General features: G+C 40.6%; 92 protein-coding genes and 1 tRNA gene (2 of these 93 cut by a window edge). 52 read left to right on the top strand and 41 right to left on the bottom strand.

The genetic code is table 11. The features are described 5' to 3' along the window. The 3 genes in view from KMW37_RS10130 to KMW37_RS10120 are tightly spaced (at most 11 nt apart) and all read left to right on the top strand, a layout consistent with a single transcriptional unit that may run on beyond the window. Window positions 1–637: the 3' portion of an ABC transporter permease gene (locus KMW37_RS10130; RefSeq protein ID WP_215224498.1), read on the top strand. 578 nt of this gene lie to the left of the window's left edge; only the last 637 of its 1215 coding nucleotides appear in the window; the start codon falls outside the window, past its left edge; the stop codon is at window positions 635–637. Between the two features lie 11 nt (window positions 638–648). Next, a complete protein-coding gene (locus KMW37_RS10125) occupies window positions 649–1353 on the top strand; it encodes an ABC transporter ATP-binding protein (protein ID WP_215224497.1) in 705 nt (234 codons plus the stop codon). Next, window positions 1337–2533, top strand: a complete 1197-nt coding sequence (locus tag KMW37_RS10120; protein WP_215224496.1) for a hypothetical protein — start codon at window positions 1337–1339, stop codon at window positions 2531–2533. The genes KMW37_RS10125 and KMW37_RS10120 overlap by 17 nt, the downstream gene beginning before the upstream one ends. 46 nt (window positions 2534–2579) lie before the next feature. Here the strand turns inward: KMW37_RS10120 and porU2 are convergent, their stop codons facing one another. Both porU2 and KMW37_RS10110 read right to left on the bottom strand, forming a co-directional pair. After that, window positions 2580–7607: a putative type IX secretion system sortase PorU2 gene (porU2, locus tag KMW37_RS10115; RefSeq protein WP_215224495.1), complete on the bottom strand. Its 5028-nt coding sequence runs from the start codon at window positions 7605–7607 to the stop codon at window positions 2580–2582. A 10-nt stretch (window positions 7608–7617) separates the two neighbouring features. Then, a complete protein-coding gene (locus tag KMW37_RS10110; RefSeq protein WP_246581437.1) occupies window positions 7618–8706 on the bottom strand; it encodes a putative type IX sorting system protein PorV2 in 1089 nt (362 codons plus the stop codon). A gap of 452 nt (window positions 8707–9158) precedes the next feature. On the opposite strand from KMW37_RS10110, the gene KMW37_RS10105 reads away from it, so the two are divergent. The 9 genes from KMW37_RS10105 (at window position 9159) to KMW37_RS10065 (ending at window position 18167) form a co-directional block, all read left to right on the top strand. Beyond that, on the top strand, window positions 9159–9488 hold the full coding sequence (locus KMW37_RS10105) for a PadR family transcriptional regulator (protein WP_186754306.1): 330 nt from the start codon (window positions 9159–9161) through the stop codon (window positions 9486–9488). A 4-nt stretch (window positions 9489–9492) separates the two neighbouring features. Then, window positions 9493–11406 carry a PspC domain-containing protein gene (locus tag KMW37_RS10100; RefSeq protein WP_215224493.1) on the top strand — a complete coding sequence of 638 codons (1914 nt, stop codon included), beginning with the start codon at window positions 9493–9495 and terminating at the stop codon, window positions 11404–11406. Window positions 11407–11511: 105 nt separating this feature from the next. Beyond that, window positions 11512–12912: an MBL fold metallo-hydrolase RNA specificity domain-containing protein gene (locus KMW37_RS10095; protein WP_215224492.1), complete on the top strand. Its 1401-nt coding sequence runs from the start codon at window positions 11512–11514 to the stop codon at window positions 12910–12912. 64 nt (window positions 12913–12976) lie between these two features. Further along, complete coding sequence (locus KMW37_RS10090) at window positions 12977–13459, top strand: carboxypeptidase-like regulatory domain-containing protein (protein WP_215224491.1); 483 nt, start codon at window positions 12977–12979, stop codon at window positions 13457–13459. Window positions 13460–13788: 329 nt separating this feature from the next. Continuing rightward, on the top strand, window positions 13789–14358 hold the full coding sequence (locus tag KMW37_RS10085; protein WP_215224490.1) for an RNA polymerase sigma factor: 570 nt from the start codon (window positions 13789–13791) through the stop codon (window positions 14356–14358). After that, window positions 14351–15154 carry a hypothetical protein gene (locus KMW37_RS10080; RefSeq protein WP_215224489.1) on the top strand — a complete coding sequence of 268 codons (804 nt, stop codon included), beginning with the start codon at window positions 14351–14353 and terminating at the stop codon, window positions 15152–15154. The genes KMW37_RS10085 and KMW37_RS10080 overlap by 8 nt, the downstream gene beginning before the upstream one ends. 24 nt (window positions 15155–15178) lie before the next feature. After that, complete coding sequence (locus KMW37_RS10075; RefSeq protein ID WP_215224488.1) at window positions 15179–16195, top strand: outer membrane beta-barrel protein; 1017 nt, start codon at window positions 15179–15181, stop codon at window positions 16193–16195. A 26-nt stretch (window positions 16196–16221) separates the two neighbouring features. Beyond that, a complete protein-coding gene (locus KMW37_RS10070) occupies window positions 16222–17016 on the top strand; it encodes a porin family protein (protein ID WP_215224487.1) in 795 nt (264 codons plus the stop codon). A 227-nt stretch (window positions 17017–17243) separates the two neighbouring features. After that, a complete protein-coding gene (locus KMW37_RS10065; protein ID WP_215224486.1) occupies window positions 17244–18167 on the top strand; it encodes a DUF4097 domain-containing protein in 924 nt (307 codons plus the stop codon). Between the two features lie 41 nt (window positions 18168–18208). Here the strand turns inward: KMW37_RS10065 and KMW37_RS10060 are convergent, their stop codons facing one another. Both KMW37_RS10060 and KMW37_RS10055 read right to left on the bottom strand, forming a co-directional pair. Beyond that, window positions 18209–18688, bottom strand: coding sequence for a hypothetical protein (locus KMW37_RS10060; RefSeq protein WP_215224485.1), 480 nt, complete (start codon window positions 18686–18688; stop codon window positions 18209–18211). 11 nt (window positions 18689–18699) lie between these two features. Then, window positions 18700–19809: a ferredoxin--NADP reductase gene (locus tag KMW37_RS10055; RefSeq protein ID WP_215224484.1), complete on the bottom strand. Its 1110-nt coding sequence runs from the start codon at window positions 19807–19809 to the stop codon at window positions 18700–18702. Window positions 19810–20107: 298 nt separating this feature from the next. On the opposite strand from KMW37_RS10055, the gene KMW37_RS10050 reads away from it, so the two are divergent. Beyond that, window positions 20108–20857 carry a DUF4397 domain-containing protein gene (locus KMW37_RS10050; RefSeq protein ID WP_215224483.1) on the top strand — a complete coding sequence of 250 codons (750 nt, stop codon included), beginning with the start codon at window positions 20108–20110 and terminating at the stop codon, window positions 20855–20857. 156 nt (window positions 20858–21013) lie between these two features. Beyond that, complete coding sequence (gene purB, locus KMW37_RS10045) at window positions 21014–22357, top strand: adenylosuccinate lyase (protein WP_215224482.1); 1344 nt, start codon at window positions 21014–21016, stop codon at window positions 22355–22357. Between the two features lie 478 nt (window positions 22358–22835). Here purB and ctlX read toward each other — a convergent pair whose 3' ends face one another. The 5 genes from ctlX to KMW37_RS10020 all read right to left on the bottom strand — a co-directional run bounded on the left by ctlX (window position 22836) and on the right by KMW37_RS10020 (window position 29006). Further along, entirely contained in the window at window positions 22836–23777 is a 942-nt protein-coding gene (ctlX, locus tag KMW37_RS10040; protein WP_215224481.1) for a citrulline utilization hydrolase CtlX, read from the bottom strand. A 53-nt stretch (window positions 23778–23830) separates the two neighbouring features. Continuing rightward, a complete protein-coding gene (locus tag KMW37_RS10035; RefSeq protein ID WP_215224480.1) occupies window positions 23831–24748 on the bottom strand; it encodes a hypothetical protein in 918 nt (305 codons plus the stop codon). A gap of 134 nt (window positions 24749–24882) precedes the next feature. Beyond that, window positions 24883–27411, bottom strand: a complete 2529-nt coding sequence (locus KMW37_RS10030; protein ID WP_215224479.1) for an ATP-dependent Clp protease ATP-binding subunit — start codon at window positions 27409–27411, stop codon at window positions 24883–24885. Between the two features lie 82 nt (window positions 27412–27493). Continuing rightward, complete coding sequence (locus KMW37_RS10025; RefSeq protein ID WP_215224478.1) at window positions 27494–28123, bottom strand: WbqC family protein; 630 nt, start codon at window positions 28121–28123, stop codon at window positions 27494–27496. A gap of 253 nt (window positions 28124–28376) precedes the next feature. Next, a complete protein-coding gene (locus KMW37_RS10020; protein WP_215224477.1) occupies window positions 28377–29006 on the bottom strand; it encodes an L-threonylcarbamoyladenylate synthase in 630 nt (209 codons plus the stop codon). Between the two features lie 182 nt (window positions 29007–29188). On the opposite strand from KMW37_RS10020, the gene mltG reads away from it, so the two are divergent. The 4 genes from mltG (at window position 29189) to KMW37_RS10000 (ending at window position 31814) form a co-directional block, all read left to right on the top strand. Continuing rightward, on the top strand, window positions 29189–30235 hold the full coding sequence (gene mltG, locus KMW37_RS10015; RefSeq protein ID WP_215224476.1) for an endolytic transglycosylase MltG: 1047 nt from the start codon (window positions 29189–29191) through the stop codon (window positions 30233–30235). A gap of 4 nt (window positions 30236–30239) precedes the next feature. After that, window positions 30240–30644, top strand: coding sequence for an acyl-CoA thioesterase (locus KMW37_RS10010; protein ID WP_215224557.1), 405 nt, complete (start codon window positions 30240–30242; stop codon window positions 30642–30644). A 13-nt stretch (window positions 30645–30657) separates the two neighbouring features. After that, a complete protein-coding gene (locus KMW37_RS10005) occupies window positions 30658–31596 on the top strand; it encodes a YihY/virulence factor BrkB family protein (RefSeq protein WP_215224475.1) in 939 nt (312 codons plus the stop codon). 133 nt (window positions 31597–31729) lie between these two features. Beyond that, window positions 31730–31814 (top strand) — tRNA-Ser (locus tag KMW37_RS10000). A gap of 458 nt (window positions 31815–32272) precedes the next feature. Here the strand turns inward: KMW37_RS10000 and KMW37_RS09995 are convergent. Together KMW37_RS09995 and KMW37_RS09990 are read right to left on the bottom strand one after the other, a co-directional pair. Beyond that, window positions 32273–32578, bottom strand: a complete 306-nt coding sequence (locus KMW37_RS09995; protein WP_215224474.1) for a hypothetical protein — start codon at window positions 32576–32578, stop codon at window positions 32273–32275. Between the two features lie 16 nt (window positions 32579–32594). Beyond that, window positions 32595–32981 carry a helix-turn-helix domain-containing protein gene (locus tag KMW37_RS09990; protein ID WP_215224473.1) on the bottom strand — a complete coding sequence of 129 codons (387 nt, stop codon included), beginning with the start codon at window positions 32979–32981 and terminating at the stop codon, window positions 32595–32597. A 183-nt stretch (window positions 32982–33164) separates the two neighbouring features. On the opposite strand from KMW37_RS09990, the gene KMW37_RS09985 reads away from it, so the two are divergent. From KMW37_RS09985 to KMW37_RS09955, 7 genes are all read left to right on the top strand, one after another. Next, window positions 33165–33590 carry a helix-turn-helix transcriptional regulator gene (locus KMW37_RS09985; RefSeq protein WP_215224472.1) on the top strand — a complete coding sequence of 142 codons (426 nt, stop codon included), beginning with the start codon at window positions 33165–33167 and terminating at the stop codon, window positions 33588–33590. Window positions 33591–33836: 246 nt separating this feature from the next. Beyond that, window positions 33837–35072 (top strand): hypothetical protein, encoded by a 1236-nt coding sequence (locus KMW37_RS09980; protein ID WP_215224471.1) that lies wholly within the window; start codon window positions 33837–33839, stop codon window positions 35070–35072. A gap of 122 nt (window positions 35073–35194) precedes the next feature. Then, window positions 35195–35845, top strand: a complete 651-nt coding sequence (locus KMW37_RS09975; protein ID WP_215224470.1) for a hypothetical protein — start codon at window positions 35195–35197, stop codon at window positions 35843–35845. 192 nt (window positions 35846–36037) lie between these two features. Further along, entirely contained in the window at window positions 36038–36253 is a 216-nt protein-coding gene (locus tag KMW37_RS09970) for a helix-turn-helix domain-containing protein (RefSeq protein ID WP_215224469.1), read from the top strand. Next, entirely contained in the window at window positions 36250–36579 is a 330-nt protein-coding gene (locus KMW37_RS09965; protein WP_215224468.1) for a HipA N-terminal domain-containing protein, read from the top strand. Before KMW37_RS09970 ends, KMW37_RS09965 begins: the two co-directional genes overlap by 4 nt. Next, window positions 36576–37595: a type II toxin-antitoxin system HipA family toxin gene (locus KMW37_RS09960; RefSeq protein ID WP_215224467.1), complete on the top strand. Its 1020-nt coding sequence runs from the start codon at window positions 36576–36578 to the stop codon at window positions 37593–37595. The genes KMW37_RS09965 and KMW37_RS09960 overlap by 4 nt, the downstream gene beginning before the upstream one ends. A gap of 158 nt (window positions 37596–37753) precedes the next feature. After that, the gene (locus KMW37_RS09955; RefSeq protein ID WP_215224466.1) at window positions 37754–38299 is read left to right on the top strand and encodes a DinB family protein; all 546 of its coding nucleotides are present in this window, start codon (window positions 37754–37756) and stop codon (window positions 38297–38299) included. 327 nt (window positions 38300–38626) lie between these two features. Here KMW37_RS09955 and KMW37_RS09950 read toward each other — a convergent pair whose 3' ends face one another. After that, window positions 38627–39280, bottom strand: a complete 654-nt coding sequence (locus KMW37_RS09950; RefSeq protein ID WP_394369613.1) for a DUF6266 family protein — start codon at window positions 39278–39280, stop codon at window positions 38627–38629. A 558-nt stretch (window positions 39281–39838) separates the two neighbouring features. On the opposite strand from KMW37_RS09950, the gene KMW37_RS09945 reads away from it, so the two are divergent. After that, on the top strand, window positions 39839–40921 hold the full coding sequence (locus KMW37_RS09945; RefSeq protein WP_215224464.1) for a serine hydrolase domain-containing protein: 1083 nt from the start codon (window positions 39839–39841) through the stop codon (window positions 40919–40921). Window positions 40922–40997: 76 nt separating this feature from the next. On the opposite strand, the gene KMW37_RS09940 is transcribed toward KMW37_RS09945, so the two are convergent. Beyond that, window positions 40998–42335 (bottom strand): insecticidal delta-endotoxin Cry8Ea1 family protein, encoded by a 1338-nt coding sequence (locus tag KMW37_RS09940; protein ID WP_215224463.1) that lies wholly within the window; start codon window positions 42333–42335, stop codon window positions 40998–41000. A 450-nt stretch (window positions 42336–42785) separates the two neighbouring features. Between KMW37_RS09940 and KMW37_RS09935 the strand changes: the two genes are divergently transcribed. Then, the gene (locus KMW37_RS09935) at window positions 42786–43124 is read left to right on the top strand and encodes a rhodanese-like domain-containing protein (RefSeq protein ID WP_215224462.1); all 339 of its coding nucleotides are present in this window, start codon (window positions 42786–42788) and stop codon (window positions 43122–43124) included. Between the two features lie 69 nt (window positions 43125–43193). Beyond that, a complete protein-coding gene (trxA, locus tag KMW37_RS09930; protein ID WP_186754233.1) occupies window positions 43194–43499 on the top strand; it encodes a thioredoxin in 306 nt (101 codons plus the stop codon). Window positions 43500–43789: 290 nt separating this feature from the next. On the opposite strand, the gene KMW37_RS09925 is transcribed toward trxA, so the two are convergent. Then, window positions 43790–44005, bottom strand: a complete 216-nt coding sequence (locus KMW37_RS09925) for a hypothetical protein (RefSeq protein WP_215224461.1) — start codon at window positions 44003–44005, stop codon at window positions 43790–43792. Between the two features lie 5 nt (window positions 44006–44010). Continuing rightward, window positions 44011–44841, bottom strand: a complete 831-nt coding sequence (locus tag KMW37_RS09920; protein WP_215224460.1) for a universal stress protein — start codon at window positions 44839–44841, stop codon at window positions 44011–44013. Window positions 44842–45161: 320 nt separating this feature from the next. On the opposite strand from KMW37_RS09920, the gene KMW37_RS09915 reads away from it, so the two are divergent. Beyond that, entirely contained in the window at window positions 45162–45818 is a 657-nt protein-coding gene (locus tag KMW37_RS09915) for a metallophosphoesterase family protein (RefSeq protein ID WP_215224459.1), read from the top strand. On the opposite strand, the gene KMW37_RS09910 is transcribed toward KMW37_RS09915, so the two are convergent. Further along, window positions 45790–47340, bottom strand: a complete 1551-nt coding sequence (locus KMW37_RS09910; RefSeq protein ID WP_215224458.1) for a Ppx/GppA phosphatase family protein — start codon at window positions 47338–47340, stop codon at window positions 45790–45792. The genes KMW37_RS09915 and KMW37_RS09910 overlap by 29 nt on opposite strands. A gap of 71 nt (window positions 47341–47411) precedes the next feature. Beyond that, window positions 47412–49304 carry an NADP-dependent phosphogluconate dehydrogenase gene (gndA, locus tag KMW37_RS09905; protein ID WP_215224457.1) on the bottom strand — a complete coding sequence of 631 codons (1893 nt, stop codon included), beginning with the start codon at window positions 49302–49304 and terminating at the stop codon, window positions 47412–47414. A gap of 884 nt (window positions 49305–50188) precedes the next feature. Here gndA and KMW37_RS09900 point away from each other — a divergent pair. The 6 genes from KMW37_RS09900 (at window position 50189) to KMW37_RS09875 (ending at window position 57448) form a co-directional block, all read left to right on the top strand. Further along, complete coding sequence (locus KMW37_RS09900; protein ID WP_215224456.1) at window positions 50189–51262, top strand: Gfo/Idh/MocA family protein; 1074 nt, start codon at window positions 50189–50191, stop codon at window positions 51260–51262. Between the two features lie 104 nt (window positions 51263–51366). Next, window positions 51367–53235, top strand: a complete 1869-nt coding sequence (locus tag KMW37_RS09895; protein WP_215224455.1) for an MGH1-like glycoside hydrolase domain-containing protein — start codon at window positions 51367–51369, stop codon at window positions 53233–53235. Between the two features lie 374 nt (window positions 53236–53609). After that, window positions 53610–55364 (top strand): helix-turn-helix domain-containing protein, encoded by a 1755-nt coding sequence (locus KMW37_RS09890; protein ID WP_246581428.1) that lies wholly within the window; start codon window positions 53610–53612, stop codon window positions 55362–55364. 396 nt (window positions 55365–55760) lie between these two features. After that, the gene (locus KMW37_RS09885; protein WP_215224453.1) at window positions 55761–56756 is read left to right on the top strand and encodes an NAD(P)-dependent alcohol dehydrogenase; all 996 of its coding nucleotides are present in this window, start codon (window positions 55761–55763) and stop codon (window positions 56754–56756) included. Beyond that, entirely contained in the window at window positions 56753–56920 is a 168-nt protein-coding gene (locus KMW37_RS09880) for a hypothetical protein (protein WP_215224452.1), read from the top strand. Before KMW37_RS09885 ends, KMW37_RS09880 begins: the two co-directional genes overlap by 4 nt. An 87-nt stretch (window positions 56921–57007) precedes the next feature. Continuing rightward, a complete protein-coding gene (locus KMW37_RS09875; RefSeq protein WP_215224451.1) occupies window positions 57008–57448 on the top strand; it encodes an MBOAT family protein in 441 nt (146 codons plus the stop codon). Between the two features lie 195 nt (window positions 57449–57643). On the opposite strand, the gene KMW37_RS09870 is transcribed toward KMW37_RS09875, so the two are convergent. Next, window positions 57644–59515, bottom strand: a complete 1872-nt coding sequence (locus tag KMW37_RS09870) for a hypothetical protein (RefSeq protein WP_215224450.1) — start codon at window positions 59513–59515, stop codon at window positions 57644–57646. A 368-nt stretch (window positions 59516–59883) separates the two neighbouring features. On the opposite strand from KMW37_RS09870, the gene KMW37_RS09865 reads away from it, so the two are divergent. Together KMW37_RS09865 and rhuM are read left to right on the top strand one after the other, a co-directional pair. Next, window positions 59884–60351, top strand: coding sequence for a hypothetical protein (locus KMW37_RS09865; RefSeq protein WP_246581427.1), 468 nt, complete (start codon window positions 59884–59886; stop codon window positions 60349–60351). After that, the gene (gene rhuM / locus KMW37_RS09860; RefSeq protein WP_215224448.1) at window positions 60348–61316 is read left to right on the top strand and encodes a virulence protein RhuM/Fic/DOC family protein; all 969 of its coding nucleotides are present in this window, start codon (window positions 60348–60350) and stop codon (window positions 61314–61316) included. The genes KMW37_RS09865 and rhuM overlap by 4 nt, the downstream gene beginning before the upstream one ends. 132 nt (window positions 61317–61448) lie before the next feature. Here the strand turns inward: rhuM and KMW37_RS09855 are convergent, their stop codons facing one another. Next, on the bottom strand, window positions 61449–62378 hold the full coding sequence (locus KMW37_RS09855; RefSeq protein WP_215224447.1) for a helix-turn-helix domain-containing protein: 930 nt from the start codon (window positions 62376–62378) through the stop codon (window positions 61449–61451). Window positions 62379–62538: 160 nt separating this feature from the next. Here KMW37_RS09855 and KMW37_RS09850 point away from each other — a divergent pair, with 160 nt between their 5' ends. Both KMW37_RS09850 and KMW37_RS09845 read left to right on the top strand, forming a co-directional pair. After that, on the top strand, window positions 62539–64068 hold the full coding sequence (locus KMW37_RS09850; protein ID WP_215224446.1) for an aldehyde dehydrogenase family protein: 1530 nt from the start codon (window positions 62539–62541) through the stop codon (window positions 64066–64068). A 69-nt stretch (window positions 64069–64137) separates the two neighbouring features. Further along, window positions 64138–64518: a DUF779 domain-containing protein gene (locus KMW37_RS09845; RefSeq protein WP_215224445.1), complete on the top strand. Its 381-nt coding sequence runs from the start codon at window positions 64138–64140 to the stop codon at window positions 64516–64518. A gap of 205 nt (window positions 64519–64723) precedes the next feature. Here KMW37_RS09845 and KMW37_RS09840 read toward each other — a convergent pair whose 3' ends face one another. From KMW37_RS09840 to KMW37_RS22440, 10 genes are all read right to left on the bottom strand, one after another. After that, entirely contained in the window at window positions 64724–67843 is a 3120-nt protein-coding gene (locus KMW37_RS09840; protein ID WP_215224444.1) for a glycoside hydrolase family 2 TIM barrel-domain containing protein, read from the bottom strand. Between the two features lie 217 nt (window positions 67844–68060). Next, entirely contained in the window at window positions 68061–70199 is a 2139-nt protein-coding gene (locus KMW37_RS09835; RefSeq protein ID WP_215224443.1) for a family 43 glycosylhydrolase, read from the bottom strand. A 141-nt stretch (window positions 70200–70340) separates the two neighbouring features. Next, window positions 70341–71558: a glycoside hydrolase family 88 protein gene (locus KMW37_RS09830; RefSeq protein WP_215224442.1), complete on the bottom strand. Its 1218-nt coding sequence runs from the start codon at window positions 71556–71558 to the stop codon at window positions 70341–70343. A gap of 29 nt (window positions 71559–71587) precedes the next feature. Further along, the gene (locus KMW37_RS09825; RefSeq protein ID WP_246581426.1) at window positions 71588–72904 is read right to left on the bottom strand and encodes a BNR repeat-containing protein; all 1317 of its coding nucleotides are present in this window, start codon (window positions 72902–72904) and stop codon (window positions 71588–71590) included. Between the two features lie 75 nt (window positions 72905–72979). Further along, window positions 72980–74221 carry a DUF2264 domain-containing protein gene (locus KMW37_RS09820; RefSeq protein WP_215224441.1) on the bottom strand — a complete coding sequence of 414 codons (1242 nt, stop codon included), beginning with the start codon at window positions 74219–74221 and terminating at the stop codon, window positions 72980–72982. 73 nt (window positions 74222–74294) lie between these two features. After that, window positions 74295–75182 carry a glycoside hydrolase family 16 protein gene (locus KMW37_RS09815; RefSeq protein WP_215224440.1) on the bottom strand — a complete coding sequence of 296 codons (888 nt, stop codon included), beginning with the start codon at window positions 75180–75182 and terminating at the stop codon, window positions 74295–74297. Window positions 75183–75195: 13 nt separating this feature from the next. After that, entirely contained in the window at window positions 75196–76014 is an 819-nt protein-coding gene (locus KMW37_RS09810; RefSeq protein ID WP_394369611.1) for a 3-keto-disaccharide hydrolase, read from the bottom strand. Window positions 76015–76189: 175 nt separating this feature from the next. After that, window positions 76190–77875, bottom strand: a complete 1686-nt coding sequence (locus tag KMW37_RS09805) for a RagB/SusD family nutrient uptake outer membrane protein (protein WP_215224438.1) — start codon at window positions 77873–77875, stop codon at window positions 76190–76192. Window positions 77876–77886: 11 nt separating this feature from the next. After that, a complete protein-coding gene (locus tag KMW37_RS09800) occupies window positions 77887–80325 on the bottom strand; it encodes a SusC/RagA family TonB-linked outer membrane protein (protein ID WP_317195564.1) in 2439 nt (812 codons plus the stop codon). A 9-nt stretch (window positions 80326–80334) separates the two neighbouring features. Continuing rightward, the gene (locus KMW37_RS22440) at window positions 80335–80856 is read right to left on the bottom strand and encodes a carboxypeptidase-like regulatory domain-containing protein (protein ID WP_246581425.1); all 522 of its coding nucleotides are present in this window, start codon (window positions 80854–80856) and stop codon (window positions 80335–80337) included. Window positions 80857–81111: 255 nt separating this feature from the next. Between KMW37_RS22440 and KMW37_RS09795 the strand changes: the two genes are divergently transcribed. Continuing rightward, on the top strand, window positions 81112–82263 hold the full coding sequence (locus KMW37_RS09795) for a helix-turn-helix domain-containing protein (RefSeq protein ID WP_215224437.1): 1152 nt from the start codon (window positions 81112–81114) through the stop codon (window positions 82261–82263). 13 nt (window positions 82264–82276) lie between these two features. Here KMW37_RS09795 and KMW37_RS09790 read toward each other — a convergent pair whose 3' ends face one another. The 4 genes from KMW37_RS09790 to KMW37_RS09775 all read right to left on the bottom strand — a co-directional run bounded on the left by KMW37_RS09790 (window position 82277) and on the right by KMW37_RS09775 (window position 86662). Continuing rightward, entirely contained in the window at window positions 82277–83284 is a 1008-nt protein-coding gene (locus KMW37_RS09790) for a glycoside hydrolase family 43 protein (RefSeq protein ID WP_215224436.1), read from the bottom strand. Between the two features lie 52 nt (window positions 83285–83336). Beyond that, window positions 83337–84317, bottom strand: coding sequence for a glycoside hydrolase family 43 protein (locus KMW37_RS09785; protein ID WP_215224435.1), 981 nt, complete (start codon window positions 84315–84317; stop codon window positions 83337–83339). A gap of 199 nt (window positions 84318–84516) precedes the next feature. Continuing rightward, window positions 84517–85560 (bottom strand): glycoside hydrolase family 43 protein, encoded by a 1044-nt coding sequence (locus tag KMW37_RS09780; protein WP_215224434.1) that lies wholly within the window; start codon window positions 85558–85560, stop codon window positions 84517–84519. Between the two features lie 7 nt (window positions 85561–85567). After that, entirely contained in the window at window positions 85568–86662 is a 1095-nt protein-coding gene (locus tag KMW37_RS09775; RefSeq protein WP_215224433.1) for a glycoside hydrolase family 43 protein, read from the bottom strand. A 222-nt stretch (window positions 86663–86884) separates the two neighbouring features. On the opposite strand from KMW37_RS09775, the gene KMW37_RS09770 reads away from it, so the two are divergent. The 9 genes from KMW37_RS09770 (at window position 86885) to KMW37_RS09730 (ending at window position 103146) form a co-directional block, all read left to right on the top strand. After that, window positions 86885–87826 (top strand): glycoside hydrolase family 43 protein, encoded by a 942-nt coding sequence (locus KMW37_RS09770; RefSeq protein ID WP_215224432.1) that lies wholly within the window; start codon window positions 86885–86887, stop codon window positions 87824–87826. 357 nt (window positions 87827–88183) lie between these two features. Then, on the top strand, window positions 88184–89239 hold the full coding sequence (locus KMW37_RS09765) for an NHL repeat-containing protein (RefSeq protein ID WP_215224431.1): 1056 nt from the start codon (window positions 88184–88186) through the stop codon (window positions 89237–89239). A gap of 28 nt (window positions 89240–89267) precedes the next feature. Continuing rightward, the gene (locus KMW37_RS09760; RefSeq protein ID WP_317195561.1) at window positions 89268–91592 is read left to right on the top strand and encodes a PSD1 and planctomycete cytochrome C domain-containing protein; all 2325 of its coding nucleotides are present in this window, start codon (window positions 89268–89270) and stop codon (window positions 91590–91592) included. 26 nt (window positions 91593–91618) lie between these two features. Beyond that, window positions 91619–93106: a DUF1501 domain-containing protein gene (locus tag KMW37_RS09755; protein ID WP_215224430.1), complete on the top strand. Its 1488-nt coding sequence runs from the start codon at window positions 91619–91621 to the stop codon at window positions 93104–93106. A gap of 207 nt (window positions 93107–93313) precedes the next feature. Continuing rightward, window positions 93314–96298, top strand: coding sequence for a two-component regulator propeller domain-containing protein (locus tag KMW37_RS09750; protein ID WP_215224429.1), 2985 nt, complete (start codon window positions 93314–93316; stop codon window positions 96296–96298). Between the two features lie 218 nt (window positions 96299–96516). Next, window positions 96517–98814: a PSD1 and planctomycete cytochrome C domain-containing protein gene (locus KMW37_RS09745; RefSeq protein ID WP_215224428.1), complete on the top strand. Its 2298-nt coding sequence runs from the start codon at window positions 96517–96519 to the stop codon at window positions 98812–98814. A 20-nt stretch (window positions 98815–98834) separates the two neighbouring features. Continuing rightward, window positions 98835–100328, top strand: a complete 1494-nt coding sequence (locus KMW37_RS09740) for a DUF1501 domain-containing protein (RefSeq protein ID WP_215224427.1) — start codon at window positions 98835–98837, stop codon at window positions 100326–100328. A gap of 68 nt (window positions 100329–100396) precedes the next feature. After that, window positions 100397–101911 (top strand): c-type cytochrome domain-containing protein, encoded by a 1515-nt coding sequence (locus KMW37_RS09735; protein ID WP_215224426.1) that lies wholly within the window; start codon window positions 100397–100399, stop codon window positions 101909–101911. 179 nt (window positions 101912–102090) lie between these two features. After that, window positions 102091–103146, top strand: coding sequence for an NHL repeat-containing protein (locus tag KMW37_RS09730; RefSeq protein ID WP_215224425.1), 1056 nt, complete (start codon window positions 102091–102093; stop codon window positions 103144–103146). A gap of 201 nt (window positions 103147–103347) precedes the next feature. Here the strand turns inward: KMW37_RS09730 and KMW37_RS09725 are convergent, their stop codons facing one another. The 5 genes from KMW37_RS09725 to KMW37_RS09705 form a co-directional block, all read right to left on the bottom strand. Then, on the bottom strand, window positions 103348–103896 hold the full coding sequence (locus KMW37_RS09725) for a lipocalin-like domain-containing protein (RefSeq protein ID WP_215224424.1): 549 nt from the start codon (window positions 103894–103896) through the stop codon (window positions 103348–103350). Window positions 103897–104285: 389 nt separating this feature from the next. Beyond that, the gene (locus KMW37_RS09720; RefSeq protein ID WP_215224423.1) at window positions 104286–105320 is read right to left on the bottom strand and encodes an adenylate/guanylate cyclase domain-containing protein; all 1035 of its coding nucleotides are present in this window, start codon (window positions 105318–105320) and stop codon (window positions 104286–104288) included. A gap of 256 nt (window positions 105321–105576) precedes the next feature. Beyond that, window positions 105577–105927 carry a GNAT family N-acetyltransferase gene (locus KMW37_RS09715; protein WP_317195563.1) on the bottom strand — a complete coding sequence of 117 codons (351 nt, stop codon included), beginning with the start codon at window positions 105925–105927 and terminating at the stop codon, window positions 105577–105579. 172 nt (window positions 105928–106099) lie between these two features. Next, window positions 106100–106780: an aspartate/glutamate racemase family protein gene (locus KMW37_RS09710; protein ID WP_215224422.1), complete on the bottom strand. Its 681-nt coding sequence runs from the start codon at window positions 106778–106780 to the stop codon at window positions 106100–106102. Between the two features lie 211 nt (window positions 106781–106991). Further along, on the bottom strand, window positions 106992–107594 hold the full coding sequence (locus KMW37_RS09705; RefSeq protein ID WP_215224421.1) for a carboxymuconolactone decarboxylase family protein: 603 nt from the start codon (window positions 107592–107594) through the stop codon (window positions 106992–106994). Window positions 107595–108193: 599 nt separating this feature from the next. On the opposite strand from KMW37_RS09705, the gene KMW37_RS09700 reads away from it, so the two are divergent. Then, entirely contained in the window at window positions 108194–109174 is a 981-nt protein-coding gene (locus KMW37_RS09700) for a glycoside hydrolase family 43 protein (protein WP_215224420.1), read from the top strand. 274 nt (window positions 109175–109448) lie between these two features. Here KMW37_RS09700 and KMW37_RS09695 read toward each other — a convergent pair whose 3' ends face one another. The 3 genes from KMW37_RS09695 to KMW37_RS09685 form a co-directional block, all read right to left on the bottom strand. Then, the gene (locus tag KMW37_RS09695; protein WP_215224419.1) at window positions 109449–109904 is read right to left on the bottom strand and encodes an NUDIX domain-containing protein; all 456 of its coding nucleotides are present in this window, start codon (window positions 109902–109904) and stop codon (window positions 109449–109451) included. 112 nt (window positions 109905–110016) lie between these two features. Beyond that, on the bottom strand, window positions 110017–111177 hold the full coding sequence (locus KMW37_RS09690) for an aldose epimerase family protein (protein ID WP_215224418.1): 1161 nt from the start codon (window positions 111175–111177) through the stop codon (window positions 110017–110019). 24 nt (window positions 111178–111201) lie between these two features. Next, the gene (locus KMW37_RS09685) at window positions 111202–111906 is read right to left on the bottom strand and encodes an L-ribulose-5-phosphate 4-epimerase (protein ID WP_215224417.1); all 705 of its coding nucleotides are present in this window, start codon (window positions 111904–111906) and stop codon (window positions 111202–111204) included. A gap of 237 nt (window positions 111907–112143) precedes the next feature. Between KMW37_RS09685 and KMW37_RS09680 the strand changes: the two genes are divergently transcribed. Continuing rightward, window positions 112144–115299, top strand: a complete 3156-nt coding sequence (locus KMW37_RS09680) for a ligand-binding sensor domain-containing protein (RefSeq protein WP_215224416.1) — start codon at window positions 112144–112146, stop codon at window positions 115297–115299. An 11-nt stretch (window positions 115300–115310) separates the two neighbouring features. Then, window positions 115311–115343: the start of a response regulator transcription factor gene (locus KMW37_RS09675; RefSeq protein ID WP_215224415.1), read on the top strand. Its footprint extends 558 nt past the window's final position; only the first 33 of its 591 coding nucleotides appear in the window; its start codon is at window positions 115311–115313; the stop codon falls past the right edge of the window.

Below are 115343 nucleotides of genomic sequence, written 5' to 3'. Positions count from 1 at the left end.
CAATAAAGCCACGGCATTTGTAAAGATGGAAGACCTGAACCGGATTGCAGGAATAGGCCAAAACATTCATGAAATAGCCATTTTTCTTTCCAGCCCTGATTATGAAGTTCCCTTAATGGATGAGCTCAAACAGGAGCACCCAAACCTGCTAATAGAATCTTGGAGAACTATTGCGCCTGAATTAGAGCTCTTCCTTTCCATGACCGATAGTTTCCTATGGGTCCTCTTTGGGATTATTATGACTGCCTTAATTTTTGGAATCATCAATACCATGCTGATGTCGGTATTGGAGCGATATAGGGAGTTAGGCATGTTGATGGCCATTGGGATGAACAAATGGCGAGTTTATATGATGATAGTGATTGAAACAGTCTTCCTTTCCTTGGTCGGTGGGCCATTGGGAATCATCATTGGATTAATCACCATGAACTGGTTAGGCATCCACGGCATTGATTTAAGCGCCTATTCTGAAGGATTAAAAGCCTATGGTTATGACAGTATTTTGTACCCAAGCATTGAAAACAACACCTATATATTTGTTACGATTGGAGTGATTATTACTGCGCTAATTGGAGCGCTTTATCCTGCTTACAAAGCCATTCAGCTCAATCCAACCAAAGCCCTGCATACAGTTTAAATGACCCGGATATGGAAACAACAGTAGCTAAAAAAATTGTTATAAAAACTGAAAATGTAGCGAAGACCTACCATGAGTCGAAGATTCCTGTACAAGCCTTAAAGGATGTAGACCTATTGGTGGAAGAGGGTGAGTTTACAGCAATTGTTGGCCCCTCAGGCTCAGGAAAAACTACGCTGTTAAATATCATAGGAGGCCTAGATAATCCAAGCAAGGGAAAGGTCATTATAGGAGGCACGGACATTTCAAAGCTTAAGGAGTCTGAGCTAATAGACTTTAGGCTTCACCATATTGGTTTTGTTTTTCAGCAATACAATCTCATCCCCGTGCTCACAGCTAAAGAAAATGTGGAATTTATCATGTTGCTACAAAAAAAATCCGAAAAGGAAATGGAAGAAAGAGCCATGAAACTTCTGAAGGAAGTTGGCTTGGAAGATAAGGCCAAAGTCCGCCCATCAGAATTATCGGGAGGACAACAGCAGCGGGTAGCAGTAATCAGGGCATTGGCTTCAAGGCCGAAATTTATTCTAGCAGATGAGCCTACTGCTAACCTTGACTCGGCCTCTGCAGGAAATTTGTTGGATATGATGGCCCGAATGAACCGTGAAGAAAATATGACCTTCATTTTCTCCACCCATGACCAAAGGGTCATTGACAAGGCCAGAAGGGTAGTCACCTTGGAAGATGGGATGATCAAATATGATGAGGTTCGCTAAAATATTGATAACCTGCCTATTTTTTGGCTTTCTTCAAAACCCCATTTTTGCTCAAGAAGAAAAGCCCAAGACCTTCTTTGTCAATGGCTATCTCAAGGAAATGATCTCCATAAACGACATTGGAGATAGTGCATTGGTAGACAACCTCATCCATAACCGTCTCAATTTTAAATGGTTTCCAAATGAGAATATCAGGTTTTATGGGGCTTTGAGAACCAGATTATTTATTGGTCAAACCAGCAAGTACCTTGAAAATTTTGAAGACTTCATCGATTATGACACCTATTACTTTGATCTAAACTGGACCATAATCAACGAAAATGGTGTAGTACTCAACACGATGATTGACCGGTTTTATATGGAATGGATCAAAGAAAATCTTACGGTCAAATTAGGCCGGCAAAGGATCAATTGGGGTATCAATACCATTTGGAATCCAAACGATATTTTCAATGCCTATTCCTATTTTGACTTCGACTACGAAGAACGGCCAGGAATCGATGCCCTCAGAACAGAATATTACACAGGAACCAATTCCAGCATTGAAATCGCTATCAGCCTTCCTTCAAAAACCATAAATCCGGACAGTACAGCATTGAACATCTTTTCCACTGCCTTGATGTACAAGACCAATAAATGGGATTATGATTTCCAGTTTATGGGAGGTTATAGCAGGGAAAACTGGGTGCTGGGCGCAGGTTGGGCCGGCAACTTGGGCAGTGCTAGTTTAAAAGGAGAATTAACTTACTTCTACCCAAAAGAAGAAACTGAAGCAAACCCAAAAGCATTTGTGGGAAGTATCTCCCTAGACCATTCAATAGGAAATTTTTATTATAACGTATCTTATCTTTTCAATGAAGCAGGCTTCACTGACTTGGGTGCAGAAGGATTAATCCAACTAAATAGCCGTGCCTTAACCGCAAAAAACCTCTCTCCTTACAAACATTCCGGATTCGTTCAAGCCAGCTATCAGGCCCATCCTCTTGTAAATACTGGATTTGGCACGATGCTTTTCCCACAAAACAAAGCCATGTTTCTCTCCCCCTTTGTGACCTGGAATATTTTTCAGGATTTTGACATAGACTTTATTGTCCAGGCCTTTTATGCAGAGGATACCTTAAGGGATAAATTCCGCTCTTATTCTACCTCTTACTTTTTACGGGGCAAATGGAGCTTTTGAGTGAGATGTTAAATCTGCACATTTATCAATACTCCAGACTCAAAGACTACCTCAACAAATACATCTTGCCATAGCCCTTCTTGAATGCCTTATCCCCGGCAGTGGACCTATGCTCCACAAATTGCCCGTCTTTCCTGACAAGCACACGGTAAATATAGACCCCATTGGCCAATTGATCGCCAAACTCATCCTTGCCATCCCAAGCATACTCAGAGATATTATTTCCTATCTTAATTGGACCGAGTTCTTCCTGTAGGATCTCCCGAACAACCTTACCGGTCACAGTCATTATTTGAATTTTGATTTGGTCTGGTGGAGCAATTCCTGTTACCGTAAATACAAAGCGCACGCTGGTACTAAAAGGATTAGGATATGGATAAAAGTGGGTGATGGTCGATTCGTTGATTACCTCAAAACTCACTTCATAAGGTTTTTCTCCTGCTTTATTACCAGATGCATCCACTGCATTTACCCTTAAGGTGTACATGCCATCTTCCAATGGCCCTGGCAAATACTCCAGTTTGAAATCTGTATTATCCGATTCCTCAAACCATTTTAACGCAGGATCGCTAAATGATATTCTTTTGAAATCACAGCCCTCACAGCTTCGCTTCAAATACACTTCCATACCTGTAGTATCCTGTTTTAGCAGGGCGCTATTATCATCTTTTACCAATGCCGTGATCATCACATTTGGTGAAACTATATCACCATCCATGATATAGGCTCCATCAAAGTTGACATCCAATACAGGGTTTTGATCATCCTTTTCCACTATAAAATAATCCGCCAAATCCAGCACATTATTTTTATAAGACTGCTCCAAATATTCCCTTGGATTGGCAAAAACATTCATGGAATTCTTACCTGGTTCACCCAAAGAAGTGAAGGTAATCTCAAAGGCATACCTTTCTCCTGCTTTTACTGCTGGAATCTTAAAGGATTCCTTTTTAACCGTATTATTGGTCTTGTTTTGTAGTCCATAGTCAACAGTAAGGGAATCAGTGAAATCATAATTGGAGATATTGACAAATTCAAACTTGACCGTAGCTTCCTCTCCTTCCTGCAGTTGGAATTCACTTTCTTTGGACTGCAAAATCAAGACGCCCTCAGGCACGCCTGTATAATTCACTTGCCATTTCCTCAACTGCTGAGGAATCTCAGTTTCTGAATCCTGCACTTCATATTTCAACCTCAAGTAAGGATAGGCATCTGCGTTGATATCTTGAATTCTAAGTTCTTCTTCCCTAATATTATCAAACAAAATTTCTTCATGTCCTTCCTTGGTCACCCCAATAACATCAAAAACAAAGTCCTCCACATCAATAGAAGTACCTGGAACCGTATTATTATAAAATGTATCCCAAGAGGAAGCTGGCCCTATTCTGGAAGCGGCTACAGTTCCCTGGTCATAAAAACCCTTCATCTGTGTTTTAAAAGTAATGACCTGTTCATCTGCCGGCAATGCTGCACTCTTATCTGCCAAGATTTCCTGAGCTTCTCCTGGGCGCATCCCCTTTCTGCCAAATAAAATATAAGGCTCTCCGTTTTGCATATTTCTCAGAGTAGCTTCATTGGCACCGATTTCCTTCATCTTCAGGAAGGCCTCATCAGGCCAGTTTTCAAAATCAACCGCTCCCACAGAGAATATAATGACATAATCTCCTTCTTTTAGGCCTTCTATATAATCCAAAAGCATGGTTTGACCTTCTCCTGTAATCCAGGAATTTCGAATATTTTGAATAATCTGCGGAGTTTTCCCGCAGCTCTTTCCATCCAACACATCAAAATTGGTCAAGGGCACCACCAAATAAGGAGCCAGACTCCTTTGGTCAAAGGCCATTAGACCAAAGGAGCCATTGGTACACCTTCTCAGATTCATGTCGATATTATAGGCTGTCCCGTTCAGCTCGATCTGCACCTGACCATAACTTAACCCTTCTGTTTGAGATCCGAAGGTCATCACATTCATATCCACCTTTGTCCCTTGATATCTCCACTGTCCCGCCTGCTGGTCCAAGTCCATATTATCGATTTGGTTTTCTCCTAGCTGTGCAAATTCCCTTTGAATCCATCCTTCAGGTCCATTAGGAATATAGGTAAAACTACTAGTAGTCCATTCGGCACTTTCCCCTTCACGGCTTTCCAAAAACTTGGTTCTCCAATAAAAAGTCACTGAATCTAAACCACTCACTTTATCCCCAATACTTTCTTTCCAAGTGGCTATATTTCTAGTTGTCACTCGGGATTCTTTTCGCCATGAGGAATTAAAATCAGGAGAAACATCCAATTGCATCACCAGCACCCGGTCCTCAGTGGACTTACCCGGCACTTGGGCAATCAGCTCCACCTGCTGTTGATGATGAATGGCGTAATTCAAAGGGCTTAAATTTTGGGTACCACTGGATTCAATAAACTTATTGATCACTATGGTATTATTGGCAAAGGTCATCTCTGGAACCGCCTTTTGGGAATTCACAGAAATGGTAAACACATTATCTCCTGCTGATACCAATCCAGTATTGGGGACAGTAAAATGCACTGTATCCCTATAATAAATTGGAGCAAGCTCCTCTGTATCAAATGGGATTACTGTCCCATCAGGAAGTGTCCTACTGATCTTAAAATCCACCGTATCTAAATCTACCCGACCAATATTTCTGACCACAAATGAAAGATCTATTGAATCCGTAAGGGAGTTAATGGCCTCCCCATTGAAATCCTGAAAAACCACTTCATTCTCATCCAAGGAATAATCCACCTTGTCTGCGGGAAAAAGTTTTACTGCCGGATCTCCCAACATGACCATTTGATTGGCATGGGCCTGATTAATGGCCGAAGTTCCATATCGCTTATAGAAATAATCCTCTACCTCGCACTTAATGGTTCCAATAGCTTTATAATTCAAGGAGGAATCCGCTAAAGTTTTCCTGTAAAAGGACTCTGAATATCTTCGCAAATACACATCAACACCTACACTGGCATGGGCCAAGAAGTTGGTAGCACCACGATCAGGTGTCAATATCCAATCCTCGCCAAAAGTATAAGCCCCACCAAAGGCATTACCTGCATCACAGCCATTCATTAGCAAAAAGGGATATCTTCCCTTATTGTCATAGCCCAATTCATCCACACTTACGAACCCTATATCGATATCTGTGGTAGAAGTGCCCGCATGCCCAAAAAAGGTCACCATACTGACACCTTCATTGACCTTGTCTGAAATATTAATAAGTTCAACAGGTGTATTTGAACGCTTTCTAAAGGTGGTAACATTTCCTCCATAAAAAACACTTTCGGCGATACTCTTAAAGCCGAGCAGAAAATTATAATATCTTTCAAGCTCAAAAGCTGATAAACCGCCACTCAAATGTATGATTTCCTTTTGCCAGGCTTCACTTACTCCCAAGGCATCCTTTTCCTTTACTTTTGCTAAATAGTCATTGACCTGTTCTGGCGTCCTTGCAGGAATCCTTCCAACACCAATGGTCTTCTTGAGAGGATCTTCCAGATCGAAACCAGTAACAAAGCGATTATCATTATAAGGGTAACCAAATGTGGGCACCAAATCCTGAATACTAAAAAGATCAGGTCTATCACGATAAAAATACCGCTCCCCTCCCGAGTTGACCGCATTATACATCCCATAGGCCCTACCTAAAAGCAACAAGAATTCTGGTTTATATTTGGCTGAAAACTGTCTTAAAAACTCCTTAATACCCAAAGGAGACTTTTCACCATAGTTAAACTGGTTATACAGCTCTTCGGCTGTAACGATCAAGGTATCATAGCCCCCACCTGCAGGAGAATGCCGGTAAGCGGCATAAGCTTTCACAGGATCAGTATTGATAGAAGTGGGCTGCCTTAGACTTGGATGGCTTAGAATAATATAATTGGCACTGCGGGCCATTAGATTCCTGAACTTTACTTTTTCCAGCACATTAGGTTCAATAGCATTCTTTTCAGGCTGAAATAAAATCTTTGCTTCACCTATATTCACTCCTGCAGGAAAACTACTAATCCCCGCTGATTCAACTTTTTCAAGGCGTATGGGCTGATATACATCGGAAACATCATAGGCCAAGTATTGATCTCCTTCATGGGGAAAGCTAACCTTACTTTCTCCCTGAGCTACCCAAATTGTACTTTCGCCCAGAGGAGCCGACTCCAGTTGCCTGTCATAAATAAGCTTGGCATAACTAATGGAAATATTATCAGAAGAGCCTGCTGTACCAACAGGAGTTGCACGAACCACAAACCTACCATCTGCGCCAATATCACTGAACAGCAAATCAGCCTCTAGCTTATAAATTTCAAATGGCCCAAAGCTCACGCTTTGCAAAAGTCTAAGATTATCGCTGTTTGGCCCCACCATTAGTGTTACCTCATGAGGAGCATCCGATCTACCCAAAAGCCCCAATTCCAACGTAACATTTGATGAATTGGCCAGACTGCCCAAATCTCTAAAACTTACATCAATATTACTGTTTCGGGTCACGGCCCTTCCTGACCAGCCCTGCCCTATATCATAAATCCCAAGGTGCATCCCAAGGGAGTAAGCTTGCCCCAATGCATATTGTTCTGCAAAAACTTGGCTTGCCTCAGTTCTGTAAGAATTGATTTCAGGGGCAAGGGGATTTATTGATCTATTAGGAACTCTTTTACCTGCTTGACCATTTGTAACAGTAAGGAAAAAAGCCGTTGCATCACTGTGGTTATTATAATAAGGATTGCCCATCTGATCAGGCTCTGGATATAATTTCACATCGGAGCTCCCATCATTCCTTTCTCCAATCAACTCTATATAATCCCCAGAATCAAATCGGCCATCGTCCTGTCCATAAACATATATGGCCACTTCTTTACCGCGATGAAAAACCTGAATATTTCTGGGGTCGATAGCATCGACATTCATACCTGATGCAGACAGCGTAGTATAACTTAGCCTGTAAACCCCATTGGTCTTTGTTTCTATTTTATAATAGGTTTGGGAAAAGTTTATCCATTCACTTTGTCCAAAAGCTACCTGAGTCCACCCCAGTAAAAGCATGAAAATTAGTACAACTTTATTCATTTATTAGCTTTTAATCCCAACCATTAAAAAGCCTGAACCCTTCACCCAAAGGCTCAAGACTCACCTTAAGACTAAACACATGTGAATAGGGTGTTTCTGACCCACCGCCTATATCCGTCAATGCATAGTCAATAGCAGCCTTTTCATTGATCAATACACCCAGACCAAAACTCGGTTTATAAGCAAGTGACTTCTTCCCATCAAAATCTCTTGTGTACTGGAAATTGCTGATTCCCCCACGCAAGTAGGCTATCTTTCTATACCCCATTTCCAAGCCAAATCTTGGATCTACACTCATCAAATCTGTTTGGATAAGCGTATTTCTACGCCCGTCAAAGGTCATATCCAAGTCCAAGGCTGCCTGCAAAGTGATCATATCTTGTATGTCCAATTCCCTGGACAAACTGATTATCGCCCTAGGCAAGGTTAGTTCTATGGTGTTGGTGGGTACTTCATTATTAGTACCTGCATATACCTCCCGTACCATTTCCGCATTATGCGACCAAGCATTGAAAGTCGTGGTGATATCTTTCAACATGATTCCCAGCCTCCATTCTTCCAAAAAAAACATTCCTCCTACATCAAAGCCAAAGCCCCAAGCCTTGGCAAACTTACCTACATTCCTATGAATGATTTTTGTATTAATCCCCGCCTTAAATACATCACTGATATCCCTTGCGTAAGAAATCATCAACGCATAATCTGCTGCATTGAAAAACTGGATATTATCATAATTGAGTGCGCCATTGGCATCATACAGAAAACGGGTATCGGGAATATCGTCCACCCCAAACCGGATCAGTGAAATCGCTATTTGGTTGTCTTCTTCAATATTGGTGGAAAAACCGGCATAATCGTATTTGGCAATGCCGGCAAAATACTCAGCATGCATGAGTGAGAATTCATATTTGTGCTGTATTCCCAAAAGGGCAGCAGGATTCCAGTAAGCGGCTGTAACATCCCTTGCGGCTGACACCTGTGCTCCACCCATTCCCAATGCCCTGGCCCCCACACCAATATTCATAAATTCATTGGAATACTTTGGGGTAATCCCCTGTGCTCTCCCTTCTACAATAGCCAAAAGTAATATCAGCCCCAAAAAACAATGCTGAAAACCTTTTTTTCTGTTTTTTTCCACCTATGCAAAGTAAAAAATAAATTAATATGAAACGAATCCCCCTTTTAAAATTCTGTTTGATATCATCAGCTCAGAACTGTTCACAACCGAACAAGTCATGTTCATTAGATATACACTTTAACGCAAGTCTGGAATAATAGAAAAAAATATTTTTTGACTCTAAAAATTTCCATCAATGTATTTTCAAAGGCCAAAAACCCCACTAAAACACTATTTAACAAACACTTACAACACAAACCATACATAAGAAGAATCCTTATTTAACAAGGAAATATGTATTACAAGGTAGCTTAGTTAACTTTGGTATTATTTTTCGGTATAGAAGAGAGAAGTTAAATGGATCATGCAAATCATGAGATAGCAATGGTTAATCATCAATCATTCTTGTTTCATCTTTATAAAAATCAGAATAGATGAAAGCATCAAACACCCAAGTACAAATGCGCAAAGGAATTTTAGAATTCTGCATACTACATATCATATCCAGAGGGGAGGTTTACGCCTCTGACATGATAGAAGAACTAACAGAGGCTAAGCTGATAGTGGTAGAAGGCACCCTTTACCCATTGCTTAACAGGCTAAAAACAGCTGCTTTGGTTTCCTATAAATGGGTAGAATCAGAGTCCGGGCCACCAAGAAAGTATTACTCGATTACCCCTGAAGGAAGCGAGTTTCTTGGCAAGCTAAATGAAACCTGGCTTGACCTGGTTCAATCTACCACATTAATCACTTCCAAAAATTAAGATCATGAAAAAAACTATCAGCATAAATATCAGCGGTATCCTTTTTCATATCGAGGAGGATGGCTATGACAACTTGAAGAAATACCTGGAGTCGATCAACAAGCACTTCTCGCATTATGAGGACAACCAGGAAATCATCAAGGATATAGAAAACCGAATTGCAGAAATATTCCTTTCTAATCTCAAAAACAATAAGCAGGTCATCACTGCTGAAAATGTGGACAAGCTCATTGAAAAAATGGGAACCATTGCGGATTTTAAAGCAGTGGAGGAAAGTGAACCTGAATTGGAAAACCAAAAGAGCTATGCTTCCAATGAAGAGGATGAAAGTGAATTTTACAAATACATCACTCCTCCTGAACCAGGAGCAGGCAAGGGCTATAAGAAACTGACTAGGCTGGAAAAAAGCAAGATTCTTGGCGGTGTCTGTGCAGGCCTTGCCAATTATCTGGCAATTGACCCTCTTTGGACCAGATTGGTAGCCATTCTTTTGTTGTTCAGTGGGAGGTTCTCCTTTAGCAATTTTGATTTCTTTCCTTGGGATTGGGACTTCTCAGTTTCCTTGGGCTGGTGGGCAGTATTGGCCTATATTGTTCTATGGGTAATTCTTCCTGTCTCTTATGAGGAACCGGAAGACAAGAAAATCAAGAAGCTCTACAGAAACCCTGATGACAGGGTGATTGGTGGAGTCTGCAGTGGTCTTGCCGCCTATTTCAATATAGAAGTCCTATGGGCCAGACTGGCATTTGTTGGATTAATATTTGCTGGCGGCGCCGGTTTTGTGATCTACCTGATTCTATGGATAATTACCCCTCTGGCCAAGTCCATCACTGAGCGGATAAAGATGAAAGGTGGAGAAATTACACTGAGCAATATCGAAAGCACCATTATTCAGAACCGTCAGATTCCAGATGTCCCACCCACAACTGAAAGCCAAAAAGCTTGGTTGGCACCTTTCCGTTTTCTGGGCAAAATAATCGATACTCTGGGAAAGGCCTTGGGCCCCTTCGGAAAGTTCATTCTTGACGTAATCCGAGTGGTTTTCGGGCTGATCATATTCTTTATCGGTCTGATCATCACACTGACACCACTGGCTTTTCTAGGGGCCTACTTCGAATTCTTTACCAATGAAAGTTTCAGGCATTTAATTGATAACGTGCCTGTAGAATTGATCTCTGAGTTGGCTCCCGTTTGGTTGGCCATCGCAGCAAGTACCGTAGTGTTGATCCCTGGAATAGTTATCACGCTTTTGGGAATCAGTGTACTGATAAGAAGGAGCTTGATAGATTCCAGATTTGGGCTGGTAACCTTTGGTATCTGGCTACTCAGCATAATGATTTGTGCTTTCCAAATTCCAAAAACTATTGTACAGTTCAAGAGTGAGGGGACCTATTCATTAGAGACAAAACTCGACCTGCCAAACAGTGTATGGCTTATTGGTGCCAATGATGATGAAATGGACCTTAACGAGCTGGACCTGGTTCATGTGGAGCTAAAAGGCACTAAGGATAGCATTGCTTATCTTTCCCAAGAATTTAGATCACAGGGTAGAAGCAAGCAGGAAGCGAACCAGAACGCCAAGGATATCGAATACCATTATAATGTCCAGGATTCTACTATCAGCTTTAACAGGTCCTTGGAGTTTTCTTCTATGGCCAAATTTAGAGGGCAAAATTTATGGCAAACGCTTTACATCCCCTATAACCAGCCCTTCATCATGGAGAAGTCAATAATATCAATGATACGCAACACCGTTTATGCCAATGGTTACAAACTAAAGGATATCAATGATAAAAACTATTGGGTATTCAATGAAGAAGGCATGCTATGCCTGACCTGTGAAAGCGAACATAAAAACACACCAGCAGATAGTATCTCCAGGGAAACATTTAAACAGGAATTCTTTATGAATGAATAAACTTTATATGGGTCGATTTAATTTTTAGAAAAGCAAGGTAGGGGTCTACCTTGCTTTTTCTTTTTTGTCTGTTTTTTAGCTATCTTATATAAAGATATTAGCATTATGGATGTAAGGGTAAAATTTTTAGGTGGGGCGCAAACCGTAACAGGATCCCGGTTTTTATTGGAGATTGATGACAGCACTATTTTGGTAGACTGCGGCCTCTTTCAAGGCATCAAAGAAATACGGACAAGAAACTGGGATGATTTCCCCATAAGCCCCGAAAAAATAGACATGGTTTTGTTGACCCATGCCCATATTGACCATTCAGGTTATCTTCCAAAGTTAGTCAAGGAAGGTTTCAAGGGGCAGATCATACTGACAGAGCCTAGTTTAGACCTGGTCAAGATTCTCCTGATGGACGCAGGTAAACTTCAAGAGGAGGAAGCGGAATATGCCCAGAAAAAAGGATATTCAAGACATGAAAAGCCAGAACCCCTATATACCAAAGAAGATGCTGAAAATGTTTTTGGTCAGTTGCATCCGATTAAATTTGACACAGAAGTAAGTCTTACGGATAGGGTCACCCTAACAGCATATAATGCAGGTCATATTCTTGGTGCTGCCATTTTAAAACTCAAACTGCATGGGGATACACATAATAAAACAATTGTATTCTCAGGAGATCTTGGCAGGTATAATGATCCTATACTAAATCCCCCAATTGGAATTCCCAAGGCGGATATATTATTTATTGAATCCACCTATGGAAATCGGCTTCATGAAGAAAACACACCCGAATTAAATTTAGCTGAAGCAATCAATAACACTTACCAAAAAGGGGGCGTTTCAGTAATTCCCTCTTTTGCTGTTGGCAGGACACAGTTAATTCTTTACTACCTATTTAAGCTTCAGCAAAAAGGTAAAATCCCCCAAATCCCAATATATGTCGATAGTCCTATGGCCATAGACGTCACGAAACTTTATATGGATTATTTGCAATACCATAGGTTGGGACCTTCTTTACAGGAAGAAAATTCCAATCCTTTTTCTCATAAAAACCTGCATTATTTCCAAAGTCAGGAATCATCCATGTCTTTGAATCATTTCAGTGGAGATGCCATTATCATTTCCGCCAGCGGCATGGCTACTGGAGGCCGTATAGTTCACCACTTATACAACCGACTGCCCCATGAAAAAGATAGCTTTATCTTTGTCGGCTATCAGGCTGAAGGTACCAGAGGCAGAAAACTTTTGGAAGGAGAAAAGTACTCCCGTATGTATGGATTGGATGTAGAAGTAAAGGCCTCTATTTATTATATTGAAGGACTGAGCGCCCATGCCGATGAAAGTGAACTTTTGAAATGGACCGACTGCATCACGGAAAAACCCAAGATGACCTTTATCATTCACGGTGAAAAGGAATCTGCAGAAGCTTTTGCCCACACACTCAACCAAAATTATGGCTGGAACACCCTAGTTCCCAACTATCTTGAATCCTTTGAAATATTTCAGGGCATTTAGTAATAAAGGCATAATTTATGATGGCAGTAATTGAACTACCATTATTCTACACAACATAAAACACATGAAAACTAAGCAGATTTTAAGAACAATGGCCTATTCATTTTTAGCCTTTGGCCTAGCTTCATTTTTTTTCGGATGCAAGGCACAGAGAGTGGATACCCAGGGAATCATAGGCCAAGTATACTGGGTGGAAGGTAATTTAATGCCGACCATATCAGATGGTAATACCGTCCCCGAGAAACCTCCTAGGGAAAAGGTAAAAAGAAAAATAAGAATATATGAGCGTACCCATATCAATGAAGCAAAAATGGGAGACTTACTGTTTTCTGAAATAGAAACTCCTATGGTCGCAGAAATTGAGACTGAGGAAGATGGCAGTTTTGTTATTGGCCTTCCGCCGGGCACCTATTCCGTGTTCACGGTAGAAGAAGGTGGATATTTTGCCAATGTATTTGACCTAGACACCTTCATACAACCTGTGGAAGTGTTGGATGGAGAATGGTCAAATATGGAAATTCTCATCAATTATAAAGCGGCTTATTGATATTCATCCATAGCTATTTAGAAGAGCATTCCGATTTATTCAGGATGCTCTTTTTCTTTGCCCATCAGTTGAATCAGTTGCACATTTTAACCTGGATTATGAAGTAACGGACAGAAGAAACCATCAAAACAAAAAGAAAATCAACCAGTTACAACAATCCGCTAAAACTTTACTGCTTTTTTTCACTACTCCGTGCAACCCTTTTTGCGTAAATTGTATCTACCTTATTGAAACCCGCAGATTGAGTTTGTTCTTTCACAGGTACAAGTCACTATGCGGATTCCCTTAGACCTATATTAACAAACAATGTCGAAGGAATACCAAACATCATGTTTATAAGAAAAACTTTTACAACAGAAGCTGACATCATCAAAGGTTGCTTGAAGGGAAACAGAAATGCCCAAAAGCAACTGTATGATCAGTATGCTGGAAAGTTTTTGGTGATCTGCCGTCGCTATATTAAAGATCGGGACATGGCGGAAGACGTGATGATAGAAGGCTTTATGAAAATTTTTGATAAGCTTACTCAGTATGAGCACAAAGGCAGTTTTGAAGGCTGGATGAAACGCATAATGGTTACCCAGTCCCTACTGACCCTGAGGAAGAATCAAAAATTATCAATGGAAGTCCACCTAGAGCATGACTTGGTTTCCAGTAACACACAATATGAATTTGTGGACTTGGAAGCCAACGAACTTATGGAAATGATCGGAGAATTACCTATAGGCTATAAGACAGTATTTAACCTTTATGCGATTGAAGGTTATGCACATGCAGAAATCAGCGAGCTTTTGGGAATCACCGAAAATACTTCCAAATCGCAATTGAGCAGAGCAAGAGCCCTACTCAAACAGAAAATTGCCCAATTACAATTAAAAGAAAGGAGCATCAATGGATAATCAAAAACACCCAATAGATGAGCTATTTAGCACAAAGCTGAAACAGCACCAAGAAAGCCCCAGCAAATTGAGCTGGGAGAGATTAGATGCCCAACTAGGTCCTCAAAAAAAAACCAATAGACCATTTTGGATCAGCATCGCTGCTATGCTTATTGGGATATTTGTCCTTGCATTGCTTCTTTGGAGAATTGACTTTACTGACCATAATGAAAATACGCCAATGATGGCAGAGCAAAACCCTGTTATCAACCAAGAAATCCTTCCAAAAAACGATATCGACCCTCAGGAAGAAATCACGAAACCTGCAGAAAAAACAATACCGAAAACCGACTCAGTCAAAAAAACCAAAAAAGAAGAGGAGAACATTCAAGAGGATAAAAAACCTGAGATGAAAAATAATCCCTCACCTACTAAGCTAAACCAAAGAGATGAAAATTCTCCAGACAATTCCCTGGTAGCTGAGTCAAACCAAAGGCCTATTGAAAAGGCTCCTGAAATCACCATCAACAAAGGCCTGGAATTATCTGGAATGGGCAATGGGGGAATTAACATGAATGAACTGATTGCGGACAACAGCCTCAGTGAGGAAAAAGTTGAACCTGTGGCATATACCGTAAAAATCAAATCCAGTGGAATTTCAGAGAAACCCAAAAAAGAAAAACTGGTCACAGAAATAGGGGATAAAATCAATACCCTCGGAGGATTAATAGGCAAAGTGGATAAAGGATACGCAGACCTGCAGGATGCAAAAAACAACCTGTTTGCCTCATTGATCAGTAAGAAAGAGGAAAATTAAGCTAATACTTTAATTCAAATTAATATGAAAAGATATGTTTTAGCCATGATTTTTATGGCATTGGTGCAAACAGCTTTTGCTTTCAATGAAGGCAACCAGACTGCCAAGGACAGTATCATCGTAGAGTATGGACATTCAGGACGTATAGTTATCCTAGTAGACAATAAAGAGGATTTCGAAAAGCTAAAAGTCTTAGATGTAAACCAGATTATCCGTGAATTGGACTTAGAACTAGATGAGGAAACTGGAGAACTCACTGTGGTGGAAGTAGGTAAAGATGGTGAAGACAATAAAGAAATAGTTCGTGTGGAAGAACATGGTGCCGAGACGACTGTATCTGTGGGCAGATTAAAGGTCATTGTAGATGAGTCAGGGCCAAACACCAAAGTCCGGGTAGAAAAAAAGAAAAAAGTAGAGCCTCCTTTCCGGACATTCTTCAATTTTGATTCGGGTATCAACAATTACCTGGAAGACGGGAAGTTTCCCACTTCTGACAACCCATATGCAGTCAAAGGCTGGGGAAGCTGGAATGTGGGACTTAACTGGATGGCAAGTCAGCGAATATCCAAAGGTTTCTATTGGGAGTTTGGACTGGGCATGCAATGGTACAATTTCAAATTTGAAAACAGGGATTTTCAAGCCGTCAGAGGAGATGAAGGTATCGACTTTATCCAAAGGACTGATGTAGATGGATTTAAAAGTAAAATCAGTGCCTCCTATATCACTGCTATGACCTTGTTAAGACTGGACTTTGGCAGGATGAATGATAATGGACATAAAGGGATTAAAATAGCCGCAGGACCTTATTTTGGTTATCGCGTAGGAGGTAGAAGCAAATTTGTCTACAGAGAAATAGATGGTTCTGGAAGACAAAAAGACAAACTTAATACGGGGATATACCTGAATAATGTTCGCTACGGTGTTAGAGGAGAAATCGGAGTAGGCCGCATCACCTTCTTCTCCACCTATGACTTAAACGAACTGTTCCAAGACGATAAGGGCCCAGCACTTAACCCAATCACTTTTGGCCTTGTTTTTTAATACGAAAGAATAATACTGTTAAAATAATGAAAAAACTACTTTTATTTATTTGCCTTTCAGCCTGTATTCCAGCAATTTCCATCGCACAGGAAAGCGATGAAAAGGAAGTGGTGAAAGTGAAAAATTTTCGTCTTTTTGGAAACCAATGGATTTATGAAAAATATGCGGACAGATCCTGGACCATAAATACAGAAGGATGCAGCGATGTTTCTGTAGAAATAGATGGGGCAAAAAAGCGAAACTATGAAAAAAGATTCAACATAGACCTAGGGATCAATACCTGGGTAAATGATCCTTCCTCTCCTACTGTTAAAGCTTGGGGAAGCTGGAATGTCGGCTTGAATTATCAGCATGTTTATCCCCTAGGTAAACATTTCACATTTAATCCAGCCCTTGGCGTAAGTTGGTATAATTTCAAACTGGAGGACTCAGACCTCATCCCTCTCAAAACCAATGATGGGGTTGTTTTTGAACCTTTTGAAGATGGAGAGGGCACCAAATCCAAAACATCTTCTTCCTATGCAAATCTCAGCCTTATCCCTAGCTACCATAGCGAAAATGGAAAAATCAGAATTGGACTGGGGCCGTATATTGGGTATAGACTTGGTGGAAGAGGCAAATTCGTCTATGAAGATGAAGAAGGAAAATCCCATAAAAAATATGAGAAGTCTAATATGTTTAGCAGTAATCTCAGGTATGGTGGAAGATTGACCCTTGGAGTTGGGGAGATAGACTTCTACCTTAATTATGACCTCAACCCTGTATTCCAAACTGGAAAAGGGCCAGAGGTTAACGCACTTAGTTTTGGAATCATCCTTTAACCCGAAATATGTATTAGCTTTCCCATTAAAAGCTTAAAATGCTTCAAAATCAACCGCTTCGCTGTATTGAACTCATTTACCATAGCGGTGCCATGCTTCTTTCGTTGAATACTTGATTTTCTTGCATTTTAAACTCTCACGACGGATTCTAATGCATAGTCCGGGTTTAAACATGGATAAATAAACAACATATACCCAATGCTCCCTTGAACATAAACCATTAAACTATGAAAACTTCATTCCGCTATATTGGCGTCCTTATATTCCTTTTTGGAATTAGCCTAGGATACAGCCATGGCCAATCAAAAATCGAAAAGTCATTTGACAATATTGAAAAACTTGAAATCCAGGGAGGAAGCATTTCCTTAAGCTATGAAGGAAATACTTCCCAATCATCCATAAAAGTCACTGCCGATCTGGGCGATGATCAGAATGCAGACAAAAACTTGGTCTTTGTCACCGTAGGAAACACCCTTAAAATCTCTTACCAAAAAACAGGGAACTGGAATAACAACAACAATAAAAGATATATCCATATCACCGGCCCTGAAGTCATTGTGCTTAAAGCAGCCAACTCTTCTGGTAAAATGCATATAAAGGGTGTGGCTTCTGAACTTACTGAATTAACAGCGAGTTCAGGAATCATTCAAGTTGAAGACATCTCTGGTAATTTAAAATTAGCAGGCTCCTCAGGAAAAATAGAAGTTAACAGTGTGGAGGGAGACGTGGAATGCAACATGACCAGCGGAATGATGGACTTAGAATATATTAAAGGAAATACTTCTTTGAGCTCTAGTAGTGGTAGGATCACAGCCAAACATGTTGCGGGGGAATTAAATGTAAAAATCACCTCAGGAAGCGTAAGTATGGAAGATATTTCTACTTTAGGAAAACTGAAATTATCTTCCGGTATGATGAAGGCCAAAAAAGTTGGCTTTGGTCCCAACACCTCCTTTTCAGGTTCTTCAGGAATGTTCAATATCAAAGCCAATGCCTTGCTGGACAACTATAACTATGATCTCAATGCAGGCAGCGGAATGGTAAAAGTAGGTGACATGTCCTCAAGCGACCATTTGCACATCGATCATGGTGCAGACCATACCGTTAAAGGAAATATTGGATCAGGGATGATCACTATTGAAAAGTATTAATACCAAAAAAGGCATCAGAAATTGATTTCCGATGCCTTTTTCTATTCATCTCTTCTGCCAAACTCGGCAACAGTGGCTCTTTGCTCTCCTTTGAGCCTTAACAACCTAATAATTCTATCAGGAGTAGGTTTACCAAGAGACACAAAACCCAGTGTCAAAGCATATCCTACAGTAAATCCCGGATTTTCAAACAACAATAAACCTGCCCCACATAAAAGACCTGAAGCAAATAACAACCAAAACCTAATCATGGTAAGCTGCCCATATTTTCCCAACTTTACTTCAAGTGGCATATCTGGATTTCTCAATTTTTTCAGCCCCTTATTAAACTGTACAAATTGAACAACTAAAATCGCCCCTACTATTCCCAATCCAATGGCCTTTAGATTTTCTGGCATTTGAGGCAATTCCAATTCCATATTACTACTGGTCGTGTACAAATAGGCAAAAGCAAACACTGGCAACGGTATGGCGATAAGTATCAATACATTTCGCTCAAGCACCCTGAATTTTCTCTTCATCACTTCCAGCATCAGCCTATATCTACTTTAACATCCCCAGTAGTAGGATGGGAAACGCAACAAAGAATATAACCTGCTTCTTTTTCACTTTCGCTTAGTCCCGCATCCTGATCCATACTTACTTTACCGCTAACCAGCCTGCCCCTGCAAGCCGTACATAGACCACTTTGGCAACTATATGGCATATCATGTCCTTCATCCAGCCCTGCTTCGAGTATTGTCTTTCCAGCTGGCACTTCAAAACTATGCTCTTCCCCTTCAAGATTAATGACCACCTCTCTGGTCAGTGCAATATTGGCATTTTCTGCTTCATGATCTTTTTCTGCCTCTTCTGATGAGGAAGTATAAAAACTCTCCCTATGTATGTTATCATGAGGCACATTCATCTTCAACAATGCTTCCACACTCCCCTCCATCAATCCTTCAGGACCACAGAGAAAATAAATCTCTTTTTCCGCATCAGGATAATGTTTTTCCTCTAAAACATCAGCGATCATTTGCTCATTAAGCCTTCCTTTCAATCCTGACCAATTCTCCTTGGGCTGGGAAAGTGTGTGCACTACCTCTAATCGTCCTTCATATTTTTGCCCTAGTTCCTCTAACTGTCTGTCAAAAATAATCTGGTCTTCTGAACGGTTACAGTAAATCAAAGTGACCTTGGAAAAGGGCTCATTCACCAAAACGGACTTACTGATCCCAATAATTGGAGTGATCCCACTTCCACCGGCAATCATTACAAAGTGATTTCTATTTTTGGAATGGAAATCTGTAGTAAAGTGACCCAAAGGCTTCATCACTTCAATGGTCTTACCAGGCTTGATATTATCATATAAATAATTAGATACCAATCCCCCTTCTATTTTCTTCACAGTAATTCCTGGATGAGGATCCACATAAGGTGAGGTGCACAAACTGTATGACCTACGCTCCTCTTTACCATTGATATCTAAAATCAAGGTCAAAAACTGTCCAGGCTTATATTCCAAATAAGGCTCTGGCTGTTCAAAATATATGGTAATTGCCTCGGAAGTTTCTCTTACGACTTCCCTAACTTTCAATGACAAATACTGACTCCCTCTTTTCTTCTCTCCTTTATTCTTTTTAAATAAGCTAAATAACATTCCTTCTGCTGAGTTTATCTACTTCTATTAATCGTCCTCAAAATTAAGGTTGATTTTTTTAAAATCCCCTTATTCTCAATCTTTAAATCCCTATAAAAACATATTAATCAAAAAGATGTTCCCAAACCTGTATTAATAAGCCCAAAAATCAAGTTTTTTTCTCCCAGCCAGATACCAACTCATTGCTGATAAAATAAATACAAAAAAAATTATAGCAGCTGTAGCGTTTGCAGAAGCCCATACGTTTTGGGGAAAACAAAGAAAAAAGTAACAAAAAATAGATTAAACCAACAGGATTATGTTAACGCGAATTATGAATAGCAGACTGTTCAAAAATTGGAAAAAAAGTATAGGGCTTTTCTTATTGGCTGCTTCACCCCTATTGATCACTAGCTGCCTAGATGATGATGACGCAGATTACTATGATGGACCAGTTGCCTATGTAGCTTACTACCATGGCTCTCCAGAGACAGGAGCTGTTAGCATTTATGCTGATGGCAGACTTTATAACACCAATAATTTTGAGTACACCGATTACTTCAATTACGGACGTTATTTTACAGGAGAAAGAGAACTTTCCTTCAAAAGTCGAAATGCAGCCAACTCATTATTGGACACTACCGTGACCTTGACTGAGAATCAAGCTTATTCATTCTTCTTTATCGATGCCGCTGAGGACGATGACTCAGATATGAGTACTGTTGTTGCTGAGGACAATTGGAATGAACCAGAAGAAGGCAATGCTTTAATCAGACTGGTTCACCTATCACCAGATGCTCCAGCAGTTAATCTTACAGTTAATGAAAGCGACACGCCGTTATTTGCCAATGGAACCTATAAAGATGTCACTGAATTTGAAGCAATAGATGCGGACTTTACCAATTTGTCTTTAACAGATGCCAACTCCGGTGAAATATTATTGACTGCTGATGACTTAAACCTTCGTAGTCAAAGAGTTTACACCGTAATCGTGAGAGGATATGTCAACTCCTCAGAAACTGACAAAGGCCTAAACCTTCAAGTGATAAGAAATTATCCAAATTATTAATACCGACTATTACCGCACAATAGAAGGGGGTTCCATAAAGGAAATCCCCTTTTTTATTGCATTTCACCTCCTTTTGTTAAAAAAATTACAAATGAAAGGCTTTTACATTTTAATAAATTATTTTTGTGGCGTCATTCAAATCAAATAGAAATCATCATGAACTTAAATACGCTGACCGCAGTATCCTCTGTGGATGGAAGATACGGAAGCAAAACCGCTCCTTTGAGGGCTTATTTTTCTGAATATGCCTTGATCCTTTACAGGGTAAAGGTAGAAGTGGAATACTTCATCGCTCTTTGCGAAATGCCTTTGCCTCAGTTGAAGGGCATTTCTATGGATATCTTCCCAAAACTTCGCGCTATTGTGGACGATTTTTCTGAAGCCGATGCTGCTGCTATCAAGGAAATTGAAAAAACAACCAATCATGATGTTAAGGCAGTTGAATATTTCCTAAAAGAAAAGTTTGATCAATTGGGACTTGAAGAGCAAAAAGAATTTATTCACTTTGGTCTGACCTCTCAGGATATTAATAATACTGCCACTCCCCTTATGCTTAAAGAGGGACTAAATGAGGTAATGCTACCTGTTCTTGAAGAAGTGATGGCTAAGCTAAAAAGCCAAATAGCAGAATGGGGAAATATCTCGATGTTGGCTAAAACCCATGGCCAGCCTGCCTCACCAACCCGATTGGGCAAGGAATTCCAGGTGTTCTTGACAAGACTTGAAAACCAATTGGTACTATTGAACCAAGTACCTCATTCCGCTAAATTTGGTGGTGCTACAGGTAATATGAATGCCCACAAAGTAGCTTACCCTGATCAAGAATGGAATGTTTTTGCCAATAATTTCGTCAGCCAGTACCTTGGCTTGGAAAGAAGTTTCCCAACCACGCAAATTGAACATTACGACAATATTGCGGCCCTTTTTGACGGTTTGAAAAGAATCAACACCATCCTTTTGGATCTTTCTAAGGATGTTTGGCAATATGTCAGCATGAATTATTTCAAGCAAAAAATCAAAGCTGGGGAGGTAGGTTCTTCTGCTATGCCACATAAAGTAAATCCTATTGACTTTGAAAATGCAGAAGGCAACTTAGGTATTGCCAATGCACTTTTGGAACACCTAGCTGCCAAGCTACCGGTCAGCAGATTACAAAGAGACCTTACAGACAGTACTGTCTTGAGAGTGATCGGCGTTCCTTTGGCACATATGCTTATTGCATTTGAATCTTTGAAAAAGGGATTGGGTAAATTGGAGTTAAACCAAGCGGCTATTGATGCTGATCTGGAAGAAAACTGGGCTGTGGTAGCTGAAGCGATACAGACCGTATTAAGAAGAGAAGGTTATCCAAAACCATATGAAGCACTTAAGGACCTTACCAGAACCAACAGCAAAATCACTGAAGTTTCCATCAAGGAATTTATCGATACTTTAAATGTATCTAACGAGGTGAAAGCTGAACTGAAGGTGATCACTCCTTTCAACTACACTGGGATCTAAGTTTATCCAAACCATATATCATAAAAAGGCCAAAGCTCTAAAAGCCTTGGCTTTTTTATTCGATCCCATTAGATTTTTTGCTAGTTACTTTCAATTACTGACTAGGCGAGATCTTGACCTAAAAACAAAGTTTCTCACCCTTTTTTATTTTCTTAACAACCCTTTCATCAAGATGGAGTCATCTATATCCAAAATCATTAATGGCATTTGGTATAACTGTTTTTAATTGTATTGCGAAAGTCGTTAATAAAGGAAGTTAGCTCGCGTCGTGGAACAGCGAGATCCACTTTCTTTTAGGCTGTAGCATTAAAATTAAATTGGAAAACGAAACCTTTTTCATTTGAACTATAGCTTTCATCCAATTTAAAAGTTATACCACTGGCCTAGATTTTTTGTTACTTTTTCATCGATGGAAAAAGTAAAACAAGATTTTTCCCATTTCATTCTTTCGAATAAATTTCCTCAATTAAGAAAGATTCTACTTCTTCACTCGTGGCAAAAAAATCTCCGCCATCATACAGCGGACGCTGCCACCACCCAGCTTTTCTATAGTTGGGATTTCGGGCACAATCAAGTCTGTGTATTTTGTTATAATTTGTTTTTGCCCCGCCTTAAGGCTGTTAAAGGCACTTGCTGACATCACCGTAAAATGTTTTCCATTTCCATTTTTCAGTTCTAACATATTACCCGCAAAGGCATTTTTTTGATGAAGGGTAATAGGAATAATTTTCTTGCCATGCTTTTCCAAACTTTCCTTTACCATCATCTTTTCTGCTTCCCTTTCAATACTATCCAAACAAACCACAGCCATTTTAGTACCTACATGCATCATCACATTGGTATGATAAACCGGTCTCTTTGGGTATTTCAATTGCTGTACGGCATGAAACATCAATACCTGATATCCTTTTAATTGCTGAAAGTAATGCAAGGGCACAGTGTGGGTCCGTTCCGAAGCGCAGGCATAAGCCAATTTATGCTCCCTGTCCAATACCATACTTCCTGTACTTTCCAGGTACTGCCCATCTTCCTCAAAAAATGTCAAATCAACAATCTCCTCAATTTTAAAACCATTTGCTGAGAGCTTATCGACAAGGTCTCTTCGCCTCTCTGACCTTCTAATTGGAGATAACATCGGATAAAGTAAAATACTTCCATCTTCATGTGTGCTGAACCAGTTGTTGGGAAAAACGGCATCTGGTTTAGCTGGTGATGCCGTGTCCTCCAAAACGATAACCCTAACCCCATGTTCACGAAGCATGTCGACCATTCCGTCAAACTCTGTAAGTGCAGCTTTCTGTATAGCGGAATCGCTTCTCTCATCCTGAACTTGATATAAATTATCCTTTGCTGTTTCTGGATTAAAACCAAAAGCAGCAGGCCTTATCATCAAAACCGTGGATGTCACTTGGGAATTCATCAAATCATTTTTTCACAGAGAGTCTAAGTTTCGCCCAGATCACTTCTATTACTTTAGGGCTTTCTATAATATTGATACAATACTGGTTTTATTCCGAACCTTTTTTCACTAAGGGTAAAATAGCTCCCTCCATCTTTTCCAAATGTCAATGCCTCTCCCTGAGGTTCCGGGGAATAGGGCAACTGAACGGGCTTTCGAGAAAGTGCATCAACTAAAGACTCCCCTTCTTTCCTTTCCCAATGGTAAATCACCCAATAATTCTTAATAATGATTTCCTTACCATCTGGAGAAATATCACCACCTACAGACATGGTAATGGGTAATTCAAGCACTTTTTCAAGCTCTGCCTGATCTTTATCCGTCTCTTCGGCCTTTAATCGGTACAGGATATTACTGGAATCCCGTTTACTCACAATATAAACATCCCCATTCCATGGGTCTACCATCAAGGTCTCTGCATCTTTTGGCTCATCGGGATATGTGAGCTCAGTCACCTGGGGCGCTACCTGTACTTTATCATCACCTGGCTGGGGCTCTTCAAACCTTAACAACTTAATGGAAGGATAAACGCCTTTGTTATCACCAATTTCGCCTAAATAAATATAAGACTTTTCATTTTCCTTACCGGGGCCGATTGCAATATCCTCCCAATCCCGATTTTCCATTCCATTGAGCTCAATTTCCCTAACCCTATTGCCCGTACTATCTAACTGATAAACAACTGGCAGACCTCCACTGTCATTATGGGTGTACAGCACATTATCATACTTTCTGGAAAACACCAAGCCGCTAGCCTCATCGATGAGTCCATGATCTACCATACCCATTTCCTTGCCATTGGTATACAAGGAATCCTCAACCTGGGGATTGATTCTTATCTCATATTTTTGAAACACCTTTTCTGAAATCAAATAGGGCATCAGAGACGCCAGAAAAGATAATTTCAACAATAATTGCAATACAAATTTCATAGGCTGCACTTTACAAATTAAAGGCCAAGAAACCCCTCTCCATATTATTTGACCATTAAAATTTGTTAACTTTTATTACGACTCAAAAAAAAAGAGGCCTAAGGTAGGCCTCTTTTAAATCGTCTATTAAAATGTTAATCTGCTTTTTCTTTTTTCTCAACAGTGATGTCCAACTCATCGCCTTTTCCGGAGTAATCAGCTTTGATAACATCTCCATCTGAAAGCTCTCCTCTTAATATCTCCTCTGCGATGGAATCCTCAAGGTATTTCTGAATGGCCCTGTTCAATGGACGTGCACCATATTGTTGATCATATCCTTTGTCAGCCAAGAAATCCTTAGCTTTATCGGTCAGCTCAATATGATAACCCAAATCAGTAATTCTACTGAACAGTTTTTCCAAACTGATATCGATGATCTTATGGATATGCTCCTTGTTCAAGGAATTGAATACCACTACATCATCCAACCTGTTGAGGAATTCAGGACTAAAGGCCTTTTTAAGGGCACTTTGGATAGTAGTTTTCATCACTTCATCCATGTTTTCCTCTTTGGACTTGGAGGCAAAACCAATACCTGCTCCAAAATCCTTCAAATCACGTACACCAATATTGGAGGTCATGATAATTACCGTATTTCTGAAATCTACCCTTCTTCCCAGTCCATCGGTAAGAATACCATCATCCAATACTTGCAATAACAAGTTGAATACGTCTGGGTGAGCTTTTTCGATCTCATCTAGCAATACCACTGAATAAGGTTTTCTTCTCACCTTTTCGGTCAACTGTCCACCTTCTTCATAACCAACATAACCAGGAGGCGCTCCCACTAAGCGGGAAACACTGAATTTCTCCATGTATTCGGACATATCGATTCTTACCAAAGAATCTTCTTTATCGAACAGATAGGTAGCAAGTGTTTTGGCCAACTCCGTTTTACCAACACCAGTTGGTCCCAAGAATATAAACGAACCGATAGGTTTCTTAGGATCTTTCAATCCTACCCTGGTCCTTTGTATCGCTTTGGTCAACTTCTTAATGGCATCCTCCTGACCGATCACCTTACCTTGAAGTTCAGCCCCCATATTAAGTAGCTTGTTACCTTCATTTTGAGCGATACGCTTGGCAGGAATACCTGTCATCATTGCGATCACCTCGGCAACATTATCCTCTTCTACAGTATAACGCTTGGTTTTGCTTTCTTCCTCCCACTTAGCTTTGGCATTTTCCAACTGTTCAAGCAATTTTTTCTCACGATCCCTTAATTGGGCAGCCTCTTCATACTTTTGGCTTTTCACTACCCTGTTTTTCTCTACTTTAATGTTCTCAACTTCTTCCTCCAATTTAAGGATTTCATCAGGAACATGGATATTATTGATGTGAACACGAGCTCCTGCCTCATCCAAGATATCAATGGCCTTATCTGGAAGGAAACGATCAGAGATATATCGGTCAGACAATTTCACACAAGCTTCAATAGCCTCTGGAGTATAGTTCACATTATGATGATCTTCATATTTATCCTTGATATTGTTAAGGATCTGCATGGTTTCCTCAGGTGAAGTAGCATCTACCATTACCATTTGGAATCTCCTTGCCAAGGCACCATCTTTTTCGATGTATTGTCTATATTCATCCAGTGTAGTAGCTCCGATACATTGGATTTCACCCCTGGCCAAAGCTGGCTTGAACATATTAGAAGCATCCAAAGATCCACTGGCACCACCGGCACCGACAATGGTATGCAACTCATCAATGAACAAGATCACATTTGGGGATTTTTCCAGCTCGTTCATAACGGCCTTCATTCTCTCCTCAAACTGACCTCTATATTTGGTGCCCGCCACTAAAGATGCCAGATCCAAAGTTACCACGCGCTTATTGAAAAGCACCCTGGAAACTTTTTTCTGTACAATTCTCAAGGCAAGCCCTTCTGCAATGGCCGTTTTACCCACGCCTGGCTCACCAATAAGTATTGGGTTGTTTTTCTTTCTCCTTGACAAGATCTGAGCGACACGCTCAATTTCTTTTTCTCTACCAATAATAGGGTCAAGTTTATCATCTTCGGCCATACGGGTAAGATCCCTACCGAAATTATCCAAAACTGGTGTCCTGGATTTTTCGGTTGAGCCTTTGCCACCGCCTCCTGAAGACCCACCTGATGATCCGAACAATTTGCTGCTTTCCTCATCTGTATCGTCAGCCTCAGCACCTGAGCGTGGGCTTTGATCAGTTTGGAATTCCAACATTTCTTTTACCGTATCATATGTAGTATCGAATTTATGCAGGATTTGGGTAGCTATATTATCTTCATCCCTTAAGATGGACAGCAACAAATGTTCTGTCCCGATAAGTTGGCTTTTGAATATTTTAGCTTCCAAATAAGTAATTTTAAGCACTTTCTCAGATTGCCTAGTCAAAGGAATATTGGCCAGATTTTTCACATTGTGATTGGCCGTTCCTTTTACTGCACGCTCCACAGAACTGCGAAGCTCATCCAAAGGCACTCCTAATTTCTTCAATATGGAAACAGCGACACCTTCCCCCTCACGGATCATGCCCAGCAAGAGGTGTTCGGTCCCAATGTAATCGTGCCCTAAACGCAAAGCTTCTTCACGACTTAGAGAGATCACCTCCTTGACTCTATTTGAAAATTTTGCTTCCATTTATATCCTTTCTGAATTGTGATGTTTGCTATATCTAATGTTACCGAATTTGTTTTAAAAACACAATCCTTTTAGCGATTGTTCAATTGTTTTTTTTTGATTGTCGGATCAGTTCCAATGAACCCGGCCCTTCACAAAACAACAAATCAATAACACTTAAATTAGGTGCAAAGTCTAGGCCAAATAATTGATTATAAGGCACCGGTGAATAGATATCTCGTGCCTCATATGACTGTTTAGCTACTATTTTGCCCCTCAAGTCTTCCATTTCTGGACATTCCTCATATATCGAGCTAACTTCCACTTTTACCTTAATTTGCAGTAATTTAAGACAAAGTGTCAGCAACCTATGATTCAACTCGAACAAACTGCCAATTTGTTCCTTATATATATCCTCAAAATAGGGATAGAAATATTCAAAATAAGGAGCCTTGCCATATGCGCTTTTAATCCCCCTTAAATGAATATTTTGCCATTTTTGCCGATAATCAATTTTGACCTTGTTGTATTTCACTTTTTTATTCCCACCAATGACGGGAATACTCAAGGTCTCCACTTTATTGGACAGGTTAATTGCTGCCCTATTTCTATAAGTTTGCTTTTGGTAGTTCCCTTCTTTCTCCAAGACTATCTTATCATAACCTTCAATCGCTGCAAAAAATTCTATTGGTGGCAGATAAAATAAATCAACTAACAATTCTCTCTTTTCCATGCCCAAAAATAAACATTTGAGCCTTATTGCCTACGCTGAACTTCTTTTACCTTAAACTATCCTATGGAATTTTGTGCTTTTACTATTAAGAGTTCTCCTCCTTATACAATACTGATTAGAGAATAATGAAAGAATGTCACCCTGAGCGGAGTCGAAGGGAAATTTATCGCCTCGACTTAACCTCATGGTTAGACAGGCCCGCTCGGCCTGACATATATTTTAATTTCCTTAACTAATCTGCAATAATTTAAGGCTAAAGTACCTCTTCAATATCCCCTAATCCTTCACGAAGAACTTCTATCTCTCCTCCTGTACAATCAACGACAGTTGAGGCAACATTGTTTCCATATCCCCCATCTATCACCACATCTACCAGATCACGGTATTTCTCATAGATCAATTCCGGATCAGTGCTGTACTCCAAGACATCGTCTTCATCCCTTATAGAAGTTGTCACGATGGGCTGTCCCAGCTCTTTCACCAATATACGAGGAATACTATTGTCTGGGATTCTGATCCCCACTGTCTTTTTCTTGCTGTGCAACAGCTTGGGCACCTTATTGTTTGCTTCCAGAATAAAAGTATAGGGACCTGGCAAAGCCTTTTTCATCAACTTAAAAACAGGAGTGCTCAATACCCTTGTATATTCCGAAATACCACTCAAATCATGGCAGATAAAGGAAAAGTTCTGCTTTTGGGGTTTAACCCCCTTGATCAAACATATCCGCTCAATGGCCTTGGAATTATGAATATCGCAGCCCATTCCATAAATAGTATCGGTCGGATAAATAACAATCCCACCCTGTCTCAGGACATCCACTACACGGTTGATCTGGCGTTGATTGGGGTTTTCAGGGTATATTTTAATAAATTCTGCTGCCATAAAAGTTTCATTTTAATACCGAAAAGTAATCATTAACAGTCAAATAACCATTCATTTCGACCATTCTATAACAAAGCTACGACCTATTCTTCCAAAATGTAAGCGAAGTCCAGGATAAGGCAGGGTTTAATTTAATTTAACTATTTTTGCCCAAGCAAATTTCTGAGTCGTATTATAAACTTATGATCACCAAAAAAAACCAAAAATATTTTATGATAGGCATGGTGGCCTTTTCCGTAATGGTTTCCTCCTTTGTCTTTTATTTCTATCAGGTGTTTTTCAGCCCAAACACCCTGACAGAATCAGAGCAGCCTGTCGCATTTAGAATCCACTCAAACGCTAATTTTAGACAAGTTTCAGACAGTTTGACCGAAAAAAACATTATTACGGATGTAATATCTTTCAGTTTTGTGGCCAAAATCATGAAGTACCAGGAAAATGTAAAACCCGGACTCTATGCCATCAAGCCCAAAATGTCCAATAAAGACCTGGTAAGCTTACTAAGATCTGGAAGTCAAACCCCTGTACAGCTCACCTTCAACAATATCAGGACCAAAGAAGATCTTTCAGAAAAGATCACCAGCAACCTAGAAATCAAGAACGAACAATTTTTACACCTATTGGAAGACAGTCTTTATATCAGGAAGTTCAAATTTGAGGAAGAGACGATCATGAGCATGTTCATCCCGAACACTTATGAAGTCTATTGGAATATAAGCCCAGAACAGCTCTTTGACCGCATGTATAGGGAATATAATAAATTCTGGAATGACGAACGTAAGGAAAAAGCCCGAGTACTCGGCATGACCCCTGAAGAAGTTTCTACCTTGGCATCCATAGTACAAGCAGAAACTGCCAAAAGAGATGAGCGCCCTAAAGTGGCAGGGGTTTATATTAACCGATTGGAAAGGAACATCCCCCTACAGGCCGATCCTACCCTAGTCTTTGCACTGGGAGACTTCAACATCAAAAGAGTACTTAATGTACACAAGGAAATAGAAAGCCCCTATAATACTTATAAGTATGCCGGCTTACCTCCAGGCCCTATCAACCTGCCTGAAATCTCTTCCTTGGACGCTGTGCTCAATTACCAAAAGCATAATTATATTTATTTCTGTGCCAAAGAGGATTTTTCAGGATACCATGTATTCTCCACCAACCTTAGGGACCATCTGAACCAGGCACGCAAATACCAAAGTGCCTTAAATGCTGCCAATATCTATCAATAAGCCTATGTTTACCGCCAAAACTCAAGTTCGTGTAAGATATGCTGAAACCGACCAAATGGGCTATGTCTATTATGGTAATTATGCCATGTATTTTGAAGTGGCCCGGGTGGAAGCGCTTAGAAATATTGGATTTAGCTATAAAAAAATGGAGGATGAGGGTGTCATGATGCCTGTGCTGGAAAGTTATAGCAAGTATTTAAAGCCTGGCAAATACGATGAATTGCTGACTATAAGCACCACGATAGCCAAGCTGCCTGGAGTAAAGATCCGGTTTGACTATGAAATCCATAACGAAAAAAATGAGCTTATTCATTTGGGACATACTATTTTGACCTTCTTGAAAAAAGACAGTCATCGACCGTGCAGACCTCCACAGGATTTACTAGATTTATTAAAGACTTACTTTTAGCAAATAAGCACTGATGGTCAAAAAGAAAGTGCATAGCCTTTTACAGAAACTGGATAAGCAGGCCCAAAAACTGCGCAGGGTTCACCTGAGAAATCCAGACCAGAATCTCTATGATGTAGGCAGGATATTTATCCACCAACTCCACAAGGATGAAATTGATGACAGGGCAAATGCTGTAGCCTTCAACTTTACGGTAGCATTATTTCCATTGATGCTATTCCTGTTGAACTTACTCCCTTTTATCGAGATATTTTTTCCGGAAATCACCCCGGAAAACATTATGATTTTCATCAAAGAGGTCATGCCTGCTCCTTTATACGAAGGAACGGAAGCTACCATTCTGGATATCATCAACAGGCCCAGGCAGGGCATGCTTTCCTTTGGTTTCTTTTTAGCCCTTTACTTGGCTACAAATGGGGTTGCTTCGCTAATGAGCGCCTTTAATGCCTGCTACCGAACAAAGGAAAATAGGAGCTTTTTCCAAACGCGTGCCATAGCTGTGGGCATCATCGTATTTCTGGTTTTGGATATCTGCGTGGCTGTTTTGGTAATGATATTTGGCAATAAAATGCTGACCCTACTCACGGATTACGGAGTAGTTTCCAATAATATCCTTTACTATCTGGTAGCCACCTTGAGATTTACGGTATTATTGATCCTATTTATGTCCGCCACTGCTTTTATTTTCAGGATTGCACCAGCCGTACATGACAAATGGCATTTCTTCTCCATAGGCTCCCTTACGGCCGGCTTATTGATCACATTGGGCTTTTTCTTATTCTCCTATTACCTGATCAACTTTGCGTCTTATAACAAACTCTATGGATCAATAGGTACCATGATAGCCCTGATGCTTTGGTTGCTGATTACTTCGTATATCATCTTGATCTGTTTTGAAATCAATGTCAGTTTGGACAAGGCCGCACAGCGTAAACATATTGCCAAAATTTAGTCATCATATAATCAGTCAGTTAAGATTTTTATACGAATTTTATTCAGCAAAGTATTGTACATATCAAACTTAGTGGTACCTTTGCAAACCGTAAGACAAACATAAACGTCTTCAAATAATACGCATCAGACCCAGAGGAGTGGCAGAGTGGTCGAATGCGGCGGTCTTGAAAACCGTTGTACCGCGAGGTACCGGGGGTTCGAATCCCTCCTCCTCTGCAAAAGAAAGCCCTTTCGCAATAGCGAAAGGGCTTTTTGCTTTTCAGGGGGCTCGAGCTTGCTCGATAGTCACTTGAAAAGTAAAAAGCGGAATGAACGAAGTGAATAGGCTTTCTTTTGCAACTCCCCATAAGGGGATCGACGAAGTCAATCCTTCCTCTGCTCTTAAAAGCTATCCACCTAGGCGGATAGCTTTTTTCGTTTGGAGTCGTCGGGGCTGCCCTGCAAGCTGGCCCCTCGTTAAAACAGTCCACCTGACCGTTTCATAACACTCGGTCCTCTCCTCCTCTGCAAAAGGAAACCTTTTCGCAATAGTGAAACTAATTTGAAACCCATTTTTAAGACTTTAAACTTTCATAAAAATTGGACGCTCAATGCAAAACCGTAAACAGAGGGGGAAATGATGATATTATTCCTAGGAGATTGCGTAGGGAGCTGAAATATGATAAAAGGAATTTTCAAACCCTATGTGGGGATTGACATAAGCTCTTATAACACTCCTCCGCCAATTCCCTCAGCTCTTCACCTAAGCTGGAAATAGGATAATCTAGGCATCTATTCATAAAGCTCATATAAGTATCTAAAAAATCATTCTCCAGATGCGCTGGTACTTCCATCAGCCGCTTGACCAAATCCATAATACCTAGATGATGGCGATGGCCGGCATCCAGATCTAAAATATCCAAGCCTTTTATCAGCTGGTTATGCTTAAGGTCTTGGAGGATCAGTTCTCTGATAAGCTCGTCTTTTTGAATATTGATCATAATGCTCTGGTTAAGTTTAAACAATAGCCTCCTTTATCAGGCTTTTTAAAGTATCATTGCTGTCTTTGAGTTCTCGGAGTATCTCCAGTAAGGCATCAAACTGCTTGCTATCCATTTGAACTTTTCTTTTTCCGCATTCATCAAAATACTCAATCAGTTGCCCTGGCCTAATGGTCAAAATATGAATGGGATCAACCTGCACATAATCAGCATATCTTTTAATCAACTCCACGGTGATTTTGGTTTCTCCACGTTCATACTTGGTATAAGCGGCCTCGCTGATTCCTAAATGAAAAGCGAGCTCCATGGCCTTAAGACTCCTCAGTTTTCTAAAGGTCATCATATTATGTCCTATCGACTGATTATCGAGGAGCGCTTCTTTAAATTGGCTTGGATCACTCATATCTACATTATTTAGGAAAGGATCATTACTATAATTACAATTTCCTCACCCTCCCATTTCTAAACTATTCCTCCAGGAATAAAATATTCCAAGATGCTCGTACCCCCCCATTTATAAAAACACATTTCCCAAATTCCACCAATTTCCTTAACTTGTCTTTTAGTTTTTTAATAGCCAGGACTTATGAGCAATTCAGCAGCAAAAAATATCCATCAGGGACGAAATATCAAACGCTTTAGGGAAATGCTGGGCATCAAGCAGGACGCCTTGGCCCACGAACTGGGAGAAGACTGGTCCCAAAAGAAAATCAGCCTACTAGAGCAAAAAGAGAGTATAGAGGAAAATATCCTAAAGCAGGTAGCTGAAATCCTTCATATTCCTGTTGAGGCGATACAGAATTTTGATGAAGAGCAGGCGGTGAATGTTATATCTAACACATTTTCAAGTCATGATACTTCAACATTAAACGCCGTAAATCCTAACTGTACCTTTAATCCGATTGATAAAATCGTCCAGTTGTATGATGAAAAGATCGCACTGTATGAACGAATGCTAAAGGAGAAGGATGAGATGATGGTGAGGTTGGAACGATTGATTAGTAAAGAATAACTTTGCCAACTCATTTTTTATCCCAAATACAAAATGGATTTCAAACCAATAAGAAATAAAATCCGAAAATTCTCCTATGATTCGCTAGTACTTTTATTGCTGGATATACTCAAAGAATACGAGTCGTCCAATCGCCCCAAACCTTTCTGGTACGGATTGTTGCTATTAAAATGGACAATGGAATTTGCTGGCAAGGCTTATCCCTCCAAAAAAGCCACAAAGAACGATATTATTAAACTTTTCAAGATGCTTGAAAAATTGGAAATGTCCCACGATACTTTCAATTTAACTAAGAATGGCAAGGTTGTAAGTAAGACCTTTACTATCTTATCAGCACAACAATTTTATTATCAAGAGGTAGCTTGGTGGGATTCTCTCGCAAGACAAAAGATACTGTTTTGCGATCTTCATCACAAACATGATATTGCCGAAAAGTTCAAGGAACTTATAGGGATACCCATCGATATATTTTTAGACATTTTACAGCTATTCTTACTTGCTGTATTCCATAAAGACTTCACCAATAACACCCAATTGAATCTGAATCTAAACACTTCACTTGCCTTTATAGAAGACCTTTACGGTAACAAAATACGGAGTAAGGTAGAAGATATTCTGACTGTCTCAAGGGAAAGCATCTTTGATATATTAAACGAAGACAAGCGTCTAGTCAGGAATTACAATTTACAGGTTTTTGAATCTTCCTTTTTTGCACGAAAGCCTTTTTTATTATTTCAGGGCAAAATTCATCTTCCCCATAAGGCGATTATGAATAATACTATTAACCATTATATCTATGAATTCATGAAGCACAAAGACCCTGATTTTTCAACGGAGTTAGGAAGTCGATTTGAAAAATATGTCCAAATAGGCCTTAATGAAATTAACATAGAATATAAGACCGAAAATGATCTCAGAAAAACACTTGGAAAAAAGCATAATGTTGTTGATTTCATTATCGAAGATGAAATACTTGTAGAGGTCAAAGCAATTGAACTAAAACCTTATGCATCCCTTAACCCTACAAATGAAATACTTGGAAATGAGTTGAGGAAAACCATAGTAAAAGCTTATTCAAATCAAATTCTTAAAGTTGCTAATGCTATTCATCAGCCCAACAAAGAATATTTTGGGATCATCATCACTTATAAGAATTTATATTTGGGCAATTCATTATCAATGTGGCAACAATTTTTGGAAGAAGAGACAAACAATCAAGGTTTAAACCCACAAACCGTTAGTCTTGTACCAATAGAAAACCTGTTCTTTATGGACTTAAGAACTTGGGATAAAATCATCCAAATTATAAAAGACAAAGGTATTTCGCTTAAGGATATTCTTATTAAAGCTAGGAATACAGATACCTCCCCTGAGAATAGCAAATTCTTTTTTGATATGCATCTTGACGAATACGATATTGGGATTAATAACCTCTCTTACCTTTTAAAGGCCAGAGACGAGATATTTAGCACTATTAAATAAATTAGTCCCTAACTTATAGAGTAGCATAAAGCTTAAAAATGTATATATTATTCTCGTACCGCATTTTTTAGAATGAATTTTTATGAAAAATTATCCCCATGTTTCATCTAAACTTTTAAGCTATGCTAGTGATCAATAATTTCAATACAGGTAATAATAGTCGGACCATTATTGCCGATCAGGTCTTTGCCTCAGATGAGGAGATCTATATTCCCTCACTCCTCTCCCAATCCGAGAAAGAAAATTTACCTACTTTCTTTACCCATTTTTTCACGCAACAATATCCCTTACCAGAAGCCAGGGCTGCTTTGGGTGCCTTATCCATCAAAATTATTCATGGGGGACTGGTTACTTATTGGGAGTCTGTAAGTCATGCATTTACTTTTAAGCAGGATTTCGCCAAGCTGATTGAGGCAGCCTTTCTGATTTCACAGGAAAACCACCCCCAGTTGAAGGTGAAAACCATCTCTAAATCCAATCTTGTCCCCAAAGCAGTTTTAAAAAAGAGCAGACAGCTTTCTCATATCCTGCCCTATTTACCCTATTCCACTGACCCGAAAGATTCCTTGGATCCAATCCTTAACCTAAAGATGCTTTTTCTCGACCCCAAACCTAAAAAACTGCTCACTGTATTGAATGAATGGAGCCTTTGCACATTAGGGGACCTAAAGCCTTCCTATGAGCTCAAAAGCGACCATTATTTTTATGATATGGTATTTCATCTGGTTTTGGATGCTTGCCATTTGATTTATGTGAGAAGTGAGGATAAATAATAATATCCCCTTTCTTAATTGAATATATCAATCGACAATTATCAAAACACATCTTATTTTTCACATTATATTATGAAAAATACTAACCTATCCCTTAAAATCATTAGGATATACATCGGTTTTCATACTATAATGTGATTTATATTGATTTACAATTGACTTTTTGCTATTTTTATCAAAAATCACATTATAATGACAATTAATGAGATAGGAAATAGCATTAGGGAGCGTCGCAAAATGTTGGGCATCACCCAACCAGATCTCGCGGAAATGGCCCAAATAAGCATCAACACCCTATACAAAATCGAAAGAGGTGAGGCAAACCCTTCGGTAAGGGTCTTAAACAAAATTGCCAATATCCTGGGACTGGAAATTTCAATCGCTGTCAAAAAAGTAACTGATCGATGAAAAGGGCCAAGGTATTAAGAAACGGAGAATTGGTAGGCTGGCTGACCAAAGAAAGCCCTGAAAAGTACACCTTTTCATATGACCAGACCTGGTTTGATGATCCCCAAAAACCTGCGCTTAGCCTTACTTTGCCCAAAACCCAAAAAGATTATCGATCAGAACACCTATTTCCTGTCTTTTTCAATATGCTTTCAGAAGGAGTAAACTTAAAGCTGCAAGCCCGTCAATACCAGGTTGATGAATCCGATTACTTTGGACTTTTATTGCGCACCGCTGACAAAGAAACCATTGGTCCCATCACTGTCAAAGCCATAGATAAACTATGATCAAGATCACCAACTGCCCTGGCACACTAGCACCCGATCACGAGACTTATAGTACTCGATGTATCAGGCATATGTTTGAGGGTAAAAAAACAAGCCATTTTCTACCCTACCAGAGTCATCAATCCAATAATGATCAGGAAATGGCAGCTTTGATGGATAACCGGAAACGGATATCCATTTCCGGAGTCCAGGAAAAATTATCTGTTATTTGGGATAAAGGGGTTATCCGCTTGACCAAAGCAGGTGAACAGGGCACTTATATTCTTAAACCAATCCCTAGGGATTTGGAAAGGGTGGACCAGGTTCCCGCAAATGAACACCTGACCATGCAGATCGCCAAGCAAGTGTATGGATTGACAACCGCCGAAAACGCCTTGATATTTTTTAAAAATGGAGAACCCGCTTATCTCACCAAAAGGTTTGATGTATTAAAAAACGGAAGAAAATTAGGGATCGAGGATTTTGCCACACTAGCGGGTAAAACAAAGGAAACCGATGGTGATGAATTCAAATACAATTACAGCTATGAGGGTATTGGAGACCTCATTAAACAATATGCCGCTGCTGCTCCCATTGCCTTGGAAAACTTCTATAAATTGGTACTGTTCAATTTCCTATTTTCCAATGGAGATGCCCACCTGAAAAACTTTAGCCTTTTAGAAACCCCTGCAGGAGATTACCAATTGAGTCCTGCCTATGACCTTACAAATTCCCGACTCCATGTAAAAGACCCAGAACTCGCTTTAAAAGATGGGCTTTTCAAAAACGATTATGTGACCGAAAGCTATAACGCCAATGGGTTTTATGCGTACGATGATTTCCTTGAATTTGGAATAAAGTTAGGAATTCTAAAGACAAGGTTACTGAAGATTTTAGGGGATTTCAAAACTGAACACAAAGAGGTTAAAGATTTAATTTCCAGAAGTTTTCTGAGTGAAGAAGCAAAAAAAATCTATTTACAAACCTATCAAAATCGATTAAACTCCCTCAATTACTCATTTAACAACAAAATCTGACAGTTCACCCCATTCTCTTCAACTCACTTACTTAAATCCGCATCTTGGGATTGTAGCCTGCGAACTCGAGTTGATTTTTAATCATTACTCTAAAAATCAACCGATCCATTTTCTTTTAATTGACCAAGATATTCTGATAGTATTTTTTAATTTTAAGCATGGAGAATGTACGTGATTTAAACCAGTTGAAATTCCCTATTGGCAATTTTGAGAAAAAAGAATCCTATTCACATGATGAATGGATGGAACTTATAAGGATCAATGAATCAGCACCCGGCCGGTACAGGAAAATAGTCGAAAAACTGAAACCTGAAGACCTGAACAAAACTTACCGTGAAGGGAGCTGGGATATCCAGCAACTAATCCATCATGTTGCGGATATCCAATTGCTTCATTTTTTGAGGATGAAAAAAGCATTGACAGAGCCAAATTACAATGAAGTGACGCTTATTGATATGGATGGCTGGGCCGGAACCGCTGATGGAACCAAAGCGCCTGTTGAAGATTCATTGATGATGTTTGAAGGAGCAAATAAAAGATATGTATTTCTTCTCAGATCATTGGACGATGCGGCCTTGAAAATCCAGTATTTTCATCCAGTACGGAAATTCACCATCAACCAAGCACAGGCCATAGCGATGTCTGCATGGCATGTAAACCACCACCTTGCCCATATAAAAATAGCTTTGGGAGAATCACTTTAAATTTGGTATATGTGAGAAGTGAGATGCAGTAGAAATAGTCCCTTGTCTAATTGAATATCTCAAACGACAATCATTAAAACACCTCACTGTTTTTCATATTATATTATGAAAAACATAGAAGGATTGATGAGATAATCAATTTCATAACTCCATTTTCACACCATAATGTGATTTATATTGATTTTTAATTTATATTCTTAACCCGCCTTTGCAACGTGGTTTGCTAAATAAAAGCAGTTGTAATGCGGCCATTGACGGAAAGAAAAGTTGAAAACGCCAAGAGTTAGAGTTTTTCTTGCAAACGAGGCTTTGGGCCTCTCACTGCTTTTACACCAGACCTAAATATTGGCTATCAGAAAATTCCCGGGTCTTGCTTCGGCGGCTATAGTGATGAAAGCTGATATAGGCATGTAATTTCCCTTCCTGCTCCTTACCCCGAAAGACCTTGACTTCCTGTTGTGCTTTAGATCTAGAGCCACCTTCCAGGACATATTGCACCCTTTGGTTTTCGATATTGTAGAGGACTAGCATTGCCTGATCAAAATGTCCGGCGCTGCCTTCACCAATGTTGTTTTCCCATGAAAAACGTACATGTTCATCATCCAGCCAGCCCACTTGGGCATTTTTCGACCCGGTCAGTGGGCCCATGCTGAGCTTTACCTGGGCTGGGACTAGTTGCAGGGGATCCACTCCTCCACCATAAAAGGCATTTTTCACCGCATGCCCCATGGCTGCGTTCATCCCCGTGCGCATGCCTTTACGGAAAGCCTGAAAACCAAATTCTACGGGTACTTTCAAGGGCCTGAGAAAATGGGAGGCTATGCCGAATTTGTTCCTGTAAAGTTGCTGGATTGGGGAAGGGTCGCCGATTTTGGGATCATCATTATGCTGGCGGACATAAGTCTCCCCGTTTACTTCATAGAAAATAACTCCCCCTATTTTCCCCTTAATTTTGCTGAGTATTCCATCTGCCTTTGCCATCATCAAAAAGGTTTAAAAGTAATACTTGGCTAATAACAATCACCTATAAGTTAAGTAATTACCCTATAGCAGTCAAGTATTTGCCTTTACCTCTCCAAGAATTAACCAAGGAACAATTCCAAATTATCTTCGGATTTTACTCGGATATTACCGAGCTTGATCCGAAGGTGATCCGAGAGTGATCCCTGAGTAATCCGAAGAATATTTTGATTTCCCTAATCCTAACCTGCACTCATAGTGAGGACATTTATAAAATATGGTGTCGAATACGCAAAGATTTAATAGGGCTATCTTATAAGTCAAAACGTCTCCGATCGTCAGCCGGGCAGGCTATGACGAGCAATTAACTAGAGAGATCCCCTCACCGCGTCGAGTGACTCTGATTTGATACTCACGTCATCAAGAATAAAACATTACCTGAATAAAATGTAGAAAGAGCAATAAAGGAAAAGTAGTATTGAATTTGGTTACCTGCTACATTGCAGATACTCAATTTATTTTTTATTAATTTGAAGCTGAAAATAAGCCTGATACTTTTCAACTTTTATCTATTTATAAATGAAAATACACGCATTTGCATTATCCTTTTTCCTAATCATTAATACTGGTTTTGGCCAACAACTGAACCCATTATCCCTACCTACAGATGAACAACTTCAGCTAATTTCAACATGTGCCCAGAAACTCCCAGATCAAGCACAACTATCTATAGCAATTATCAAAGATGGAGAGGTGAATTTTTATGGGGTTAAAAAGGAGGATGATTCACTTACCCCCATCGACAATGCCCAAAAAGTTTTTGAAATAGGATCCATCACCAAAGTCTTCACCGCTACCTTGCTTGCCAACCAGATACTGGACAACAAGGTAAAACTGGACGACGATATCAATGATCACCTGGACTATTCCTTAAAAGACAATACCAAGATCACATTCGAACAGTTAGCCACACACACTTCAGGATTGCCCAGAGTGCCCATTATCTTGAGTTCTCCTACATTGAACTTGGAGAATCCTTACAAAGACTATGATGAAAATAAATTAAGAATATACCTCACTGAAAAACTAAAACTGGATACTACTCCAGGAGAAAAGTCTTCCTATTCCAATTTGGGCTTTGGTCTTTTAGGCTATTTGGAAGGCTTGGTAGAAAACAGCAGCTATGAGGATTTACTCCAAAATCAAATATTCTCCAAGTATCACATGACCAACTCCACTACAAACCGCAATGCCGTCCAGCATATTTTAGTAAGGGGACTAAATGATGATGGCCAAGAAGTTCCCAACTGGGACATGGCAGTGCATATGGGAGCTGGCGGAATCTTATCCACCGTTGAGGACCTTTCAAAATTTGCCATCGCCCAATTTGACAATAATAATAAGGAACTAAATTTGACCAGACAGGCCCATTTCAAAATCGAAGACAACTATTCCATTGGCCTGGCATGGGGACTGATAAAAGTAGCATCTGGTGAAGTGTGGAATTGGCACAATGGCGGAACTGGAGGATACACTTCTTCTATGATCATTAACACCCATACGAAAAATGGAATTATCATCTTATCGAATATATCCGCTTTAGGGAATCTGACCAGTAATATTGGTGACCTATCCCATGAATTGATGAAAACATTGGAATAAAACAATTTACTATTTAACAAAAAAGCCCCAGGCATACCCCAGGGCTTTACTTACCATCCAACTAAATCTATAAATCTTAACTCACTGTTTCCACTGAAGGAAAGACATAAGTGGTCATCTTCTCCAAATAGGGAAGGGAATTTTCATTAGGATTTCCTAACCAATCAGTAAGCTGATTGACAACTTGCTCCGTGTGATAATTTGCAGCCCTTCTGGCCTTGGTACCACAACTCTCCCCATTTTTTGTATTATAATACCTTCCGGACACATAACCCGTTTCATCATCACACCATTTACAACCAGGCGTACTTACGCACATATTACCCTGACAATCCACAAATGGATTACTAAACACCCTGATCTTTGCCTTTCTATCGCTGATGACTGCATTAAAAGTATCTGAAATATGTGTATGATATTCCTTGGCCTTGGAATGCAAAGTAACGGAGTAGCTTGACTCATTAGGATCAAAATTTTTCGGGTCCACCAAGGCCAGTTCCTGAAGTATTATCAAATGGAAGGCCGCTGCTGTCTGAAAAGTTTGCAAGGATTTCCTTTTATAACTTTCAGACATAAGTAATGCTATCACTTTGGTGTAAAAGTCAGGTAAAAAGTCCGTAATGCGCTTGGTCAAATCTTTTCGATCCTCCTTGGAAGATAAATCTGAGGCATCTTTCAAATCTTGATACTCTCCCATCATAAAACCAATGAACCCACTTATTCCTGCATTGATTTTTTCAATCTCATTGGTATGGATTTCTTCCCTAACCACCTTTTTGACCTCATCAATCATCTTTTTAGAATCACTTTTGGCTCCAAATATCTCCTGCATTACAAAACTCAGGATCATGGAACCAATCTGACCGCCAATGGCACCAGCTGCACTGGAAAATAATTTCTTGATCAGTGTTTTGGCAAAATCTGAGCCTCCCGTTAACATTTGGGTACTTGGCATCTCAGGCAAAGCTGGTTTCAGATGAACCACATTTCCATTATCAATCATAACGGCATCAAAGAAATAAATGATTTCTGCCTTATTGGTTTTCCTTACCAAAACACCTGTGTTCGCCTTAAAATTTAAATAGGGGGCTTTAAGGAAAGTAAAAAAATCACTTTCTATTTTTTCATCCTCCAATAAGGGCACATACCTTTCAACTTCATCAAGCGCACAATTTTTAGAGGCCTCAAGTATTTTGGTTTGGACCTTATTAATGGCATAAAAGTCGTCTTCTGATGCCAGCGGAATATTGTTAGCAGCTGGATGCTGAAGGATATGCTCCACTTGTTTCGATACAAACTCTGCTAAGTCTTCCTCCGATGCCTCCTCATAGATTCTTTTAAATATTAAGGCCGTCTTTTCTTTTAGGAATTGCTCCTTTTCGTTGATTAAGATGTTTTTAAATAAAAAATTCATAGTTTAAATAATTTTTAGTGATAATAAGGAGGTAAAAGTACACATCAACAAACAATAAAAAACGGGTAAAAACACCTGATTTCAATCCGGATTATTCATTAGTGATCGTAGTGAGGACTGAAAATCCTAGAAAATCAGACTGTTTGGAAACTGAGGCATCCTCTGCTGCTGATCAGCCCGTAACAGATAAGCCAATGCATATTCCCGACTTAAGATCAAACAATAAACACTATTCGCTGTGCAATAACGAAAAGCCCCTACGCTTAAGCATCATAACCAACTTTTAAACTGGTATAATTAATTCAAAAACTAGTTGAAAGCCTCTAAGAAACCTATCCCCAGTCAAATTGGTTTTAAAAGGGATGATATAACAATTTATTCCCTATGTGACATTAATTACTGAAAAGCGACTGACCACAAAGTAGTTTTGTATCAAAAATTGAAATAAATATGCTATTCGATATCTTTAAAAAACAAGAAAAAAACTACACTGACCTAAAAGCAGAAGCCTTCAAAGAGGGCATGCAGCATAAAGATGCGGTCATTATTGATGTAAGGTCCTCTGGGGAGTTTAGATCTGGAAAAATCAAAGGGGCCCGCAATATCAATTTGATGTCTGCCGACTTTATGGAGCAAATCAAACACCTCCCCAAAGACAAGGAGTATTATCTCTATTGTCGCAGTGGAAACAGAAGTGGCAGTGCCGCCAGTGTAATGGACAAACAAGGCTTTACCAAGGTCTTCAACCTAGTTGGAGGCATAGGCAGATGGCCTTATGAAGTGGAATAAAAAATTTAAATTTGAAATAAAAAAAGCAGTATGGCATAATGCATGTTATTGCTTTAAAACTTATAAGATATGGCTGAAAAAAAATCCTTTGACACCCTGATTGCTGGAGACCAACCCGTATTAGTGGATTTCTATGCCACTTGGTGTGGACCTTGCAAAGCCTTGCATCCGATTCTTGAGGATACTGCCAAGCATTTTGGGAGTATGGTGAAAATCATCAAGGTTGATGTGGATAAAAATCCCGCTGCAGCACAAAAATTTCAAGTGCGCGGTGTTCCTACACTCTTGCTTTTCAAGAATGGCAAAATGCTATGGAGACAGTCAGGTGTAGTACCAGGACCACAACTTCAGCAAATCATCCAACAACATGTTTAACCCAAATTATGCAATAGAATTCGTAGTGAGGTTTGAAAGTGCAAAAAAATCAGACTGTTTGGAGACTGAGGCATAGCACCGCTATGGTAAAGTCGAAAACAGTAGCTTTGCGACTGATTTTGAAGCAATTTTAAACCGTAATAGATGTACTATTTCATATTTTGGGTTTAAAGTCTAGTAGAAACAGGTTACTGTTACAAAGTTGTATTAAACACCCATATATCATAAGTGTCCCCTATTTTTTGGGGACACTTTATATTTATAGACTATCAATTTCCTCTAAACCTCTTTTATTTTTTATGCGGATGCTCCTCTATATGGTGCTTGAGGAGTTGTTTTAAACTGTTGAGGTAATCAGAGAAGTTCTTGGTATCCATTTTGGCATTCATCTCCGCCGAAATGGTAATAGGGTTTTCATCCAAATATTGATAAAGCTCCGGATAATCCTGCTCAATCTTCAAGGTAAGGTCATTGATTTCTTTGGTAAGCTCTTGTAGTCGTTTCATAAAATTCAACTGTTTAAATTGACACTTAAAACGGGGATACCTGAATGATTTACCAAGTGCTCGGTAATACTAGGTGAAATCATTTTCATAAAACCTGATTTGCCATGTGTTGCCAAGGCGATTACATCAGTGGACATGGATTCCGCAAATTTTTGAATCCCTCTTTCTTCATTAAACGCATCAAAAACATTTAAGGTACATCCTATGTTTGGGCATTCCGCTTTAAAGGCTTCCATGAGGGCCAGTGCTACATCGGTTTCCTTAAAACCAAAAGGGGTATTTATATATAATAAATGAATATCAGCTCCCATCAAATTGGCAAATTCAGCTATTTTTCGAAAAGGTCCCTGCACATCTTCCTCAAAACTTGAAGCAAAGACCAAATTTTTCACCACTAACTTTTGGATGTCCTCCTTAACCACCAAAACCGGAGCTTTAGAATGGCGCACCACTTTTTGCGTATTGCTACCAATGAAATCTTTTATACCAGATGTCCCATGGGAGCCCATTACGATAAAATCATATTTGTTTTCTGCTATTTGCCGATCTATTTCAGACCTCCCCTTATCGAACAATAGCAAAGTATCTGCTTGCAAGCCTAACTTTTCCGCTTTCGCCTGTAGGGCATTCAAATCACTTTTTGCGTGGGCTATCTGAGCTCTGATTTCCGGATAAAGATCCTCTTTCTCCAGAGGGAGCTTCACCCAGTCCACCCCAGTTGCCATGATATGCATAAAGTGAATCTCTGCCTTAGCCTTTTCCGCAATTTCAAGGCCTATCCTTTCTGCTGTCCTCGCACAGTCAGAAAAATCCGTAGGAACCAATATCTTTTTCATGATTAGCCTTATTTTGATATCCAATAAATCTTCTTACCTATAAATTCCCTATTTGGAATTTTCAGCTTTTGCTTTCCAAATGCCTCCTATTAATCTTTTAGGAATTTACCCTAATGCAAAGAAGAATAAAATGAGTTCCCTCTATCAATCAGATGATTTATATCACCATTTCCAAACAAACTACAAACAACTAACTTCCAAGCACTTCCAAAACAGAACATGTATGTTCTGCTCTACTGAGAAATGCTTAAATTGTATCATGAACATCAGTCTTGTTACATAAAATCGACACACAACAAATCATTAAAACCAGACAGATTATGCGATTATTTTTTATAGGAGATATCCATGGTTGTTACCATACATTTTTAAAGCTCTTGGAATCCTGGCTGCCCGAAAAAGAAATGCTTGTTCAAGTAGGAGACCTTATTGACAGGGGAAATTATTCTCCTGAAGTCACTCTTTTAGCCCAGAAATTAGAAACCCAAAACCCGAATAAAGTCATTTTTCTTCGGGGAAATCATGAACAGATGATGATTGATTTTTTGGATAATAAGCCCTCGGGCAACAGCTGGATGTACAATGGGGGCAGCCAAACCTTAAAGCAATTTAATGAGCGAAAAAAGGATTTGGAAGCAACTTTGGCCTGGATAAAAGACCGCCCTTTAATTTGGGAGAATGAGCATATCCTGGCCTCACATGCAGGTTTTTCCGATACGCCCAATCCACTTGATGTCCACCATAAAGAGGGAATACTATGGAATAGAAGCCCTTTAAAAAACATGGGCAAAACCCAAGTCATAGGCCATACCCCGCTCCAAGAGGGAAAAGCCAGGTACACCGGGGCATCAAACTCCTGGAATATTGACACGGGGGCTTACCGAGGCTTTTGTCTTACTGGAATAAAACTTAATGAGAAAGGGCAGTTTCTAGAAGAATTCAATATCCCTACATTGGCACAGGACTATCTGCTGTAATTACTACATTTTTCTTCATGGCCTTTTCAAGGACATTTCTGTGCCGCATGGATTCCCATATTTCCAAATCTGGATTTTCTTCTCCCTGTAATGAAATCTTAAGCGTTTCCTCCTGAATTTCACACAACACTTTTTCTACCCACTGGTTTTTGGTTTTGTCCAATCCTATGGCGATGCGCATTATTCCCGACAAAAATCGGATCATGCGTTTTTGACCTTTGGGCAATCTTTTAAACTTTTTCTGCTTTTTCTTAGGGCCTTTTTTTCGATGGTACCTAGCCAATAAGCCCAATAATAAAATCTCTTCATTGGTAAATCCCCGCAATCGGGAATGGGCAATGATATATTGGGAATGTTTATGATACTTTGGATAACCGATAAAATGCCCCACTTCAAATATCATACAGGCAAACTCAAGAATTTCACGGTGGGATTTATCCAATCCATGTTGTTCCTGAAGCTGGTCAAATAACTGCAGTGCCAAATGGGCTACATGCTTCTTTTGTTCTACATCACTTTTGTAACGCAGGGCCAAATGGGAAACACTCCTGTGCCGCAAATCTCCCTCCGGGTATAGCAGGTCTTTTTTCCTTCCTACATTACTGTCCAGATAATCCAAAATCAAGCCCTCCCTAAGGGAAGCATCGCAGAGGGTAATTGAATCTGCCTTGGCCATCTGTAGCAAGCGAACCAATAGCAAACTTCCCAGATGTATGGCATCTACACGATTGCTGCTGATCCCAGGAACCTTCTCCCTTTTCTCAGGTCCCATTTTCAACAACTTCTTGGAGAGCTTTTCCAATTCCTTGGTGCTGACCACCTCCGCATTAACTGTGCTAATAGGGCTACCTTTGGAAGCCAAATGAGCCGCCTCACCTAAGGTCCTGATCGTACCGGAAGTACCAATCACCTTAGAAAATCCCTCAGCCACTACCTCCTTCATAATCTCCTCCGCAGCCAGTTGAATATGACCTTCCAAATCCCTAATATCCTCTATATTCAAAGTATCCTTTCCACCGGCCATATCCAATAGTCTGAGTACACCGAGCTTGATACTTTTCTTAAAGAATATATCCTCTTGATTTCCCACTGTGGCCTCGGTACTCCCTCCACCAATATCCAATACCAATACTTTTTCGTCTCCAAATGCAATGGCACGGCGTACAGCCAAAAAGATCAGCCTTGCCTCTTCCTTGCCGGAAATCACCCTGGGCACTATCCCGGTTTCCTTGGACAGTTTATCCAGAAAGGCCCCACCATTTTTGGCCTCACGGGTAGCACTGGTCGCAGCGGTGATGATCTCATCCACCCCAAACTGATCTGCCAGCTGTACATACCTTTTGATGACCTCTAGCCCACGGTCAAAGGCATCTTGGGAAAGCTGGTTGGTAGCAAACACCCCAACGCCCAACTTGACCATTTCTTTCTCATCAATCAGCACCTTGATATTCTGCCTGGCAGTAACTTCTGCAATGACCAAATGAATGGAATTGGTTCCAATATCTATCGCAGCTAAATTCATACTCCTTTTGGGTTATATTAAATCCTTCAATCAATTCTATAGGCCAGGAAAATAGTTGCCGGCCAAGAATTTTATTTCCATTCAGTATGATAAAGTGAGTCTTCCGACTCGCCTACCTTTCGGTATTTATGGGCACCAAAATAATCCCTTTGGGCCTGAATCAAATTGGCCGATGAATTGGCAGTGGTCAAGGCAAAGAAATAATTGATGGAAGCCGACATTACGGGCATGGCTATACCCGCTTTTAGGGCTGCCCCTACTACTTCTGCCAGGTCCTGACTGCCTTTTTTAAATGGCTTTTCCAATTCAGCGGCTGTCAACAAACTATCGGTCTGCTTAAACACTTCCACCAGTTCTTCCATTAAAGTGGACCGAATGATACAGCCTTGGGTCCAGTTTCGCGCAATTTCACTAAAGTCAAAATCCCATTTTTCCTTCTCCCCCACTTTCTTGATCAGGCTAAAACCAATTTCATGGGTAATCAACCTGGTCATATCATAAGCCCCTTTAAGGGCGCTGAGTACTTTTTCCTTGTCAATAGCTGTATACTCACGAGGAAATCGCTGGGCAAGCGCCATTCTCTTTTCCTTAAGTGAGGAGATTACTCTGGTAGTTACAGCTGCAGTAAGCGGTGCATAGGGCACACCATATTTAGAAGCCGTACCAACTGACCAACCGCCAGTTCCTTTTTGCTCGGCCTGGTCCAATATTTTATCCAGCAATAATTCCCCACCCTCTTTATAGGCCAATATATCCATGCTGATATCCAACAAATAACTGCCAGAACCTGACTTGGTCCAGGTTTTCCAATTCTTGATAATTTCTTCAGGACTCATTGCTAATCCATATCTCATAAATGCATAAAGCTCGGCCAATGCCTGCATCTCGCCATATTCAATGCTATTATGCACCATTTTCACAAAATGCCCTGCCCCACCGGGACCTACATAATGCATGCAGGGTTTCCCATCCTTATCTTTCGCGGCAATCTTGGTTAAAAATGGTGCAATCATTTCAAAGCCCTCTTTTGACCCTCCAGGCATAAGCGCAGGGCCTTTTCTGGCACCTTCCTGGCCTCCAGAAATCCCCATGGGAACATAATGAATCCCTTGGCTGGCCAAATAACTCACCCTCTTATTGCTGTCCTCAAAAAAAGAATTCCCGCCGTCAATAATGACATCTCCTTTGTCCACCACCCTCAAGAGCCGGGCAATCTGCTGGTCAATAATCTGCCCCGCAGGAATCATCATCAATATCTTTCGGGGCTGAACCAAAGATTCCACAAATTCATCCAATTTATCAAAAGGCAGGATTCCTGAAACCTCAGGATGGGCATCCACCAGCTTCTTGGCTACATCTTCTTCTACGCCTTCCAAGGTCCGATTATATACAGAGATTTTCACTCCTTTCTCGGCTAGGTTAAGTGCCAGACTACTGCCCATTACTCCCATACCGATAATACCAAAGGAGGATACTGCCTTCTTATTTTCTAATTTGCTCATAATGTCTTTTACTATTTTTTCTGGTGTTTGTGTAATGTCAATTGATTGGGCATAGCGGGGAATTTCCAAGGTTTCCAGTTGGGACGCTAGCAGGCCAGTAGGCATATAATGACCTTGACGGCTTTCCATTCGCTCCTCGATCAAGCTGGCTTGGCCCCTTAGAAAAAACCAATCTACCAAGGTGCCATATTGTACCAAAATGCTTCTGTAAGTTTCCTTTAGGGCGGAGCAGGCCAGAATCGCCCCACCTCCTTTTTCCCAGTCTGACAACTTTACAGAAAGTGTCTCCAACCAAGGTTTCCTGTCCAGATCATTGAGCGGAATTCCCGCTCGCATCTTTTGAATATTCTCTTCTGGGTGAAAGTCATCAGCATCATAAAAGGGAAGCTTTAGCGATTCACTCAGCATTTTTCCAATTGTAGTCTTTCCGCTTCCGGAAACCCCCATTAACAAAATTATCATGCTTTAATTTATATAAATATTCGATAAAAATAATAAGAAAGAAATAGTTTTCAGGCTAAGATTTTTCTTCTTACACATTTGACAAAATCCAGCCTAAAAACTTTATAAGTCCTCAATAAATAGTGGGATTATGTGTTAAAACATTATAGAAAAATGAAGTAAGCACTAGTCCTAAAATCAGTCGAGCAAAATGCTTTTGACAATAATATTGAATATACTGTAGAATTTATTTTTTGATTATATGAATATCCGGTTTCACACCAGTAGCTTTATTCCTCACGGATTTCACAGATTTCCACTGATCTACCTGGCGGTAGACAGGTTTAATTAATTATTTCTGTGAAATAGGTGTCATTTTTAAGAGAATGTTTAAAGGGTAATACTTACTTGTGGAATAGCAGATATACAGATTTGATTAATAAAGACTTCCTGAAATCATATTCAATTCAAGATCCTTAAAAGAGGTCCTTGGGGCGTCAATCAAATATATTCCTGCTTCAAGACCAAGTCAAACCGAAATCCTAAACCCGGCCTTTGGAGCATTCGGTTTTGGGACAGTTGATAAGGGCGTTAAAAAAATGAGTTAGCTCGCGAAGTGGAGGGACAAGCGTAAAGAAAACAGTCAGTGACTGTTTTTAGCGAGTAGCCAGCTTGCAGGGTAGGCTCTATCGTTTAGATGTCGTTTCTTCAGCCTAAAGAACCTGTCTCGATCACCATCGATCCCTATATCCACTCATTTTTAGCCTGAGGCAACTATTCAAATCAAATTGGAAATCTGAAACAATATCGATAATGAATTTGACCAAGCCTTAATTATTCAACTAAATCTCCCGGATTTACTATATTTGAAATTTTAGAAACTAAGAATAAAACGATTTAGAAATATGCATCATCCTTTAAGAATTTTGGTCGTAGGCTGTGGCAATATGGGCGCTTCCCATGCCCAAGCGTATCACCAACTGGACGGATTCGAGATTTGTGGCCTGGTAGCAAGAGGTAACAGTAATCAGGAACTCAATGAGAAAATGGGCACAGACTACCCTTTATTCTCCGACTATTTTGAGGCCTTGGACAGCACAAAGCCTGATGCCGTTTGTATCGCCACTTACCCTGACACCCATGAGGAATATGCATTGAAAGCGCTGGAAGCAGGCTGCCATATTTTTATAGAAAAGCCCTTGGCAGATACTGTTGCCGGTTCTGAGAGGATAGTCGCAGCCGCAAAAGAAGCCAATAAAAAAGTGGTGGTAGGTTATATCCTTAGGCATCATCCTTCCTGGATGAAGTTTACGGAGATCGCCCAAGGACTGGGACAACCGCTGGTGATGCGCATGAACCTCAATCAGCAAAGCCATGGCAGGATGTGGGACGTACATAGAAACTTGATGAAAAGCCTTAGCCCCATCGTGGACTGCGGCGTACATTATATAGATGTGATGTGCCAGATGACCGGCTCCAAACCTGTTAGGGTATCGGCCATTGGCGCTAGGCTGACCGATGATATCCCTGAGGACAATTATAATTACGGACAATTACAGATCACCTTTGAAAATGGCTCGGTGGGCTGGTATGAAGCAGGCTGGGGCCCCATGGTCAGCGAAACGGCCTTTTTTGTGAAAGATGTTTTTGGGCCTAAGGGATCAGCTTCTATAGTAGCTAAGGAAGCCAGTGGGGCAGGCAAATCAGATTCCGTGGATGACCATACCAAAACCGAATCCATCCGCATCCACCATGCGGCCATCGATGCCAATAATGAATTTGTAAAAAAGGACGAATGGGTAGAAATGAAAGATGAACCCGGCCACCAGGAACTTTGCGACCGTGAGCAGGCCTACTTCCTCAAGGCCATCCAAGAGGATATAGACCTGGCCTCCCATCTGGAGGATGCCGTCAATAGCTTAAAGGTTGCCTTTGCCTGCGATGAATCCGTAAAGACGGGCAAAATGGTGGAATTGTAATATGACCTAATTAGCATTAAAAAGTACTTGCCTAAAAGTCCCTGTCATAGACATTCCTTTGGTTTACAGACAGATTGCATATTATTTACACGAAGATATTAATTATGATATTTCATTTTTCAAAAGCTAGAACCCAATATTACCCTGTGCTATCGCTGTTACTTATAATTTTCACCATCATTAGCTGTAATCAAGCAGAACCGGATTATACAGCCGAACTAAATCGCCTAAAGCGTGAAGCTAAAGATTCATTATTGAATGATATAGTGGAGTTTAACGCATACAAAGACAGGCCTGAATCTGACGGACCTTATAATAGCAGCAACAACAGTACTTTTCTGCAGGACAATATCCCCTTATTTATATCTTCTGATAAAGAATTTACTGAAGTCTACAATTACCGTTGGTGGATGATTTCTAAACACTTACGATCATGGAAAGACCCTGAGGAAAACAAGGACTATTGGGTTTTCACAGAATTCTTTGGATGGCCGGCCCATGGCAGTGTTAGCGGAGCGATATCTTGTCCGGCTGGACATCAATTTTATGACCTGCGTTGGTTAAGAGATCCACAATATATGGAATCCTATATCGATTTTTATATGAAGGGATACGCCTCAAAACATGAGCAGCGTGAAGGGCCTAATTTCCATAGCTACATTAAAAGGCCAGAAAGCCATCATTTTTCTAGTTGGATGATAGATGGTACAGAAGCATTTCTAAAAGTTCATCCTAATAATGCTTGGCGTGATGGATTGCTTCCTTATTTGGAAAAACACCAACAAGTATGGGATGAAAAATTCATGGTCCACAAAGAAGGCGCAAAAACAAATGGCCTATACAAGATCCTTGATCTGTATGATGGTATGGAGTTTACTATTTCAGCTACCATGCCGCTCATAGAAAGTGATGGCCCCTATGCTATATACACTGAACAAGATTGGAAGAAGTATTACCTGGGATGGAACACCATTGGAAACCTCCAAGGTGCTGAACACACAAAAGCTTATCCCAAGGCTTTTGCCCATGGCTACCCTTTGTTATACTTGGTTCGCCCATCCATCAACAGCTATTATTATGCAAACTTACGCTCTTTGAGTAATCTTTATGGTTTAAAAGCCGATGAATCCGATCAACAATTAGATCGTTTAAAAAGCGAAACCTACTTAAATAGAGCCAACTCATTGCAGCAGAAAGCACTATCTGTCCTATGGGATGAAGAGGGACAGTTTTTCTATTCGTATACAGCTGCCGATAATGCTTATGGGGTCAAGGACAAACTATCAAAGGTAAGAGAGTCTGTAGGCTATACACCTTGGTATTTTAATATGGTTCCCAAAGATGATAAAAAATATGACGTTGCTTGGGAAATGCTCTCTTCCCAAAATGGATTTGACAATGCAAAGGGAATGACCACTGCCGAAATGCAACATCCATTGTACAATGAAGAAGCCTATGCCTGGAACGGAAGAGGCTGGCCTTTTCAAAATTCCGTGGTAAATAAAGCTTATGCCAATTACCTGAAAAACTACAAAAAGGAAATCACCGAATCCGACAAAGAACTACTCTATGACCTGATAAAAAAACTGGTTGATATGCATGGAGAGGAGCGAAATATAGGGGAATGGTACATCCCCAGCAATGGGGAACAATTTGGAGGAGTCAAAGACTATTTCCATTCCACTTTCCCTGATATGTTGATTGCAGATTTACTGGGCTTTAAAGCCACGCACAAAGATGAATTTTCGCTGCAAACACTTCTACCAAATGACAAATGGGATTACTTTTATTTGGGCAATATCAGGTATCACGGCCACGATATTGATATTATTTGGAAAAAGGATTGGAGTCCTGATATTGAAGGTGACCAAAGTAAACTCTGTGTTTGGGTTGACCATCAATTGGTATCAAAAAGCAATTCATTAAGTGAAAAGGTTATAATTAGCCTAGATGAAGTAGGAAAAGGCCATTAATCTGTTTTTAAGGGGGCTATCTTCTATTGCTAAAATCATAAATTAGTTGGGCAATCAAAGAGAACAAAGTACCATAAAAGCATTCAGAACGCTGAGCCATTCTTAGTTTTGTACATTACCTGCATGAATTTATCACTTCAACAGATTAGTGATTGATAATCCTAACCTCCAAAGGATATCCCCCATTAAACTAAATGATATTGAAAACAGCGTAATTACAGGGAATAACAATCCCTATTAAATGATTAAATCAATCCTTATTACTATTTTGACTTCGCTCATTTCAAAATAAAAGAAGATCATCAGGCAAGCATAAAATGAATCCTACTCCTCACCTATCTGACAAAACAATTGCGGTGCTCCCCTTTGTAAACATGAGCGCGAGTGAAGAAAATGAGTATTTCAGTGATGGTATTACGGAGGAGATCATCAATGCCTTGGCCAAGATAGATGGGCTTAAGGTCACTTCCAGAACTTCCGCATTTCATTTCAAGGGGAAAAAAATTACCATTCCCGAAATAGGAAAGCAATTGGGCGTTTCCACTTTGCTTGAAGGCAGTGTCCGGCTGGCCGGAAATTCCATGCGCATCACAGCGCAATTGATAGATGCCGCTGAGGATTTCCACTTTTGGTCGGAAACGTGGGACAGAACACTCGATAATATATTTGAAGTGCAGGATGAGATCAGCCTGCTCATAGCCGAGCGATTACGTGAGCATTTTGGCCACTTCGAAATCCAGGAACACCTGGTTGAGGTTAAGACCAAAAGTGTAGAAGCATACCAACTCTATCTCAAAGGTCGGCAGACCTTCAATAAATGGAACCCTGAAGATGTAAGACAGTCAATTATATTTTACCAGCAAGCCCTGAATATTGACCCAAACCATGCAGAAGCGCTAATCGGTTTGGCAGATGCCCACAGTTTTTTGGCCACCGTTACTTCCATTCCATTCGAAGAAGGATGGGGAAAATGCGCAGAACTGACACAGAAAGCATTGGAGATTAACGAAAATTTACCGGAAGCCTACTACCAGCTGGCCAACCTGGCTTTCTTCATCCATTGTAATTACCGAGAAGCATTTGAACATGCAAGCAAGGCAGTGAGCCTGAACCCAAACCATGTAGAATCGCAGCAATTCATGGCTTTTCTCTATATCCTGGCGGGAAAGAAGTCCAAAGCCCGAAGCCATTTGAACAATGCATTGAGTATTGATCCTCTTTCACAGGAAACACAATTCTTCAGTGGCTATGTCGAGTATATGACAGAAAACTATACCAAGTCTTTAAAACAATTGGATGCTTGCCTGGAAGCAAACCCTATGAATATTCCGGTTCATGCCGTAAAAACGCTCTGCTTATTGAAATTGGGGCGATATGATGAGGCCGTCCATTACTTTGATGCGCTGCCTCCTGAAATCGTAGTTCCTGGTGAAAAAGCTGGAAGCCAGGCTATAGGCTATGCGCTGATGGGAGATAAAGCCAATGCGAAAAAAACTGAGCAAACCTTGATAGCATTGGCCAATGGGGATGATGGTTTTACTGCAGACTCCTTTCTCTTCTTACTGGCTGGGGCAATGAATAGAAGTGAGGAGGCATTTGTCTGGGTGGAAGGCGCTATCAAGAAGGGTTCTCCCCTCTTATTGCTTCGATATGCAGACCCGCTTGTATACCCAATTAAGGAGGACCCGCGATATTCCGAATTTCATCGTCAACTTTTTCCGCAAGACCTTTTTGATATCAATAATGAAGCGGGCAAAAAGAGCAGCTTGCTAGATGAGGAAACGGCTGCAGCTTACAAAGCAAGGTTGACACAAATCTTCAAAACAGAAAGGCCACATTTACAACCGGACCTTTCCTTGAGATCCCTATCCGCTCAAATTGGCATTCAGGCCAACCAGCTATCCTGGTTACTGAACAATGGCTTCGGAAAGAACTTCAACGAATTCATCAATCATTATAGAGTAGAAGAATTCAAGCAACTGGCAATACGTCCTGAAAATACCCATCTCACCATTATGGCCATTGCCTACGACTGCGGTTTCAACTCCAAAACCGTTTTCAACACTTATTTTAAGAAAGAAACCGGTATAACGCCAAAGCAATACCTGAAAGAACAAAACATAATTTAAATAACTTGTTGTTGTGTTAATTCTATATTTTGATAAAACTAATTATTTAAAATAATACTTTAAAAAATGACAAATGGAAGTATTTTTTCTAGCAATTAAGTTTGTTTCCTAGGCTTTACTCTTCATTTCTTTTCCTTAGATGAAAAGAAACGAAGCAAAGAAAAATCAAGACACAGCTAAAGCTTCTACGCTCAAGGCCACCGCCACCCCGCAGCTGTGTCGACCTCCCCGCAATAATGACATTTCAAATTGAAGGACTTTAACTAACTAGTGCAACGGGTTTAAATACTTTTTTAGTTCCGATTTATAATTCCGAACACACACTTGAGCATCCGAACCCTGATGCAAAATCAAAGTGGCAACTTAGCATCATAATCTTGAAAAAACACATTAATTATGAGAGCTATTATCACAACAGGCTACGGGTCTCCAGAAATTTTCAAAGTAGGTAAGGTAGCCAAGCTAACTGCAAAACCAAATGAGCTGTTGATTAAAATCCATGCCTCTTCAGTGACCAAAGCTGATACCATGATGCGAACCGGGAAACCCTATATTGGTCGTTTGATGATCGGACTTACCAAGCCGAAAAATCCCATCTGGGGAACAGGCTTCGCAGGTATTGTTGAGTCAGTGGGTTCTGAAGTCACTCAATTTAAAGTAGGCGATAAGGTTTTTGGTGAGAACATCGCTACTATGGGGACTTATGCAGAATTTGTTACTGTACCAGAAGATGGAATCGTCGCCCATATACCTAAAAACCTTGGTTATGAAGAAGCTGCTTGCTTATGCGATGGCGGTATTACTTCGCTTAATTTTCTGTGCGTTCTGGGCAATATCAAATCCGGTCAAAAAGTATTGATCAATGGGGCATCCGGATCATTGGGAACAGCAGCCATCCAAATTGCCAAATACTTTGGTGCTGAGGTAACCGGCGTTTGCAGCCGCAAAAACATTGACATGGTAAAAGAATTGGGGGCTGATCATGTAATTGATTATAATAAGGAAGATTTCACCTTAAACACCAATACTTATGATATTATTTACGATACTGTAGGTAAACGTTCATTTGCAGCATGCCAAAATGCTTTGACGGAGCATGGGGTGTATGCCTCTCCCGTACTCGGTATGCCTTTATTGCGTGATATGATGTTTACTGCTGTTTTTGGAAAAAAGAAGGCGAAGTTCTCAGCTACTGGAGCCCTTCCCCAAAAGAAGATCAAACGTCTACTTAAGTTTCTGATTGAGATCATTGAGTCGGGAAAGCTCAGGTTGGTTATTGATAGGACCTACCCTTTAGAACAGCTAGCTGATGCACATCAATATATAGATAAAGGTCATAAGAAGGGAAATGTGGTATTAATGCCACATATTCAGCCCATAGCACGATCATGAAAAAGAAAGAAACGAATTATATAGGTGCAGGGATCATTATCGGAACAGGAATTGGTACCGCGTTCGGTCTCGCATTGGACAATATCGCCATTGGTATTTCTGTGGGGCTTGCTATCGGAGCCGCTATTGGATATACCATTCAACACGAAAAAGAAAAACGCTGAAGTCACTAGGAACACAAATTGTTAGCTCCTAAATTATTATGCACTTATTGCAATCAATTTCATCTCAGCATATAAAAACTGCTTATTATGAACTTATCTGACTATATAAAGAAAAGAAATGGAGTACCAATGGGGGCAGATAATTCACTTCGAAATATGCTGCATCGCTCTTTGGGTTCCGGAAAGTTTTCTACGTTTTGGAAATACTGGAACCCTATTTGGAGTTATTTTTTAGGAAAGTATATTTTCCAACCCCTTAAGCTATTTTTGCCTGCTGCTCTCTCGCTTTTAATCACCTTTGCTGTCTCTGGTTTTTTACATGATTTAGTGATCATGATCATAAATAGGAACTTCACCCTATTGCTAACACCTTGGTTTGTATTAATGGGGCTTTGTGTGATTTTAGGTGACTATACCAAAATTGACTATTCAAAATTCCCATGGCTAGTGCGTGCAACAATCAACCTAATCATCATTGCAAGCTGTTTGTTTATGGCTTATCAAGTAAAGTTTCTATATGATTTATAGTGTGCTAAAATTAGTTTCTATTGGAATAATTTTACCGTCATAATCCGCTAAACTGCGTTTGCAATATGGGTTCCTAAATCCTAGCATTTTTAATGCGATAATAAGGCTGTAATCTCTCCAAAAACTGGACAATTAAAAACGCTAAACTTTTAACCAAACCACTATCATTAAAAGCAGAAAAGCCTAAAACCCCCATCAATTAAGGTAATGCCGCCAATGGAATACCAGCCTCATTCCCAAATACCAAATCTCACTTAACTCCACACGACTGGCAGATTCCGGCGCAAGGGTCTTTTCCCTATGTGGAATATCGACGCCAAATGAGAATTGAAGCTTTAAGGTGGCACTTTGGGTATTGGAAAAAGTCCTGGTGGGTTGATACTCGAGAAATGGGAAGTCCCATTTTGTTGATCTATAGCCTACTAGGAAAGCCTGAGTATAATTCCTGTTAGGGATAACAAGAGATTCCCGGATCCTCCGTATTCCGTAAAAGGAAAGCCCTACCTCCCTTCCTAAGATGAACTGAAAGCGGCCGATAGGGGTGGATATTCCAGATTGCCAGGGAATCAGTCCCCCATTGCCCGCTCTCACAGCCATACCCTGGAAGGCTTGGGGAGCCATCCAAGAAAGAAAGGGAGCCGCAAGGATCAGATCACCTGGAATAAGCAAGAAAGGCATTCGCATGCGTAGGTTATAGGCCGACCTTCCTGGGATCGTAGAAGTAACCGAACTGCCTTGATAGCTTAAGCTCGGATCGACAAACTGACTGGTGGTCGGTGAATCCTGCCGCCATCCCAGTTGGATAAAAGCCAATCCATCGCCAGCCTTGTTCATCACACCGTCCAGTCCAAGCCCAAAAATCAAATTGGCTTCAATACTTCCTATCAAGGCCTTTTCATGCTGATAGGGACTGAATCCCCCTCTCAATCCTGCTGTCTCCAAGGAAGAGGATGCTCCGATAAAGGGGCCCAACTCGGTACGAAAACGAGCCAGTTCACCCAAGCCCTCAGAAAGCCCTGGCATGGGAGTGCCCATCAGCACCTTTTCCAGTAAATCCATATCAAAGACCATATTGGGCATGTCGTTATTCGAGCAAACATCAAAAGTATCCGGTAAAATCTCTTGGGGATTAAAAGCTAAGGCTTCTTCGCTTGCTTCCTGTAGCATTACATCGCAAAATTGTTCCAGACTCTTTTGAACAGCTTGAGCAGCTACCGATGCATCTATTGGACGCATATAGGCGTCTCCAGTAAGTACCTTACGTTGATTATCCCAGGTTTCTACCTCTAATCCGGCCTCATTATAGTGATCGTGGGTCCCTTTACGCTGGGCTGCATTTCCCCAAGTACCGGCCACATGACCAGCAGCATAAACATCCTGTATAAAGTGGAGAGCAAAGGCCTCATTGGCCAAGGCGGCTAGAAGAATTGCAGAGCGTTGTTCTTGTGTGAGATTTGCTGCTTTTGACTGGGCCGCTCTTCCCATTGCCTTTGTATGAAAATAGGCATAGGCACCTAGAGCATTCAGCGGAGCGCCTTCCCGAAGGCATTCCCTGAAATAATCCTCCACTGTCCTGTCTACCTCTGTCCTTGCCAGCAGAAAATGAACATTATTGGATCCTGCTCTTGTCGCATACTCGACATCAGCACGTTGCAACCTAATGTCAGAATTCCGGATGGCATTTAAGGTTTGATCAGCTCTTTTGGCCTTTTCCAGATCATTCCTTAACCTGACAGCAATATGGTCCACCTCCATAATCCAATCACTCTCAAGAATAATGCTCATCATTTGCTCCGGGGAACAGCTATGGTCCCCAGCAATAGCGGGCAATGACGCCAGATCCAGGGTTTCGGAATCCAGGCCATGCCGTGGATCCAAAATGGATACGGATAAGCGGTCTTCATGGCCGATACGAATCTGTGTCCAGATGGCCTCAAGTACCCTTCGGTGCTCAGGACTTAATTGCTGGATCGCCAATACCGTGATCTGCCTGTGCTCAGGATAAACCCAAGCATTGCTGGGCAATGAAAACACTAAAAGGATTATACAGATCAGCCAGCGTACCATAAAAATAGTTGAAGAGGGTTTCTATTAAAGATAATAAAATTCAGGGGTAATCTCTAAACACAAAACAACTGATTATAAGATCATTAAACAGTTTTATTGAGTATAATCAAAAAAATATAAACGAACATACTCAACTAACTTTATTCCTCCGTATATAGTTAGTTGAGTATGTTATGAGCAATTCTTAGAACCAAATGAACCACCCCGTATTTAAAGTGATTTTTTTTCCTTTTAAAGGGATCAATTCATCAAGGTTAATGTATGGAGGTTATTTTCTTTTCATAACTATCGCTTTTGTATCCAATTGGTTAGATTTATCTTCATCCATAGATTATTTAATTCGAACCTCACTAATCCTAATATTAGGATTGATCCTATATGCAGCCTATTGGGGTTCTCTGGAAAAAGAAAAGAAGTATGGGAAATTGGAAGGGGACCTTGAAATCTGTATAGAAAGAATTAGAGTAAATAACAATTCATATTATTGGTTGGAAATAGATAAATTTAAGTTTTGGCTGTTTCAAGTTGTTGACGAATTGTTATTTTCTGAAATATATCCAATCGCTAGATATTACGGTGGCCCAGCTTATTCTCAAGGAGGGAATAACTACGTGGAGTTCTTGGCTTCTGACAAAAAGGTTAAGGTATTTTTTCAATTAAAAACGCCTTCACACAAATTTGAGCTAAGGAGAATGATGCGGTTGCTTCTTTTTCATGACCGAATTAATCTCTCCACTACCTACATAGGATTAAACTTGGAATATGAAGAGATCCAAGAACTTAAAAAGGCCAAAATCAAGTATATTGAAGACCAGCAATCGAAGTTTAGCTCATGAAGCAAACAGGTGAAATAGTAATTTACCAATCTGGTCAAGACGCTCCTTCTATTCAGGTGCTTCTTGAAAATGACACTCTTTGGTTGGATCAATATAAGATTTCTGAATTGTTTGGTACAGATAGGACTTCAATAGTTAGACATATCCGTAATATTTACAAGCACTCTGAATTAGAGGAAAAGGCAACTTGTGCAAAAATTACACAAGTTCAACAGGAAGGCGAAAGAACGGTAAAGAGGCAGATAAAAATCTATAATTTGGATTTGATTATCTCCGTTGGTTATAGGGTAAATTCAAAAAAGGGAACTTCCTTCAGAATTTGGGCTAACAAGATCATCAAAGATCATTTGGTGAAAGGCTATACTTCTAATGAAAAAAGATTGCTGGAGCTTCAAAAAACAATTAAACTGGTAAATAGAACAATCCAAAGTCTTCGATCAGACGACCAGACAAAAGGCATATTTGAAGTTTTAGCTGAATTCTCGACTGCTTTGGATATTTTGGATGATTATGACCATCAAAGACTAAGTTTACCAGAGAGCCCAATCCAAGCTACTTTCAGAATATCCTACGAGGAAGCAAAACTTGCAATGGATGAATTGAAGAAAAGATTCGGTGGCTCAAGTCTTTTTGGAAATGAAAAAGATCAATCCTTCAAGAGTTCGATTTCAGCTATCGACCAAACATTCGATGGAATCGAACTGTACCGGAGTTTAGAAGAAAAAGCTGCACACCTTTTATATTTTGTAGTCAAAAACCATTCATTTTCAGACGGTAACAAGCGAATTGCTGCCTGGTTATTTATTTGGTATTTGGAGAAAAACAAAAGTTTATACCACCCAGATGGTACAAAAATTATTAGTGAAAACGCCTTAGTTGCTTTGACCTTGCTAATTGCTGAAAGCAAACCTGAAGAAAAGGAAATGATGATTAATGTAGTCGTAAATCTTCTTAACAGAACTTAGATTGATGGAGAACCCATAACATCACCTTGGGTACAGCGGGTTACTTAGGAAATATAAAAATCAGTCTTTCTTTAAGAAGCAAAAAGCTTCTAAAGCCCACCATCTACAAGCTGCAAAACCTTGTATTCTTCATTAAGCCCTTTTCCTTACCAACTCCCTTTCCTTCCATTCTGTTGGGGATATGCCTTCAAATTGCTTGAATACTCTGGAAAAATAGTTCACGCTGCTAAAGCCGCTTTCAAAACAGGCTTCGGTGATATTGCTGCCCTTCCAGAGGATTTGCTTCTTGGCCAGCTCCAGCCTCTCCCTGTTGACAAACCTAACCGGGGTTTCTCCCAATTCCCTTTGAAAGGCCCTGAAAAACTGAGCGCGAGATAGACAAGCCTGACTGGCCAATCCATTTATATCCAAGTTTTGCTGTAGATTTTGGCGGATAAAGCGGACCACATGGGCCAAGCGGTTTCTGGTACTGAGCTTATCGACATTTTGAAGTAGATAATGCCTGGCCTGCGTTTGCATCAAACTGGCGATCAACTCACGCGTGGTATTAGAGGCCTTCATTTGCTTTCCAAAGCCATTGTCCACCATCACCCTGATCAGGCTATTGAGATTTTCCTGAACCAGTTGATTGTTCATCAGCAAAAAATTATCCTTACTCCAGCTCCACTTTTCCTCATCCACTTTTGGGAAGTGTTCATTCAGCCAAGCCATGGTTTCCTGCACAAATCCCTCACTGATCTCCAAGGCCAAGCATTGGGTGGGATCATTATGGGTCGCCTCAGGAAAATCAATATACATGAGTTCTGAAGCAGGCATAACAATAGACTGACCAGGCAAAAACTCAAAACCATCCTGTGATTTCAGGTGCATGATTTTCTTGCCCTGAATCATACTTACGATAACAGGATTATCAAACTGGAGATCAAAACTATGGGCCAACCTGCTGGTTTCATACACATTCAGCACGGCATGGTCTGCCTGATGGGCAGTCCTATGCTCCACTTCAGATTTTGGCGTGCTAAAGATTTTGTATTTCTCCTTTAAATTAATGGCATCCAGCATTTTAAACTCTTCAATTATTCTCCAATAAATTAGGCAAAAAGGGACGATCCTCCAAAGCTTTCATAAAAATGAGATTATTGTGCTAATCAATGAAACTATCCTGAAAAGCTTTTTAATGATTCCTATACAAATTGTCCTTCGTACAAAAACCCAAAATAATATGACCACTATCGCACAAGAAAGGCCAGCTACCCAGTTGGCGCGACCAGAATTTAAACCCCACTATGACAATTTCATCGGCGGCAAATTTGTAGCCCCGGTGGGAGGAGAATATTTTGAAGTAATCAGCCCCGTGGACGGAAAAGCATTCACCAAAGTGGCAAGGAGCAAGGCTGCCGATATCGAATTGGCACTCGACGCTGCCCACAAAGCTTTTCCAAAATGGAGCTCTTCCTCCGCAACTGAAAGAAGCAATGTCATGCTCAAAATTGCTGATAGAATAGAAAACAAACTGGAATATCTAGCAGCCGTAGAAACCATTGATAATGGTAAACCAGTGAGAGAGACCATCAATGCTGACCTGGCGTTGGTGGTCGATCATTTTAGGTACTTTGCCGGTGTGATCAGAGCAGAGGAAGGCTCAGTGGCAGAACTGGACGCCTTCACCGTTTCCATGAATATAAAAGAACCTTTGGGAGTCGTCGGCCAGATCATTCCATGGAATTTCCCACTTTTGATGGCGACTTGGAAAATTGCTCCGGCCATGGCAGCAGGTTGCTGCACCGTCGTTAAACCAGCCGAGCAAACCCCTGCCTCCATCTTGGTCCTTATGGAACTGATCGGCGACTTGATCCCTGATGGGGTGGTGAATATTGTCAACGGTTTTGGCCCTGAAGCAGGCAAACCGCTGGCACAATCTCCAAGGGTGGCAAAAGTAGCCTTCACCGGTGAAACTACCACGGGTAGATTGATCATGCAATATGCCTCTGAGAACCTCAATCCAGTGACCATGGAATTAGGTGGCAAATCTCCCAATGTCTTCTTCCCATCCGTAATGGATGAGGATGATGAATTTTTGGACAAATGTATAGAAGGTGCCGTGATGTTTGCCCTTAACCAAGGGGAAGTTTGCACCTGTCCTAGCCGTATTCTCATCCATGAAAAAATTTACGATGTCTTTATGGAGAAGGTCATCGCTCGAGCCGAGGCCATACAAATGGGCCATCCATTGGACAAAAACACCATGATGGGGGCCCAGGCTTCCAAAGACCAATTTGAAAAAATCCTCAGCTATATTGATATAGGAAAACAAGAAGGTGCCGAGGTACTTACTGGAGGTAAAGCGGCCAGCTTGAATAGTGGCTTGGAAAACGGCTATTATATCCAACCCACCCTCTTGGAAGGACATAATAAAATGCGGGTATTCCAAGAAGAAATATTCGGACCGGTAAGTTCTGTCACCACCTTTAAGGATGTAGAGGAAGCCATAGAGATTTCCAATGACACATTGTATGGCCTCGGAGCTGGTGTATGGACCAGAAATGCCCATGAAGCTTACCAAGTCCCAAGGGCCATCAAAGCCGGGAGAGTTTGGGTCAACTGCTATCATGCCTATCCTGCACATGCACCTTTTGGGGGCTATAAAAAATCTGGTTTCGGTAGGGAAACGCACCTGATGATGCTCAACCATTATCGCCAGAACAAAAATATGCTGATCTCTTATGATAAAAATAAACTAGGATTCTTCTAGGAGTATTGTTTGGGTAATAAGGGAGCTGAGTGGACGCAGCTCCCTTTTGTTTCATCAAAACAATTTATCATGGCTTATCAAAGAGTAGGAATCAGCAATTCAGCAATAGCATTAATTGACCAGCTAAAAACTGACCACGGCCCCTTGATGTTTCACCAAAGTGGGGGCTGCTGTGATGGTTCCAGCCCCATGTGCTATGCCAAGGGAGAGTTTAAGACAGGAGCTTCTGATGTCTGGATGGGCAATATCCATGGATGTGATTTTTTCATGTCCAAGGACCAGTTTGAATATTGGAAGCACACCCACCTGACCTTGGATGTCACCGATGGCCGAGGGGCGAGTTTCTCACTGGAAATCCCCTATGGAAAAAGATTTATGATCCGTAGCCGGATGCTCACTGAGGAGGAGCTTGACGACTTGGAACCAGTTAAAAGTGGGGAAATTGAATAAAAGAACGAAAAGAGCCAAGTCCGAATCAATAGTTGATTCGGACTTGGCTCTTTTATTTTTCTATATGACAATCTGTATCAAACCTGCCAGGTTTATTGCCCTCAAAGTCCCCATTTGGATTTTAAAGTTTTGAAACCTGGCAGGTTTAGTCCTCCGCAATTCGCTGCCTCATGTCTCCATACTCAAGACTAGAGACTCAAGACTACTAGTCCACTAACCTGATCACATAACTGTATTCAAATTGCTGATCGGTCAAGAGGTATTCCCTATGAGGATATTGTCCCCAGCTATTGTCTCCACCCAATCCACGTTGTTTCCAATCTATATGTAAGAAAACTGAATTGTGCGTTTTGATATCCGTGGGATGCTGTTGTTTTTTATTTAAGCCTGGATCCAAATCCTCGGTTTTCACATCCAATGCACTCACACTTAACGGCTGCATACCCTGGATCTGTACCCCTTGTCCTTGATCATTCCTTAACTCCAACCAGCGGACATCGGTTTTATTACCTGACTCCTGAGGCCTGATATACTCCCAGTGAAACTGATTGGCCACTTTATCTTCATAATGCCCCACAAAAGAGGAATGCTTTCTGTCACTATAGTTTTCCCATGGGCCACGGCCATAATAGGAGAAGCTGTCATTTCTACCGGGCAATTGCATACGCATACCATACCTTGGCAATTCCGGCAATTCCCTTCCTTCCAAATCCAAAGCAGCTGTTACCTTTACTGATCCATCTTTTTGGATAAGGTATTCTACTGTATAAGGTGCAGCGATATTGGTCAATTCATATTTCACCAAAATAGGCAGTCCTTCAGCATTCTCTTCTCCAATATTTACTTCCTCCACTTTTTGACCAATATGAGCAGCTCTCCAAACACCCAGTCTGGAAGGCATATGGTTACCAAAGTCATTGTCCGTAGGAGCTCTCCAGAAATAAGGACTTGGAAAATCCCTGATCAACCAAGGTTCACCATCCTTCAGGGTATATTTTCTAAACCTGCCCCTATTAAGGTCAAATTCTCCTATTACTTTGCTAGTAGAAAACTTTAGTATATCACCATCTTTTTCCCAGTCAAGGTCTCCTGAAGGCGCAGTAATATTGGCAAAATAATAACCCTCATTAAAAGGGAACTGCTCCCTCGCCACTTCATGGCCAGCAGGGATCAAAGGACTCGATTTTCTGGTGTAAGCATATACATTCAAGAACGTTTCTACTTCACCCAACTCAGGCAAATCCAATTGAACGGTCTTTTTGCCATGAGGGGCCAGCTCCACCTCAAATTCACCTGTTTCTACCACTTCTCCATTTTCTAACCACTCCCATTTAAAGGCATATTCCTCTAAATTGGTAAAATCAAATAAATTCTCGATTTCAATCTGTCCATCATCGTTCTTTTCAAAAAGGATATTCTGATAAACTTTCTTTACCTCATTGAGACCTGGATGTGGTCTTCTATCTGCTGTCACTAAGCCATTGGCACAGAAATTTTCCTGGTTCACCAAGAAATAACCTCCCAAATCACCTCCATAGGCCCAAAATTCATTGCCATTATCATCTTTGGTCAACAGTCCCTGATCTACCCAATCCCAGATAAATCCACCTTGCATCTGCTTGCTGCCCATAATGATATCCCAGTATTCCTGAAAATTACCGGTACTGTTTCCCATGGCATGGGCATATTCACACATGATATAGGGCCTTGTTTTATCCGTAGCCTCAGCATAGCGCTTCATGCTACCAATGCCTGGATACATCGGAGCAACAATATCTGTGTTTTCATTTTCTCCTGCCTGCTCAAACTGGACCAACCTCGATTCATCCCGCTCTTTCATCCAATTATAGGCTTCATAAAACACCGGTCCATTGCCACATTCATTACCCATGGACCAAATGATCACAGATGGATGGTTTTTATCCCTTTCCACCAATCTATGAATTCTATCCAAATGTGCTGGAGCCCACTCTTCCCTATATGCAGGGTGACGCTCTTTATTAAAGCCTCCTTGCCACTCAGCTCCCATTCCATGGGTTTCGATATTTGCCTCATCTACAACATAAAGACCATACTCATCACATAGGGCGTACCATTCTGAGGCATGTGGATAGTGGCTCATTCGCACAGCATTAAAGTTATTCTGCTTCATCAACTGAATATCCTTCAGCATGATTTCACGATCAGGTACGTGGCCTTTGGTCTCATGGTGTTCATGTCTGTTTACTCCTTTGACCAGGACTGATTTGCCATTGACCATCAACTGGGCATCCTTGATTTCTACGGTACGAAAACCTGTTTTTTGGCTTACAGCAGCAAGGGTTTCCCCTTGACTATCTGTCAACTTAATAATATACCTGTATAAGTTGGGATGCTCTGCACTCCATTGCTTTACATTCCTGATGGTACTTGCAAAATTCACTTCCTGAGCAAAATCATTGATTGATTTTTCCTCTTCGAACACTACCTTACCATTCGCATCCATCAGCTCAAACTCTAGCTTAGCTGAAGGGATATCATTGTCCCCAAATGCCCTGAGATTAACCACAGCATCTAACTTGCCATGTCTATACCTTTCGTCTAGACCACTTTTAACAAAATAATCCCAGATGGTCAACTTAGGAACAGCTTGAAGGAACACTGTTCGTTCTATCCCACTCAAACGCCAGAAATCCTGATCTTCCAGATAGCTTCCATCATGCCACCTGAATACCTGTACGGCCAAGGTATTTTCTCCACCTTGGAGGTAATCAGTAATAATGAACTCAGCTGGCGTTTTGGCCGCCTTGGTCATGCCCACTTCTTCTCCATTGAGATAGATTTTAGCATAACCAGAAATAGATCCGAAGTTCAGGATCACTTCTTTCCCATTCCAGTTTGCAGGTATGGTAAAACTTCTTCTATAAGTTCCTACGGGATTATATTGGTTGTCCACATAGGGTGGATTTGCAGGAAAAGGATAGGTTACATTGGTATAAATAGGAATATCATATCCTTCCAATTCCCAATTTGATGGCACCTTGATCTGATCCCAATGTTGATCTTTGAAATCAAGCTCATAAAAGTCGGTAGGCCGATCTTGGGGGCGTTTCACCAAGGAAAATTTCCAAAGACCATCCAGGCTTTTATAAGTCTCATTGGTTTCCTTATTTCCCTCAACTGCTTTTTCCGCGGTTGGGTAGGTAATAAAAAAAGCCCTGGCGGCTTCTTTGTTGCGGTCCAGAACACCTGGGCTTTCCCATTCATTCTGGTCTGATTGGGCGAGTAGCGAGCCTGTGAAAAAGGCCAGCATACTTCCGGTCATCAAAAGTTGTTTTAGTTGCATTTTAATAGGTTTGGTTAATTGGTATATTTTGGGCGCAATGTCCTATACTTTGACATCCGCATTGAAAAACAACCAAATATAAGAACTTATTATTAAGTCAATTGGCTGATTAAACAGGAGGTTTTTGACAGGTTTGTTACAAAACAGGCTTTCCAAACACATTGAAAAGCCCGCTAAAACCTTGAATCAATAACCGTATTATTTATTATTTAACTACTTATTTAATCCCTTCAACAGTAGGAATAACTTGGATGATTTTTCCTTCTTCATCAAAAGTCAACCTATCGATACAAACCTCTCTATGGTATCCAGCAGCCCTGCCCATTTTAATACCATGAGGACGGGTAAATCGATGGTAAACAATATACCATTCATCTTTTCCAGGTATTTGAATTACAGAATTATGGCCTGTTCCAAAGATCCCCTTTCGGGGCGCCTTAGCTATAACCATATTGTCTTCAGGAATGGTCAATGGCCCCATAGGGGAATCTGCAAAGGCATACCTCACGCGATAGTCCTCGTTCCGAGTATCATTTTCTGACCATAGGAAATAATACTTTCCATTTCTGAAAAACACCTCTGTTCCCTCACGGAAGGTGCCATCCTCAGGAGTCAACAGCTTCAATTTACTTTTGTCAAAGCTGACCATATCATCATTTAGTGGCACAGCAGCCAAATAGCCATTGCCCCAATAAAGATAGTCCTTACCAGTTTGAGGATCAGTAAATACATCAGGATCAATTTCCTGTCCACCGCGTACACCCTCAGGCCTAAAGTCTACCAAAGGCTTGCCTGAATCTACAAATGGACCTGAAGGATTATCCGCTACTGCAACACCTACCTTTTGTCCAGCAGTGAAATAGTAGAAGTATTTATATTCCCCGTTTATCTTCTTTTCAATGGCGCAGGGTGCCCAGGCATTTCTACTGGTCCAATCCACATCTTTTTTCAAATCCAAAATCACCCCATCATCATTCCAGTTCACTAGATCTTCAGAGGAAAATGATTTAAAATAAGTACCCGACCAACCTGTGAATCCATCACTGGTGGGGTAAAGATGAAATTTCCCGGTTTTCTCAGAATAGATGATCTCGGGATCAGCATAATATCCCTTGAGTACAGGGTTATGGTCTTTTCTTGCTTTTACTTGAAATGCCTTCTCGGTACCATCTGGAAGGGTCAAAGTATAATCCACTGGTCCATTGCTAAAATCCTGAGGACCTTGGGGGCTGATATGAAAACCGGCAAAAAGCTCAAATTGCGGATCCACTTTATCCAGTTCTACATCATACTTAACCGGCAAGTATATACTACTATTTTCTTGGTCAAGCATGACATTGTTTCCATAGATTTGCTCATCATTGGCACGGAGAATCCAGTTTTGTTCATCTATACCAAAAGCCTCTACCAAACGAGTCACTTCTTCAAGCGTGATGGGTAAAACGGTACCATGCCTAGGATGGAAATTCATGCTCACTTGATCATCAATAATACTGAAGTTCTCCAAGTCAGTGCTTTCCGTAAATTGATAGGCTCCTTTCATATAAACATCGTACATCAGGATATACTTATCACTGCCATTCAGCTTAAAGATCCCCGAACCTTCCACTGCTTCATTGGTCTGCTGAAGGTAATCGTCCTCCATCGCATAACCCTCTGTCAACTTATCCGAAACAGCTTTTTTAATACCATTCCCGTGACCTTCAGTCTTAAAGAACAAGTGATATTTGCCATTATGATGGATAATGTCACCATCTATACAAGACTTCCCTTCAGGGTGGAAAAACAATTGTTTAGGTACAGATTCCAGTCCGGTAAAGTCTTCATTGGCATAGGCGTAATAGATGATATCAGCCCCACCTTCCTGCAGCATAGAAAAATAAACCATGTATTTACCCTCAGTAGGATCATAAATAGTTTGCGGTGCCCATACCCGCTTTACATCCGCAAATTCTTCTGGAAATACATCAGGAATATGAACTGTGCTATGCGTCCAATTCACCAAGTCCTTAGACTTTAAAAGGACCATGCCCTGATTGGCCCAGCCATCTTCAGGAACGTAGAGATCTGTCAAAACCATATAAAACATTCCATCTTCGCCCTTTAGGATATGAGGATCTCTAACCCCTCCCCTGAGACTGATACTATCTGCACTGATTACTGGTTTGTTATTATTTAGCGCCCTGTAGTTAAATCCATCTTTACTAATGGCATAATGCACGGATTCCTCTCCCGGTCCATTGCCAGTAAAATAAGCAAATAGATAGGCCTCGGGCGCTTGGCTTTGGGGCTTACAGCTAATGAACAGTAATGTCACCATCGCTAGCAAGCCAGATAGGTTATATAGGTTTTTCATACTACAGAAAACGTTAATTGACGTCGAAATATTTAACTGTATTTTTAACACTTAAATATATGCAAAAATATTTCCCAAGGCTAATGAATCCTTGTTCATTTGTATCAAGCTATATTTTACAATTCAACGATTAAATCAGCATTATTTATTAAGATACCTCAGCATGGCCTCCACCAAATAATAATCTCCATAGGTTAATGGCACATCGATCTCTGAATTTTCCGGAATATGTCCAACGCCATGTTTCAATAAGAAGCCGCCATTGGTTCCTTTAGCAGCTATATACTCGTCAGTAGTCAATGTAGTGAGCATTTGCTGGGCATTATCATTATATTTTTCCGCTAATTCCCCATCTACATAATCAGACAATTCCAATAACGCAGCAGCCATAATTGCACCAGCTGAAGAATCCCTTAACTCATCGGGAATCTTTGGCGCATCAAAATCCCAGTAAGGAACTTTATCCTCTGGCAAATTAGGGTGGTCAAGAATAAACTTGGCTATTGCCTTGGCTTGATCCAAGTATTTCTGCTCTTTAGTAGCCCTGTACATTACGGTATAACCATACAATCCCCATGCTTGACCTCTAGCCCAAGCTGATTCATCTGCATATCCTTGAGCTGTGCGTTTTCTGTTTACCTCACCCGTCTCAGGATCATAATTGATCACATGATAAGAGCTATAATCTTCTCTAAAATGATTTTTGATGGTAGTATCCGCATGCTGCACCGCAATATCGAAATAGGTAGAATCCCCTGTTGCTTCAGTAGCCCAAAACAATAACTCAAGGTTCATCATATTATCAATAATCACCAAAAAGTCTCCTTCTCTGGAATCCCAGCTTTTGATGGCGCCCACCTTTTCACTGAACCTGCTGGCAAGGGATTGGGCACTTTGGATCATAATTTCCTTATATGCTGGCTTAGGATCCAATCTGTAGGCATTTCCAAAGCTACAATACATCATAAATCCCAAATCATGGGTACTGGTATTGAATTGTTCCTTTTCCAATAAGCCCAAGGATCTAATGGCCTCATTTTTCAGCACTTCATCCTTTTTGTATTCGTCCAAATACAAAAGGGTTCCAGGATAAAACCCACTGCACCACCAACCTGATCCACTTCCCTCGAACTTATCCGTCTTGGCATGGTAAGTTTTCGGAAACTTCCCTTCCGGAAGCAATTCCATCATATATTTATATTGCTCGTTAGCCCTACTTAAACTTTTGCTGATTTGAGCACCCAATACTTCCTTTTCGGTCAATGAGGGTGTTTGTTTCACATTCCCCTTACTGCTTTGCCCACAAGCTCCCAACAGCATTCCCGCTGATAACATTAGACCATAAAAACCCTTCTTCATTTTGGTTATCTTAATTTGATTAATTCTTATCACTTTACTTCCATTAATTTCACAGGATTCATAATTCCTTCCGCCAAACCTTCACCATCTTTTTGTTCTACTTTCTGGACAAAAAGATGAAGTTGCTGCTTTTCTTTCCATAATTCGATATCATAGGATGGTTCCCATTGTCCGACACTGTCCTTAGTCAAATCCACAATTTCCCAGTTGATATTTTCCAATGATTCTGTCAAAGCCATGGACACTTTATTCCCTCTTTCTTCATCTCTGAAAAGCAAGTAAAGGCGGCTGTTACTTCCGTTATTATCTACCAAAACCTGAGGGCGGGAAATAGGAATGCGCTTGGTTCCTCCTCCTCCAAGCTGAAAGTTAGATGCCCTAAAGTCGGGACTGATTCTTTCCCAATTTTGCCCTTGTTTAAAAATTATCTGGTATTGTGTTTTTCCGTTTTCATTCCAATAGGAAGCAATAAATGGCGAGCCATTCTCATCGGCATATATCGCCGTCTGATTGATCAAGCTACTATTTTGTGGAATTCTCCATGCATACTCCGCCTTCTCCAAATTGATGGGCAATACATAGTGTTCTCCTGTTGACTTCTGCCAGGTAAGCCCCCCGTCTTCAGATTTGGCATAAGCCAAATCATGATTGGTGGATACATCCCATGTTTCTCTCCAGACCCAAGAGAGATGGATGGTACCATTGCCATCCACGCATGCTTGCCAGTATGCATTTCTAGCATCCTCCCCATCGATCAAATTATCGTGAAGCTGTCTCCACTTTTTGGTCTGTATATCATATCGATTCATCACCAGGTTCCCTCTTCCTGATTCTCCTGAACGATAAAAAAATAGCAGATCACCATTAGGCAGGTTATGAAATTCAGGATAAGTGACATCTTTTTCAGATGCTCCAGTCATCGATTCCATTTCTCCTAACTCCAGGCTCAAAGGGTATTTGCCTCTCGCATAGCGCAAGGGGTTATTATGGTGATCCCAGCTTACATGAAGATATCCTTCCCCATCCACCGCAATACTGATGGTATTGTGTGCATCTGCTGTATTTCCGGTGTAGGCTGTTTTATTGATCTCCCATTGATCACTACCAAGCTTTCTCTTACCCAATATTAAGTGGCTATCAGGGCCGTAATAAGCAATAAACTGTGTATTCTTGTAGGTCGTGATAGAATTTCGACGAAAAATAACTGCATTGATAGAGTTATTGGCCCAGCCCTCGCCTACCTCAGTTAGCTTGACCTTTGAGCCTAATGTCTTTGTACTGGTACAGGCTGGCAAAAGTCCTAACACTAGCCATAAGCCCCAAATACATTTGTTTATTGTTATCAATTCTTTATTTGCTATTGGATTTGAACCTGAGCATAAACTCTCAGGTCCAAATCATTTTTTCTTTAAAATTCGATTTTAGTATAATGCATGATCACGGGTAGCATCACCCCCGCTCCAAATTCGTTTTTGGGTCCAAGGCTCACTTGTATCAGCCCAAAATGGCGCATCTTTATCCAATCCCAACACTAAAAAGACTTCAGAGCACAGGTACAAACTCCCTGTTGAGATATAAGGCTCGGCCACCTCTGGCTGATGCCCATAGAATCCCAAGGTCAACCATCCATCTTTATCAAACATATCCTTGGCTTCCATATGTCTGGCAATAATCGTATGAAAAGCTGCTCTCACTTGTGATGGCTTTACCTTTTCAGGAAGTTCTTGCCAAAGGGCGATCTGGGACAAACTTTGGAATGCACCAAAACGATAGGCCATAGACCTGCCCACTACTGGATAGGTTCCTTCTGGAGAAATCAAACGTTCCTGAATAGCAGCATATCGCTGGGCGCGCTTCAGAAATACTTCCATATTTTTCCCCATACCATGCTTCTTTTCTTGCAATACCTTGGTGATATCAAGTAGCATTGGCTGGATCACAAAACTATTATAATAATCAAAATGGAAATCTGCACCATCTCCATATACCCCATCCCCTACATACCATTCTTTATGCTTATTAACAGCATAAGATATTCTCATCATATCGGCTTCCCCTTCGAATTTTAGTAGAGCAGCCTCTACAGTAGCTGAAAACAACAGCCAGTTGTTATAAAATGGATTAATTTCCCGGGAAGACTTCAATGCAGCAATCACATTTTGCTGTGTTTCAGGACTCAACCTCTCCCAAAGTTGAGAAGGGGCTCTTAGTAATCCCTGAGCAAAAAATGCGGCATCCACTACTGGCTGACTTCCTTTATTAAAATTCATAAAATCAGGAGAATCTGGGTCAGTAGCATTATGGATAGATTTTAAGGTCAACTGAATATATTTTTCTCTTAGCTTTCCTTCCTCTGTGTCATCTGGACCCAATTCCAGCCAAGGGGCCATTCCTGAGATTAAGCGACCAAAAGCCTCCAAATAGGTTACCGTTTCACGACCTGCATAAGCATCTGGAGTCACCTCCACTGGCATTTTCTCCTTGAGTGTATTCTCACTTAAGTTGATCAAAACAGGATCCGCAATCTTGGTCAATACCTCAATATAATATTCTCTGCTTTCCTCCCCCTCAGAGTTTTTGGAATTAGCCCTAACAGCTGTAGAAAACATTCCAAGCAATAATAAAAAGGCCAAAGCCTTAATGTTGCAATAATTGTACTTCATTATTTGTTTATTTTTTATGGAATTAAATTCCTTCAAATATACACTTCATTTCAAGAGATCAAGGCCGTCAGCCCTAATGACTACTTGATTTTTGATAAACCCGTACATAGTCTACCTGATACTCCTTGGGAAAACTAGTACGACTGGGGTCTCCACCATTGCCCCCTATGGCCAAATTAAGCAGGATATAATGTGGTTGGTGAAATGGATTGAAACCATCAGGGTTAAGAGTAGACTTTAGGTCAACTTCATTTAGCAATTCATCATCAAGGTATAATTTGATATAATCCTCCGTCCAATCCATTTTCCAAATATGGAATTTGTTTGGCCATTCGGGATCCTTCTCCAAAAACTGACTGAAGGGTATTTTCTGTTCATCCCATTCAGAAGCATATGGTCCTCCGGTTTTCTTCCAGGCCGCATTGGCCAATATGGTAGCCTTACCATCCACACGGTAGTATTCCATGATATCCACTTCACCATTGGCTGGCCACCCTCTAGATATCCCCAAGGTCCAAATTGCAGGCCACATTCCCAGGGCGGTATCTATCTTTGCACGAACCTCTATCAGGCCAAATTTGAATTCTTTTTTGCCACGGGTATTAATGCTTGAAGAACTATAATGTGCATATTCTTGGTTCTTTCTCCAATCATCACTACCCACCTCAAAACGCTCATTCTTGACCTCTTCTCTTTTTCCTTCGATAATCAAAAAGCCATTGCTCACATTGGCATTCTCTTCTTGGTAATATTGTAGTTCCCTGTTTCTGACCAAGCCTTTTTCATAGGACCAAAACGCATCATTTGGCTTTCCCTCATTCTCAAATTCCTCCTGCCAAACCAATTCATAACCGGGATATGCCGAAATATCAGCTTCTGTATTTTCTTTGCTTTCTCCATTTGAACATGCCCCTAAACTTATGATCAATGGGCAGCACAGCAACTGGACTAAGCGATTCATAGTAATCATATTCCTATTCCTCTTTTTTTGACAAATCCATAATTTGAATATCCTTGAACATTACACCTTGTCCTTCAGATTGCAAGCCGATATACCCTTCTGTCAACATCTGCCCATCCACCTTTAATTCCGGGTCAAAGCGGTTGGCCACTCCTCCACCAATTTGCGGTTGGGTGTATTGCAAAACCGTATCGCCATTAACCATATGAATGACCAATGAGTCTTCAAATACAATCAAATCGGCTTGAACCCATTCATCCCATTTATAGGTTGGGGAAGTTGAATTGATACAATGACGGGGATCCATCTCTCCCTCAAAATAAACCTCAGTACCTGGAGAGCACATATTTCCTGTAGGTCTGGGCACTCCTTCTTTGGCTTCAGCAAGCATCTGGTATTCCACGGAAATGGGCCAATCCTGTTCTTTCAGTTGGCTTTCTGGAGATTGGGAATGGAACATTACACCACTATTTCTATAGGTATAGCTAGGAGCATCCTCCAGCCATTCATCTGTAAAACGGTATTTCCACTTCAAGTGAAAGGAGGAAAACGGTTCTTTATAAAACAGGTGACCATACCGCTCGTCAAAACCTTCATCATACCCATCATAATTCACTAAGATAACACCATCCTGCACCCGGAAAGTCTCCCTATAATTTTCACCGGACTCATGATGATGGATTTTCGGGATCCAACCTTCTAAGTTTTCTCCATTAAAAAGTGCTTGCCATTCTTCTTGGGGCTGTTCTTGGTCTTTGCTTTTTGAGCTACTGGTGCTACAACCTACACATAGGACCATCGCCAGGTATGTAGCATGTCTTAGTTTTAACATATTCATTTTATTCAAGCGTAATAAATTTCACATCATCCCGAAAATACAATTAATTGTTTAATCTCAGTTTATTTATTACACTATTGATTGTAGCCTTATATCATGGGGGAAATTGGCTACCTAGAGACTTTTAGCTCTTTATTATCCCTAGATAGCCCATTTCATCATAATAGCTTCAATACCCTGAATTTTGACCTAAGTCAGCATCCTTATTAAGATCTATCTCTGTTTGTGGGATGGGCATTAAAAGGTGGTTTTCTGAAAGACCATTGGTAGTTTCTATAGCACCACCGGCCAATGATTCTTCGCCAGACAACCTTTTTGCACGTTCTACCAAAGTTCCAGTTCTGACAAGGGTCTTTCTTCTGTTTTCCTCAGCCAAAAGCTCCCTCACCCTTTCATCAAGAATAAAATCCAAATCAATATCGGATGCGCTTACCATGTCGGTATGTGCCCTATCCCGCAATACATTTATATCTGCCGCAGCACCATCCAAATTCCCTTGCTTAAATCTTGCCTCTGCTCTCAAAAGGTAAGTTTCTCCTAGTCGCATAAGGATAAAATCCTTCCACATGCCCCAGCCAAAATTATCTCGAATATCATACTGCCCCCACTTTAATGTATAAGGCACATATTTATAGATGGTATCTGCAGCAAAAATCTTCACAGAAGAACCATCATCAAGTATAAATTCAGCATCTTTTCCATAGGGCACCTCCTGGCCTCTAATCGCATCATACTTTGGATCTGGGTTATTGAAATACAATGTTCTTTTAATGCTGTACTTTGAGTTTCTCATATCATTATCAGCATAAAGACCATAAACCACCCAATCGTTTAGCCTCATTCGGGCGAGTCCTCTCCCTCCTGTAGTATCTGATGGATGCATTCCAGGAAGATCATGATAAGAAGCTACCCAAACCCTTCTTTGTTGTGGAGCGCCAGAACTCCCTCCTGTTACATCCGCTGGGTTTTCAGCTTCCAATACCCAGATCCCTTCGGTGTTTCCTTGGCTTCTTCGCTGGTTTCCATATAGAAACATATCTGAGAAAGCATCCCCTGGGTCATTGGCTCGCACGCCGTATCGGTCTCTCACTAAACTCAATCTACCTCCATTGATAATTTCTGTACATTGCTCTTCAGCTTTAGCATCTTCTCCCCTTCTTAAGTAGACTTCTGCCAAAAGCTGCCTGGCCATTTCTTTATTGGCTCGGCCATTCTCCGCTGCCTCTCCTATATTAGGTAACGATTCCACTGCTTCCAATAAGTCCTGTACTACAATATTGTCAACCTCAGCCACAGGAGTACGTACAAAATCAGTTTTAGGAGCCGCCAATGGTTCCGTCAGCAAGGGGACATCTCCAAAGTGGGTCACCAAATTATGATAAGCTAAGGCCCTGAAAAATTTTCCTTCGGCTCTAAAAACGGCCATTTCCTCAGATGTAACACCTTGTACTGTCTCCCCGGAGGTGCTTTGTATGAGAATATTCGCATTGTTGATCAATCTATAATATGATCCCCATATCTTTCTGGCAGCATTATCAGTGGAGTTGAGAATTTCGTAATCGAAGTAGGGACGAGCATCACCATTAGATCTGCCTGCCGGTGCCCAGGCAATATCAGTACCAAGCTGCCATACCCCTCGAATAGTTTGATCATCAGTAGTAGTAAACATCGTGCCATATTGGTAATGTAATCCAATAACCGCTGCTTCAAAGCCTAACCTATCAGTCAGCACTTCAGGTGCGTAACTATCAAGTACTTCTTCATCTAGAAAATCTTCACTACATCCAGACAAAAAGCCTAAAATACACAAGGCACTGAGGAATAGTTTTATATGTTTTTTAAATGGTATATTCATTTTACTGGTTATTAAAGGGTTAAATTAAGACCAAAGGAAAACGTTCTGATCAAAGGATAGTTGTTCTCCCAACCACTAGATCCACGAGAAACCTGGGTGTTTTCAGGATCCCAGCCAAACCAATTGGTAAATGTATGTAGGTTTCTACCTGCGGCATAAAGGGTCAAACTGCCAATATTATACTTCTCCAAAAATGTCTGGGGAACCACATAGCTCAATCTTACATCCTTGATTCTAACATAACTATAGTCTTCTGCAAATTGAAAACCTCTGTAACGGTTATAAGCGGCAAGTGAAGGCCAGTAGTTGCTTGGGTTTTCTGGAGTCCAATATTCATAGCCTGCGGGAAGGTTTCTTCTCCATGCTTCATCCGCATAGGTCAGGTCTCTATTACTCTTCAATCCACCTTGTGAAGTCTGGATAAAAACGCTCAAATTCCAGTTTTTATAACGGAAAGTATTGGTCAAACCACCAATCCATTTTGGGTCTCTCTGTCCTACGATCACACGGTCTTCTGCCGTAATCTGTCCATCACCATTTTGATCCACGAATTTAAGGTCACCAGGTTGTGCTACAGGATCTACTGATGAAGCATCCTCGCCTTCCTGCCAAATGCCCACTTTTTCATAATCATAGATCACCCTTAAAGGCTGTCCTATAAACCAGCGGTTTCCGATATCATCCTTACCATCTCCATAAAGATCAAGGATCTCATTTTTATATGTAGAGAAGTTCAAAGAAGTCTCCCAACTAAAATCCGCGTTCTCTATATTGATTGTATTTAAGGTAAGCTCAAAACCTTTGTTCTGCATTTCCCCAAGGTTTGCCCAAACATTATTGTAGCCAGTAATCGTAGGCAGGTTTCTTCTCAGCAAGATATCCTCCGTTTTTGTTTTGTATACCTCCACAGTACCACTGATTCTATTTTGTAAGAACCCGAAATCCAATGCCAAATTTGCAGAGGTAGTAGTTTCCCAGGTCAGATTAGAGTTTCCCAATGAGTTGTATAAAACTCCTACTTGAGCAGCTCCTCCAAATGGCTGAAGAACTGTGTTGGCAGTAGAAACAGTCTGGTTGGGAGCAATGGCCTGGTTTCCAGATTGACCATAAGAAAACCTTAGCTTTAACTCACCTAGACCGGATTGGTTTTGCATAAACTCCTCATTGTGAATATTCCACCCCAAGGCCATGGAAGGAAAGAGACCATATTTACTGGTATTGGCTCCAAAGGCTGAATAACCATCCCTCCTAGCTGTTACAGTCACCAAATACCGGCTGTCAAAGGAGTAGTTCAACCTGCCCATTTGTGAAAGCAAAGTATAGTTATTGGCATCTGACCAAGTCGCTTGGGTAGTGCCTGCTTCCATACCATTATAGGAGAGTGCATCATTGATAAATCCCCTAGATTGTCCACTAGAGTAAAAATAATCTACGCTCTGGGCGCTGTACAACGCGGTGATATCAAAATGGTGTTGCTCGATATCTTTGGTATAAGACAAGATATTCTCTACTACCCAGTTAGCACGTTCGGTATTAGAAATATTTGCAGTACCACTCTGATCGTTAAATTCTCTCCCAGTATATCCTGCAAATCGATCAAAATTATACACATAAGTAGCATTGAAACGATACTTAAGCCCTTTGACAAAAGCAGGCGTAATATCTGCATAACCAGATCCCGATAGGGTTCTCCTTCTGTCGAGACGGTCAGTGGTCAAGCCCAAAAGTGGATTTTTGAACAATTGCTCCGGACTCATTGGAAAAGTAATATATTCTCCATTTTCATCGTAAGGCACTGAATAAGGACTCATTGCCGTGGCCTCTAGCCAGTTTACTCTACCTCCGTCGTAATTGTTATCAGTAAAAAAGGAAGATGTACCCACTTTCAGCCAATCCGTAATGGTTGCATCAATATTTGTTCTGAAATTAGTCCTTGCATACTGGTATCCCTTTACTACCCCTTTTTGCTTTAAGTGACTGCCAGACACATAATACTGAATTTTCTCGGTTCCTCCAGAAATGCTCAAATTATGCTCGGAAATTCTTCCTGGCTGTGTTGCTTCCTCCAACCAATCTGTAGTAATACCAGCTTCATAGTTCTCTACTTCTGAGGCATTGGGCAATACATTGGTTTGGGGCTGATTGTTTGCAATCAAGTAATCTTCATATTTCTGCACATAGGCATCAGGACTCATGGGATCAAGGACATGAGCCATTCCTTCAAATCCTACATAACCACTATAATTGATCTTTGGCTTTCCATCAGATTGATTTCCTCTTTTAGTAGTCACCAAGATAACGCCATTAGCCCCCCTAGTTCCATAAATAGCAACAGCTGATGCGTCCTTTAAAATCTCAATAGATTGAATATCACCAGCATTCAAATCATTGATCGAACCAAAGAATGGTGCTCCATCCACTACGATAAAAGGGCTGGTATTGGCATTAATGGAGTTTACTCATCTAATTTGTAAGCCCCCAGTGCTTCCTGGAACAGAGGATCCTTGGCTTACGTTTAACCCTGCAGTTGTTCCCTGAATGGCTTGGGTAAGATCTGTTACGGGTAAATTACTTAATCGGTCTTTTGGTACGGAAGCTACTGAACCCGTAATATCAGATCGCTTCTGTGTTCCATACCCTATTACCACTACTTCTTCCAACTGCCCCACGTCTTCACTAAGGCTGATATTGAGTGATGATGCATTCCCCACAGTTACTTCATTATTACTATAGCCAATGAATGAAACATTGAGGACTGGAGTATCTGTAGTCAGTGTCAAAGTAAACCTTCCTTCTAAATCTGTTGCAGTACCATTCGAGGTCCCTTTCTCCAATATCGTCGCCCCTGGAATGGGCTCTTGGGTGGACTCGTCAACGACGACTCCGGTGATGATCTTGCTCCCTGTCTGAGCTAACAGGGAGGAAAAGAATAGACAGGAAATCATGAAAACCCCTATCGCTCTTGATACAAAATGCTTCATAGTTTTTAAGGTTATATTGTTAATTTTTTTGGGCAAATCATCAGGACTAATTAAAAGTCCAGTGCTGAATCCTTTCTAAAAAAATCATCATTGGACTTTTTTATTCCTTCAAATTCGCAATGGAAATATGGGTATTTAAAACAATTAATGTAAGTTTAACACTTATTTAACGGTAATCTTAACGGTTAAACAAATGCCTCATTCGCCCCAATAGGCACATTATGAAGATCAATGCAGGCTAAACAAAAAACTGAAATGGACAATACTAAAAAGCTAGAAGTAATTGAGCATGTTATTAAAAGCAAAACTTTCAGTAGATCCCCATCAAGTTGTGTGCTACTAAAATTTCTTGCTGAAGCCACCCTCGCCGGAAGAGATCTGAAGGAAACGACTATAGGTATGGAACTCTATGGGAAGTCCTATGAAGATGAAAAGAGTGCTGCGCACGTAAGGGTGAATATCTACCACCTTCGAAAAAAACTTGAAAAATATTACCAGGAAGAAGGAGAAAATGATGAATGGAAGATCCAAATTAAAAAAGGCCAGTACCAGGTTAACTTTATCAAAAATATAGAAGATGAAAAAGCGCACTACTCCCCCCATCTAGGCATTATAATTTCAATATTGGTATTGATTTTGGCGATCTCTTTTTGGTTGTTTGGAAGAAGAGAAGAGGTACCCTTATGGCAAGTTTATTTTGAAAGTAACAAGGAAACCACCCTTTACATTGGAGATTTTTTTGGACTTATGGGAATCACTGTAACAGGAGAATTTGGATGGAACAGGGATTATAACATCAACAATATTGAAGACTATTACCGGTTTTTGGAAGACAATCCAGATAAAAAAGGACTGGTTACTCCTGCCAATTACCCTTATGTCACAGGAATGGCAGCTACAGGAACCATGAACATTTCGCGTTTATTCCACAGGCAGGATAAAGATTTTCAGATTCGCTTCAGCTCACAAACCTCCATCAAGGACATCACTGAATCCAATTCCGTTTATATCGGCCCCATTAAAAACGGAAATCTCTTTATTGACTTTTTTAATGATGCCAATCCAAAAATATCCATCAACCGGGGAATACTGGACTTCAAAGATCCTGGGCAAGGAATTGACACCCTAATAAACCTCAGCATTGACGACGGAACCATTTACGAACATGCTGTAGTCTCCAGGTATAAAGGACCTAATAATACAGAGCAGTTTGTTTTCTTTTCAGACCATGATATCGGCGTGAAAGCCACCACCGAAAAGTTCACTGATATTGAGTGGTTAAACCAAAGTTTTAAGGAGCTCGTCAAAGACTCGGAATATTTCACTGCCATCTTTCTGGTAAAGGGCAAGGAAAGAACCAGCATGGAACTGGAACTTCTTTTATGGGATGTATTGGAGGAAAATTAACCCTTAATAAATCTCACGGCCTATAAGCGCCAAGAATCACTAGTCTATCTCCAGATAAATCCACCTCAAAGAGATTGGGTATACGAATATACCTTCCGTTTTCCTCCCTATGGCTATGGGCAGCCATTAACCATTTTCCCTCAAAGGTCTGGAAAAGCATGCCATGTCCAAAATTAGATGGGGTAATTGGCTTTTCTTCTTGTAGCCATGGGCCATCCAAGGTCCCTGATGTGGAATAAGCCACCCCTTGTGTATACTCATCAAATACCCAACTGGTCCAAATCATTCCAAGACGTCCTGTTCCAGTCTTAAATAAATAGGGACCATCGGTTACTTGGTTTGGAATGATTTTGCCTTCATTCTTTCTCTTGCTCCAAGGAGAATCACTGGCCAAAAACAATAGGGTACTTTCCCCAATGCTCCCGCTTAGATCATCTTTCAATTGAAGTTTTTCCATCGTCCCATCCCCCGTCTGCAACCATTCATGGCAAAAGACCATATAGGGTTTATGGTCCTCCTCCCAAAATGTCCCATCTAATGTAGCCCAATCTGCTGGCAAATAATCCTCATCACCAAAAGCGATATATGGGCCATCGGGATGATCGCTCCTTAACACATAACTTGCCCTTCGAGGCACTTTGGTTCCTCCTACTGTGTCTATGATGATATCATTATTGGTAAAGGTGGCAAAATAATAATACTTCCCTTTGTATTGATGTAATTCCGCAGCCCAAATGGCTGGCCGTCTTCCCATCCATGAACTGCTGTCAATATCTACTACATTAAAGGGACCACTCCATTTTTTCAAGTCCTTGCTCTTCCAAAGCCTTCCCCCTGTACCGGTCATATAGTACATAAGACTACTGGAATCGGCCAAAATTGCAGGATCACTCAGACGGATTGAGTCCAAAGGTATATCGTGTTGAATTTGTCTTTGTCCATTTACTTTGGGCACCCATCCACTTAGTAGCACCAAAATCACTACGAAAACCTTAGCATATTTTCTAACTGTATTCATCATGTTTTCTATTGACAATAAAACAATTTCAAATCCAATTATTCAGCACATAACTTCATCGAACCAAACCTACCCCATCACTGGTCATCTGCACTTTTTTTAGTGTGCCATCAAAATTATATTCCAATAGATCGATACAAACAGACCGACTATAGCTACTTCCTTCCCTTTGCATGCCTCCATTATGATAGATAAAATAGTCTTTACCTTTAAACTCCACAATGGCCTGATGGTTGGTATTACTGTTGCCTGCAATTTCATTTAATACCCCTTGATACTCCCATGGCCCTTCTATACTGTCAGCAGTGGCATAAGCTATTTTTTCTGGAAACCCCGAAGCATAGGTCAAATAATATATTCCATTTTTCTTGTGCACCCATGGAGCCTCTTCAAAAACAAAATCATCGAATTTAATTTGTTTGATCTCTCCATCAATCTCGATCATATTATCTTTCAACTTGGCAAAATAACATTCGCCATTACCCCAAAATATCCATGGCTGACCATCATCATCAATAAAAGTAGCTGGGTCAATACATGCCCAGGAATGATCAGAAGCAAAACAATCCTCATTGGTCAAAAGGGGCTTGCCTAAGGCATCCTTGAAAGGCCCTTTTGGGTTATCTGCCGCAGCCACGCCTATCCCCGTCCAATTGGTACTGATATACCAATAGTATTTACCCTTTCTTTCTTGTACATGTCCCGCATAGGCATCTCCACTTTTTGCCCAAGCAAAATCTTCAATCTTTAAAGGCACTGGATGCTCGGTCCAGTTCTGCATGTCTGTGGTGGAAAAAACAAGCCAATCTTTCATCTTATAGCCTTTTTGGCCACCTTCAAAATCATGACCGGTATAGAGCCATAATGTATCTCCTTCTACTATCGCTGCAGGATCAGCAGTGTATTTATGGGTGATAATAGGGTTCTCCTTGCTTGTGAAGCTATAAAGTGATCCTTGACAATATACCTTAATTATTCCTCCGAATAGAAGAAAGAAAAAACAAATAGAAAAGCGTCTAATAATAGAAAGTTTCATATGGTTGATTTACAATTTCAATTTTAAGTTTTAAGCTTAGACAGACAACAAACGGCTATGGACAGGCCAAACTCTACTTTCCATTCTTGATATACCAAATTCTGGCCCTTCAACAGGCTCAGGAACCTCTGAATCATGGAAAATAAGCTCAGAAAAGTGGTTCCGAACAATTACTCTCTCAATACGATGTACTTTGTACTCAATACTCTAACAATCCCTCAGGCACCCCGCCCCACTTTTCATTCAGTCTTTTAGCCTCTTCCTGGGTGATACTGATTACACTCCCATGACGTGGATTGAAATCTTTGGTAAAAGTTCCTGTAGTATCAGTAAAGTGAACAAGATCTGTGCTTCGCTGAAACTCATAACGATGGTCTGCATAAAGGTCATACATCAGGAAATATTCTTCCTTTCCATTTAGCTTAAACACCGAAGATCCTTCCACTACTGTAGGCTTCCCCGCATATATATCCAAGTACTTAAAGTCTTCCTTCCATGGCCCTTCCAAAGATTTACTGGTGGCCTGCTGAATACCATTTTCAAATTCCTCTCCCTCCTTATTTCTTGTATGCGCCTTATAGAACAGATGATAAACCCCATCCTTTTCCACAATATCACCATCAATCGCTCCATATTTGGTTTTGAACATCAGCTTAGGCGCAGCTTCAAAGCCCGTGAAATCAGCATTGGCATAGGCACTGTAAAAATCCAGCCTATCATCATAATAAAACCTTACGGTAAAATACACCAGGTACTTCCCCTTTTCCTTATCATAAATAACTTGGGGTGCCCATACCCATTTCACATCCCTAAACTGTTCAGGATAGCTGGCCTCTAAGTCTATCCATGCATGGTCCCAATTGATAAGATCTACTGATTTCAGCAACACCACTCCAGGGTTATGGTCCCAACCGTTTTTCTTGGTATACATATCTGTAGCGACCATATAAAAGTCCTTTCCAGTTTCACCCCGCAAGATATGTGGATCACGTATTCCTCCTGTTTGTGATATTTCAGCCGAGGACAGGATAGGTTCATTATTATTTAATGCTTTCCAATGAACGGCATCTTCACTTACAGCAAATCGCAATTGCTCTTGTTTCTCCGCCTTTCCTGTTCCTTCAAAATAGGCAAACAGATAACCTTCATATTTTTCAACCGAGCTTGAACAAGAAAATAAAAAACTTGATAGCCCCAATATCCATAATCCCCACATATTTTTCATATCTCTTCTTAATATCATAACCAATTCAGTCAAAACTCATGTCCAATCCCCAGTAGTTGGCAAGTTTTCGGGCTTCATCAGCAGTCAAATGAACCACAGCACCATGTTTGGGCGAAGAAAAATTAGTGGCCTTCATCACTCCCTCATTAAAATGCCCAAGGTCTTCGAAATGCTTAAAATCACTGGTCTCCCTAAAGCCAAAATTGTGTGGCCTGATACCATATATATCGTACATCAGCACCCACTTGTCTTCTCCTATTCTTTTCCAAACATTCGGCGCTTCGCTGGCTTCAGGCTCGGTATCGTACCAAGCTGAATCGTACTGGTAACTTTTATTGATTTTTTTGGAGACAGCTTGCTTGATTCCTGGCATGCCATCATGGGGTGTATAAAACATATGATACTGGTCCCCTACCTTTGTGATATCTGCATCGATATAATTGACTTCTTTGGGATATTGAAAAATCAATTTTGGCTCAGATAGCAATTGGTCAAAATTATCATTAACATAGGAATAATACATTTTATTCAAGCCATTTTTCCATCGCATGGTATAATAAAGCATCAGCTTACCCTCTTCTTCATCAAAGGTGGTTTCTGGCGCCCATGCACAGCCAATCGTGTCATAACCTTCAAATTGCTCAGGGAGTAAGACATTGGCTTTTGACCAATTGATCAGGTCCTTGGATTTCATCAATACAAAGCCCCGATTGTTTCCCCAACCATATTCTTCTCCCGGGCGCTGCCATTCTGTTGCGCGAAGCCCATCCCTTTTGGCAAAAATATGCAAGTCAGTCATGGCCAAATAAAAGGTTCCGTCAGCCCCTCGAAATATATGAGGATCTCTGATCCCTTTTTGCTCAGCAATGCTGTCTCCAGCGATCACTGCCTCTCCCTCATTGACATCAGTAAAGCTATAACCATCTTGGCTCAAGGCCATGTGCAAACTATGATCATCATCTTTGAAATAGACCATTAAATAGGCCTTAAAATCAGGCAATTCTTGACCAGAATGAGCTGTAGTTCCTCTATTATTGGCACTTTCACAAGCCATTATCAAAAAAATAAGTCCAAGTCCAAAAGCAGTATTGCCCCTTCCTTTATTGAAGATTATTTTCATGGTTATTTTGTTTCTGGGTTTCCTTTTACAGTAATTACTATGGAGTAATTAATCATATATTGCTCCAATGCCATAATCTAATATCATCACAATACATGTAAAACGTTCAAGCAATATAGGACTTTCCTTTAAAATAACTGTCATTTAAACACTTTAATAAAAATTTCTTTGTTTTATCTTTTGATGCTAAGTATTTTAGTCCAGCAATTATTATCAGTAAACATGAAAAAAATCCCCCTAATCTTCTCAGCATTCTTTATCAGCATTCTACAAGTTCTCGCCCAAACAGATGACATCTATCTCTTTTCTTACTTTATGGGCAATGGTGAAGATGGCCTCCACTTGGCCTACAGTGAGGATGGATTAACTTGGGAAGCCCTGAATGAGAATAAAAGCATACTCACTCCCACAGCGGGCAAAGACAAGCTAATGCGGGATCCATGTATCATCCGTGGCGGAGACGGCAAATTTCATATGGTTTGGACAGTAAGTTGGAACGAGAAAGGATTGGGTTATGCTTCCTCTAAAGACTTGATAAATTGGTCGGAACAACAATTTATACCAGTAATGGAACATGAAGAAGGAGCACGAAATACTTGGGCTCCTGAAATAATTTATGATGATAAAAAGGACCAATATATGATCTTTTGGTCCTCTACCATTACTGGGCTTTATCCTGAAACCCAGGACACATTGGAAAATGCCTATAATCATAGAATGTATTATACCACTACCAAGGATTTCAAGAATTTTTCTAAAACAAAGCTTTTTTATGAACCTGGCTTCAATGTCATAGACGGGACTATAATCAAGCATGATGAAGAATATATCATGTTTGTCAAAGATGAAACAAGAACACCTCCTGCCAAAAACATCAGACTCACTAAAAGCAAAAAACTAAGCAAGGGTTATCCTGTTGCGGGAAAACCAATTACCGGAAACTACTGGGCAGAAGGGCCTACACCTTTGATGATATATGGCAGATGCATAGTATATTTTGACAAATACACCAATCATAAGATGGGGGCGGTTGCCAGTTCTGACTTTGAAAACTGGGAAGACATCTCTGATCAAATCAACTTTCCTGAGGGAACGAGACATGGAACAGCTTTTACCATTAGCAGTGAGGAATTTGAAAAGCTTAAAAGCTCCTTTTCAGAATAAGTTTTTTTTAAAAACTTCCCACAAGATCAAGGCCTCGCTTTACTGATAGCGATGCCTTGAATTTTATTTACAATTTATTTTCCTTGAGAAAAAACCCTTAACACTCCACTTTTTAGTTATAATACCACAACAACACTTTTAAGCTACTTTTACGAAATCGATTCCGTAAGTTCTTAAAACAACAAGCTTGAATAAACATTTACAATTATTTATAATAACCACGTATAAATCAATACATTACTAACAAACACATACAAGCTTAATGGAAAAGAATCTCTAATAGTCTAATTGCCATTTCAGGATATAAAATTTAAATTGAGGGCTAAAGACCTAAAAGAATATTCAGCGCAAAAAAATATGTCAAAAGATTATAACAGCAACAGAAGGGATTTTCTAAAATCCAGCTCCTTATTAATGGCCTCTGGCTTGTTTTTCCCAAACATCAACTTTGGAAAATCCACTGACCCTTTAAAGGAAATAATTGGACATGGAGACTTCAAATACAAGGTAAAAAAAGATTGGAGTAAACAAAATCAATCTGTTACCCCTGTCAAAGACTGTCATGAAATGGTCCAGGACAAAAAGGGTAGATTGATACTTTTGACCAATGAAACCAAAAACAATATTATTTTTTATGACCGCTCTGGAAAGGTATTAAAAACTTGGGGCGATCAATTTCCAGGAGCTCATGGACTCACCTTGCATGATGAAGGGGGAGAAGAATTTCTGTATATCACTGACCATGATAGACATCAGATTTATAAGACCACATTGGATGGTAAAATCCTATTGACCATTGATTATCCAAAAGAAACTGGTGTTTACCAAAAACCTGAACAATACCGACCGACAGAAGTAGCCGTAGGTCCTACTGGGGATATTTATGTAGCCGACGGCTATGGTAAAAGCTATATTGTCCAATACTCTCCAAAGGGAGAATTGATCAGGCATTTTGGAGGCAAGGGTAAAAATGATGCCAATTTACAACAAGCCCATGGCGTCTGTCTGGATACCCGAAACCCAGCTCAACCTGAACTCATCGTCACTTCCAGACTGGCCCATGAATTCAAAAGATTTGATCTGGAAGGTAATCATATTGAAACAGTTCCTGTAACGGGCTGTTGGATCAACAGGCCCGTCATCAAGGGAGACTACCTCTATTTTTCGGTGCTTAGAACTGTAAGTCGTAAAGAGTATGATGGCCTTACCGTAATACTGGACAAAAACAATAAAGTGGTGTCCGCACCAGGAGGTACTTCGCCAGAGTATATAGATGGAAAACTACAAACCATCGTATATGATGGCCATACCTTTATGAACCCTCATGATGTCTGTGTGGACAATGATGAAAACATTTACGTACCCCAGTGGAATTCAGAGCAGACCTTTCCGGTACAACTAGAAAGAGTATAATATTAATTAACAGCAACCCATCATAACCGTGGCAACCATAAAGTCATTGAAAAAAATCATCCCCTTAGGCCTGACAGGGGCTATGGCCATTTTAACCAGTACCCTGTCCTGCAATGACAAAGCCGAAGAAAAGATAGACTTCAATGCTGAAATCAGGCCTATCATCAATAATAAATGTATTTCCTGTCATGGAGGGGTAAAACAGTCTGGAGAATTCAGCCTGCTATTTGAATCAGAAGCCCTTTCAGCCACCAAATCTGGCGAACCCGCTATCATTCCCGGCCATGCTGAGGAAAGCGAGATGATCAAGAGAATCCTACATGAAGACCCTGAGGTTCGCATGCCGCCTGAAGGTCCTCAGCTTAGTCAGGAGGAAGTGGATGTCCTAAAAAAATGGATCAATCAAGGTGCCAAATGGGAAGACCATTGGTCCTTTATCCCTCCCCAACAACCAGAACTACCTGAGGTCAGTGAAAGCGATTGGGCCAAAAATCCAATTGATGCCTTTGTATTAGAAAAGATGGAGGAAAAGGGACTTTCTCCATCACCCCAAGCAAGTCCAGCTTCCCTTGCCCGAAGATTAAGTTTGGACTTGACTGGCTTGCCTCCTACAGAGGAACTTGTCCAACGCTTAAAGGACAATCCCGATTTGGACAACTATGAAAAAATAGTAGATGAGCTATTGGCCTCACCCCAGTACGGTGAAAGGTGGGCTGCCATGTGGATGGACCTGGCACGTTATGCCGACACCAAGGGTTACCAAAAAGACCGTCACCGTCCCATGTGGAAATTCAGGGATTGGGTAATCGATGCCTTTAATCAGGATATGCCCTTTGATCAATTTACCATTGAACAAATCGCAGGCGATCTACTCCCTGATCCAAGTAAGGAACAATTGATTGCTACTGGCTTTCACAGGAACACCATGACCAATGATGAAAGTGGGACAGATGACGAAGAATTCAGGGTATCAGCGGTATTGGACAGGGTAAATACTACCTGGGAAGTTTGGCAGGGTATCACCTTTGCCTGTGTACAATGTCACAGCCATCCTTATGACCCAATCAAACATGAAGAGTTTTATGAATTCTATGCCTTCTTCAATAATACCAAAGATGCAGATACCTGGACAGACAGTCCGACCTTACCGGTTTATACTAAAATTGAAGAGAAAGAAAGACAATCCATTCTTAATTGGATAGATTCAGTAAACACTTTGGCTCCACAGGCAAAATATCAGTTTGCCCACCAGGTCGACGAAAAAGAAACTGAGCTTGAAAAAATAAAACCTGATCCATTACCGGTAATGAGTGAATTGCCAGAAGGAGAAAGACGTAAAACTTTTGTTTTTGAAAGGGGCAACTGGATGGAACATGGAGAGGAAGTCCAACCTGGAGTACCTGGTTCCATGCCTACCTTCCCAGAAACCTATCAAAAAAACAGGTTGGGACTGGCCAAATGGTTAGTAAATAAGGAAAACCCCTTAACGGCAAGAGTTACTGTAAACAGACTTTGGGCCCAGCTTTTTGGAAGAGGTATTGTGGAAACCCAAGAGGATTTTGGTTCGCAAGGCTTTGCCCCTACCCATCCTGAGCTTTTGGATTGGATGGCCACCAACTGGATGCATGAGCAAAACTGGCAATTCAAGCCCCTACTGAAAATGATGGTGATGTCAGCCACCTACAGGCAATCCTCTGAGGTAAGCAAAAAAGCCCTTGAAAAAGATGCCGCCAACTATTGGCTGAGCAGGGGACCAAGGGTGAGGTTGACAGCCGAACAGGTAAGAGACCAAGCACTTGCTGTAAGTGGATTGCTTAGCAAAAAGATGTTTGGACCTTCCGTAATGCCTCCACAGCCGGATGGTGTTTGGCAGGTCATCAATAATCCTGAGAAATGGATTCTTAGCAAAGGTGAGGACCAACATAGAAGAGGAATATACACCTATTGGAGACGTACAAGTCCCTACCCTTCTATGGTGAGCTTTGACAGTCCGAGCCGTGAATTCTGTGTCAACAGAAGAATCAGAACCAATACCCCTTTGCAAGCCTTGGTTACCATGAATGATCCTGTTTATGTGGAAGCAGCACAGGCCTTGGCCAAGAGAATGAGATCTGAAGGAGATGTGATTGAAGAGCAACTTAGTAAAGGTTATGAAATGGCCTTGTTCCATCAACCGGATCAAAAGGTACTGGCATCCTTGAAGGACTTATACCAAACCGCCTATCAGCACTTTAAGGAAAGTGGAGAAGGATTGGAAAACCTTGGAGCCAAACAAATGGATACAGAACTGAATGCTTTGACCATGGTGGCCAATGCTATTTTGAACCTAGATGGTTTTATCACAAAAGATTAACAATAAGAAATTTTAAATACCCAGTCATGAACCTGTTTGAAGAAGCCATAATAAAAAATGCGGAGCTCAACACCAGAAGGCACTTTTTAAAGAAATGCCTCTCAGGAATGGGAGCCCTAACACTAGGATCCTTTTTAGGTGGAAGTCTGAGCGGCTGCGGCAGAAGTGACCTTGCAGCAGGTGCTGATCTCAATAACCCAATGAGGGCCTTGCCATCCCACTTTATCCCAAAGGCAAAAAGAGTTATTTACCTCCATATGGCCGGAGCACCATCACAGCTGGAGCTATTTGATTATAAACCGGAACTTCAAAAACTCAACGGCTTGGACTGCCCTCCCTCCCTTTTGGAAGGAAAACGATTTGCCTTTATAGAAGGAACCCCTCAAATGTTGGGGCCTCAATTTGATTTTAAGCAACATGGACAGTCAGGTGCCTGGGTGACAGATAGAATGCCCCATTTTGCTAATAATGTAGATGATGTTTGCTTCCTAAAAGCCATGCACACAGATGAATTTAACCATGCTCCTGCACAGCTCCTCATGCATACGGGAAGTGCCAGACTGGGCAAGCCTAGTATTGGTTCTTGGGTAACCTATGGCTTGGGTTCTGAAAACCAAAACCTGCCGGGCTTTGTGGTGTTTGTTTCTGGAGGCACCACTCCAAGTGCTGGTAAAAGTATCTGGGGCAGCGGTTTCTTACCAACAGTTTACCAAGGAGTACAATGTCGCTCCAAAGGAGACCCGGTATTATACCTTTCCGATCCAAAGGGTGTAAGTAGGGAACTCAGGGAAAAGACCATCAATATCATCAACGACATCAATCAAAAGCAATTCCAGGAAGTAGGTGATCCGGAGATTATGACCAGGATCTCCCAATATGAAATGGCCTTCAAGATGCAAATGTCAGTTCCCGAGACCATGGATATTTCAGATGAGCCTGAATACATCCATGAAATGTACGGAACAGAACCAGGCAAATCCTCCTTTGCCAATAACTGTCTATTGGCCAGAAGACTGGCTGAAAAAGGTGTCCGTTTTATACAGCTGTACCACTATGGCTGGGATTCGCATGGGTCCAACTATAAGGAAGCCCTGAACCATGGTTTCAATGAACGCTGTCAAGAAGTGGACAAACCTATTTCTGCCCTACTGAATGACCTGAAGCAAAGAGGGCTGCTCGACGATACATTGGTCGTTTGGGGCGGTGAATTTGGCCGAACACCAATGCGTGAGAACCGTGGTGGAAAAGAAATGAAATTCCTCGGGAGGGACCATCACTTAGAAGCTTTTACCATGTGGATGGCAGGCGGAGGTGTCAAATCTGGCTATTCCATAGGCGAAACAGATGAAATAGGCTATTACGGAATAAAAGACCGCGTTCATGTACATGACCTCCAGGCCACCATACTTCATTTATTGGGTATGGACCATGAAAAACTCACCTACCAATTCCAAGGCAGGGATTTTAGATTGACCGATGTACATGGCAATATCGTGGAAAAAATCATTGCCTAACCTCATGAAATACATTTTGAATCCAACCTAACCAAAACACATAAAGACAAGAATTCATAACAAAATACTTATTTCAGAAAGAATTCAAAAGGAAATAATACCATTTATCATTCAGACAACTTCAAATTCCTTGCATATAATTAATATTTATTAAATTGCTGATGAATCCCCCTTTGATAGTACCGGAAAAATCTATGAATTTAAAAGATGAAGGGGCCACAAGTTTCCTTGAAAAGAATAATGAAGTTAAACCTACAAATATTCAGTAATCTCCTATCTCAAAAGACTTCGAGTCTTAGGAAACTTTGCTGCTTGTTATTCTTTGCCTTTTTCACCAGCCAGTCATTCGCTCAAAAACCTTTAAACCTCTATCAACTCCCCCTAGAAGGCCTAAGTGATATTGAAGTCACCGCCATTTATCAGGATCATTACGGTTTTCTTTGGTTCGGCACAGCCAACGGACTTAACCGATTTGACGGAAAGGAATACAGTCCTTTTATCCATGAAGATGCGCTAGAGACAAGCTTATCCAGCAACCAAGTGAATACCATTTTGGAAGACAGGGAAAACCAACTCTGGGTGGGCACTAAATACGGTCTAAATAGATTTGACCGTAACACCCATACTTTTAAAAGGTATATGCCCGAATCAACTAAGCCCCATTCCATTCCAGGCAAAAACATCAAGGTTTTATTCCTGGATAGTCGGGGAAATCTTTGGATAGGTAGCAATGAAGGCCTATCCAAATATGATTCAAAACTTGATCAATTCAATAATTATTTCCATAAAGAAAATGATCCCAATAGTCTGAGCGGAAACAGTATCAATCAGATCATTGAGGATGACAAGGGCAGGCTTTGGGTAGGGACAAATTATTCCGGAGTAAGTCTTTTCAAGCCCGATGAAGGTACTTTCACCAACTTTAAGTACGATCCTAATGATCCTAAGACTTTAAGTGGCAACACCATTATTTCCTTATTTGAGGACAGTTATCACAATATCTGGATAGGTACCATTAAAAACGGCCTAAACAGATTTGACGAAAACTCAAAGACTTTCAAACGCTACGCCCAAAGTTCCCAAAAAGGAAGCCTTGCCACCAATTCCGTCTATTCTATTACCGAGAACATGGACAGAAACTTGGTCATCGGCGGCATGCAGGGTGGAATGAGTATCTATAATCGTAAAACAGATACATTCGTTCGCTATAACACAAAGGGACAAATCAACCTTAAAGGAAATACAGCCAGTGTCCTTACGGATTTTATCACCAAAGACAACCAAATATTAATTGCAACCAGTAACGGAGGTGTCAATATTTATGACAACCATCCTAGTAATTTCTCCACTTTCAGGCAAGACCAAAAAAACGAGAACAGCCTAAGCATAGACCATATTACCGCAGTACTTTCTGATGAAAATGGAAGAATTTGGATCGGCACCAATGGCGGAGGTCTGAATGAGTTTTCCCCAGAAAGGGAAACATTTAAGCACTTTCTAAAAAGTAATAAAAAGGGGGCTTTGATGGACAATACCATTTTATCTATTGCTATGATAAAAGGCTCTAATCAACTCCTACTTAACACCCAAATGAACGGATTAGTGGTTTTTGATATTAAAAATCAGGAATTCACCCCCATAAATCTTCCTATTAGCGAGCAAAACCTCGAGATCTCTTCGGTGCTTGTGGATGACAAAAATGCCATTTGGTTCACCACTTCTTACCGGCTGCTTAAGCTAAATGATATCAATGCTGTTCCCGAAGAAATCATCAATTTAAAAGAAGAAAGTCAAGATTCCTTTTCCAGTTTGATCCTTGATCAAAAAGGTCATATTTGGGCGGCATGCCAGAAGGGTATTTATCAAATCAATGGCAATGAGCTGAATCAACAGCAGTTTTATCCATTCCCCAATACTAAAAACCAAAACATTAAAAGCCCAATTATCAGTATGGCTGAGGATACCAAGGGAAATATATGGCTAACTACCAAAGAGACGGGAATATGGAAACTGTATAACGGAGCATTTAGAAAAATAAGTGCTCCCCTATTAGAAAGTCAACTCATCAGCAACTTCTTTTTCAGAAATGATGATTTATGGATGACGGCAGATAAAAACCTATATAAGGCCCATGTCAAAGGTGATTCCATCGCAATACAAAAAACCTACACATCAGCTGATGGCCTGCCAGGAAATATTTTCTCCAAAGGAGCCATTGCTCAAAGCCAAAACGGCAATTATCTACTTGGAAGCCTTGGAGGACTTAGTACTTTCCATCCGGACAGCCTCCTTTCCAACCCCCATATTCCTCCAATCGCCTTTACAGATTTATATATAGACAACAAAAAAATCGACCAAGGAACTAAAGATATCCTAGAGAAAGAAATCAATCAAACAGATAAAATCACCTTGCCTCAGGGCAGCAATGATTTTAGTATTTCTTTTGCCAGCCTCAATTATATAAAACCTGAGAAGAATCAATTTGCCTATAGACTCGAAGGATATGATAAAGATTGGATTTATGGCCATGACAGCAAAGCAAGCTATGTGGACCTACCTCCGGGGATTTACACTTTTAAAGTAAAAGGCAGTAATAATGACGGGCTTTGGAACCAAAAGGGCAAAACCATCAAAATTGAGGTACAGCATAATGGATTTAATTTAGGATCCCCATTAGGACTTACTGCTTTGATCTTAATAGGTGCTGGAATGGTCTTTTTCATCCGGAAGAACAAATGGACGAAAGCCCAGCATACCTCCACTCCATCCAAAACAGATGACACAATCACTTTACCCCCTCAAGCTGAAACAAAGGACACTGAAGAGACTGAGGACTTTCTAGAAAAAATAAAAGACATCGTACTTTCCAATCTCCAAAATGAGGCCTTTGATGTGAACATGCTCTGTAAAGAAATAGGCACCAGCCGTACACAATTGTACCGGAAATTCAAGGAATATAATGGAGAAACAGTTTCGTCTTATATTAGGGAAATAAAACTTGACCGAGCTAGACAGCTACTCTCAAAAGGAGACCTTTCCATAGCAGAAGTACACCAATTATCAGGATTCAAATCTGCCTCCCACTTTAGTAAATCTTTCCAATCTAAGTATGGAAAAACGCCATCTGACTTTTTGACTTTTCATAAAACAAAAAACAGCAACAGCCTAAAAACTCACCCAGAACTACCATAAAAGGCCGTTTGGAACAAATAAACAACTGATTTGGGACGATCAGAAAAGAGAAACAGTTGATTTTTGAACATATTTGTGTTTGGGTAAAGTGAATCTGGAAAGCCATTAGCTCATGTCTACATTGGATGTTTGGGTTGTCTCTGGTCTTTTCTAAATACTTATCCAATCTGACTAAGAAAGATATAATTTATTAGCAAAAGCATTTTACTAAAAATGTTATGAGAAAATATTTACTTGGATTTTTAGGCTTATTTTATGCAGGCATATTGGGTATTGCTTCTTGTAGCCCCGGCGAAGAAAAAATCGATTTTAATGCTGAAGTCCGTCCCATTATCAACAGCAAATGTATTACCTGCCATGGCGGGGTAAAACAATCGGGAGAATTCAGTTTATTGTTTCAAGAGGAAGCCTTGTCCCCCACCAAATCAGGTCATCCAGCCATCATCCCCGGAGATGCGGAAGGCAGTGAAATGATCAAAAGAATATTGGCACAAGACCCTGAGCAAAGAATGCCTCCCGAAGGACCTGCTCTCAGTAAAGAAGAGGTAGATATTTTGAAAAGATGGATCAATCAGGGAGCTGAATGGGAAGACCATTGGTCTTTTGTAGCACCAGAGAAGCCAGATGTACCAGAAGTGGACAAGGAAGCCTGGAACAATAATCCAATTGACCATTTTATACTTAAGAAGATGGAAGAAAAGGGTCTCTCCCCTTCACCGCAAGCTGATGCTCCTACTTTAGCCCGTAGGTTAAGTCTGGACATCATAGGCCTACCACCAAGTGAGGAGATGATACAAAGCTTGGAATCCGATCCTTCTTTGGAAAATTATGAAAGAATCGTGGATGAACTATTGGGCTCCCCTCAATATGGCGAGAAATGGACCAGCATGTGGCTGGACCTGGCCAGATATGCGGACTCTAAAGGTTATGAAAAAGATGCCCACCGTGACATGTGGAAATACAGGGACTGGGTAATCAAGGCCTTTAACCAAGACATGCCTTTTGACCAGTTTACCATTGAACAACTGGCAGGAGACCTGCTCCCCGAGCCCAGTAAAGATCAGTTGATCGCCTCTGGTTTCCACAGGAACACCATGACCAATGACGAAGGGGGTACCGATGACGAGGAATTTCGTGTTGCCGCAGTGCTGGATAGGGTAAATACTACTTGGGAAGTTTGGCAGGGCATCACCTTTGCCTGTGTGCAATGTCACAGCCATCCCTACGAACCCATTAAGCATGAGGAATATTTTGAGTTTTATGCATTTTTGAACAATACTGCTGACAAGGATCACCCTAGCGATAGCCCCATCCTCCCCGTTTACACTGAAATAGACTTGGCCAAGAAAGCCGCTTTGACCCATTGGATAGATTCGGTAAAAAATCATTCAAGTCCATATCGATTGGCCTCCATGATCGAAGAAAAGGAAAACGAGTTGGAGAAAATCAGACAATACCGGCTTCCTATTATGCAAGAGCTCCCTGAAGAAGAGCAAAGATCCACCTTTGTTTTTGAAAGAGGCAATTGGACGACGCATGGAAAACAGGTCTATCCTGGAGTACCTGGTTCACTGCCAAACCTACCAGAGGGTGTTCCTGCCAACCGCCTTGGTATGGCCAAATGGCTTGTCAGCGGAGAGAACCCCTTGACTGCCAGAGTTACGGTCAACAGAATTTGGGGGCAATTGTTTGGTAAAGGAATCGTGGAAACCCAGGAGGATTTTGGCTCCCAAGGTGCTGCGCCTACCCACCCTGAGTTATTGGACTGGCTAGCCATCGAATGGATGGAAAAGGACCAGTGGCATTTGAAAGCTTTGATCAAGAGAATCGTAATGACAGCCACTTATAGACAATCCTCTGAAGTAAGTCCAAAAGCCCTTGAGATAGACGCTGCCAATGACTATCTATCCAGAGCACCTAGGGTAAGATTATCTGCCGAACAGGTACGTGACCAAGCACTGGCCGTAAGTGGACTATTGAGTGATAAAATGTATGGTCCTTCGGTCATGCCTTATCAACCTGAAGGCATTTGGCAAGCGGTCTATAATGGCAGCTCCTGGGATCTCAGCGATGGTGAAGACCAGCACAGAAGAGCCGTTTATACTTATCTAAGAAGAACAAGTCCCTACCCTTCCATGATAGCTTTTGATGGACCTACACGGGAATTCTGTGTTAACAGAAGAATAGACACCAATACACCGCTTCAGGCCTTGGTTACCCTGAACGATGCGGTATATGTAGAAGCGGCACAAGCCTTGGCCAAAAAGATGAAAACAGCAGGGAGCACTGCCCAGGAGCAAATCACCAAAGGCTACGAAAAAGCCCTTCTCCTGTCTCCTTCAGAAAAAGACATGGAGATTTTAATGAATTTGTATACCAATGCCAAATCCCATTTTGATCAAACAGGAGAAGGATTGGAAAACATGGATAAAACAATAACTGATCCAGAGCTGAATGCCCTCACCGTAGTGGCCAATGCCATCATGAACCTGGACAATTTTATCACTAGAAATTAAGCCCCTTAAAGCAAGATAAGATGAACATATTTGAGGAAGAACAATACCGACAGGCTGAACTAAATACCCGTAGACAATTTTTAAGAAAATGTATATCTGGAATGGGGGGAATTGCCCTTGGCTCTTTAATGGGCAGCACCCTTTCCAGCTGCGGAAGAGGTTCCGATGAACTAGGAATGCTCAGGGACAGCGCCAATCCCATGGCAGCACTACCTTCCCATTTTGTTCCCAAAGCCAAACGCGTGATCTACTTGCACATGGCGGGAGCACCATCCCAATTGGAACTCTTCGACTATAAACCTGATCTCCAAAAGCTGGATGGATTGGATTGCCCTCCTTCTCTTTTGGAAGGAAAAAGATTTGCCTTTATCAAGGGAACTCCCAAAATGCTTGGTCCACAGTTTAACTTCAAGCAATATGGGCAGTCTGGGGCTTGGATGTCTGACAGATTACCTTACCTGTCTGATTGTGTAGATGATATGACATTCTTAAAAGCCATGCATACGGATGAGTTTAACCATGCTCCTGCACAGTTGCTTTTACAAACAGGCAGTGCACGATTGGGCAAACCTAGTATGGGGTCTTGGGTTACTTATGGACTGGGCTCTGAAAACCAAAATCTCCCAGGCTTTATGGTATTGGTATCGGGTGGAAAAACGCCAAGTGCCGGTAAAAGTATCTGGGGAAGTGGATTTTTGCCCACTGTCTACCAAGGTGTACAATGCCGGTCAAAGGGAGATCCAGTATTATACCTTTCTGATCCTAAAGGGATGAGCAAAGCCCTCAGGGAACAATCCATCAATGCCATCAATGATTTGAACAAAAGGCAATTTGAAGAAATCGGTGACCCCGAAATCATGACCAGGATTTCTCAATACGAGATGGCCTTCAAAATGCAAACCTCGGTACCGGAAACCATGGATATCAAGGATGAGCCGGAATATATCCATAAAATGTACGGCACAGAACCTGGACAGTCCTCTTTCGCCAATAACTGCCTTTTAGCCAGAAGACTGGCAGAAAAGGGCGTACGCTTTATACAGCTTTACCACTGGGGCTGGGATGCCCATGGTGCAGCAAAAAGCGAAGCCATCAACCATGGTTTCAAAAACCGTTGTCAAGAGGTGGACCAACCTATAGCAGCCTTATTGAAAGACTTGAAGCAAAGGGGATTATTGGATGATACTTTGGTAGTCTGGGGCGGTGAGTTCGGCAGAACTCCAATGCGAGAAAACAGGGGTGGAAAAGAAATGAAGTTCGTGGGCAGAGACCATCACCTGGAAGCCTTTACTACCTGGATGGCTGGCGGTGGGATCAAACCAGGCATGACCTATGGTGAAACCGATGAGATAGGCTACTATGGTATCAAGGACCGTGTCCATGTGCATGATCTACAGGCTACCATTCTACACCAGTTGGGATTGAACCATGAAAAACTCACCTATCACTTCCAAGGCAGGGATTTTAGATTAACGGATGTACATGGTGAAGTGGTCAAAAAAATCATTGCTTAAGTGAAACGGTCGATAATTTACGATAAACTTTATCTTTATCTGGTCAATAACGATATGCCCAAATCAATATGAGAAAGAACATTTATTTAATACTATTTCTACAAATAATCAGTACCCCTTTTTTATATGCACAGGGCCTGGATGCTACTGAAGAGCCCTCCGACCTTTGGTTGTTCATAGGACGTTTTCATCCATTGATTGTCCACTTGCCCATTGGTTTTATCCTCTTGGCTTTCCTGATGGAATTGATGGCCAAAATGCCCAAATTCCGCCATCTGGAACAAAGTGTATCCTTTGTTTTATTTCTGGGTATATTGACCTCAGTCGGTGCCGCTGTATTTGGCTATCTATTATCCCTAAGTGGAGAATACCAAGGCAGTACCCTTGACTGGCATCTTTGGTTAGGACTCTCCACCTTAGCATTTGCAATAATTGCATTGGTACTCAAATTAAAGCAAGTGCGTACTGCTTATTTTGCTTTTTTATCCGCAAGTGTTATCTGTCTGACCTTTACCGGCCACCTTGGCGGTAACCTTACCCATGGCTCGGATTACCTTTTAAGATATATGCCCAACAGCCTTCGTGCTATGGCCGGCATGCCTCCAAAACCAGTAAAAACGACCAAGCAGATCACCAATCTGGAAGAAGCCATTGTCTTCGATGACTTGATCAAACCTATTATGGACAATAACTGTGAAAGCTGCCATAATGCAGAAAAAACAAAGGGAGATCTAAGGTTAGACATCAAAGAAGGGTACCTCAAAGGAGGAGAAAATGGACCATCCCTAGTACCTGGCCAACCTGCCCATAGTGAACTGATCAAGCGGGTGAAATTATCCAAAGACCATGAGGATGTCATGCCTCCTGAAGGCAAAAAACCTTTAAGCAAGGAGGAAATTGCACTTTTGGAATGGTGGGTGACCAATGAAGCTTCATTTGATAAAAAAGTAGCAGAAGTAGACGTTCCATCCGATATCAAAGAAATATTAGATGAACTGGTCAATCCTAAAAAGGCCAGCCTGAGCCCAGTTTATGCCATGGACATCAATCCTCCATCGGAAAAGGAAATAGAAAAATTGCAGGATTTGGGTTTTTCTGTATCCCCTATTGCTGCCCAAAGTCCATTTATCCAAGTGAGTTATTTGATTTCTGGTGTAGCCTTGGATAATGAAAAAATCAAAGCCCTTGGAAAAGTTGCTGATCAAATTGCCTGGCTCAATTTGGGCAAGGTAGAACTTGAAGAGGGGCAAAACTTCAATTTCTTAAAGGATTTTAAGCATCTTACCAAGCTTCACTTGGAAAAAACGGCCATTACAGATGCCGACATAAAAGACCTGGCCAAGATGGAATGGCTAGAATACCTTAACCTCTATAATACTGAGGTCAGTGACAAAAGTATTGAACAGCTAAAAGGATTAAAGAGGTTAAGAAAAATATATTTGTGGGAAACCCAAGTCAGCGAAAGTGGCAGAGCAAATTTGCAAAAAGCTATTCCAGAATTATTGATCATAGCCGAAGGGCTACCCAAGAACTTTGAAGCAAAGGCCACTTTAGAAGACAGCTCGGCCATTGCTGCCAAATAATTGAGCAGCCTGAATTAAATGTTTAAACAAAATAAAGCGATTTGTTCAAACATTTGATATCTTTAACTGAACTAAGCTATTTAGGCAAGGAGGATTTGTTTCTCAACCTTTAGAAATAAAAAATAATAAGCGTTTCAATATTTGGGTAGCGAATAGCTCCCTAGCAATTATTCTAAAAAATGAAAAAGGACACCCAATTCGACCGAAGAAAGTTTGTAAAATATGGCTCAGCGCTAGTAACTTCTACCTTTCTTCTGCCCAACATCAATTTTGGAAAGGGCATTAACCCAGAAGATGAAATCATCGGACATGGTGATTTTAAATATAAAGTAAAAAAAGACTGGGGCAACCAAGACCCGGCCAAATACCCTGTTAAGGATTGTCACGAAATGGTTCAGGACAAAAAAGGAAGATTGATCCTTTTGACCAATGAAACCAAAAACAATGTCATGTTTTATGACAGATCTGGAAAAATATTAAAAACCTGGGGCCATGATTTCCCGGGAGCACACGGCTTGACCTTGCATGATGAAGGTGATGAAGAGTTCCTTTATATCACTGATCATGACCGTCACCAAGTGTATAAAACCACTTTGGATGGCAAAATCCTTTTGACTCTGGATTATCCAAAGGAAACAGGAATGTACGAAAGTGCTGAGCAGTACAAGCCTACAGAAACAGCCATTGGTCCAAATGGTGATATCTATGTGGCGGATGGATACGGTAAAAGCTTTGTGATCCAATATTCTGCCAAAGGCGAATATATCCGTCATTTCGGTGGAAATGGCGATGGCGACAAGGAATTGAAGCAAGCTCACGGGGTGTGCTTGGACACCAGGAAAAAAGGCAAGCCTGAGCTTTTGGTGACTTCTAGAGCAGCACAGGAATTTAAGCGTTTCAGCTTGGATGGAGAGCATTTGGAAACCATCCAAACGCCAAACTGCTGGATTTGCCGTCCAGTGATCAAGGGGAAAAACCTTTATTTCTCTGTGATTGTTTCCAACACTTGGTCAGCTTATGATGGTTTTGTATTGGTATTGGACAAGAAAAACAAGGTAGTTTCTGCACCAGGAGGAAATGCGCCGGTATATGTGGATGGTAAGTTGCAGGCAAACGAAAACGCAGGCAATACATTTATGAATCCACATGATGTCTGTATCGATCAGGATGAAAACATATTTGTTCCTCAGTGGGCTTCTGAAAAGACCTATCCTATTTTATTGGAGAGGGTTTAATAAATGGTTCCTCTGAAAAGGACCGAGAGCATTCAAAAAAGCCAGCAAAACTTGCTGGCTTTTTTGTTTTGATGAAGATATGGATTTTAGGAAAGTAAAATGATCGGCTAAGACGCATTGAAAATGCTGGAATTTAGCAACCCGCGTTACAACCTTAAATCCTGGCGTTTGTCCTCCCATATACCTTGTTAAAGCCACTTATTAAAAGTCTATTTTTCTCCAAACCAATTTATGTTTGTTTGGGCCAATAAAATCGGTACTTAATATCAGTTTATCTTCTTTTAACTCAAAATTCCTAATTTGATTTTGACCAACCCAATTCGGGAAAGAACTTATTTTAATTTGATGGGTTACTTGCTTGGAATTGAGATTCACTTCATAATTCCCCGAATAGGCAATAAAACCCTTGAAAGCAGTGACCACTTCATTTGGTTCCCCTTGAAGGGGATCCTCGGAGAGAAACTGAGGCCTATTGTTTTTCATAACCATTACGGACATATTCCCATTGATGTCATAATTAATCTGCCCTATTGCATCCACACCAAAAGGAAAATCTTGTTTCCCATCTTTTGACTCAATCATCCATTCTTGTAATTCCCAAGAACCTACAAATTGTTGTTTTTTATTCTTTTCCATGTATCCCTTGGCCTTAGTTGTATCCGTTTCATCATTTACAGTTGAAGATTTATCTTGCTTGCAAGCTGTAAAACATAAGATGATTAAAAATGAGGTTTTTATTAGTCCTTTCATTATGTATAGTTTTTAATTGTCTAAAAGGCTCTCTCTGCTTGCCCTCATTTGCATGTGGGACTTTAAATCATTGCGTTTTGAACGTCTTGGCATTTCCAAAAACAGACGTGTCCTATCATAACTAATTTCGTCATCGGCATGAGGAACAATATATCAATCATGTCTTCGAATGATGAGATTGCTTCGCTTTGACAACCATTGACCTGAATAATATGTCATGCTGACGATAGGAAGCATCTCTTCCAGTAACTATCATAAAGAGATCCTTCCTTTGTCAGGATGACATCGATTTGAAGCTCACTTAATATAGCCCCTTTATATTTAAGAGAATGTAACCTCTCACAATCACGGGGATTACTAAGATCGCCCAATTTAATCCCAAACTTAACCTAGCCAATTTTCACACCATATAATACTATAGCCTCCTCTTTTCCTTTAAGGGCAATACTACCTAATTGCTCAAAATCAAAACTATTTCCTTCCAGCAATTCCTTCAAAGATTTAGATATCAACAATTCCTGTTGGAGAGTATTGCATTGGTCTTGAATCCTGGCGGCGGTGTTAATGGTGTCGCCATGGTAGGCGATCTCTTTTTTGTATTTGCCCACCTCGGTCACGGTAACCATTCCCGTATGCATCCCGCCTTTGAAATGGGGCAGGCAATTATATTGCTGGGCATAATAATCCTTCTTTTCTAGCAGCTGCTGTTTAAAATTGAAAAAGGCTCCTAGGCAATTTTGGTTCTTTAATCCATCCTTTGTCTTCCAGGTCAGAATGGCTTCATCTCCTACATATTGGTAAATTTCCGCTTCATTTTCTGCTACTATCCCAAGATCATTGAAGCAGTCCTGGATCAATTTGCTGTATTGGATATGCCCCAACCTTTCGGCATGGGCAGTGGAGGACTGCAGGTCCAAAAACATAAAAATACGCTCTTCCTCACGTGGGGTGTAGAATTTTCCGCGGATAAGCTGCCAAAGGTTATCGCTACCAAAATAGAATTGGGCTTGCCTCAGGCCAAACATAAGGCTGTCCACAGTGACGATATACAAATAGATGGCAAAACTTCCCGGCTCAAAGGCAAATTCCAAATAGCTGATATTCTTTCCAAAAATCAGGTAGGCCAAGGAAACAAGGCTAAACAAAAACAAAAGCACATAAATAACCCTTAGAGCCAAAAGTCCTCGCAGGGATATTTTTTTGTATCCATACTCCTCGTTTAAGATCTGGGCATAGCCAGAGATCACCCCAAATATCAACCCGCCAACCATCGAGATCAAGATGGATTTCCAAAGCTCAAACTGCACCGAGCCCAATTCACGGGTTCCTTCTCCCCTGACCACACTGAAAAATACCAGTGCCAAGCACCAACCTATCATATACTGTCGAATGATCTGCCACTTTTTCTTGTTTTGGAGTTTCATTGGCTGGTTTGCTACTTAACTAATTGACTGAAAGAACTAGTTTTTTCCTTCTATTAAAACTAAGGAAATTAGTTAATAGTAAAAACAGCGTATTTGGGCAATAGTGATGAATGAATTGAATGCACTAAAAAATTAGAGGGTTCGAATGGCATATTGAAAATGTCAGCATTTAGCAAGCCGCGTAGCAAATGCGAGTTAGTTGGAAACTTCCTTCCCAAACTTATTGCGGGATAATCGAATCCGCTAGAAATTGAGGTTATATATTATTAATTTGTTTACTCAGATAAACATTAGGATTATACTTCTCCATATAAATTTCTGGTTTAGATAGCTTAGTAAATCCATATTTCTCATAAAGCCATTCAGCGGTACTTGTCAATAAAATCCAACGTCTTAAACCTTGTAATTCTTTATGCTCCATGATGGTCTCCATAAGCCATTTACTCAATCCAAGCCCTCGGTATTCTTTTAGAAGAAAAATATCTCCCAAATACGCGATGGTAGAAAAGTCGGAGATAACTCTTGCATAACCAATTTGCTTTGGTCCAAGGTACATTCCAAAATTCAAGGAATTGTCAATTGATTTTTCAACTTTTTCAAATGAGATTCCATTACCCCATCCGGATTAGTTGGTCAAAAAATCGTGAATCAAGCCAATATCCAATTTCATTTTGTCAGTTGAAATCAGGTATTCATTTTTATACTTTTCTACAATTTCCACTCTAACTCAAGTTTCTTAAAATTAATGTAAACGGTAAAGAATAAACAACTGGCTTTTCTTAACTCAAGGTGAAATTCACAATGTTTTCAACATGGATTTTTGTTGTGTCAAATACAGGAAAGTCAAAGTCATTTTGATCGATAAGCAATGGGATTTCTGTGCATCCTAAAATAAGCCCTTCCGCTCCTCTTTCTCTTAATTCATTGGCATATCGAATAAACTTTAATTTCGATTCTTTGCTGACAATCCCCTTTCCAAGTTCATTTTTGACAATCTCCTGTATTTCTTCAATATCTATTTTCTCTGCTGGAACAATGGTTTCAATATTATATTCCTTCAGCTTGTTTCGGTAAAAATCCATTTCCATTGTGAACTTAGTTCCTAACAGTCCTACCTTATGTAGACCTTGTTTCTTGATTTCTTCCGCAGTCGCAGATGCAATATGAATAATAGGAATATTAATTTCCGATTGAATTCTATCAGCGAACAAATGGGCTGTATTGGCACATAAGACTATGGAATCTACATTATTGGAAATTAAATTTCTACAAGCGTTGAAAATCAGATCATAGGAATTGGTCCACCCTATATCTTGAATGTCAGAAAAATTCAGAGAATAGATGATACATTCGGCAGAGTTCAGGCCTCCTAGTTTTTCATTGATACCTTGGTTGATATATTTGTAGTAGTCCAAAGTTGAAGTCCAACTTATTCCACCCACTAATCCTATTTTTTTCATGTTAATGCGCTCTTGTTTTTTGACTTGTTGTTAAGAGTATAAATATCTCCTCTATGAACCTAAAGCTCCCAAGAAATTTAAACTTAAAGAATTTGCTCAATTATAAAAACAACCCACATAAGGTGGATTTCTATTTATTAAAATGATTAAAAAAAGACAGCGATACACAGCAATCAATCATGCCACTAACAAGAAAATGCACAGAGAAGGCTTACACCGCCTTGGCACTCTTTTTTCTCTTCCTGTTCATCAGCTTCACAATGAAAGACCTTAAAAATACAGGAGGATACTTGTATCCTTTTTTTGCCAACCTTTTGCCCATATCAGGATATTCATCTGTCTCTGCAGGCGTCGTCCCAAGCCCATCCACATACCTATTATACATACAAAATGCCGCCGCAATCAATACTGCATCATGAATATCTTCTTCACTTGCCCCCTTTTCCTTAGCGATATCTACATCCTGTTGTGACACCAATTTTCCACTTTTTTGGACTTTCGCCGCGATGCTTAATAGCGATTTGAGTTTGTCCGATACTGGGGCACTTTCCATATCTTCTACCAAGCAAGCCACTGTTTTTCCTTCATCTCCTAAATGGGCATTGGCAGAAGCTGAATGAGACTTATGGCAAAACTCACAATCATTTAATTTTGATACGTAAGATGCAATAAGCTCCCTTTCTGCTCGGGAAAGCCCCGAAGGTCCGTGAAGTAAGGTATGTGCTAAATTTGACAAAGCATTTCCAGTTGATCCTTTATAGAACAATAGTTCAACAATGCCTGGTTGGTTTACTCCTGTTTTGATATAAGCCATATTATTTTTTTAATTAACGTCCTCAAATTAAGCCTCTGTATGACTAAACACTTCCATCACCATCCCCTTAAAATTGCTACTTTTACATAGACTATACAGCATTCAAGTATTACTAATTCAAGTCTATTAAAGTTAAAGAATTAAATGGGGAGTAAAAATATACAAGCATAAAGCTATTGATACCACACTACATCAAAAAAGAACTACCTGAATTTAGGTCTACCATTGACGTGAATAAAATGTCCCCGACAATTGTCGGGGCAGGCTATGCTGACGATAGGAAGCATCTCTTCCAGTAACTATTAGGAAAAGAGATCCTCTCGCCGCGGCGAGTGACATCGATTTGAAACTTACGTCATACAACTCTTTTATATTTGAGAAAATGGTGACCTCTCGTATCGTACTTGTTGGCAACTAGAATCATTAAATCCCAGCCTTGGCAACGCGGCTTAACTTGGAGATACATTATAAGATAGATCGCAAGGCCTAAATAATTTTTATTGTATTTTTTACACTTATTATTTTTTATCAGGGAAAGCTGTGTTATTTTTGGTAGGTATAGCATAAATCAACCTCTAGAACCAAAAATAACCCCCGATATGAAAATCAAAAAAATTTTGTTCTGCGCTCTGCTAGCGGGCATTTCTGCCTATAGCTTTGCACAAGGCTCTAATGAAACCATTATGCCCAAAGCCCCAAGCAATCCGGTCATCACAGAAAAATATACCGCAGACCCTGCAGCCATAGTATATAGGGATACGGTATTTCTTTATGTGGGACATGATCAGGCTCCACCTAGAAAAAACTTCTATGAAATGCATGAATGGTTGATCTATTCTTCCACGGATATGGTCAACTGGGAAGAAAGGGCTGCTGTCAATGTGAAGGAAACATTTGAATGGGCAGCAGATGATGCCTGGGCTGCAGAAGTCATTGAAAAGGATGGGAAATTCTATTGGTACGTAACCGTTTCCCATAAGGACATCCATGGTAAGGCCATTGGGATAGCTGTGGCTGACAGTCCAGTAGGTCCTTGGAAGGATGCTTTAGGAAAGGCTTTGATCACCAATGATATGACCACGGATACAGAAATCAGTTGGGATGATATCGACCCGACGGTCTTTATCGATGATGATGGTTCTGCCCACCTGTTCTGGGGCAACACCATTTGCTATTACGCCAAATTGAAGGACAATATGCTGGAATTGGATGGTGAGATCAAACAGATCCCATTGCCCAATTTTACCGAAGCCCCTTGGGTACACAAAAAAGGAGATAACTATTACCTATCTTATGCCTATCAATTTCCCGAAAAAACTGCTTACGCTATGAGCAAAAGCATCAATGGTCCTTGGGAGTACAAAGGCATTCTCAATGAGGTGGCAGGCAACAGCAATACCAACCACCAAGCGATCATTGAATTCAAAGGGAAGGATTACTTCATCTACCATAATGGCAGCATCCCAACTGATGGGGGCAGCTTTAGAAGATCGGTCTGCGTGGATTATCTCTACTATAATCCTGACGGCACCATGAAGCGCGTAATCATGACCTCAGAAGGAGTCAATCAAGCTGAATAAATATAATAGTATTCTCATCCAGAGACATCACCGTGTCCCGACAAATGTCAGGAAGGGATCTTTTCCAGTGACAAATCCACTTGAGAGATTCCCTGCCTTGACTCTGAAAGGCGGACTGTGTTGTTCCAACAGCTGTGCTGCAGAACCCTTAATATTGAGATTGAGGCCTGTCCAACTCTGACGGGCTCAACTTTATAAGTGCCGGGGCAAAGCCCTCGGCACAACCTCACCGATAATTACAGATATCGAAATTATAAATTCTTACTAAACAGCCTCATTTTTCCACATACCCGTAGTAAACTCCTTTTTTATATGCTGAACCTTCTGCTTTCAGCCACTCCTCAAAAAATTGCCGGCAAAAGCCACCCAGATCATAGTTTAAAATTTCCTCTGGCCTTGCCCAAACATATTCATCCGCTTCATCATTAAGTACTACCGTTTCATTATCTGTACGGCAACAGAAGTCTATAAAGATAAAATGCCGCTCCTCTTCAAATTTATCAGAGTTCACACTTTCTTGAATACTCACCAGCTCTATATCATACACTTCCAGACCAGTTTCTTCCAATACCTCTCTTTTTAGAGCTTCTTCCATTTTTTCCCCTTTCTCAATATGGCCTCCTGGGATTACATATTGATTGTTCCATTTAGAAGACTTGCACAGTAATATTTCATCTTTGGGATTAAGAATAATCGCTCCTACAGTAGGTTCTGGATATATGGACTTCATAAGCACTGTTGTTATTTGACCTTGGCAAAACTAGTGGATATAAAAAAGAAAACCACAACAGGACAAATATAAGCCCCATTGTGGTCCAATAATCAAGTTGGTTTTCAGTAGTTTACTTCACTCCAAAATGATACTTGATATTGTGTTTATAAGTCTCTCCTGGATTCAATCTAGCTGAAGGAAAACTTTCCTCATTTGGCGAATTTGGGAAAGTTTGTGGCTCAAGACATAAACCATAATATTGCTCATAGGTAACGCCATCAACGGTGATAGATCCATCTAGGAAATTACCGCTATAAAACTGTACTGCAGGTGAGTCCGCATAAACTTCAAGTACGCGACCGGTACCTTCATGATATAATTCCACCATTTTGGCCATTTTACCATCATGCTCAGTTTTTACCACATAATTATGATCATACCCTCCTTCCACTTGGGCTATTCTTTCTCCAATTTTATGTGGGCTGGTAAAATCAAAAGGTGTTCCCTCCACAGGCAATACTTCTCCTGTTGGAATCAAAGTATTATCTACTGGAGTGTAGTGGTCTGCCAAAATGGTCAATTCATGGCCCAAGATGGTTTCCTTCAATCCGCTAAGATTAAAATATCCGTGGTGGGTAAGGTTCACCACTGTTGCCTTATTCGTAGCCGCTTCAAATGAAATCAAAAATTCATTGTCATTGTTCAGCTCAAAGGTCACATTGGTGGTCAATTCCCCTGGATAACCTTCTTCACCATCAGGACTTACATAAGTCAAAGTAATTCCAGCAACATCATCTTTATCTTCAATTTTAGCTTTCCAGAAGACTTTATTGAATCCTTTGTCACCTCCGTGTAGGTGATTTGTATCATCATTGGTAGCTAATGTATATTCCTCTCCATCCAAAGAAAATTTACCTTTAGCAATCCTGTTGGCATAACGGCCTACTGTTGAACCAAAATAGTTCGTGCTCGTACTGTATCCTTCCAGATCTTTATAATGTAAAACGATATTCTCCAAATTTCCATCCCTGTCAGGAACAACCATTCTTGGGATTACCCCACCATAATTGGAAATATCCACCTCAATTCCATTGGCATTTTTAAGGGTATAGATTTGGGCTTCCTTGCCTTCCACTGTAGCATTGGCTACGGTTACATCCAAACCATTATCCTGTTCCTGGACCTCTTCAGTAGCTTCAGATTTTTCAGATGATTTAGGAGAACAAGCATAAAAAGATAAGGCTAAAGCCATAACTGACAGCCCCAAAAGATTAGATTTCAATAGGTTCATAAAGTTTATTTTTGGTTATAAATTTTAGCAACCTTGCCCGTAGTAGGCATCTTTACCATGCTTACGATCATAGTGTTTTTTGATCAAAGCATCCTTTAGGCGAGGTGCATTAGGGTTAATTTGGAGCGTAAGATAAGCCATTTTTGCAACTTCCTCCAAAACTTTGCTATTGTAAACTGCCTTTTCCGCACTTTTCCCCCAGGTAAAGGGACCATGACTCCCTATCAATACCATCTCAACTTCCTGATAATCTAGTCCTTTCTCCTGAAAACAATCCAAAATCTGCTTCCCTGTCATATGCTCATAATTTCCCTGTATCAACTCATCAGCCATAGGTGGGGCACAGGGAATATCTTTGGTAAGATGATCAGCATGTGTCGTCCCAAAAATAGGAATGTCCATTTGTGCTTGGGCCCAAGAAACACCATATAATGAATGGGTATGGACTATTCCTCCTATAGCACTCCATTCCTTATAGAGGTAAGCATGGGTCTTGGTATCTGAAGAAGGCCGCATTTCACCCTCTACTACTTTGCTATCGAAATCCATAATGACAATGTCCTCTGGCCTCAACTTCTCATATGCTACTCCACTGGGCTTGATGGCAAATACCCCTTCACTCCTATCTACTGCACTTACATTACCAAAAGTATAGACTACCAAATCCAACTTTGGCAATTGCATATTGGCCTCGTAACACTCTCTTTTTAATTCCAAATATTTACTCATTGGTCAATTGGTTTTATCTTTAATTGCGCTATTCCAAGTTAATTATTCTTACGATGCACAATTTAAAAATATTATTTGTATTTATTACACTTATAAATTCAAAGATCTGTTTTTGGTATTTGAGATGAGTGTTGATTATCATGCACTTCTTATGGAATTTACCATTTTTTACCAATTAGTACATAAATACATTAAATTAGGTATTGTTTTAACCAAGGCCATTGACAATTTTTACGCATGCTTAGAATTTTATCTTTTTGTATCTTTTTAATTCTGTCAGTAACCTCCAATTCGGTTCATTCCAAGGAGCTTCCCTTGAACTTCAGGGCCTACGGAATCGAAGATGGAATCAATCAGCCTTTTCCCTATGATATATTGCATAGCCAAAGTGGTTATATCTGGGTGGCTGGTGAAAATGGCCTTTGGAAATTTGATGGTAATTCTTTTAAGTCCTACAAGCATGATGTAGAAGATAGCAGCTCTTTGGCCTATGATTTTGTTTGGATAATTTTCGAGGATAGCCAGCATAATCTCTGGGCAGGAACCTATGGAGGAGGTGTCAGCAGGTATAATCCCCAAACTGATAATTTCACCAATTTTTCCTTTGATGAAAACGACCCCTACTCTATCAGCGATGACAGGGTCAGGGGAATAGCGGAAGATCCAAATGGCAATATTTGGCTAGGCACTGACAATGGACTTTCCATGCTTGACATCAAAACAGGACAATTTGCTAGATATACTACCAAGGATGGCCTATTAAGCAGCACAGTCCGACAAATCAAATTGTCGCAAGACCAAAAAAAACTATTCATTGCAACGGGTAAAGGTCTAAATATTCTAGATCTGGAAACTAAGAGTTTTTCCTCCATCGAACATCGAAAGAATGTAGATAACAGTTTAAGTCATTTCTATCTTTATGATATTTTGGAATATCCTAAAGGTACGCTTTGGCTGGGAACCGGAGCAGGTTTGGACAAGCTGGAATTAAAAAGTAATAAAATCACCCACTACAATTCATCCAATAATCCCAATAGCCTAAGTCATGATGTAATCTTCTCTATCAACAAGCACCATGATTATCCCAGCAAATTATTTGTAGGTACACTCGATGGCCTAAACATGTTGGATCTGAAAACGGATAATGTCCAACGCATTTGGTCAGACAAGACCAAACCAAACAAACTTAAAGGGGATAATATTTATAAAGTCAGCCCCGGTCGGGATGGAAGCCTTTGGGTCGCGGTCTATAATGAAGGGCTATTCCAATATCACCCTCATTATAACAAATTCAATTCCTTAAAACTGGTGATAGATGCCTCTGACAAATATTACTCCAGGGTATCCAGTATGATCCAGCATAATAAGGATGAATACATTTTTACCACCTATTCGGGGCTCTTTGTCAAAAACTTCAAAACTGGCAATACTGAAAAATATAAAATTGAAAATGGTGATCCCAACAGTGTAAACAGATTGGCCATGATTACCAGGGTTTCCGATGACATCTACTGGATAAGCACATGGAGCAATTTCATCTATGAATGGAATCACAAAACGAAAACCTTAAAACCGCTGCCCCATAAGACGCCAGAGGAAAAGTTTCTACCAGAATTCAATCTACCCATCTTATGTGACAGCAAAAAAAGGATATGGATAGGCAATTCGGAAAGAGGCTTATTTATCTGGAATGAAGAAACACAACAGGCTGATCCCTTCCCCATCAATGACCAGTTGGTCAGCAATGGTAAGCATGATGAATTTATCTCCTATATATTTGAGGACAGCAAACATAATATCTGGATCGGAAGTCAAGGAGGACTTAATCTTTTGGATGAGGGAAGCCAAACATTCAAAAAATTCCAACACGTAGAGGGAGATTTCAATAGTCTGAGCAATAATAAAATCAACCATATATCCGAAGACCATTTGGGCAACTTATGGATAAGTACTGAACTTGGACTTAGTAATTTTAACATCCGGGACAGTACATTTACCAATTATTACACCATGGACGGTTTACCCTCCAATGTTATCAGTTCCACCATTGAGGACGATGAAGGAAACCTTTGGATCGCTACTGCTGAAGGAATCTCTAAAAAAAGCCCAAATGAAAATTTCAGAAATTACAATAGCCAAGATGGTTTAATGGATAATTATTTCATCTTTCGTTCGGCCTATAAGGATGACAAAGGCCAGATTTTCTTTGGCCACTCCACTGGACTTGAATATTTCGATCCCAAACGAATTCCGGAAAACAAACTTAACCCCAAAGTATTAATAACGGGAATTGATCTGTTTAACAGTCCCATATCCCCTGGAGATACCAATAAAATCTTAAAAAAGGCAGTTGCGGAGACTGAATCAGTATCCTTCAGTCATGAGCAATCAGTGATTTCCTTTCACTTTACAGCCATAAACCATATCAATGGCCATAAAAACAAATTTCAGTACCGGTTATTGGGCTATGACAAAGACTGGAGACCCATTACAAATAACCGTTCCACCACTTATACCAATCTGTCTCCCGGAAATTATACATTTCAAGTGATGGCTAGCAATAATGATGGTAAGTGGTCTGCACAGAGAGCTTCCCTAGCAGTCACCATCCTCCCTCCATGGCACCGAACATGGTGGTTCAAAACGCTATTCACCCTTTCATTTTTGGGCATAGTCCTCTATCAGTTTATGAGCCTAAATAATAAGAGGGAAAGACTTCAAAACATGGTAGCCGAAAGGACCTCGGAAATACAATTTCAAAAAGACAAAATAGAAGCGCAACATCTCGTTTTACAGCAAAAAAACCAAAAGATCGAAAATCTGCTCAGAGAACTTAACCACAGGGTAAAGAACAATTTGCAACTCGTTTCGAGTATCCTCAACCTACAAAGCAGAAGTGTAAAAGACCTCAATGCCAAAGAAGCACTTACAGATGGTCGTATGCGTATGCAAGCCCTTTCACTTTTGCACCAAAAACTCTATGTGACCGAAATAGACTCAAAAGTGAATTGTAAAAATTATATAAAGGACTTATTCGACCAAATAGAAGCCGCCTTTAAAAGCAATTATAAATCTTTGGAATATAATTTCGAGGCAGATGACTTTTCATTGGGTCTTGACAAGGCCATTCCTTTGGGGCTTATTCTGAATGAGCTGATCACCAACTCATTCAAACATGTAAAAGAAGATAAAATTGCCATCGACTTAAGACTAAACAAAAAGAAGGAACTCATCCATTTTTCATTCTCTGATAATGGACAGGGACTAACTGAATCTTTGATTTTCGAGTCACAATCCTTCGGCCTGAGCATGATCAGGTCTTTGGTGGAACAGCTAAATGGAAAACTGGATATTTCAGAAGGAATGAACACAAAAATCTCAATTATATTTTAAACACAGGAGTAATGAGCAGCGCAAAAAAAGTATTGATCATAGAA

The sequence above is a fragment of the Echinicola shivajiensis genome (assembly GCF_018642165.1).
GTDB classification, from domain to species: domain Bacteria; phylum Bacteroidota; class Bacteroidia; order Cytophagales; family Cyclobacteriaceae; genus Echinicola; species Echinicola shivajiensis.
This window is presented reverse-complemented; position numbering and strand designations above follow the sequence as displayed.

What these genes read in the sequence shown, in the direction of transcription:
- KMW37_RS10095 (WP_215224492.1), top strand. Translation starts at nt 11,512, where the DNA reads ATGGATGTAAGGGTAAAATTTTTAGGTGGGGCGCAAACCGTAACAGGA.
- porU2 (WP_215224495.1), bottom strand. Translation starts at nt 7,607, where the DNA reads ATGAATAAAGTTGTACTAATTTTCATGCTTTTACTGGGGTGGACTCAG.
- KMW37_RS10020 (WP_215224477.1), bottom strand. Translation starts at nt 29,006, where the DNA reads ATGGCAGCAGAATTTATTAAAATATACCCTGAAAACCCCAATCAACGC.
- KMW37_RS09915 (WP_215224459.1), top strand. Translation starts at nt 45,162, where the DNA reads ATGCGATTATTTTTTATAGGAGATATCCATGGTTGTTACCATACATTT.
- KMW37_RS09990 (WP_215224473.1), bottom strand. Translation starts at nt 32,981, where the DNA reads ATGAGTGATCCAAGCCAATTTAAAGAAGCGCTCCTCGATAATCAGTCG.
- KMW37_RS09945 (WP_215224464.1), top strand. Translation starts at nt 39,839, where the DNA reads ATGAAAATACACGCATTTGCATTATCCTTTTTCCTAATCATTAATACT.
- KMW37_RS09780 (WP_215224434.1), bottom strand. Translation starts at nt 85,560, where the DNA reads ATGATATTAAGAAGAGATATGAAAAATATGTGGGGATTATGGATATTG.
- KMW37_RS10080 (WP_215224489.1), top strand. Translation starts at nt 14,351, where the DNA reads ATGGATAATCAAAAACACCCAATAGATGAGCTATTTAGCACAAAGCTG.
- KMW37_RS09900 (WP_215224456.1), top strand. Translation starts at nt 50,189, where the DNA reads ATGCATCATCCTTTAAGAATTTTGGTCGTAGGCTGTGGCAATATGGGC.
- KMW37_RS10035 (WP_215224480.1), bottom strand. Translation starts at nt 24,748, where the DNA reads ATGAAATTTGTATTGCAATTATTGTTGAAATTATCTTTTCTGGCGTCT.
- trxA (WP_186754233.1), top strand. Translation starts at nt 43,194, where the DNA reads ATGGCTGAAAAAAAATCCTTTGACACCCTGATTGCTGGAGACCAACCC.
- KMW37_RS09885 (WP_215224453.1), top strand. Translation starts at nt 55,761, where the DNA reads ATGAGAGCTATTATCACAACAGGCTACGGGTCTCCAGAAATTTTCAAA.
- KMW37_RS10100 (WP_215224493.1), top strand. Translation starts at nt 9,493, where the DNA reads ATGAAAAAAACTATCAGCATAAATATCAGCGGTATCCTTTTTCATATC.
- KMW37_RS09705 (WP_215224421.1), bottom strand. Translation starts at nt 107,594, where the DNA reads ATGGCTTATATCAAAACAGGAGTAAACCAACCAGGCATTGTTGAACTA.
- KMW37_RS09765 (WP_215224431.1), top strand. Translation starts at nt 88,184, where the DNA reads ATGTCAAAAGATTATAACAGCAACAGAAGGGATTTTCTAAAATCCAGC.
- KMW37_RS09730 (WP_215224425.1), top strand. Translation starts at nt 102,091, where the DNA reads ATGAAAAAGGACACCCAATTCGACCGAAGAAAGTTTGTAAAATATGGC.
- KMW37_RS09935 (WP_215224462.1), top strand. Translation starts at nt 42,786, where the DNA reads ATGCTATTCGATATCTTTAAAAAACAAGAAAAAAACTACACTGACCTA.
- KMW37_RS10010 (WP_215224557.1), top strand. Translation starts at nt 30,240, where the DNA reads ATGTTTACCGCCAAAACTCAAGTTCGTGTAAGATATGCTGAAACCGAC.
- KMW37_RS09785 (WP_215224435.1), bottom strand. Translation starts at nt 84,317, where the DNA reads ATGAAACTTTCTATTATTAGACGCTTTTCTATTTGTTTTTTCTTTCTT.
- KMW37_RS09880 (WP_215224452.1), top strand. Translation starts at nt 56,753, where the DNA reads ATGAAAAAGAAAGAAACGAATTATATAGGTGCAGGGATCATTATCGGA.
- KMW37_RS09805 (WP_215224438.1), bottom strand. Translation starts at nt 77,875, where the DNA reads ATGAATATACCATTTAAAAAACATATAAAACTATTCCTCAGTGCCTTG.
- KMW37_RS09795 (WP_215224437.1), top strand. Translation starts at nt 81,112, where the DNA reads ATGGACAATACTAAAAAGCTAGAAGTAATTGAGCATGTTATTAAAAGC.
- KMW37_RS10025 (WP_215224478.1), bottom strand. Translation starts at nt 28,123, where the DNA reads ATGGAAAAGAGAGAATTGTTAGTTGATTTATTTTATCTGCCACCAATA.
- KMW37_RS09695 (WP_215224419.1), bottom strand. Translation starts at nt 109,904, where the DNA reads ATGAAGTCCATATATCCAGAACCTACTGTAGGAGCGATTATTCTTAAT.
- KMW37_RS09975 (WP_215224470.1), top strand. Translation starts at nt 35,195, where the DNA reads ATGCTAGTGATCAATAATTTCAATACAGGTAATAATAGTCGGACCATT.
- KMW37_RS09690 (WP_215224418.1), bottom strand. Translation starts at nt 111,177, where the DNA reads ATGAACCTATTGAAATCTAATCTTTTGGGGCTGTCAGTTATGGCTTTA.
- KMW37_RS09910 (WP_215224458.1), bottom strand. Translation starts at nt 47,340, where the DNA reads ATGAATTTAGCTGCGATAGATATTGGAACCAATTCCATTCATTTGGTC.
- KMW37_RS09985 (WP_215224472.1), top strand. Translation starts at nt 33,165, where the DNA reads ATGAGCAATTCAGCAGCAAAAAATATCCATCAGGGACGAAATATCAAA.
- KMW37_RS09685 (WP_215224417.1), bottom strand. Translation starts at nt 111,906, where the DNA reads ATGAGTAAATATTTGGAATTAAAAAGAGAGTGTTACGAGGCCAATATG.
- KMW37_RS10060 (WP_215224485.1), bottom strand. Translation starts at nt 18,688, where the DNA reads ATGAAGAGAAAATTCAGGGTGCTTGAGCGAAATGTATTGATACTTATC.
- KMW37_RS09980 (WP_215224471.1), top strand. Translation starts at nt 33,837, where the DNA reads ATGCTTGAAAAATTGGAAATGTCCCACGATACTTTCAATTTAACTAAG.
- KMW37_RS09920 (WP_215224460.1), bottom strand. Translation starts at nt 44,841, where the DNA reads ATGAAAAAGATATTGGTTCCTACGGATTTTTCTGACTGTGCGAGGACA.
- KMW37_RS09700 (WP_215224420.1), top strand. Translation starts at nt 108,194, where the DNA reads ATGAAAATCAAAAAAATTTTGTTCTGCGCTCTGCTAGCGGGCATTTCT.
- KMW37_RS09995 (WP_215224474.1), bottom strand. Translation starts at nt 32,578, where the DNA reads ATGATCAATATTCAAAAAGACGAGCTTATCAGAGAACTGATCCTCCAA.
- KMW37_RS09815 (WP_215224440.1), bottom strand. Translation starts at nt 75,182, where the DNA reads ATGAATCGCTTAGTCCAGTTGCTGTGCTGCCCATTGATCATAAGTTTA.
- KMW37_RS10105 (WP_186754306.1), top strand. Translation starts at nt 9,159, where the DNA reads ATGAAAGCATCAAACACCCAAGTACAAATGCGCAAAGGAATTTTAGAA.
- KMW37_RS09775 (WP_215224433.1), bottom strand. Translation starts at nt 86,662, where the DNA reads ATGAAAATAATCTTCAATAAAGGAAGGGGCAATACTGCTTTTGGACTT.
- KMW37_RS10075 (WP_215224488.1), top strand. Translation starts at nt 15,179, where the DNA reads ATGAAAAGATATGTTTTAGCCATGATTTTTATGGCATTGGTGCAAACA.
- KMW37_RS09740 (WP_215224427.1), top strand. Translation starts at nt 98,835, where the DNA reads ATGAACATATTTGAGGAAGAACAATACCGACAGGCTGAACTAAATACC.
- KMW37_RS10085 (WP_215224490.1), top strand. Translation starts at nt 13,789, where the DNA reads ATGTTTATAAGAAAAACTTTTACAACAGAAGCTGACATCATCAAAGGT.
- KMW37_RS10125 (WP_215224497.1), top strand. Translation starts at nt 649, where the DNA reads ATGGAAACAACAGTAGCTAAAAAAATTGTTATAAAAACTGAAAATGTA.
- KMW37_RS09680 (WP_215224416.1), top strand. Translation starts at nt 112,144, where the DNA reads ATGCTTAGAATTTTATCTTTTTGTATCTTTTTAATTCTGTCAGTAACC.
- ctlX (WP_215224481.1), bottom strand. Translation starts at nt 23,777, where the DNA reads ATGAATTCCCAAGTGACATCCACGGTTTTGATGATAAGGCCTGCTGCT.
- purB (WP_215224482.1), top strand. Translation starts at nt 21,014, where the DNA reads ATGAACTTAAATACGCTGACCGCAGTATCCTCTGTGGATGGAAGATAC.
- rhuM (WP_215224448.1), top strand. Translation starts at nt 60,348, where the DNA reads ATGAAGCAAACAGGTGAAATAGTAATTTACCAATCTGGTCAAGACGCT.
- KMW37_RS09950 (WP_394369613.1), bottom strand. Translation starts at nt 39,280, where the DNA reads ATGGCAAAGGCAGATGGAATACTCAGCAAAATTAAGGGGAAAATAGGG.
- KMW37_RS09955 (WP_215224466.1), top strand. Translation starts at nt 37,754, where the DNA reads ATGGAGAATGTACGTGATTTAAACCAGTTGAAATTCCCTATTGGCAAT.
- KMW37_RS09725 (WP_215224424.1), bottom strand. Translation starts at nt 103,896, where the DNA reads ATGAAAGGACTAATAAAAACCTCATTTTTAATCATCTTATGTTTTACA.
- KMW37_RS10055 (WP_215224484.1), bottom strand. Translation starts at nt 19,809, where the DNA reads ATGTTATTTAGCTTATTTAAAAAGAATAAAGGAGAGAAGAAAAGAGGG.
- KMW37_RS09750 (WP_215224429.1), top strand. Translation starts at nt 93,314, where the DNA reads ATGAAGGGGCCACAAGTTTCCTTGAAAAGAATAATGAAGTTAAACCTA.
- KMW37_RS09960 (WP_215224467.1), top strand. Translation starts at nt 36,576, where the DNA reads ATGATCAAGATCACCAACTGCCCTGGCACACTAGCACCCGATCACGAG.
- KMW37_RS10005 (WP_215224475.1), top strand. Translation starts at nt 30,658, where the DNA reads ATGGTCAAAAAGAAAGTGCATAGCCTTTTACAGAAACTGGATAAGCAG.
- KMW37_RS09710 (WP_215224422.1), bottom strand. Translation starts at nt 106,780, where the DNA reads ATGAAAAAAATAGGATTAGTGGGTGGAATAAGTTGGACTTCAACTTTG.
- KMW37_RS22440 (WP_246581425.1), bottom strand. Translation starts at nt 80,856, where the DNA reads ATGAAGCATTTTGTATCAAGAGCGATAGGGGTTTTCATGATTTCCTGT.
- gndA (WP_215224457.1), bottom strand. Translation starts at nt 49,304, where the DNA reads ATGATAATTTTGTTAATGGGGGTTTCCGGAAGCGGAAAGACTACAATT.
- KMW37_RS09830 (WP_215224442.1), bottom strand. Translation starts at nt 71,558, where the DNA reads ATGAAGAAGGGTTTTTATGGTCTAATGTTATCAGCGGGAATGCTGTTG.
- KMW37_RS10070 (WP_215224487.1), top strand. Translation starts at nt 16,222, where the DNA reads ATGAAAAAACTACTTTTATTTATTTGCCTTTCAGCCTGTATTCCAGCA.
- KMW37_RS09820 (WP_215224441.1), bottom strand. Translation starts at nt 74,221, where the DNA reads ATGAAGTACAATTATTGCAACATTAAGGCTTTGGCCTTTTTATTATTG.
- KMW37_RS09810 (WP_394369611.1), bottom strand. Translation starts at nt 76,014, where the DNA reads ATGTTAAAACTAAGACATGCTACATACCTGGCGATGGTCCTATGTGTA.
- KMW37_RS09970 (WP_215224469.1), top strand. Translation starts at nt 36,038, where the DNA reads ATGACAATTAATGAGATAGGAAATAGCATTAGGGAGCGTCGCAAAATG.
- KMW37_RS10090 (WP_215224491.1), top strand. Translation starts at nt 12,977, where the DNA reads ATGAAAACTAAGCAGATTTTAAGAACAATGGCCTATTCATTTTTAGCC.
- KMW37_RS09850 (WP_215224446.1), top strand. Translation starts at nt 62,539, where the DNA reads ATGACCACTATCGCACAAGAAAGGCCAGCTACCCAGTTGGCGCGACCA.
- KMW37_RS09835 (WP_215224443.1), bottom strand. Translation starts at nt 70,199, where the DNA reads ATGAAAAACCTATATAACCTATCTGGCTTGCTAGCGATGGTGACATTA.
- KMW37_RS09735 (WP_215224426.1), top strand. Translation starts at nt 100,397, where the DNA reads ATGAGAAAGAACATTTATTTAATACTATTTCTACAAATAATCAGTACC.
- mltG (WP_215224476.1), top strand. Translation starts at nt 29,189, where the DNA reads ATGATCACCAAAAAAAACCAAAAATATTTTATGATAGGCATGGTGGCC.
- KMW37_RS09875 (WP_215224451.1), top strand. Translation starts at nt 57,008, where the DNA reads ATGAACTTATCTGACTATATAAAGAAAAGAAATGGAGTACCAATGGGG.
- KMW37_RS09940 (WP_215224463.1), bottom strand. Translation starts at nt 42,335, where the DNA reads ATGAATTTTTTATTTAAAAACATCTTAATCAACGAAAAGGAGCAATTC.
- KMW37_RS09895 (WP_215224455.1), top strand. Translation starts at nt 51,367, where the DNA reads ATGATATTTCATTTTTCAAAAGCTAGAACCCAATATTACCCTGTGCTA.
- KMW37_RS10120 (WP_215224496.1), top strand. Translation starts at nt 1,337, where the DNA reads ATGATGAGGTTCGCTAAAATATTGATAACCTGCCTATTTTTTGGCTTT.
- KMW37_RS09790 (WP_215224436.1), bottom strand. Translation starts at nt 83,284, where the DNA reads ATGATGAATACAGTTAGAAAATATGCTAAGGTTTTCGTAGTGATTTTG.
- KMW37_RS09840 (WP_215224444.1), bottom strand. Translation starts at nt 67,843, where the DNA reads ATGCAACTAAAACAACTTTTGATGACCGGAAGTATGCTGGCCTTTTTC.
- KMW37_RS10050 (WP_215224483.1), top strand. Translation starts at nt 20,108, where the DNA reads ATGTTAACGCGAATTATGAATAGCAGACTGTTCAAAAATTGGAAAAAA.
- KMW37_RS10065 (WP_215224486.1), top strand. Translation starts at nt 17,244, where the DNA reads ATGAAAACTTCATTCCGCTATATTGGCGTCCTTATATTCCTTTTTGGA.
- KMW37_RS09965 (WP_215224468.1), top strand. Translation starts at nt 36,250, where the DNA reads ATGAAAAGGGCCAAGGTATTAAGAAACGGAGAATTGGTAGGCTGGCTG.
- KMW37_RS09925 (WP_215224461.1), bottom strand. Translation starts at nt 44,005, where the DNA reads ATGAAACGACTACAAGAGCTTACCAAAGAAATCAATGACCTTACCTTG.
- KMW37_RS09745 (WP_215224428.1), top strand. Translation starts at nt 96,517, where the DNA reads ATGAGAAAATATTTACTTGGATTTTTAGGCTTATTTTATGCAGGCATA.
- KMW37_RS09845 (WP_215224445.1), top strand. Translation starts at nt 64,138, where the DNA reads ATGGCTTATCAAAGAGTAGGAATCAGCAATTCAGCAATAGCATTAATT.
- KMW37_RS09755 (WP_215224430.1), top strand. Translation starts at nt 91,619, where the DNA reads ATGAACCTGTTTGAAGAAGCCATAATAAAAAATGCGGAGCTCAACACC.
- KMW37_RS09890 (WP_246581428.1), top strand. Translation starts at nt 53,610, where the DNA reads ATGAGCGCGAGTGAAGAAAATGAGTATTTCAGTGATGGTATTACGGAG.
- KMW37_RS09770 (WP_215224432.1), top strand. Translation starts at nt 86,885, where the DNA reads ATGAAAAAAATCCCCCTAATCTTCTCAGCATTCTTTATCAGCATTCTA.
- KMW37_RS10030 (WP_215224479.1), bottom strand. Translation starts at nt 27,411, where the DNA reads ATGGAAGCAAAATTTTCAAATAGAGTCAAGGAGGTGATCTCTCTAAGT.
- KMW37_RS09855 (WP_215224447.1), bottom strand. Translation starts at nt 62,378, where the DNA reads ATGCTGGATGCCATTAATTTAAAGGAGAAATACAAAATCTTTAGCACG.
- KMW37_RS09870 (WP_215224450.1), bottom strand. Translation starts at nt 59,515, where the DNA reads ATGGTACGCTGGCTGATCTGTATAATCCTTTTAGTGTTTTCATTGCCC.
- KMW37_RS09720 (WP_215224423.1), bottom strand. Translation starts at nt 105,320, where the DNA reads ATGAAACTCCAAAACAAGAAAAAGTGGCAGATCATTCGACAGTATATG.